This is a genomic window from Rhizobium sp. CB3090, assembly GCF_029714285.1.
In the GTDB taxonomy this organism is placed as follows: Bacteria; Pseudomonadota; Alphaproteobacteria; order Rhizobiales; family Rhizobiaceae; genus Rhizobium.
Genome location: NZ_CP121663.1, coordinates 1,604,326 through 1,719,668, shown reverse-complemented (window position 1 = coordinate 1,719,668; position 115,343 = coordinate 1,604,326). Strand labels below are relative to the sequence as shown.

The window sequence follows — 115,343 nt, the reverse complement described above, 5'->3', positions numbered from 1 at the left end:
GCGTTCGAAGGCGACCAGCGTCTTTTTTTATAACTCAACCCTTCGTCATGCACGAAGATCCAGACGGAGCGATAGTCCACTTTCAGACCGCGCGCCTCCAGCTCGTGGACCAAGCCACGCAACGTAAAGGCGCTGCCGCGACAACGTGCGATCAGCCAGTCCCGATGCTCACCCGAAATCGCCCGTCGCTTGTGCCCACCCATCTGGCCGGGGGCTGCGCTGCCCGTCTCGCGGAAGCGTCGCACCCAGTCGATGGCGGTACTGATGCCGACGCCGAAGTGTTTGGCCGCTGCCCGGCACGAAAACCCTTCGTGCATCACAGCACCAACAACACGGTCTCGAAGATCATCCGAAAAAGGTCGCGCCATTCTGCCCGGCCTCCTTTACCGGTCAGAATAAGGAATCTGATTTGCTCACAAAACGGAATCCCAATTCCGATTCCGCCTAAATTCATCCCGCTCTAATGACAGGACCACGAGTGCTTGTGGCCGCCGCAGGAAGCAGGTGCAGGCAGCGGCGTTCGCCTCCTTCTCCAATCAGGGACAGACCCGCATGTCGACGAAGCGCATCATCCTCGTCGACGCGATTGCCGATGGCTAATAGCGCTCCTATCGATCCTCAGGCTTCGAGCTCCACCTCCGATCCTGCATCCGTCCGCACTTGCGGAGAAGCTGGTCGACTTTCAGCGGCGGCTTACCATAACAAGTATGGTTCCACAGCAGCAGATTATCCTGTTCACATTGAATCGCGGCCTCTCGAGGAATCGCGGTCTCTTGAGGCGTCCGCACTCTGAATGCGGCGCCGGGATATTCCAGGAGCTTGACGGTGGGCACACTCTCCTTCTACCGGAACATCTGCCTGCAACTTTGCTTGATTTCCTTCAAGGATATTCATTTCAACAAAGCGCTATGATTTCGGGCGCGCCGGCGTCGGCCGCAAGATCACGATCTTCGAATTGTGGATCGCATCGCGAATTTCACCGGTAAGCGCCTCGACGAGACCGGCGTACTCCTGGCGCCGTGCTTCCCGGACAGTGTCGGGCAGGCAGTCCACCCGCGTAAGTGTTTCGACGGCGACTGCAAGATCTTCGCACATGCCGCGGAAAGTCTCATCTGAGCCGAAGAGCTGTTGCACCCGCGCGACTTCATGAGGAAAGCGCACTTCGACAATTTCGAGTGCGGACAAATGCGTTGAACTATTCCTTTCCGACATCTCTCCGCCCCGCTCGTCATGATCACGTCAAGCAGACGGAGACATTATATTGTCATAATCTAAAATAGAGGCGTAATATACATGAACATACAAGGGCGGCAAGACGACCAGCACGGTCGTAGGGGGACACTATGCAGAGCGCTTGGGCAAGCGGGGACGACGCGTCCTCCCCTGACATGTGGGAGATCAGAGAGCAGCTTCAACGTATCCTTTCAAGTGAAGAGTTTTTGGCACCGGAACGGGGCCGCAGGTTTTTGGAATATATCGTCGAAGAGACGCTCGCAGGACGTGCCGACTACCTCAAGGCCTATACGATCGCACAGGAGGTTTTTGCCCGGGATGCATCGTTCGACGCGCAAAACGATCCGGTCGTCAGAATAGAAGCGGGCCGGATTCGTCGAGGCCTCGAACGCTACTATCTGGTTGCGGGGAGGGCCGACCGGATCGTCATTACCATACCGAAAGGGGCCTACATACCCTGCTTTCGGTACGCCACTGTTGCCGAGATATTGCCCGATCTGTTCGAGACGAAAGATGTCCCGGAGACAGCACCTGAAATGCAGAAGCCGATGACTGCGGCCGATCGCATGGATGGGGCACCGCCGCCCGTGTGGCTGTGGTACGCGATCGCAGCGGCAATAGCCTTGGCGATGTTTGTCGCCGTTGTCCCACCGCTCAGCGTCGTCCTCTTTTCATCGCGCGGCGCTCAAAATATCGCTCCGGTCGCGGCGGGAGTGACCGTTCCCAAGGTTCTCGTCGAATCTTTCGAAGAAATTTCAAAAGAGGGCGGGTCCGCTGACATCGCCCGCGGGCTCACGGAAGAAGTCATTGGCGAGCTTGCGAAATTCAAGGAGATCGCCGTCATCGCAAAACAACCGCCTTCCAGACCGGACGTCCGGGTGGAAGAACCGCGTTTCGCACTTCAGGGAGGTGTGCGCGTTGACGGAAACAAGCTTCGGCTGACGACCAGGCTCGTCCGCCGTTCCGATGGATCGGTGATTTGGGCGGACAATTACGATAGGGACCTTCGAGTGCAGGATATGCTGGACGTCGAGGCGGATGTCGCACAGCGGGTTGCGACGGCTGTCGCCCAGCCCTACGGCCTGATCTTCCAGGCTGACGCCGCGCGCCTGACCGAGTCTCCCCCTGACGACTGGGACGCTTACGCGTGTACCTTGTCCTATTACAACTACCGAAGCGAACTGAACCCGCAAAACCACGCGGCAGTGCAAGATTGCCTCAAGCGTACGACCGAGCGTCTTCCGACCTATGCGACCTTATGGGCATTGCTCTCTCTGACCTATCTGGACGAGGTTCGCTTCCAATACCGCCTGGACACGCCGCAATCGGGGCGTCCCTTGAAGCTGGCTCTTGAAACGGCAAAGCGTGCTGTGGATCTTGATCCTCAGAATGCACGGGCGTTGCAGGCCTTGATGCTTGCGAACTTTTTCAACGGCGACGTAGACGCCGCATTGAAGGAGGGAGCCGCCGCCTATGCGATCAATCCGAACGACACGGAAGTCTCAGGGGAATATGGTTTCAGGCTCGCCTTCTCCGGCAGGTGGGAAACGGGCTGCGAACTGATGTCGACAGCCATCAGCAGAAACCCTGGCCCCATTGGATATTATGAAGTGGGCATGGCGATGTGCGCTTATATGCGGCGTGATTACCAGGCGGCCGAACTGTGGGTCCATATGGCAGATCTCAAATATAACCCCATGTACCATCTTGTTCTGCTCGCGATTCTGGGTGCTCAGGGCAAGCTCGACGAAGCCGGTCGTGAACAGGAGTGGCTGAAATCGAACGCGCCCGTGCTGCTGGCCAATATCCGCGGGGAGGTCGCAAAGCGGCTGCAGCGGCCCTCGGATCAAGACCTTTTTCTGGCAGGTTTAAAAGGCGCCGGCATCGCGATTACACCCTGAAGCCCGGCGTTCTGCCGATGTGACGAGGGAGCGGCCAATAGACGATACGTGATGCTACAGGCGTTTGAGGTCCGGCAGCGCTACTATCTCCTCCTTGACTACGGCCGGTCGGCTCCGCCACGAGCCGAAAAGGAGGAACCGTGTTTCTCGACTATTTTGCACTTGGGGTCCTGATTTTCGTAGTGGTCACTCTGTTCTATGCGGTGATAGCGATTCATGACATCCCCCACCTGATTGCCAAGGCTCGCAATCATCCTCATCAGGATGCGATCCACGTTGCCGGATGGGTGAGCCTGTTCACCCTGCACGCCATCTGGCCGTTTCTGTTCATCTGGGCAACGCTTTACCGGGAGGACCGCGGCTGGGGAATCCAGCCCGACGGCAAGCTTTCGCGCGAAGCGGAGACAAATGAAGCGGAGACAAATGCTGAAATCGCGCGTCTTCACGCCCGGATTGCCGAGCTCGAAGCGCTCCCGCTGGAGAAGGAGAAAGTCTGATGGATCTGCTCCTGATACTCACCTATGCCGCGATCTGCTGGACAATCTTCAAGATATTCCGGATCCCGGTAAACCAATGGACACTCGCGACGGCCGTTCTGGGCGGAATCTTCCTGATCTCCGGCCTGCTGCTCATCATGAGCTACAACCATCCTTATTCCGGAGACGGACGCGTCTATTTCACCTCGGCACCTGTCATCCCGGTCGTCGGAGGCCAGGTCGTGGAAGTGCCTGTCACGCCAAACAAGCCGCTGAAGAAGGGCGACGTGCTCTTCCGCATTGATCCGCGACCTTATCAATTTGTCGTCGATCAGAAGAAGGCAGCTCTGGCCGAGGCCGAGCAGACGGTTCTTCAATTGAAGGCTGCGCTCGATGCTGCTAATGCCGCGGTCACCGGAGCTGAGGCATCACGCGACCGCTCCCTGCAGGCATTCACGAAATTCCAGCAGGCAAACGAGAATGCAAAATCCAGCGGTAGGGGCGCTGTTTATTCCGAGCTCGAGGTCGAAAATAGGCGCGGGCTCTATCTGACCGCAGAAGCGACCGCCGATACGGCACGTGCTCAAGCAACTCAGGCGAGGCTGGCCTATGAATCCGAAATCAACGGCACGAATCCAACCGTCGCCCGATTGAAGGCGGAGCTGGGTAATGCCGAATACGAACTTGACCAGACGACGGTTCGCGCCCCAAGCGACGGCTATGTGACCCAGGTCTTTCTCCGTCCGGGGATGATGGCCAATCCCTTGCCGCTGCGCCCCGTCATGGTGTTCATCAACAGCGAGGACCGTATGCTGGCGGCAGCGTTCATTCAGAACTCACTGCAACGCGTACGCGTTGGCGATGATGCGGAGGTCGCTTTCAAAGCGGTGCCCGGCAAAATATTCAAAGCGCGCGTCCAAGAGGTCATCGATGTGATGGCCCAAGGCCAGCTTCAGCCGGGAGGAGCGCTGATAGACCCGCAGGCGCCCGAGCGCGCCGCTCCAGGACAGACATTGGCCCGTATCCAATTGCTTGAGGATACCGACAAATATCAGTTGCCGGGAGGTGTTGTCGCGGAGGTTGCAGTCTATACCGAGCACTGGCATCACGTCGCCATCCTCCGAAAGGTCCTTTTGCGCATGAGCAGTTGGATGAACTACGTCTTCTTGGAGCACTAGCGGTCCTTCCCGTGGCGATATCGAATTGCCACGGGCTTACGGGCTTAAGAAAATGCGTTCTTATGTCGTAAATGCCGCCACGGTGGCTTTCGGCAGAAAGCGGGCTTCAACGTCCCTCTGCGCCGTGCAGGCCATTGGAGTTGACGCGCCGGAAATCTGTTAAAGTTCTCCGTCGCAAGGCAATAGGTTTCTCGGTCATTGCCAATCGGCGTGCGGCAAATCGAATGAGAGCGTAATGGGCGTTAGGAATTATTTGATCGAAGGCGTTTCCGGGACTGGCAAGACCTCAATCGCCACCGAACTGCAGCAGCGCGGTTACCACGCCATCCATGGTGACCGCGAGTTGGCTTATCAAGGCGATCCCGAGACGGGTGAGCCGCTGGATGGTTCTGCGCACGAGCAGAACATTCTGGATGTGGCCTTTGGGCACAAGCACCACCTTTGGGATGTCGACAGGGTCAAATCCCTTGTGGCCGATCGACGCCACCCGATCTCCTTCTTCTGCGGCGCCTCAAGGAATTTCCATCACTTTATCGATCTGTTTGACGGAGTTTTCGTTCTCGACATCGATCTGGACACCTTGAAGAGGCGGCTTGCCAGCAGACCTGAAGACGAGTTTGGCGGAAAACCAGCCGAACGAGACGTGGTGGTGCGACTGCATGCAACGAAGGAAGATCTTCCCAAGAAAGCAACGATCATTGACGCCACTGCGCCGCTCGCCTCCGTTGTCGACGATATTCTGTCGAAATGCGGAGCGGTCGATTGAGAGCTGGCTTGGGCACAAGCGCTCGTTTCGTAATGACCCTAAGAGCCCGATGATCGCTGGCGGCGCCAGCAAGATGCTTGCCGGGACTGGGAGAGCCCGACAAGTCGGGAGGGCTCGCTTGGGGTCGAAGTCATCCACTGACTGCATTCAGGAGATCGTGTCGAGAAATCACCCCGACCGGTCGTTCGCCGTCGAGGACTGTGATTTCTCCATCATGCTCCTTGGCGATTTGCAGGAGCCTCGACAACTTATCCGTTGCGAGGACGGTCGGGCCGGATTCAAAAAGATGGATTACTTCGACAGGCTGCATCACAACCAGGGATACGTCGTCCCTCCTCGACCAGCCAGTCGCGCACCCGCCTTGCCTGGGCATTGAGTTCTCTTGACCGCGGCCAGACGACGTGGAAGGCCAAGTTGGTGTGCAGGACATGCCCGCCCACCGGAACCAGCGCTTTCGATCGGATCTGCTCCTCGATAAGATGCTGCCAGCCGAGAGCCACGCCTTCGCCGGCCAGAACAGCCTGTATGACGAGCACATAATCGTTGATCGCCAGCCGCCGCGCCTGAGCGGAATATCGGACTCCCGCGCTTGTGAACCACTCCGACCAATCGCAGGCAGCTCTGACGGGTTCCTCCAGATGGATGAGGGGTAATGTCAGGAGGTCTTCAGGCCGCTCGGGAAGACCGCGCCGTTCGACAAAGCCGGCGCTTGCGACGGGAAAAACAACTTCCGGCGCCAGCATGGCGGAATGATAGCGCGGCCAGCTTGCCGGATCACCGCCGCGAACGCCGAGCGGAATCGGCTCCTCGTCTAGGTCGAGGTCCCGCACGCTGGTCTGGATACGCAGATCGATGTCCGGAAGATCGGCACGGAGACGGGCCAGACGCGGCAGCATCCACATGGAACCGAATGCGGTCGAAGCCGCCAGCGTGACATTGGCTTCCCGGCCTTTCGTTCTGATGTCCTCCGCCGACTTTTGGATGCGCGAAAGACCGACGGTGACATCCGCGTGGAAACGCTCGCCCACGTCGGTCAATTCGACACTACGATGCTCGCGATGAAAGAGGGGTATGCCAAGCTGATCTTCGAGCTTGCGCACGGCAAAAGAGACGGCGGCCTGGGTCATGCCGAGTTCTTCGGCGGCCCGACTAAAATTTTGATGCCTTCCTGCTGCTTCGAAGATGATCAGGCTGGAGGCAGACGGCAAAAGTCTTCTGAAGGTTTGCATAAACAGAGCTTATACAAAAGCCAAGTTTTTTCCAGCGTTACAAAGCTTCAAAGTCGTTTAGCCTCTACTTCGATTATGGAGGCGGAAATGACCGAGGCAATTGAAGAGAGTGCTGGCAGACGTGGACGCAGTGGGCGATCCGCCCGACGCGACGGCATGGGGAAGGTTCATGTTCCCTATATCGTCCGCAACATCCCGACCTATGACATCCTCTCGGAAGAGAACCTCCAAAAGATCGAACGTATCGCGGACCGCATTCTGGCAGAAATCGGAATAGAATTTCGCGACGATCCGGTTGCTGTCGAACACTGGAAGAAGGCTGGGGCCAAGGTGGACGGCGTGCGCGTTCGCTTCGAACCGGGAATGCTTCACGAGATTGTCTCTTCTGCCCCGAGCGTCTTCACCCAGCACGCCCGCAATCCGGCGAACAGCGTGCAGATCGGGGGAGGCAATGTGGTCTTCTCGCCGGCCTACGGTTCGCCTTTCGTCATGGATCTGGATAAAGGCCGTCGGTACGGGACCATCGAAGACTTTCGCAATTTCATCAAGCTCGCTCAAGCAAGCCCATGGCTGCACCATTCCGGCGGCACGATCTGCGAGCCGGTCGACGTGCCGGTGAACAAACGTCACCTCGATATGGTCTACAGCCACATCAAATATTCCGACCGCCCGTTCATGGGATCGGTGACGGCGGAGGAGCGTGCCGAGGATTCGATCGAGATGACGCGGATCCTCTTCGGCGCGGACTTCGTCGACCAGAACTGCGTCATCCTGGGCAACGTCAATGTGAACTCGCCACTTGTCTGGGACGGCACCATGACAAGATCGCTGCGGGCCTATGCCCGTGCCAACCAAGCGGCCGTCATCGTGCCGTTCATCCTCGGTGGCGCGATGGGGCCTGTCACGAACGCGGGGGCTATCGCTCAATCCTATGCGGAAACGCTCGCAGGCTGCGCTCTGACGCAGCTCGAACGCAAAGGCGCGCCGGTTATCTTCGGCAATTTCCTGTCGTCCATGTCGCTGCGATCGGGATCGCCCACCTTCGGCACCCCTGAACCGGCCATCGGCTCGATGGTGATCGGGCAGCTTGCACGGCGGCTGAAGCTGCCTTTGCGCTGCGCGGGCAACTTCTCCAACTCCAAACTCCCCGACGGTCAGGCCATGCAGGAGGGGCTGATGTCCATGCTGTCGGCCATTCACTGCGGAGCGAATTTCATCCTGCACTCTGCCGGCTTCCTCGATGGTCTGCTGTCCATGTCTTACGAAAAATTCGTAATGGACGCAGATCTCTGCGGCGCGCTCCATTCCTATCTCGCCGGCGTCACCGTCGATGACAACACGCTGGCCTTCGACGCGTTCGAAGAAGTGGGTCCCGGCAGCCATTTCCTCGGCTCCGCCCACACGATGCGAAACTATCAGACCGCCTTTTGGCAAACGACGCTGTCGGACAATGAGCCTTTCGAGAAGTGGAGCGAGGAGGGCGGATCGACCGACATTGCGACGCGCGCCAACCGCCAATGGAAAAGGACGCTCGCAGACTACGAAGCGCCACCTCTCGACGTTGCGCTTGATGAGGCCCTGTGTGATTTTGTAGGCAGACGCAAGTCGTCGATGGCCGATAGCTGGTACTGAGGGAGAAAGGTGCTGATAACAAGAGCCTTGGAGGCCCTTGTTTCATTCTGAGCCCGGTTCCGCCTACGTGCTGTCTGCTGTCGGGTGCTGGCGGAGTGAATGGGAGCATTCCATCTCGCCCGTCGAGCAGCTTTGCATCACCTTCCGGGAGATCGGCCAAAGGTGTGCAGGTTTCATGAACCGCAACCTGCGTCAACGCGTTCATCGTTGAAGTGGCGGCGAATGCAGCACGACGAACATGAAGAGCGGCGAAGAGAAAAGCACCAAAACGGACGATCGGCCCGGCGCGACGGCAACCTTCCCCTACGACCGGATGACGGTCGAACGGTTCCGCAAAAGCTTTCCGCGTGCCCGTTGGAGCGACGATCTGAAAGCCTGGTTCGTTCCGGGAAAGACGGCGTCCCGGCGCTTCGACCGCTGGCTGGAGCGCGAAGCCGCTGCCGCGGATGCCTATGCCGACATCAAGGGCCGTGACGCCTACGCTTTCGACCCGATTCTTTCGAAGTATCTTCTCGTGCAGGACGATCGTCTGGAGGTGAGAACGCCTTACTCTCGCACAGTCGTCGATGAGATGCGGGAAGTGCCATTTGCCTCGTGGGACGCGGACAACCGGGTTTGGAGCATTCCTTATCGATCCTATGAAGACTTGCGTCGACGCTGGGGCCGGATCGAGGCCGCCGCCAGGCGCAATGAGCCTGAGGAGCGTAAGCGGCGGCAGGCGGAGAGACGTGGATCCGAGGAAGAACGAGCATCGCGTGCCCGTGCGGCTGAACGTCGCCGCCGGCGCCATCCTTTGAGGCCGGATCAACTTCCGCCCCTTGATCGCCCCGTGATGACGCGAGCCTACGGCATCGTCGTGTTCACAGGCTTCGACGGAGAACTCGTTGAGCCGGAAACCCTTCGCTCTTTCTACGCTGGTTTTCCTCAGAACGACGATTACATCTGGGGACGCTGGCGTCCGGGTACCTTCGATGAGCTCGTGAAAACCTGGCCGTCTCGGCCGAGTTCACAGCCGGACAACGACGCCCTTTGGTGGCAGCCGACGCTCGCCGAGCTGCGGGTGGCGCGGAAATCAGCTCGTGCACTGGAGCGCCGGCGAACCGGGACCGACTCGACGGCGCATCTGAGGAATGCAGCGAGTTGACGGAGCAATCGTTGTCCCCCAGCCGGTACTCCCGTCCCCGAAAGCCGCCTGCTCCAGAGGCTGCGGCAGGGAAACACAGCATAGCTACTACCCTGCTATTGTAAGCCCTTCATCCTTCACACGGCAAAATTCGATCAATTGTTTCGAGGTCATTGGCCGTGCCAGAGCGTAGCCTTGCAGCAAATGGCAACCAAGATCTTTCAGGATCTTCGCATGCTCCATTGTCTCCACGCCTTCGGCAACGATGTCGATGTTCTGTGAGCGGCCGATTTCGATGATCGAGGAAACCAGACGGCGTTGAGATGGAGATGTGACAATCGGGTTGATAATTTCGCGATCGATCTTAAGCCTTCGTGGCTCAAATCTCAGCAGACTGACGATACTGGCATGTCCGGTGCCGAAATCATCGATCTCGATTTCAATACCAAGCTCTTTGAGAGCTGGAATTATCTCATTGAGAACAGGCTGGAGGTCGTCGAAGGAGATCGTCTCAAGCAGCTCGAAACACAGTCGGCCCTTCGCTACAGGAAGCGCTGACAGCTCCGCAAGCAGATTTGCCTCCGCCAGCCGACGCGCCGAAATATTGACTGAGACACGCGGGATGCGCATTCCCAGGCTGTCCCATCTTGTAAGCTCGAATAGGGCCTTTTGCAGAATCAGCTTATCCATGTCGCCGGAACGCCCCAGACTTTCCGCGACATTAAGAAATTTGTCGGGGCCGAGCAGACCCTTTCGCGGATGATCCCAGCGGGCAAGCGTCTCGACGCCGGCGATCTCCAACGTGTCTGCATTAAACTGCGGCTGGAAGAATGCCACCAGTTCGTCGCGGTCGAGTGCGTGATTGAATTCGTCCGCCAATTCTTTCGAATGGATTGCCGCGATGCGAAGCTCTTCGGTGAAAGTGGCGGCGCGGCCGCGGCCCGCCTTCTTCGCCTCGTACAGAGCCAAATCGGCATTGAGAAGCAGTTGGCCAAGGTCCCGCCCGCCAGAACATTCGATTTCCCAGGCGACGCCAACGCTTGCACTGATCACACACTCCGAACCATCGATGAAGAGGGTCTGTTCGAGCGCATCGACGATCTGTTGGGCTAACATATGTGCTTTAGGTTCGGGATTGGAACTCCAGCTAGCGAAGATGAACTCATCTCCGCCGATCCGAGCCGCCACGTCGTTTGGACCGGTCAAGTTGGCAAGGCGCGATGCCGTTGACTGTAGGACCGTGTCACCCCCGGCATGTCCCTTCGTGTCGTTGATCTCTTTGAAGCGGTCCAGGTCGATATGAATGAGTATCAGACAATCGTTCGGACCGGGTCTCGGCGGTTGCGAGATCATCTGGTCGACAAATCGCCTGTTAGGAAGCCCCGTCAGCGCGTCATGCAACGACAGGTATTCCAGCCTTTGCCGTGCCCGGACAAGCTTTTTCTTGTGAAGGCGGAGCTTTTCAATGGTTCTCTGGCGTGATTTGGTCAGAAAGCCGACCCAGACAATCGGCGCAACGACGCATAGAGACAGCAGGCTCGCATAGAGCTCAAAAATGCCTATGCCGTTGTTTTGGCCCCATCCGCCCTTAGGCACGGCGGCGAGGGTCCATCGGCCGTACGTCATATCAACGGATGCCACGACCGGTTGCTTCGAAAAAGTGTTCAGGTCGCCGAGAAAAACCTGCTTGGGCAAGTTCGGCTCCGGTACGGTGCTGACGGCAATCTCAAGGTCGGTCGATTCAAGGCCGCTGTCCTGATAGAGCCTTGGTATGTCTATGACTCCGGACAGAAGACCCCAAAAGATCTGGCTTGTTCCGTCATTCATATAAACCGGACACCTGACCACGAAAGCAACTCCACCCTGGACAAGCTCTACCGGGCCTGTCAGGACGATATTGTGGGTGTTGCGCGCCAGCATCGCATCATTGCGTTGTTTTACGTTCGTCCGGTAGTCGAGCCCGATCGCCTTTTCGTTTCCTTTTTCCGGATAAACCCATTTGACCACCATGCCGGGCGCCGCGGCGAAGCTTCGCAATTGTGAATCGGGTTGCAAGATCTGCGCGGCAAGCTTGGAAAAAGCGTTTTGGTCCATCGCCGGATTGACCGATATACCGGCCGCGAGACCTTGCAACAGCTTCACATTGCTGTTGAGATTAGTCTGAAGCCGCGATGATATGGTGGCAAGTTCGCTGGCAACAACCGAGCGTTCATCGGCCAGCGATCGCTCCAGCCGCCAGTTCGTCGCAACCCAGACGACGATGACTGCAATGGTCGCCGCAAATATTGCCGGAGCAAATGCGGTAGCATGGCCTATTGCAGAGTTCGCGAAGCCACTTAATATTTTTGAATTTCTTCGAAACTTCATCAGGTTGCCGGTATAGAGGACAGGCCTGCATCCTTACACAGCTTCTTTAAAGCAACGCTAAACTCACCCAGCCAATCGACGATCGAGGAAAGCTGTCTATTCTTCCTGGAGCGCGGCGCCGAATATCGCTGTTTTTTGATATCGGCTGCTCGTCTTATTATTCGAAGGAATTCATCCCAATTCTGGGACAATAGCTACTGAATCGGCGTGCTATCTCAGAATGCCGCTTTGGGTGGTTCGATAACAAAATCTGGAATGAAATATCCGAGCTTCATGTATATGCAGCTTTCGTGCGCCGCCACGATAAAGGCATCCCTGGCAAGCTCAGGGGTGGATTTGCCATCGACTGCAGCGCGACAGATCATCAATGCATCCCGGTAAAACCGATCTTCTTCGGCGGGCCAATCTGTCAACAGACAATCGAGTGCTTCCAAACTGCTCCTGATCGTTCGAAACTCGCCGATCCGGTGTAGCTCAAGGCTTACGGGCTCTTGCCATGTTCCATTCGTCAACATGATCTACCTCGAGCGTTAAACGGAGCGAAAGGCATCCTTGTTCCCGTGGCAGCTGCGTGTTGGGCCGTTTTCGATCCTAAAAACCGACAGATTGCGCAAGGGATCGCAGAAAACCTGTTGGCTGAGTGTTGGCGGGAAGGCTGCAGATGCGTCGGCGAAGAACTACCGTTCGACGGTAGACACAAACATCCTCAGCCGCTACGGTCCGGCCGCCGTCAAACGCTGAGGACATGATGCGATGCTGCAGGAGGCTTCGGAAAGATCGTCGAAGCGCGTGCCAGGCACGTTGGCTGACATAGATGTCGAGCAGGCGGGGGCGGTCTGCCTACGCCGCACGAATAGGGGTGCAGTGCAGGTTCTTCTTGTCAGCAGCAAGCGCAATGGGCACTGGGGACTTCCTAAAGGTCATATTGAACCTGGCGAGACCTCGAGTGTCACCGCCGAGCGCGAGGCGTTTGAGGAGGCCGGTGCACGTGGCATTGTGACAGAAGAGCCATTTGGATCCTTCACCTACGTCAAAGACAACAACCTCCGCCGATATAGGGTGACGGCTCACCTCATCGAGGTTCAGTCTATGGCAAGGTCTTATCCGGAAAAAGGCACTCGCAAGCTACGATGGTTCTCCTTGGACGACGCTGTCGCGGAGGCCGGCCAACCCGGTCTGCGAATGCTTCTGCAGAAGTTGCGGTGAAATCTGGCGGGTGACCGTCAGATGACTTTGCGGACTTCCTGCTCGAAACTTAGGACGTGATGCAATGCGATCTGTTCCGCGGTTTCGGCATCTCCACGGCAGACGGCTTCAAGCATCAGTATCTGCTCCTGCACGACTTTATCGAGTTCCGGCGACAGTTCCGGAAATCGCCGCATGGCGACATGGAGAATCCGGAGCGAGAGGTTGTGGTAATGGTCGAGCGTATCGAACAGATAGCGGTTCTTGGCGCTTCGATAGATAAAGCGGTGGATACGCCGGTCCAGCGCGAGCAGGGCGTCAAGTTCCGAGGGCAGGGAAAGAGCCTTCAGCGCCTCGATCAGCTCGCCGGCTTCACGGCGTTCCGGCTCACGCAAACGTTCCGCGGCTAATCGCGTCGCCCAGGATTCGATCCGCGCCCTGGCCTCGTAGATTGCGGTAAGATCGCTGATGTCGATCCTGCTGACGAATGTACCCCGGCGCGCATTGACGTCCACGAAGCCGTCCCGCTGGAGCCGGAGCAGCGCCTCGCGTACGGGCGTGCGGCCTACGTCCAGGCGGCGCATGATCTCGTTCTCACGCAGAACGGTACCAGGCGGCAATTGTACCGTGATGATGTCTTCGCGAAGCTGCAAATAGGTGCGTTCAGCCAGCGTCAACCCCGCGTCTGGGTCATCCAGCATTTCTTCCGACATCCAAGCGTCCATTCACTGTCTCCAGCGTCAGAGCGATTCGGTCCGCCTGCTGCGGAATCACTTGACAATGCATTTATGTAATATACGCTGTAATATATTACAAATATATTGGAGGGTGAGCAATGAACGGCAATGGCATTTTCTCGCATTCCCCATTCAAACACGGCCTCGTGGCAATCCTGGGCTTTGCAATCGGAATACTGGCCAGTTCCCAGATGGCGCAGGCTGAAGACTTGGAAACGCTGAAACCAGGCGTGCTCAAGGTCGCGATCGAACCCTACATGCCGTACACGGCGCTGAAGGACGAAAAACTTGTCGGCCTCGACAGCGACATCCTCGATGCGGTCGCCAAGAAGCTTGGTCTCAAGATCGAGACCATGGTGACCGATTTCCCGGGCATGCTGGCCTCCGTGCAGTCGCAGCGTGCAGACATTACGATCGGAGGCATTGCCTGGTCCGACGCGCGTCAGAAGGTGGGATTGTTTACCGATCCTCCTTACTATTCGCCGCCAGCCATGGCCGTACATGGCTCTGCTGCCTATCCCGACGTGAAAAGTCTCGAAGGCAAGACACTCGGCACGGTCACTGGATATGTCTGGGCCAAGTCGATCGCCGAAGTTCCGAAGGCGACCGCGCGCACTTTCCCGACGGCCGATAGCGTCTTTGAAGACCTGTCTTCGGGAAGGCTTGATGTCGGCTTCCTCGATCCGCTGCTGATCATCTATCAGCAGCAGCAGCGGCCCGACATGAAGTTCCAGGTCGCCTACCTAAGTGCTCCGAGCGCGGAGCAGGTCGAAGCCCATCCGGACTATAAATATTTCAAGCCGTATATGACCGGGTTCTATCTGCCCAAACAGGCCCCGAAGCTCGCCAAGGCGATCTCCGATGGGATCGATGCCATGTACAAGGACGGCTCGCTTGCCGCACTTGTGACCAAATGGGGAGGCGATCCAAAGCAATTCCTGGTTCCTTCACCGGAAATGGCAGCCGAGCGCCGTGGGGTCGACCGTCCCGAGACCTGGTCGCCTCCATCGAGCACCGAATAAGCGCAGGAGGTCCACATGAGCTCCTCGCTACCTTTTGCCGAAATGTTTCAAGTTCCCTGGAGCGAATATGCAGGCAATCTTGGCGAGGGTCTCTTGCGGACCCTTGCCTATGCGATAGCGAGCTTCATTGGAGCAGCAGGCTTGGGACTCCTGCTCGCTCTGATGCGGCTTAACCGTTTGCGCGCGGTGCGCCTGCCTGCCACCATCTACACGGAAATCTTCAAGAATGTCCCCTTGCTTGCCATCATCTTCGTCATCTATTTCGGCTTGCCTTCGGTCGGCATAAAATTCGACGTATTCGTCGCTGGCGTACTTAGCCTAATGCTGTTCTACGCGGCCTATCTGTCGGAAATCTTTCGCGCAGCTATTGCGGGCATCCATCCTGGCCAGAACGAGGCGGCGCATGCGCTGGGCCTTGGTCGCGCGACCACTTTCGGGCATGTGATCCTGCCTCAGGCACTTCGCCTCGCGCTGCCGGGCACCAATACGATGTTTGTGGATCTGCTCAAGTCGACATCGTTGCTGGTGACCATCTCGGCGGCGGAACTGATGACGAGGGCGCAATTGATCGCCTCTGAGACATTTCGGGCACTCGAAGTCTATCTGGTTATCGCCGCCATCTATTTCGCGGTCTGCTACCCCGTTTCGCAATGCCTGCTCTGGCTTGAGCGCACTATTCACGCAAGCATACCTTTATCGCTTGGCCGCCGGCGAAGGCTTCGGCTGGCGAGGGCTTTGATTCAAAATGGGGGATAGGCGAATGGCACATGCAACAGTCGAAACTACTGGCATTGCGACGCCGTCCGACAGTGCCGCAGCAATCAAGATCCGGGGTCTTCGGAAATCTTTCGACGGAAGACTGGTGCTGGATGGCATCGACCTGGACGTGCCGCCCGGTCGCATCGTCAGCATCATCGGTCAAAGTGGGGGCGGCAAGACCACCCTCATGCGGTGCGTGAACCTGCTTGAACAGCCCGAAGATGGCTCAATCGAAATAAACGGTGAAGCCATTTTCGCGAAGGGTGCGGTGACTTGCAAAGATCTTGCGAAGCTGCGCCAACGCGTCGGCATGGTGTTCCAGCGTTTCAACCTGTTCCCGCATCTAACGGCGGTTGAGAATGTCATTCTGGCCCAAATGCATGCTGCGGCTGTCGGCGAGCGCGAGGCGGTCGAACGTGCCGTGCGGTTGCTGACGCGGGTCGGTCTCATACACCGGGCGACGGCCTATCCGGAGCGCATGTCAGGCGGCGAACAACAGCGTGTCGCCATTGCGCGTGCTCTTGCCCTTGCGCCGACCGTACTTCTGTTCGATGAGCCGACATCCGCGCTCGATCCGGAATCAACGGGCGAGGTGTTGCGTGTGATGCGTGAACTCGCAAGGGACGGGATGACGATGATCATCGTCACCCACGAGCTGCCATTCGCCCGGGAAGTATCGGATTGGGTCGTCTTCATCGATGGCGGCCGGATCATTGAACAGGGACCGGCTGCGGAGGTGCTGGACAATCCTCGCGAGCCTCGAACGGCAGCCTATGTTGCGAGGTACGCGAGACCGGCCTGAGCGGCGCGTCCGGTCAGCGCCGCCATATCCGCCTTTTTGAAGATGGCAAGCGACTGCATTGCACACGCTTCCTTGATCTTAATCAGCGCCCTCTTGCCTGCGCTGCCGATCGCTTTTGTCTTAAGAACATGTGGACGAGATGAACAGGATTTCGACAGATATCGCCGTCGTCGGCGGTGGCGTTATCGGCTTGGCGATTGCACTTCGGCTTCGCGCCGATGGACGCGAAGTCATGATCATAGAGCCGAACGAACCAGGCTCCGGCGCCTCCTACGGGAACGCCGGGACGGTGGCGAACTACGCGGTCATACCGGTCGGGACGCCGTCGATTCTTCGAAACTTCCTGTCGCTGCTGCTTAATCCGGACAGTCCCCTGGCGATCCGCACGTCCGCGTTGCCAGCCCTGTTTCCTTGGCTTGCGCGGTTTGCGTACGAATCTCTGCCGCATCGCTACAGGGAAAATGCCGGCCAGATCGCCGAACTCGTTTCAGATGCCTCGTCCGCCTGGGGCGAGTTCGCCTCCGAGATAGGCGCATCGAACTTCCTGTCCGCGAAGGGGTGTCTTTACCTTTATCATACGCGCAAGGCGTTCCAGGCAGCTTGCGCGGATATAGAACTGCGTCGCAGCTATGGCGTCTCGCAAGAGCTTCTCTCGGCCAGCGACGTGCTTGGGCTTGAGCCGCGGCTTCCAGGGTTCGAAGGCGGCGGCCTCTTCTTTCCGAAAGCCATCAACCTCAGCGACCCGGGCGAAGTGATGCGCCTTTTGTCTGTGGCGGTGAAACAGGCCGGCGCAGAATTCGTCCAAGCCTCCGTTACCGGCATGGCCCGCAAGCAAAATGGCGTACGTATCGTGGCGTCGCCATATGAAGTGCATGCCCATACCGTGGTCATCGCCGCTGGCGCCCATTCACGCAAACTGGCTGCGGAGATCGGGGATCCCGTGCAACTCGATACCGAGCGCGGCTACCATGTCGAATACGACATGCCGGAACCACCGATCGAGCGGCCGGTTTGCCCGACCGCACATGGCTTTTATTTCTGTCCGATGCGAGGCCGGCTGCGCGTTGCCGGTCTGGTGGAACTAGGCGGCCTTGCAGCTCCTGAGAACCCGCAACTCTTACAATCTCTGGCGCGGAATGCCCGCCGCTTCTTCCCCGAACTCGGCGCGCCAAGTCGCACCTGGCTCGGGTTTCGCCCTTCGATGCCCAATTCCGTGCCGGTTATCAGACCATCGAAAGGAGGCAGGGACGTCATTCTTGCCTTCGGGCATGGGCACATAGGATTGACTTTGGCACCACGCACGGCCCGATTGGTCAGCGCGATGCTGACGAGCAGAGAGATGTAAGCGACAAAGCGGTCAGTGTGCCTTGGCTGCGAGCTGCCGGACAACATCCAGGAGCATGTTGGCTCCCGCAATCAAGTCCGCATCGGGTGTACTTTCCTTCGGATTGTGGCTGATACCGCCAATGCTGGGGACGAAGATCATCGCAGCGGGGGCGATCCTCGCGATCATCTGTGCATCATGGTCGGGAGGCCACCTGCCAGAAATCTGACATCGATCACCGAGCCGTGCAACGCGACGACGCTGCCCACGGGTAATTCGGGGGCTCGGCTGTCTCCATGTTCCGCCACCACACTTTCCAAATGTTTCCGCAAGCATCGGCGCCCGATGGAGGGCGAATTCCAGCTGCAAATCGAGAATGGACGGGTTACGGCTGACGTCGAGGTGGATGCACTCGATACCACGTCACCCGGCAGGAGGATTCTCAGACCGCAGAAGCAACCTACCGCGTCGAGGGGCAGATCTTCTTCGCTTCGGCCGAGAGCTTTATCGAGGCCTTTCAATTCCAGGGCACGGTCAGGAAGGTTGTCATCGATGTCAGCAAGGCGCATCTATGGGACATCACCGCAGTCGGCGCGCTCGATAAGGTGGTCATCAAGTTCCGTCGGGCAGGCGCCGATGTGAGGGTGCTCGGCTTCAACGCGGCGAGCGCCGACATGGTCGATCGCTTCGCTCTGCATGACAAGGATGAGCGCGCCGCTGCCAGCGCTTCCCTGCACTAAAGCTCGTCGAGATCTTTCAGATTCGCTCCCACGCTCCTTGTTTGCGCATGTCGTTTTCGCAAAACCGCCGCACACTTTTGCGCGACATGCATTGATCAACCGTGATGTTGTTGTCGGATGTTTCGAGCGCCCGACGACGATCTCCGAACGGGGCAAGCCGCCGGCGAACCCCAGCAAAAGGCCGGTCGCGCAGGCCGCGCAGGGACTTGTGGAGTGTCTCCAACATGGCGATCAGATGCTCGGACAGCACCGCTTCCTTTTCACTGGGAGGAGGCATGGGCGTTGCGGATTCCGGGATGCTGAGCCTAGAGCAATTCCAGGAAAAGTGTGCAGCGGTTTTCCGTCCGGAATTGCGAAAAAACAAAAAGATAGAGCGGTTCTAAGATTCCGTGAAAAGCTGAACCGCTCTAAGGTTTCGACGTTATATTGCCCGCCGCAAGCCTTCTGAATATCTTTTGTCCGTCAACGTACCCCTGCTCAAAAGCCTTGGCTTCGGCAGTTCCCTCGGCATATGGGTTTTCGGTTTGTCGGCCGCTTGTGCCGAGCGCAACACCACGTTGATAAGCAACAATCATGTCGTCACCATCGGCAGAAGCGTAAGGGAATAATGTCGGCAAGTAATATTGATCTACGGAATCTTGCGGGAGTTCATTCGATGCCATGAATGGAAGGCACACTTCCTTGCGAAGTCTTTTCATGACCGTTTCCTCCTTCCTATTGCCAACGTTACGGCGCCTTCGTGGTTCCACGGAGAAGTAAATCGGCGTCGACGGAATGGGCTGCGCAGAATACGCCAACCTGCGTCCAAGCGCCCGCCTTCTTACGTTGTGCATCATCTCACTTCTCCATCAGCCGGCGCCTGGTCGAGCCGCTATCGTGCATCCTCGGCCGTCTGCCCGCGATCGATTTGCAGGACAACTTTCTCCGGACGCTCGCCTTCTTTCCGAATGAGAATGACAACGGTGCATTTTTGCTTGCCGGGACGGAATGACAAAAGCCGACCTGATGTTTTCATCAGAATTTTCTCCACGACTTCCGTGCAGTCTGACAGACGATCTGCCGCAAGCACTGGCCGCAAAACCAACGCGTACGACGAGACCACCAGGACCGAAAATATCGCGAATGCGTTCCGCAATAAATTCATAGCAACATCACGCTTTTGACAGATTAGATTGCAAGGTGCCTCAAGGAGCTCTGCCCCGAGCCGATCGACATAATTCCTGCGTGAAACTGCTCACGAGATTGGCAGCGTCTTATCTGCGCGAGCGTTACGGTCCACCGGACCGCCCGGGTCATAGACATAAGCAGATCGACCATCATTTTCGGCGACCTTGAGCAGCATCACGACCCACTCCGAAGGTGCCGCAGCGATCAAAAAATTCCAGGATTCAACACCCGCCGCCGCTTCCTGCCTGGTACGCAATCGAAAGGGCTGCAAAGCTAAAAATGAATTGTCTTTTGTGTTGGCTCGGCAAGATTAAGGTCATCTAGTTGCGCTGCATTGCCGCTCAGCAACACGTCACCGCCCTTGTTGATAATTGTGCCATGCACTGTTCCACGGATGATTGCGGTCGCACCCTTCTCGACGACGAGATCGCGACCTATGTTTCCGTGCAATTCGAATTTTCGTCCGGAGGGCACAGTCAGCGTTCCCGCGATCGATCCGAAGAAGCGGACATCGCGATCTAACACGATTGATCCATCGATATTGACATTGAGATCGTCCAACTGATGATCCTTTCTGTCGCTAAGATTTGGAATATAAGATGTGGAAATATGGTTCGCGAGCGCAGCGAATGAGGATAACCAAGCGCAACAGCGGATCTCGCCTGAGCACCGGGGTGTCGCAGGCCCGCGAACCTTCTCCCATTGTCGACATGTCAAAAATATATCATTGCATGATATAAATAAAGGGAATTGCGCAATGCGCTCCGGAAAACGCCTCAGACGTCTCACATCGAATGTATCCTTGACCGGCGGTTTGCTCGATTCCGCCGTTTACGAAGGCCTTGCTGGCATGAGGCTTGCCATGCGGCGCTTTCTCTCATTCAGCGAGGCGGCAGTTTCGGAGGCTGGCGTGACCTCCCAGCAATACCAGACGTTATTGGTGATCAAAACCGCGCCCGGAAGCCAGATCATGGTGCGTGAGCTCGCCGAGCAGATGCTCGTTCAGCACCACGGCGCCGTTCAACTCATCGACAGACTAGTTGCGGCGGGATTGGTCTTGCGTGCGCCTTCGGACCAGGACAAGCGCAGCGTATTGATCACTCTTACATCTGACGGAGAAGAATTGCTTGAACGCCTTGCCAGGATCCACTTAGAGGGGATGTTGGCGAATGAGCGGCTGCTTGTCGAATCTCTTAAAAAGCTCCGACGCCTGGAAAGAATGAGCTGATACGAACTGAGATTCACGGCCACGACCTCCCTTTACGTCCCTCCTCAACGGCCCTGTTGGAACTTGCCGCATCAGTGAAGTCTGGCTTCCGAAAGTTCATCGTTTCCCGAGCGCGCGCGGCAGACTTCTTCGGCCATCAATCTGAAAGCCTGTACGATCGCAAGCTGATCATGACCGGACAATATATCATGACATGATATAAAATCTAGGTTATGAAAGGCTCCGGCTTGCACCGGCGAGTTCGGTCCAAATCAATCTTGAAGGAAATTGCCCTCGGCGAGCCATTCAATAGCGGCAGGCTTGACAGCATGAAGAGATTTCTGCGCGCACGTTCGCGGCGGGCTTCCTTGACAGACGAAATGATAGGAAACGATGACTGTCAAAATTCTTGCAGCCTCTCTAATGCTCACTGTGTCCACAATCACCGCGGCTCACGCCGCGGCACCTGTCCGGATCGATCAATTCGGTGCATGGGGCGCATTTTCGTATAAGTCCGACAGCGGTATGAGTTGCTACATCTTGTCGACGCCGATCGCTCAGATGCCCTCTAGTGTGGATCATGGCGACAATTTCTTCATCGTGGCGCATCCATCGGGGCAGGACTACGTCCCGGAGGCGATGGCGGGCTACGATCTCAGGCAAGGCGCGCCAATGACGGCGATGATTGGGGGTAAAACCTTTGCAATGTTCACCAAGGATCGGCATGGCTGGGTTCAGAACGAAGCTGACCAACCGTCCATGATCCAGGCGCTGAAGTCGGGCGACAAATTGGAGCTACATGCCACCTCGAAGCGAGGAACGGCAACCAGTTATACCTATTCTCTCTCCGGGGTTTCGGCTGCGCTGGAGCGGATAGGAAAGTGTAAATAGGTTTTGTACGCTCATTCTTTTTGCCCGCCGCATCTGTCGACGGGCAATTCGCCGAGTGTAGCTATTTCGATCTCGTTAGGCCATCGTGATGTTTCGCGAAAACAATCTGCCACGACCGAAAGCTCGGCTTGCAGTGATCGCCATTTCTGACAGTACGGCAGCCAAGGGATTAAGCGTGGTCCTCACGTTTGATGGAGGCCTTTTTCGACATTACGTCGGGCACGGATCGCCGCTGCAATGAACACCCGCGACAGGCCGTGATAAAGCGGCTCGCGCGAGAGCAGCCTCGAGGTCACATAACCGATCATCGACACAGCCATGATCGGGATGACAGCCTGATGATCGCCGGTCATTTCCAGAATGATGACGAAGGCGGTCATCGGTGCTTGCACCACGCCGGCGAAATAGCCCGCCATACCGAGGATTGCAGCAAGCGCCACGCTCCCGCCGACCAGCATGCCGACCGTGCTGCCGAAGCCGGCGCCGATAGCAAGCGACGGGGCGAAAATGCCTCCGGGAATGCCAGAGATCATCGACAGGAAGCCTGCTAGCAGCTTCTCGGCGAAGAAGAGCAGTGGCAGGGCATGCCCTTCCACCGCGCCGCGAGCCTGCTGATAGCCGGTGCCAAATGTCTGACCGTCAGACACCACGCCGATGACGGCAACGGCGAGGCCGCAGAGGCCGGCAAGGATCAACATGCGCCTCAGCGGCTGCGGATGCGCCCAGCGGCGGATGCGGATGCCGGCATAGAGAGCCAGTCCGCTGAAGGTGGCGCCGAGCGCCCCGCCGCCAATGCCGCAGGTCAGCATGACAACCCAATCCCGAAGTATGGTCGGCGCGACATCGGCAGTGCCGAAATAGTTGTAGCTACCGGAAAGGCCGAGTGCGGCAAGACCGGATAGGATGACGGCCATCAGGACGAGGCCATTGGCACGGGCTTCATAGGTGCGGCTCATCTCCTCGATGGCAAAGACGATTCCGGCAAGCGGTGTATTGAAGGCGGCGGCGATGCCAGCCGCCGATCCGGCAAGGATCAGCCCTTTTGCCTGCGCCATGCCGCCGAAGCGGGCAACTGCCAGCATAAAGGAGGCGCCGACCTGCACCGTCGGTCCTTCGCGGCCGATGGAGGCACCGGTGAGAAGCCCCAAAATGGTCAGGACGATCTTGCCAAAGGCTAACCGCAGCGACAGCAATTTCGTGCGGTCCTCATCGTGATGCAGGTGTCGAGCCGCGATGGCCTGCGGAATGCCGCTCCCTTGCGAATTGGGAAACAGGGTTGCTGCGAGATAAGCTGAAAGCACGAATCCGAGCGGTGTAAGCACGAGCGGCAGCAGCCACGTCCACTCGCCCGATTGGGTCACGCCGGCAAAGGTGCGCTGGGCCAGATCGGCAAGCTTGGCGAATCCGACGCTGATCACGCCGATCGCCAGAGCCCCCGTCCAGAATACCAGGCGCGGCCGCCAGAGATTGAAAGAACCCCATAGGACGCGGGAACGGCGGAATAATTTCGGTCTACGGAAGCGCGATGACATCATTTGCCCAAATGAGGTGGAGAGCTGCTAAGGCTATATGTCATGCTGTGATATAAAATACGAGGTTTGATTGAAGCGCCGAAAGCGGATCTGCGCAACATGATGCAGGCCATCCAAGGGGACTGTGATGTTCATCACCCATTCAAAATCACGGGATATCAATTCAGATCAAAATATCATGATATGATACAAAGAACGTGTTAGAAGAGGCGATCTGTCGCAAGGGGAGAGCGACGCGAAGCCGCTTGGAAAAGCGGGTTGACTGGAATACCATTTGCCATCTCAATTTTAACTTAAGCATTTGTTTTAGGCGCTATCTACCTGCTATTTGTTTGACGCTGAGGACGAATCGAGTTCCGGTCGGCATCGTTCAAAGCGCCCCTGTCGGACGAAACGACAACTCGCCATATTAAGAAGATTTAATGTCTTTGCCCGATTCTCGTCATAATTGCGCCGGATCGTTTTGTCGTTCTCAGCGCACCGATGGCTGCTGAGAAAAGCGTCCATTATTGATCTGGGAGTGATGCGATGAGTCGCTTTCGTCATTTCCTGCCGGCCCTGGTGCTTGCCGGCGGGATGGTTTCGTATGCCTCCGACGGCTTGGCGCAGACCGCACCGGCTAAGCCAACCGGCCTGTGGCTGACGACGGATTTCCCGGTTCTGACCGAACGCATCGGTCAGGACACCAACCTGTCCTTGACGCTCTCCAATTCCAACCTGCCTCCGGCACGCGTTGCTTTCTCCGTCAACGGCCTGCCTGACACCTGGAAATGGGAGCTGGATGGAGGCGGCAGGCCGGTTAGTGCGGCAATAGTGGGTGCCGATGACAGCCAAAGGCTGACCCTGAAGATTACAGCGCCTGAAAACACCAAGCCGGGAACCTACAACTTCACCGTTCAAGGCACCTCCGACACGAAGGAGGCGCTGCAGTTGCCCATTTCGATGACCTTGGCGGCCGCTGAGCCCGACAAAGTGACGTTGACACCGAGCTTGCCGGCGTTGAGAGGAACGCCTCGATCGAATTTCGATTTCGATGTCGCTATCAAGAACGACAGTCAGGACAATGAGACCCTCAACCTTGTGTCCGACGCGCCGCCGGGCTTTGCTGCCACCTTCAAAGAGCAATATGGCAGCCAGGAGCTTACCAGTCTTCCTTTCAAGCCTGGCGAAACCAAAACCGTGAAAGTATCGGTCAAACCGCCTCAGAATGCCGCCGCCGGGCAGTATCCGGTCATGGTCGAAGCGTCCAGCCCGAAGGCGCAAGGCAAAACGCAGCTGGTGCTCGATGTCACGGGCTCACCGTCAATATCGCTGTCAGGGCCGGGCGGCCGCCTTTCCGGCAGGGCCGTGGCCGGCAGGGAACAGATGTTCAACTTTACCATCAATAACTCCGGTACGGCGCCGGCGACCGATGTCAAGCTCTCGGCAAATGCTCCCACCGGCTGGAATGTTGAGCTCGACCCCAAGGTGCTCGAAGCAGTCGCACCTGGCGCTCAGCAAACAGTTGCCGTGCGCATGACGCCGTCGAACAATGCGATCGCTGGCGATTACATGGTCAGTGTACGGGCGGATGGCGACGGCGCATCCGACAATGCGGACTTCCGCGTCACAGTGACGACGTCAACGATCTGGGGTGCAGCGGGCCTCGGCGTCATCGGCGCCGCCGTCATTGTGCTCGCCATGGCCGTGACAAGGTATGGACGCAGATGAGTAGGCCCGTCATCGAGGTAAAGGGCCTCACCAAACACTACGGCCGCTCTGTTGCGGTCGAAGGTCTCGACCTGGTGGTCAACAAGGGCGAAATCTTCGGCCTGCTCGGGCCGAACGGTTCCGGCAAGACGACGACGATCCTGCTTATGCTCGGCCTGACTGAACCCGATGGTGGCAGCGTGAACGTGCTGGGTCACAATCCCTTCCGCGAGCCGTTGGAAGTCAAGCGCAGGGTTGGTTATTTACCTGATTCGGTCGGATTCTACGACAACATGACTGCGTGGGAGAATTTGCGCTACACGATGCGCCTTGCTGGCGTTGCCGGCGCAGAGAAGCGTATTGCGGCCGCTTTGGCGCGGGTGCGCCTCACCGAAGTTGCCGATCGCCGCGTGTCGACTTTTTCCCGCGGCATGCGCCAGCGGCTCGGCATCGCAGATCTCCTGGCCAAGGGAAGCGAGCTGGCCATTCTCGATGAACCCACCTCCGGTCTCGATCCGCAATCGACCCAGGAATTGCTCGACCTCATCGTTCAGCTCGCCGCCGAAGGCATGACGGTCGTGCTGTCTTCGCATCTTCTATCAATGGTCCAGGCGATCTGTTCTCGGGTTGCCCTCTTCCATCGTGGCAAGGTCGGGCTGGTCGGCCGCGTTGCGGATCTCGCCAGCCAGGTTCTTGGCGGTTCCTACATTATCGAGTTTGAGGCCGAGGGGTGCGACACCGGCAAGATCGTCGCGGATATACCGCGAATTACGCGCGTGACGGCCATAGCATCACATGTGACCCGCGTCGACGCGGAGGTCGATATTCGCGCTGAAATCGCCAGCCGGGTCGTTGCGGCCGGCGGTCGCCTCAAGCGGCTCTCGATGGATCGCTCGAGCCTCGATGAAGTCTATGTGCACTATTTTGAACAGGTGGATCATGCGGCGTGAAGGTTCCCCATTTATTGGTCTCTCAACGGTCGCCATGAAGGAGGCCGCCGATCACATGATGAGCCCGCGTATGCATCTCGTGATGCTGCTGGTACTTCTCACCGCTTTCGGCTCGATCTATGCGGCGATTGGCGAGATCAAGAACACAATCAGCGAGGATCAGTTCCTATTCCTTCGCATCTTCACGACAGCTCGCGATCCGCTGCCGTCCTTCGTCGCCTTCTTGGGGTTCCTCCTGCCACTGGTGGCGATCGCACTCGGCTTTGACGCGATCAACGGCGAATATAATCGCCGCACGATGAGCCGCATTCTGTCGCAGCCGATCTATCGTGATGCCCTGCTTGCCGGCAAATTTATCGGCAGTCTTTTGGTCATAGGGATCTGCCTCGTTACGCTCTGGCTGCTCGTAACCGGCATGGGAATTCTCATGCTCGGCCTACCGCCATCGGGTGAGGAAATCATGCGCGGTCTTGGCTTTCTGATCGCATCCCTGGCCTACGCCGGCGTCTGGCTAGCGATTTCGATGCTATTTTCGACGCTCTTCCGGGCGCCTGCAACCTCGGCACTGGCTGGCTTGACGCTCTGGCTTATATTCACGATCTTCTGGAGCATGATCGGCCCGCTTCTGGCCGGCGCAATAGCACCCGTCGATCCCCTCGATCCGGCGACGGCGGTCCATCAGGCGGAAATCGCACATGCGATCGCACGGTTGTCTCCGAACACGCTGTTCGGCGAAGCGACACTTGCCCTTCTCAATCCGGCGACCCGGGCGCTCGGTTTGATTTTCGTCAGTCAGCTCCAGGGGGCGCTACTTGGAGCACCGCTGCCCTTCAATCAAAGCGTTCTGCTGATCTGGCCGCAATTTTGTGGGCTGATTGCTGCCATGCTGCTTGTGTATACGATCGCCTATGTTGTGTTCCAGAGGCAGGAGATAAGAGCGTAGAACAACAACGCCGACCAGCGCTAACCGAAAGGTTTATCATTGGCGCCATGGAACCAACATCATTGAAGTCGGCGGTTTAGATTTCAAAACTTGGGGGCATCAGGTGTGCCTCCAACTGCATTGTTACCTATCCTAAGTTTATCCATTTTGCGATCTCTGATCCAAATTGCGCAACATATCCTAGTCGCCAGAGATCAACGGTGCACTTTATTAAGGTCCGTCACGCCAACTGAACTGTGCTTACTGGGCAAGCCCCGAACTGCTGAGCTTTCATTTCCGCTCGAATGAATTCGCGCGGTTTTTCCTATGAATGTTCGACTGGATGTATGACACCTCCTGTCCTGTTGTTGCCGTCAGGTGGATCTGTATGAAGTTGCCGTCTCTCTTGCGCGAGGTCAGCTGGCAATCACACGACTCCGTTGAAGTTCGCGATTCAGTCGCTTTGCCTAACGAACTTTCTGGGGTGGCCGAGTTCGGCTCGCTGCGGGCGCTCGTCGAAGCGCATGAATTTGCGGACGCAATCATCGCTACGATCCCTGACATTCTGTTTGAGGTGGACCGAAGCGGGCGGTATCTGCGAATATGGGCCAAGTATCCCGAATTGCTGGCCGCAACCAAACAACAATTGCTGGGCAAAACCGTAAACGACGTCCTCCCACCGGAAGACGCCGCCGCGGCGCTGCGCGCCATCCGCAATGCTGATGAGAGGGGCGTCAGCGAACGTCACATTATTCGCATCATCCAACAGAACGGAGAACCTCGATGGTTCGAACACCATGTTGCAAAGAAGGCGGGCAGTGAAACATCTTCCCAAACGTTTCTTGTTCTGTCGCGGGATGTTACTGACCAGAAACTAGGAGAGCATACTCTTGACGAAGCGCGAACACGCCTCCTCACGGTGCTCCAGACCATACCGGATATGGTATGGTTGAAGGATATGGATGGCGCTTATCTCCTTTGCAACCACGCCTTTGAGTGTCTGGTTGGCAGGTCGGAGTCCGAGATTATCGGCAAGACGGATCTGGATCTGTTTGATGTGAACGTCGCGTCCTTTTTCCGCAAACGAGACCTAGCTGCGATTTCCGCCGGCAGCGCCGTCGTAAACGAGGAATGGGTTACACACCACGACAGTGGACAACGCATTCTTCTGGAAACACGAAAGGTTCCAATCATTGCCGCCGATGGACAGGCGACTGGTATCCTGGGTGTGGCCCGCGACATTACCGAGTTGAACACGTCTCGCGAAAAGATTCGCCGAATGGCCTTCTATGATCCGCTTACCGACTTGCCGAACCGAGAGCTGTTCTATGACCGGTTGCGGCAAACGATAGCAGATGCGGCATTCCAGGGCCAACTTATAGGCGTCATGATGATGGACATTGACCATTTCAAAGCCGTCAACGACACGATGGGACACCCCGTCGGCGATGAACTGCTCTGTCAGGTTGCCGGGCGCTTCCAGGCATGCGTACGCACCGAGGACACGGTGGCGCGTCTCAGCGGCGACGAATTCGCCATCCTTCTATCAGACATTCGGCATGCGAATGAATTGGCCGATACCGCCACTAAAATGCTCAAAACGTTCGACGAACCTTTCCTGCTGGACGGCAGGGAGGTCTTCGTCTCATGCAGCATCGGAATAGCGCTCCATCCCGACCACAGCACCGATACAAACGATCTCGTCAAATATGCCGACTCGGCAATGTATTTGGCGAAACGTATTGGGCGAGGAGGCTTCCAATTCTATTCGAGGCAACTCACCGAAGACGCACAACACCGCCTGATGCTGGAATCGGAACTGCGCCGGGCCATCGAGCGCGACGAACTCGAAGTGCATTACCAACCGAAGGTGCTCGTCGAAAACGGCATGATGGTCGGCGCGGAGGCTCTCCTGCGATGGCATCACCAAGAATTGGGCATGGTTCCTCCGGCTCAGTTTATTCCGATTGCCGAGGATACGGGCTTAATCGTGGACCTGGGTCGATGGGTATTTCGCGAAGCCTGTCGAACCGCGGCAGAACTGAACGCCGACAGCCCAGCGTCTCGCAGAATGGCGATCAATGTCTCGTCCAGGCAATTCCAGCGATCTGATCTGCTCGAAATGGTAACGGAGATTCTCGATGAAACCGGCTGTCGCCCGGAATGGGTCGAGATTGAAATCACGGAAAGCCTTCTGCTGGATCAACAGTACGAAACGCTAGCCGCGCTTGGTTCCCTTCGGGCGATGGGAATCTCAATCGCCATCGACGATTTCGGTACCGGCTATTCCGCACTAAACTACCTGGCCCGATTTCCTATTGACACGCTGAAAATCGATCGATCATTCATCAGCAGTGGCGACAAGCGAAGCGCTGAACTTGTCAAGGCCATCCTCTCCATCGCCCGTTGCCTCGGGCAAAGCGTGGTGGCGGAAGGCGTGGAGACGCCTGAGCAGGCGGCGTTTCTTAGAGTGAACGGATGTGAAGCGGCGCAAGGGTTCCTGTATAGCAAGCCCTTGTCAAAAACCGAACTGATGAAGCTGCCGAACTTCTTGAGTTTTGTTGACGATTGATCCGATGAAAGAACGCATCTATAGGGCCGCCAATCTCACCGCATCGCGAGGCAGCAAATCAGGGTCGATCACGTGCCACTTGCTGTAATTTACCAATAGCGGCAGCGCTCACGATCACTACGGCAATGCTTCACGTCAAATTAAGATGGAACATGCATCCTCTGAACGCGAATACAGGTTATATTTGCAATACATGGGATAGAAAAATAAATAATGACAGAGACGGGTGCAGCAACACGCCTTGACCGTGACGACGGTCAGATGGACATGTATCACGATGCATTCAAGCGATTGTTGGCGTCATCTCCCGGACAACATCCCGAAAATTTCGCAATGTCCTTCGATTCTCTGAGAGCAATCGCTGCCCGTGACATTGCGGTCGAGAATATGCCGCAAGGGATTTGTGTGTTCAGTGCGGAGAAAACGCTTATCTTCAGCAATCGACGTTATGCTGAAATCTATCGCCTTGATCCCGAGCAGGTTCTTCCGGGGTTAACGTTGAGCGAAATAATCGCCCGGCGCGCGGCAGCTGGGACGTCCCAGGTGGACGCCGAGCATTACATGATCATCAACGAAACCGTCAATTCGGCCACCAGACCTTCTGTACGAATAGTTAACCTCAACGATGGCCGCCGTGTTCAAATCTGTCATCAACGCTTGCCTGACAATGGTTGGGTTGCCACCCACGAAGATATCACCGAGCTGAAAGCAACACGGGTAATCGGCAGCCAGGAAATTTCACTGCAAACAATGATAGATTGGGTACCGGATTATTTCTGGGCTAAGGATACTGAAAGTCGGTTCGTTGTGGTCAACAGCGCATTCTCCGACCGCTTTGGCGTTCAAAGCACCTCGGACCTTCTTGGCCGAACGGATTTCGATCTGCATCCACCCGAAATGGCAAGCTTATTCCGGGCACAAGAACTTGAGATCATGCGTTCCGGGAAGCCGCTGTTCGATCTCGAGGAATTGCGGATCGATAAGTCTGGCGCACGCAAGTGGCTGCTGACAACAAAAGTGCCGTTGCGCAACGATAGGAATGAAGTCTTCGGGCTTGTTGGGATCTCCAGGGATATTACTGAGCGTAAGCTGGCAGACCTTCTGCGCGACGGACAAGCACATGTGTTGGAAATGATCGTAACCGGCGCGCCATTGGAGCGGGTGCTGGAAGATGTAATACGCCTGGTGGAAAGCCTGTCACAGGGAATATTCTGTTCGATCATGCTGGTCGATGACACGAAGCGCCACCTGCGATGCGTCGCTGCACCAAGTTTGCCTGCTGGTTTCACGAAGCTTCTCGACTGCATTTCCGTCGGCGAAAAGGCAGGGTCGTGTGGAACTGCCGTTTATCGTCGGGAAACGGTGATCGTTGCGGATATCGCAGATGACCCCCTATGGAGTGAATGCCGTCAAATGCCGCTGGCGCACGGACTTCGTTCATGCTGGTCCATGCCGATCTTGTCTCATCAAAACAATGTATTGGGGACGTTTGCGCTGTATTCGGAAGTTCCCCGCAAACCCACGGTCACGGAGCTGGATCTTGTCAGGACAGTTGGCCGGCTTGCTGGCATCGCAATCGAGCGCAAGCTGGCTGAAGAGCGTATCAGCTTCATGGCACACCATGACGCACTGACCGGACTGCCCAATCGCACCCTACTGCAGGAGCGTTTGCCTCGTGCGCTCCTTGAGGCCGAGCGGTTGGGCCATGGTGTATCGGTCGTATTTGTCGATCTCGATAATTTCAAGATTGTCAATGACAGCTTCGGTCACGATGCGGGTGACGAACTCCTGAAAGCGGCTGCCGATAGGATGCAGAAACTTGTCGCTCCAACGGACATGGTCGTCCGCCTTGGGGGCGATGAATTCGTCATTGTTTTCACTCAACAACCTCCAGAAACGGATGCGATCCTGGAAAAAGTACGTGCTATCCGAAACGCGTTGGCCGAAACCGTTGAAATAAACGGATATGACTACAGAATCGCGTGCAGTATAGGCATTGCAAGCTATCCAAATGACGGAACAGATGCTGACACATTGATAGCGAATGCAGATGCTGCAATGTATCAAGCCAAGGAAGGTGGTCGGGATAGCTTCAAATTCTACACGGCGGAGTTTAGTGCTGAGCTGCAAGAGCGATTTTTATTGCTTGAAAACTTGAAAATTGCAGTTTCGCGATCCGAATTCACCCTCGTCTCAGAGCCTGACCGAAAAGAGTTGAGTGAAATCAGTGAGTTGTGATTCCGTCGGATTTGCTTAAGATTCGATGGAGACCGCAATGGCGTGGACTGCCTGGTTCCATGGGTTTGAGGTTAAGGTCAATTCTCCCTTCATTCCCGCCGAGTGGCTCCCTATACGGCCCTCGTCGCATTATGATCCACGCTACAAATTCCTTGCTTGATGGCTGCAATGCTCGGTTGAAGGAAAGTCGTTTTCAGCCGGAACCAGCAACTGCGTGTGCACATCTCGCATTGCGGCGAGAATGACACGAACGCTGCTCTACGAAGCAGTTCAATCGATGCTAACACGGATACAGAAACGATCGGGGGTTGAAAACCTGGGCGATGAATATCGCCAAACGGCGTGGTCTGCAAAGAGCGGCCGATGCCGTGGTGCAAAGACCGATGAGGTCGCATGCCACAGCCTACTCAAGCCTGCGGCGGAACAGCCATGATGCGGTGCTGAGGGTTAGCGCCGCAATCAGCATGAGAGGCCAGGTCTGATTGAACACCTCGGCAGGCGGAATGTCCTTGAGAAAGACGCCTTTGACGATCACCAGGAAATAGCGCAGCGGATTGATGACGGTCAGCGGCTGCAGCCAGTCGGGCATATTCTCGATCGGCGTGGCGAAGCCGGAAAGCAGCATGGCGGGGACCAGAAAAAGGAAGGCGCCGAGGATTGCCTGCTGTTGCGTCGTCGAAAGCGCCGAAATGAACAGGCCGAGACCTGCGACGGAAGCGAGATAGAAGAGCGAACTGCCGTAGAGCAGGAGAAGCGAGCCTCGCAGCGGCACGCCGAAGATGAAGATTGCGGCAAGGATATAGATCGTCATGTGAAACAGGCCGATCATCATCGGCGGGATGAACTTGCCGATCAGAATTTCGTGGGTGCGCAAGGGTGACACCATGAGCTGGTCGAAGGTGCCGAGCTCCCGCTCGCGCGCAATGGAAAGCGCGGTGACGATCAGGCCGATGAGCAGCGCGATGCTGGCGATCAGGTTCGGCACCATGAACCATTGAAAGATGAGATTGGGATTGAACCAGTTGCGCGCCACGACCGCGACGGATTTTGCAGCCGCGCGCGTCCCCGCGGGCGTTTCGGCGGAAAGGGTCGCCACGATCTGGTTGAGATAGCCGGCGACGATCTGCGAGGCGTTGGAACGGCGGCCGTCGAGGATGATCTGCAGATCGGCTGGCTTGCCTGCCTCGATATTGCGAGAGAAATCCGGGCCGATGACGAGAGCGGCGGTGGCGCGCTGGCGATCGACCGCATCGCGCATTTCGGCGAGGTTTTGTACCGTCGCGACACTGCGGAAAGTCGGTGAACCTTCGATGCGCTGGACGAGTTCCTGTGCCCAATGGCCACTGTCGCGATTCAGCAGCGCAATATCGACGTTGCGCACCTCCAGGGTCGCCGCATAGGAAAAGACCAGAAGCTGTACGATCGGCGGCCCGATCAAGATCAAGCGGCTCTTCGGGTCGCGCATCACCGCCAGCAGCTCTTTTATGATGAGGGCCTTCAGCCTCGACCACCACATCTTACGCGATCCTCTTTTTTGTGCTGCGCGCGGCAAGCAGGAAGAAGATGCAGCCGATGGCAAACATGACGGCGATGGCCTGCAGGAACATCGGCCAAATGTCTCCGGCGAGAAAGACCGTCTGCAGGCTCGGAATAAGATAGCGGGCGGGGACGATGAAGGTGATCCACTGAATGACAGTGGGCATCGAATTGATTTCGAAGAGGAAGCCAGAAAGCAGAAAAGCGGGCAGGAAGGCGGAGATCAGTGCAAGCTGCGAGGCGAGAAACTGGTTCTTGGTCGCGGCCGAGATCAGCAGGCCCTGGCCAAGTGCGGGCATCAGGAAAACGGCTGATAGGGAGTAGAGCGCTAGCACCGAGCCGCGGAACGGTACGCCGAAGAGAAAGACCGCGAGCAGGACGCAGATTGTCATCGAGGTCAAGCCGAGCAGAAAATAGGGCAGCAGCTTGCCGGCAAGCAGCTCGGCCGCCGTCACCGGTGTTGCCATCATCGCTTCCATCGTGCCGCGTTCCCATTCGCGTGCAACCACCAGCGATGTCAGCAATGTTCCCACCAGCGTCATGACGATCGCGATGGAACCGGGCACGAGGAAGGAGCGGCTGGTAAGCTCCGGATTGAACCAGAAGCGTTGTTCGGCGGTGATGGCCGGGTTGCCCTTCATCATCTCCGCTTGTCGCTGTAGCTGCCAGTTGGCGACCGCGCCCTGGGCATAGTTCTGCACGAAACTGGCGGTATTGGGATCGGAGCCGTCGACGATGACCTGAATTTGCGGGCGATTGTCCGCCATATAGGTTGCCGTGAAGTCGGCCGGTATGACGATGATGCCGCGGATGTGCGAGAGAACAAGGTCTTCCTCGAATTGCCGGCGGTCACGGCCGCTGACGACTGAAAAATAGCGGGATGCCCGGAAGCTCGCGGCAAGGTCGCTGGTAAGCGGTGTCGTCTCTTCCATGACGAGGCCCACGCGCGTCAACTTGGTATCGAGCGAGACACCATAGCCGAACAGGAAGAGCAGGATTATCGGAAGCACGAACGCAATCAGGATGCTGCTTGGATCGCGCATGACCTGGAAGCTTTCCTTGCGCACCAATGCGGCGAGGCGACGGACGCGCTCGCGCCGCGGGGAAGCCGTTGCGGCCGGAGAAGGGGAGATCATGCCGCCATCCTTTCCTCTGATGCCCGAATGAGAGCGATGAAGGCGTCTTCCATGGTCGGATCGGGGGTTTCCGCATTGGCAACCCCAGCCTTCAGTTCGTCAGGCGAGCCCAGTGCGATCGAGCGCCCACGATAGATCAGCGAAATGCGATCGCAATATTCTGCCTCGTCCATGAAATGGGTCGTGACGAGGACTGTGACGCCCTTTTCGACGAGCCCATTGATATGCGTCCAGAATTCCCGCCGTGTGATCGGATCCACGCCGGACGTCGGCTCGTCGAGGAAGAGCACCTCGGGCTCGTGCATCACCGCACAGGCAAGCGCCAACCTCTGTTTCAGGCCAAGCGGCAGGTCCTTCGCCGACATGGAGAGCCGGGAGCGAAAATCGAAGATCGATGTCATCAGGTCGACGCGCTCGCGCTTATGCGCGCCGCGCAGGCCATAGACGCCTGCGAAGAATTGCAAATTCTGGGAAACGCTGAGATCGCCGTAGAGCGAGAATTTCTGCGCCATGTAGCCGAGACGATTGCGCGCCTCGGCGGTGTCGCGACGCAGGTCGAAACCGGCGATCCGCCCTTCGCCGTTCGTCGGCTTCAACAGGCCGCAGAGCATCTTGAACGTCGTGGATTTGCCGGCGCCATTCGGGCCGAGCAGTCCGAAGATCTGTCCACGCGGGATGTCGAAGGTGATATTGTCGGCCGCGGTGAAATCGCCGAAACGTTTGGTCAAGGCGTGCGCCTCGATCACCGGCTTGTCACCTTCGACGACAAAGCTTCGCTGCGTCTCGGCCAGTTGCGAGCGCCCGCCGGGCCCGCCGCCCAGCATGTCGATGAATGCATCCTCGAAACGCGGTCCCGCCGCCTTGACTTCCGCATTGCCGGCCGCCGCAAACTGGCTTTCTCTGTCTTTGACCGTAACCAGCCTTATCGCCTCTCCCTGAATGACGCCGTCGACCACGCCGTCGTCGTCAAGGAGTTTCGTCAGCATCTGGCGACGCCTGCCTGCAATGCCGCTGATCCGAAAAACGCGGCCGGCGACTCGCTCAGTCATATCCTTCGGCTCGCCGGCAAAAAGCAGCTTGCCTTCGTTGAGCAGGAACACGCGGTTGCAGGCCTCGGCTTCGTCGAGATAGGCGGTCGACCAGACAACACCGACGCCTTCCCCGGTCAGGTTTTCGACCATCTTCCAGAGATCGCGCCGCGAAATGGGATCGACGCCGACGCTGGGCTCGTCAAGCAACAGCAGCTTTGGCTTCTTAAGAAGCGCGCAGGCAAGGCCGAGCTTCTGCTTCATGCCGCCGGAAAGCTTGCCGGCGAGGCGGCTGGTGAAGCGCTTGAGGTCGGTAAAGGTGAGCAGCTCGTCGAAGGTCGCAGCTCTTTCCTGTCTGGGAAGTCCGCGCAGATCGGCATAAAGATCAAGATTTTCCTGAACCGACAGGTCCTCGTAGAGACCGAAGCGCTGCGGCATGTAGCCGATTCCCGCTTGAATCGCGGCGGGATTGTTGCGCGTGTCGAAGCCGAGAACCTGCACGGTACCATTTTCCGGCAACATTAGCCCTGTCATGAGGCGGATGAGCGTCGTCTTGCCGGCGCCATCAGGGCCGACGAGGCCGGTTATCTCGCCGCCACGGATTGCACCGGTAATGGCGTCCAGAGCCGGCTTTGTCGCGTCAAACCGTTTGGTGACTCCTTCGAGCCGGACAAGTTCGCCGCTGCCGGTTCTGTCGACCGCGCTGCTCATTTTTCCGCCGCCTGTGATGTCGGAAAGTGAAGCGTTACCGGCATGCCCTGGCGCAGGTCGGGGCCGGGCTTGTCGATGGTGACCCGCAGCCGATAGACGAGGTCCGTGCGCAATTCAGGCGTCTCTACGGATTTCGGCGTGAATTCGGCAACGGGAGAAATGAAGCCGATCGTGCCGTCATAGGCTTCGTCCGGCTTCGTGTCCGATGTCGCTTTGACCTTCATGCCGGGGTGGACCCGGCCGAGATCCGGCTCGGCGACATAGCCACGGACCCAGACAGGCTCGGTCAGCGATAGCACAAAGACCGGATCGCTTGGCGCCACGATCGCCCCGGGCTCCTGTACGCGTGAGAGGATCACGCCGTCATTCGGCGCGCGCAGCTCGGTATCGCTGAGCGAGGTGCGTGCCGTCGCCAAGGTGGCCTCGGCGGCCTTTAGCTGCGCTTCCGCTGCGGCGATATCTTCCGCGCGGCTGCCTTCTTCCAGCAGCTTCAATGCCTGATCGGCCGAATCCACGCGCGCGGCCGCCATGGCTCGCGCCGCCGTCGCCTGATCCAGATTGGCTTCGGAGATGTTGCCCGAGGGCCGCAACTGCCTGGCGCGATCATAGGCCAGATTGGCGTTTTGCAGATCGGCAAGCTGCTCTTGATAAGAGGCGCGCGCCTGCGCGATTTCCGTCGGCCGCGGGCCTGCCTTGAGCTTGTCGAGCGTGGCGCGCAATGCGGCGGCATTGGCTTCGGCCGAGCGGACGGCATAGTCATAGGGCTCCGCGTCGAGCCGGGCGAGCACCGTGCCGCGTTTGACGACATCACCCTCGTCGACAAGAGCCTCGCTAAGCTTGCCGTTGACGCGAAATGCAAGCGAGACCTGGCGGATGTCGACATTGCCGTAGAGTACGAATTCCTTTTGCTCCTGCCATTTCCAGCCGAGCTTTGCCGGCGCGTCTGACCACCAGGCGGCTGCGCCGGCGGCTATGATGACAATGGCGGCAATCGGAATGATCCTGTTCACGATATTTCTCCTTTCGCCGGCCCGAGGGCGGCGACAAGCCTGCGCGCATGCTGCTGTAAAATGGCAATCTCCTTCTCGCCGATCGCATCCCATTCCATCTGAGCAAGCACGGCCGCATTGGCCATTCTGAAAACCATGAGACTGCCAACGAAAGACAGGCAACGCAGGCGCACATTTTCCGATGCAGGATCATCGCCGATGACTGCTCCGATCAGACGTCGCCCAAGGGCAATCATCGGCCCCATGATGCCGGAATAGACCCGTTCGAAGGCCGCCGTCGGCTCCATCTGCTCGCGGATGATGAAACGCGCCCAAGCTTCGGATTTCTTGCTGACGAAAAGGACGACCATCGTCCCGACGATCTCGTTCAGAAAGAGCCGCGCCTGCGCTTCGCCAAGCGGCGTACCCGCGGCATCGAGCGCGGCGATCTGCTCGGCAATTCGTTGCCGCATGCCGCCGACATGCTGGCCGATCATGTCGGCGAGATATTCGGCCGTCGCGATGTAAAGCCCTTCCTTGCTACCGAAATAGTACGCGATCGCCTGAAGGTTCACGCCGGCCGCGTTTGTAATCTTGCGCGTCGAGGCACCGTCGAAGCCGTATCGGCCGAAGACGTCGAGGGCATTTTCGAGCAGTTTCTCACGCGTTATGTCGCTGCGTGCAGCCTCGGATTTTGTATCATTTCTTTGTCTCATGCTCCCATCATGAACTTATTTTGAAATAAGTCAATCGATTGACTGAATTGGCGCAAGGTTGCGAAATTCTCTGATTAGCAATTGCAGAAATGGACGCTGCGGCAAATTTCGGGATGCGTGGCTAACGACAGGTCGCGCTTAATCTTTTAGAAAATAAGCATAATAGCAGTGCAGGCAAAAACAGACGTGCAGGACGAAATTTTACAACTGATCAACCTTCAGGGGGACGTATCAATGGAATCTACACGACCGACAATACAAATCAGCGCCCCTCAACACGCTGCGAACAACCCATATCGCGTCGTCGAGCGCGAGGAGGTACTTGCCGAGGCATTTCGAGAATTCGTGCTGACGGCTATGGCTGCGGGTTGGAAGGAATCGGAGGTCGCTTTGACCTTGGCTGATATCGCAGATGACTACGTGATGGCTCTCGCTCGAAGAATTGCGGCAAATTAGTATCGAGTTCCATCAGCCTTCGTCCGGAGCGAATGCAGATGGTTGCCACGATTCTTCATCCAGCCGACCGGCAAGTCGCTTCCAACCAGGCGGCTTGCCGGTGGCATAGACGGGAATGTTGAAGGCGGGATGCCTCGCCTTTAAGTTTGTACGGGAAGGCTGACGCGCTTCCTTGAAAAGGCGGGGTCCCTGATGACAGTGGCGATCACCGCCCGGACCGCAGGATGCTTGAAGTTTGACAATGTGACGACTGCGCGGTCATATCTCTGCGCGACTGACCTGAGTTACGTCAGCAAGGCCTGCAATATGATCGCGGCAAAGAATAGGATGATAACGGCCGCGGCCATCTGGATGACCTGGCGATTGGCTCGTTCAAGGACGCGGGCTTGCCGCCTATGTTTCGAGCGAAGGCGATACCCCCGGACAGGGGTGATTTTCGAGCGGACTTGGTCTTTTTTCCCGGACATATCTGCCTCCCCGCAGAAGATGCGCGCTGTTTGAATATAGCAGCCGACATTTCTGATGGGCAAATCCGGGGCGCAGGCGCAGGCAAGCACAGCGTCTATTCGGGTCGACCCAGCCGATTTTCATCATCGATCAGGGTCAGCCGCGCCGGAGCACTCTCACCCCAAATCCAAAGGACCAGGTTCAGATCGTCCCTGGTCGCACCGGGGGCGAAGCCCCTGACGAGCAGACCGTGATAGCCGGCGGTGATGAGCCGCCGAGCAAAACCCTGCGTTTTCGCCTCGCCGCTTGCCTTCATCTGGTCGCGCCATGTGGCGTCGGCAATCGCGATGGCGTCCATTCCCTCCGCCTGGAGTGCATCTTCGTCACGACTATCGAAGACCCGCTCGAACGCTGCGTCATAGGAGACGAGTGTCATCGGTTGCAAACTGCCGAGCTGATTGGCCTCGCGCAGCGCCGTCAGGACCGATAGCGACGTATAGAGGGCCGGCATTCCCTTCGGATTGAACCGGCCGCCATAAAGTTCAGCTCCCCGGCCCGAGAGCGGCTGGCGGGAATAGATCGGATTCAGTGCCCGGTAGAGCTTTCCTTCATATCGCATCGAGCGGGACTACGCGTGAACCCCGGCGTCGACTGCGTCAATATAGTCGAGCACCTCGTCCGCACGGCCGTCGCGCACCAACTGCATGGCCGTCTGTCCGGAGAAGCCAGGCAAGGGCTCGGAACGATACCACGCATACGCCATCAGCGCCGAGCCGAAACGCGGTTCGACCTTGTTGACGACCTCGATCATTTCGCGCAAGCGCCGCTGGGTCTTGTCGGAGCGGATTCGGTCCTTGCGCTGAATTGCATCCTTGCCCAAACCGGCCGTCCGAGCGATTTCTTCGCTGGTCGTGCGGAAGGCATCCGCGATTTTCCGTGGTGCGAACAGCCCATCGTCCGCATATTGGGCGAGACCCATCGTTCTCACCTCCATTTCTGAGCGCCACTTGTTCTGACGGTATATAGCGTCAAAAATCGCGGCATTCAAGCCGAGGGAGAAAGAGGAAACCGAATGGGGAAGGGTTGATCGACCTCGCATAGCATCTCTAGCGCTCGAACTGCCGGAATAGGCGACCGTTCGTGATGAACTCCTAAATCCTCCTCAGGATTGATGCGAGCATGTCTGAGGTCTTGGAGGCAATGAGGATTCAAAGTCGAGTGGAGGAGCATGGCCTGCCAAGTTGAAGCCAGCTTTAGTGTTACGTTTCACCGCATACATGAGCTGATCAGCATGGCGCATCAGCTCGTGTAGTGAAGCGCCGTCGCCGGGGAGGGCGACCACTGCACCCATGCTGCATGTGACCTTGTGGCCAGTGCTCTCCAATGCTGCCGTGAATCCTGCATGCAATTGCTCAGCCACTTCTAGGGCGCATTCTGCCTTTGACAGCTCCATCAACACCGCAAACTCGTCGCCGCCCATCCGTCCGAAACAATCATCCGAGCCAATTAATGACTTCCCCTCTTCTGCAAGGCATTGCAGGAGCCGGTCTCCTGCTTGGTGTCCGAACTGATCATTGACGGCTTTGAAGCCGTCGAGATCGAGATAGGCAAGTAGCAAAGACCGATTGCGTGTCGTCGCCGATGCCAGCATTGCTTCAGCCTGACGTTGGAACTCCTGCCTGTTCAAAATTCCTGTCATCCAATCTCGCCGGGCGAGGAGGCGTTCGCGGTCGAAGCTTTGGCGGAAGCGCGACACGACTGCAGCCGCACATCCGAACTTAATAACTAGCATTACCAGCTCGACAATCGCGCTCGCGTCCAGATGACCGGAAACCCTTAGTAAGGTGACTAGCCACAATATGATTTCCGCGGCCGCTATGCTCATCCCAGTTTTGAAACCGAAACGCCAGCACGCGATACATATTGGCAGCATATAGAGCGGGCCGACATTACGGATGCCGCTGGCTTGGAAAAGCCAATCCAAGCTTGCGATACAGATCAAGCCGAGGATTAGGAGTCGCCAAACAGCGACGGGCGTCAGGGAGTCGAGCCACTGTTCCGGGGAAAACGAGGGGGTCTCGAAATGGCCACTCTGATGGCTCCGATAGTCTTCCCGCATACCGTCAGCCTCCGTGCACACCGTCCCTCCACCTGTGTGCCGGTCGAGAACCGGACTAGCCGCATCAGAGGATCAAAGATGCGTAAGAGTGCAGAAGCCGAGTACTGGAAACCCGAGGTTGGTCTGGCACAGGCGCCTTTAGTTCAAGCCTGAACATGCGCGCCCGTCACCCGGTCGCCACGGCACTATGCTTATTCCTAACCCCTGTAGGGGTTTCCACGCTCCGGCGTGCGTCTCCACAAGCTATCGTAGAAATAGCTGAAAATCCTTAATATTTTGGGGAACGCAACTGGTCTCCGCGAGCAGGGCGGCTGTTGCAGTTCGGTGGGCGCGGAAACAGCCGGTTCGCACATCCAGGCGATCTTGCCCCATATAAGACCCGGGCGCGGCTGGAGTTCAGCCGCGCCCGAATTTCTTCCTGTCCGGATCAAGCGATATCGAAACGATCCGCGTTCATCACCTTCGTCCATGCCGCCACGAAGTCCTGAACGAACTTCTCCTGCGTGTCGCTCTGGCCATAGACTTCGGCAAGCGCCCGGAGCTGCGAGTTCGAACCGAAGACGAGGTCGACACGGGTGCCGGTCCACTTGATTTCGCCCGTGCCGCGGTCGCGTCCCTCGAAGACATATTTCGAGCCCGGCGAAGCCTTCCACACCGTACCCATGTCGAGCAGGTTGACGAAGAAATCGTTGGTCAGGGTTTCGGGACGCGTGGTGAAGACGCCGTGCTGGGACTGTCCAGCATTGGCGTTCAAAACGCGCAAGCCACCGACCAGGACGGTCATTTCCGGCGCGGTCAGCGTCAGAAGCTGTGCCTTGTCGATCAGTAACTCTTCAGGAGAAATGGCGTATTCGCCCTTCTGATAGTTGCGGAACCCGTCGGCGATCGGCTCCAGAACGGCAAAGGAGCTCACATCGGTCTGCTCCTGCGTCGCATCGGTCCGGCCGGGCGTGAAGGGAACCTCGATGTCGTGTCCGCCAGCCTTGGCCGCCTTTTCGACGGCGGCTGCGCCGCCAAGGACGATCAGGTCTGCCAGCGATACCTTCTTGCCGTCGGACTGGGCGTCGTTGAACGCCTTCTGGATGCCTTCGAGCGTCTCGAGTACGGTTGCGAGCTGGGCCGGCTGGTTAGCCTCCCAATCCTTCTGGGGCGAAAGACGAATGCGCGCGCCGTTCGCTCCACCGCGCTTGTCGGAGCCGCGGAAGGTTGCTGCCGAAGCCCAGGCGGTCGAGACCAGTTGGGAGATCGACAGTCCCGATGCAAGGATCTTATCCTTGAGACCGGCAATGTCCTTCGCGTCGATCAGGGGATGGTCGACGGCAGGGATGGGATCTTGCCAAATCAGTTCCTCGGACGGAACCTCCGGACCGAGATAGCGAGCGCGCGGACCCATGTCGCGGTGGGTCAGCTTGAACCACGCGCGGGCAAAGGCATCCGCGAACTGATCCGGATTTTCGAGGAAACGCCGCGAAATCTTCTCATAGTCTGGGTCGAAGCGCAGGGCGAGGTCGGTGGTCAGCATGGACGGTGCGTGACGCTTGGATTTGTCATGCGCGTCCGGCACGGTGCTGGCGCCGGCGCCGTGCTTCGGGGTCCACTGATGCGCACCGGCCGGGCTCTTCGTCAGTTCCCATTCATAACCGAACAGGTTCCAGAAGAAGTTGTTGCTCCATTTGGTCGGCGTGGTGGTCCAGGTGACTTCCAGGCCGCTGCTGATTGTATCGCCGCCCTTGCCCGTTCCGAAGCTGCTTTTCCAGCCGAAGCCTTGTTCTTCGATGCCGGCGCCTTCGGGCTCGGCACCGACATGGGCGGCATCGCCCGCGCCGTGGGTCTTGCCGAAGGTGTGTCCGCCGGCAATCAGAGCGACGGTTTCTTCGTCGTTCATGGCCATGCGCGCGAAGGTCTCGCGGATGTCCTTGGCAGCGGCGAGCGGATCGGGATTGCCGTTCGGCCCTTCCGGGTTGACGTAGATCAGGCCCATCTGCACGGCGGCAAGCGGATTTTCGAGGTCCCGTTCACCCGAGTAGCGCTTGTCAGCCAGCCAGGTTTCCTCGGCGCCCCAATAGACATCTTCCTCAGGCTCCCAGACATCCGGGCGGCCGCCGGCAAAACCGAAGGTTTTGAAGCCCATCGATTCCAGGGCAACGTTGCCGGTGAGGATCATCAGGTCAGCCCAGGAGATGCTGTTGCCGTATTTCTGCTTGATCGGCCAAAGCAGCCGGCGCGCCTTGTCGAGGTTGACGTTGTCGGGCCAACTGTTGAGTGGCGCGAAACGCTGCTGACCGGCTCCCGCGCCGCCGCGGCCGTCGCCGGTGCGATATGTGCCTGCGCTGTGCCAGGCCATGCGGATGAAAAGCGGACCGTAATGGCCAAAATCGGCAGGCCACCAATCCTGCGAATCCGTCATCAGTGCATGGAGGTCCTGCTTGACCGCGTTGAGGTCGAGCTTCTTGAATTCCTCTGCATAGTTGAATGCCTTGCCCATTGGGCTCGACAGGGCAGAGTTCTGGTGAAGAATCCTGAGGTTCAACTGGTTCGGCCACCAGTCCCTGTTCGACCTGCCGCCATGGGCCGTATGTGTGTGCACCACCGGACATTTGCCGGCTGTATCGGCCTTCGTATCCATATTTCTCTCCCTCGCGGTTACTTGAATTGAGCCATCCAGAGGAGGTTTATCGTGAACCCTCTAAAAAGCGGCCCGGTTTCATGGCCAGCACAATGACGAAGTACCAGACACATGAAATGCCCTCATTTGTTTGCAAGCAGACCGTCCCGAAGCAAAGAGCTTGGGAGGCACCGGTGTTCCGGACAGTCTGGACGTCAACGAGCTGCACATCATCCGTGGCCATTTTATGAGCCGGACGTGACGATGGCTACACCTCATCGGCGCTTGCGGACTATAGCCAAGCAGTTCCATTAATTTAAGTTGGATTTACTGATTGCGACGATAAGGTAAGGTTATGACAAATTTGACACTCAAGCAGCTTCGCTATTTCGAGGCACTGGCCCGACAAGGTCATTTCGGGCGCGCGGCGGATGTCTGTGCGATCTCTCAGCCTGCCTTGTCTATGCAGATCAAGGAACTGGAGGAATCGCTGGGCACGGAGCTTTTTGAAAGAGGCGCACGTCAGGTCCGGCTGACCAGTTTCGGGGAGGCGTTCGTGCTGCGCGTCCGCGATATTCTTCGCTCGGTCGATGAGCTCGCAGATATGGCCCGCGCCTCTCAGGACCGGCTCGTAGGGCGGTTGCGCCTGGGTATCATTCCGACGATCGCACCCTATCTGCTGCCGGCGATCATCGGCAATCTGACGCGCATGCATGACGGGCTCGACATCCACGTTCGCGAAACGCTGACCTCGAAGCTGGTGCAGGAGCTGGCGGAGGGCCGGCTTGACGCGGCAATCGTTGCGTTGCCGGTATCCGAACCCTCGTTGACCGAGGTTACGCTGTTTTCGGAAAATTTCGTGCTGGTTCGGCCAAGCGAGGATGAAGGCAAGCCGGTGCCGAATCGCGAAGCGCTGCGCGAGATGAGGCTGCTTCTGTTGGAAGAAGGGCATTGTTTTCGCGATCAGGCCTTGTCGTTCTGTAATCTGCCTTCGGCACTGCCGCGGGAGTTGATGGATGGCAGCTCTCTATCCACGCTGGTCCAGATGGTCAGCGCCGGCATTGGTATCACCCTGATCCCGGAAATGGCTGTAGCGGTAGAGACGCGTTCGGCGGCAGTGTCTATTGCCCGTTTTCATAATCTCGAACCATCGCGAACGATTGGCATGATCTGGCGCAAGACAAGCCCGTTGGCCAAACAGTTCCTTGAGATTTCCGAAGTCGTTCGCCAATCAGCCGATGCCATGCGCAAGCGGCACGGTTCACTATCGTGACCGCACGATCGGGAGCTGAGCGCTACGCAAGCTGCCATTTCCGCGGCCATGTGAACAGAAAGAATTGGCGCGGATGAAAGCATTCGAAAGCAACGTTGCCGGCCACCCTCGACTGATTGCAACAGACGCGTGCGAAAATTTATGCTAGTGTTTCCAAAGATTTGACTGTTGAAGACAACCCTGAATGAATGTAGAATTCAACATCTTAAAAATATAGAGAGCGGTCCTATGAGCGACCGATTTGTCAGATTCGCGGAAATCGCCGGTATTTCTGCGGCCATATCTATCATTTCTTTCGATTCTGCCTTGGCTGGCTGCTGGTCAGCCTTGAAAAGTCCGGAATGGCAGCAAATCAGCTCAATAATTGCGACTGCGAAGCTATGCGAACAGATGCCTTCGGGACCCAATCGCACCAGGAGACTTGAGGTGACGGGAGTCGATTTTTGTACAGCTCCAAGTGGTGTTTCTGTCACCGCAAACGTATCTCTTACTTGCGGGTCGAGTTCGGAATCCTTTCTCCAGTTATCCCCCATGGACGGCAAGGTCGTGGCGACGGTGACGATGGATATCGGCGCATGTCGGATAACGGATTCGGACATAAACGTCAGCGGCCAAGCCGGTGAACTTCTATCCAAACTGCCTCAAACACAAGAATTCCTGCGCACATGGGCGCAAATACGCCTCTCGAATCTATGTGGAATGCAATGATCTGCGGCTGCGGGACGCGCAATCGCCTTATACCAACGGGCTGAGATCATGACCTATGCGCCCATTGGCGATGCCGGATTGACCTGATTTCCATGGCTGGTCCCCAGTTTCCGTCAAGAACGCAACCCCGTAGCCCTTGCTGCTCTCTGGCGAAGAACGTGTTTCAGGCCCACGGAGCGGACGTGACGGGATCCGTTGTGCACGGGAGTCTGTTAGCGGCAGCCATAAAGCGGTCGCTTCCGTGGTCAGCAGATCGCCGCGCTATTGCCCCATAGAAAACGTTTGACGGCCACATTGTCGTCAGATCGTTCTTCAACCCTGACCGGCGGCCAGATCAATGTGATAGGCCATCATTCGCTCTACGCCATCAAAGAGGTGTTCTCCCCCGCGCTCTCAAAGAGGAATTAAGATGATCACTCGTATCCCTGCTACATCGTTGACCGCTATAGCCTTGAGCTTGATGTTTCTCGGCAATCCTGCGTGCGCACAGCAAGCAACGCAAGAAAAGCCTACGCAAGGACAACCAGATAGCAGTGGGGCGGCTGCGGCCGTCAGCGATCAAAAAATCGAGGCTTTTGCGGTCGCGTATCTGCAGGTGGACAAGATCAGGCAGGAATACTCGGCCAAGATCGGAGCAACGTCGGATCCCACCGCGAAGCAACAGCTACAGACCGAGGCAAGCAAACAGATGGTACAGGCCGTTCAGAGCTCTCCAGGCATCTCGGTAGACGAATACAGGACCATTCTAGCGGCAGCTCAGAAGGACCCGGTACTCGTTAAGAAAGTTCAGGACAAGCTTCAGAAATCCGCGCCTGCACAGCAGTAAACGACACCCGATCACCAAGCAAATTGATCACCAAACCACGGCCGCGCCGAGTGTCGCGATCTCGGCGCGGCGGCGATGGCTTCAGCATGACGGTTTCGGGCGCTGCGATTTGGATTTCCCCCGACCTTATCGAGTAGACTTTCCCGGATGGCCGAAGCACATGTCACTGCTCTTCTACACCATTGGCTTTCCCAAGAGACGAACTCGCCGTCATGGTTTGGGACCCAAACTTCTTTTGGCCGCCAGGCGTCAGTAAAGCAATCGAGCTCGTATTGTTCCCGGAATCTGGCGAAGCGCATCAAGTATATCATCCGCTGTCTGGCCAACGCCCTCGGCTTCAATAACCACATAACCCGTTTCGCCGTATGTCTGCAGGAACTCGCCAACGATATTAAGTCCACGGGACGAAAAAATCACATTCAGACTGTTTAGGATGCCAGGGCGATTTTCGTGAACGTGGATGAAACGCGTACCGTTTGCACGCGGCGGCAGTTGAACCTGGGGGAAATTGACCGCGCCCAGCGTCGAGCCGACGTCGGAGTACTCGACAAGCTTCCTGGAAACTTCCGTCCCAATGCGCTCCTGAGCCTCTTCGGTCGACCCGCCAATATGCGGCGTGAGGATTACGTTATCCAAACCCTGCAGCGGCGTTTCGAAACGCTCTTTGTTGGATGCCGGCTCCTTCGGGAACACGTCCACAGCCGCGCCTGCGAGATGTCCGTCTTTCAAAACCTTCGCAAGCGCTTCAATATCCACCACGGTTCCGCGGGAATTGTTGATGAAAATGGCTCCTTTTTTCATCCTGCGCAGTTCGGCCTCAGTTATCATGTTTCGCGTCGAACTGGTTTCCGGAACATGCATCGTCACGAAATCTGAGATTTCGAGGAGCTCGCCGAGCGTTGCCATCGATTCAGAATTGCCGTGGCGGAGCCTGTCTGAAGGATCAAAATAACGAACGTTCATACCCATACTTTCGGCAAGAACGCTGAGCTGCGAACCGATATTGCCGTAGCCCACGATGCCTAGCGTTTTCCCGCGTACCTCACGGCTGCCTACGGCGGATTTTTCCCATCCACCCTTATGAGCGGAAGCCGAACGCGGGAAAATTTGCCTGGTCAGCATTATGATTTCACCGATGACAAGCTCTGCGACCGAGCGGGTATTCGAATAGGGAGCGTTGAATACCGGGATCCCACGTCGACGGGCTGCGTCCAGGTCGACTTGATTTGTCCCCACAGAGAAACAACCGACCGCCATAAGCTTTTTGGCGGAGCTGAAAATTTCCTCTGTCAGATGGGTGCGGGAACGAATTCCGATTATATGCGCCTCGGCTATATGACTTTTGAGATCCTTGTCATCAAGAGCCTTCGGCAGATGTGTCAGATTGACGTAGCCAGACGACGAAAAGTAGTCCACGGCGCTCTGACTGATGCCTTCCAACAAAAGCACGGAAATCCGGTCGCGGGGAAGAGAAAGTTGTCGGGTCATTGCGTTGCTTTCGGTTCTCGAATTCGATCAGGCCGAGGTCGCTTCTCGGCTACAAAGCGCACAGATACGGCAACATGACTTAGCGACCAACCAACGGACAGCGCAAGGCCAAATTCGACCATATTTATCGGCGGAGGGCACGGCCATGTTCGGATCGAAAACGCGCCGAAGCAACCTGAGAATTCAATGCTCCAGGAGCAGGACTGCGAGCGACGACAACAGCGCAGGAACCATCACCACTGCCCCCACCTTCAGAAATGAGCTCGCACTGACGCTCAAGCCCTCCCGGCGAAGCGCCGAAAGCCACAATATCGTGGCAAGCGAACCCGTCACAGAAAGGTTCGGACCCAGATCGACGCCGATGAGAACTGCGCCCGCGATGCGATCCGAAACTTGCGCGGCTTGGACGGCGCTTCCTGCGAACAGTCCGGCGGGCAGGTTGTTGACGAGGTTGGAGAGAAACGCGACGCCTATGCCAGCGATGGCGATCGCCCGCGACTCGGACTGCAAGCTGATCGTTCTCAGTTCCTCGACAAGCACGGCAGTCACGCCAGTATGATTGATAGCCTCGACGATGACGAACAAGCCGCCCACCAGCGGCAGCACGCTCCAGCTCACGTCTCGGATAATGCCGATCGGATGCTGCCGGACGTTTGCCAGAACGAGCAGGGTCGTCACGGCGCCGGCGATAAATGTGGGAATGCCGAGGTTAAGATGCATCGCCGATGCCGCGAGGAGCAAGATCGCGGTCAAGATCAGGCCGCCTCCGGCCAGTTTGGCAGAGAGCGTCAGTCGCGGGCGCTCGACCTGCGGAGCGATCGTGTCGTCTGCCAAGGCACGCCGCTGGGACCAATAGAGGGCCATGAACGTCAGGGCGATCGACACGATGGATGGCGCCAGGAATGTGCCCATCCAACGGGACAGCGGCGGCATTTCACCGCCCGCAAAAATCACCAGATTGGCAGGATTGGAGATGGGCAGCACGAAGCTTGCAGCATTGGCGATGAATGCGCAGATCAGAAGATAGGGAAGCGGATCCTTCACGTTGGCTGCGCGACATGCCGCGTAGACGGCCGGCGTCAGGACAACGGCCGTCGCGTCGTTTGAGAGCAACGCAGTCACGATGATGCCAACGACATAGACAAGTACGAACAGCCGTCGCGAAGATCCCTTCGCGTATGAGGTGGCTATGACGGCGATCCAGTCGAACAGGCCTTCCCGCCGAGCGAGTTCCGATAGCAGCATCATGCCGATCAGAAAGAGATAGACGTCGAAGCCCTTGGTGATCCCGGACCATACCTCCGCAGGTGGTATGATGCCGAGGATGAAGATGAGCATTGCTCCGCCGACAGCCCAGACGGCTTCGGGTAGCCGAAACGGGCGGGTGACCACCCCAGCGGCAGTGGCTGCGGCGATGGCTGAGGTATAGAGCGGTGTATTCATGCTTTGCCTCGGATGTGAAATTTCTGATCGACGTCCTGGTCCGCACGTCGAGCTTCAATCTGCCCAGCAGTCTTGTCACGAAGCTTGTCAAGCAACAGGTAGATGACGGGGGTCGTATAGAGGGTCAGCAATTGGCTGACCAGCAGCCCGCCGACGATGGCATAGCCGAGCGGCTGGCGCAGTTCGGAACCAGCTCCGTGCCCGATAGCGAGCGGCAGTCCACCGAGAAGGGCTGCCATCGTCGTCATCAGGATAGGGCGGAAGCGCATCTGGGCCGCTTTGACGATGGCATCCTCGCTGCTCAAGCCTTCGCCTCGCTCTGCCTGGATCGCGAAATCGACGAGCATGATGCCGTTCTTCTTGACGATGCCGATCAGCAGGATAATGCCGATCATCGCCACGAGGCCGAAGTCGAACCCCGCCAACCGCAAGGCCAACAAGGCTCCGAGACCTGCCGAGGGCAGGGTGGAGAGGATTGTCAGGGGGTGAATGAGGCTCTCGTAGAGGACGCCGAGAATGATGTAGACGACCACCAGCGACGCCAGGATCAACAATGGCACCGTACCAATGGAATCCTTGAAGGCCTTGGCGCTTCCGGAGAAACTCGTCTGGAGCGAAGCCGGCGGATGCATTTCGGCGACGGCGCTCTCGATCGCCTGTGTTGCTTCCCCAAGCGCTGTGTCTGGCGCCAGGTTGAAGGAAATCGTTACGGCTGGCGACTGGCCCTGGTGCGCGATCGAGACCGGAGATACGCCGTCCGTCGTCCATTTGGCGACGACCGAAAGCGGAACCAGAGTGCTGTTGTTTGCTCGAACCGAGAGACGGTCAAGCGTAGCGATGTCGCGCTGCAGATTTGGCAGAACCTCGAGGACGACCCGGAACATATCAGTCTGGGTTGAGTACGACGCGACCTGCCGCTGACCGAAGGCGTCGTAAAGGGTCTCATCGATCGTGGACGGGAGGACGCCGTAGAGCGAGGCGGCGGCACGGTCTATCATGATCGACAGATTGGGAGCTTCGGCTTGCTGATCGCTGCCGACATCGCGTAGCGCGGAGATATCCTGAAGACGGTTCGTTATCTTCCTTGCCCAGTCGCTCAGCTCCTGGATATCGGCGTCCTGCAGCGTGAACTGATACTGGGTCTTGGCCGGACGCGCTCCGATGTTGATATCCTGCGCCGACTGCATAAAGAGCTTGATGCCTTGCTGGGCGGCCAGTGCCGTGCCCAATCTGTCTATGACTTGCTTGGCACTTGCATCCCGATCTTCCAACGGTTTCAAAGTGATGTTGACATGACCCTGATTGAGTGCGTTGCCACCATTGCCGCCGCCGATATCCATGAACACGCTATAGACGGCCGGATCCTTCATGATGATCGCGCTGACGCGCTCCTGCAGCTTGGCCATTTCCGTGAAGGAGATATCGGGCGAGGCCTGCGACAGGCCGGCGATGAAGCCGGTATCCTGCTCGGGGAAGAACCCTTTCGGAGCGACAATGAACAGGTAGGCTGTCGCAACAATCGTGCCGATAAAGACGATGAGCGTCAGGAACCTGTGGCGGATGATTGGCTTCAGGCTGCGGATGTAAAGGGCGGCAAGGCAGTCGAAGAAGGCTTCGCCAGCCCGATAAAAGCGTCCATGCTGATATTCACCGATCGGACGGATGAACTTCGATGCCAGCATAGGTGTCAAGGTTAGAGAGACGATCGCGGAAATCACGATCGCGACGGTCAAGGTGATCGCGAACTCGCGAAATAGCCGGCCGACAATACCACCCATCAGGAGGATCGGGATCAACACGGCGATCAGCGAGAGGCTGATCGAGACGATCGTGAAGCCGATTTCTCGAGCACCCGTGCGTGCTGCCTCGAGCGGCTCGACGCCACCCTCGATGTGCCGGGTTATGTTTTCGAGCATGACGATCGCATCATCGACGACAAAGCCGACGGCGACCACGAGTGCCATCAGCGAGAGATTGTCCAGGCTGAAGCCGAGAACCCACATCGGCGCGAGGGAGCCGGCGAGTGCGATCGGCAAAGTCAGCACCGGAATGATGGTGGCCGGCAGGCTCCGCAGGAATAGGAAGATCACGACGACGACAAGGCCGATCGCCAACATCAGCGTGAATTGGACATCATCGACCGATGCCCTGATCGTGGTGGTGCGGTCCGTCACCAGCTCAAGCTTGATAGACTTCGGCAGCGATGCCCGAAGTGCGGGCAGTTGCGCTTTTACGGCATTGACGACAGCGATCACATTCGCGCCGGGCTGGCGGAAGACGTCGAGCGCGATGCCACGCTCGCCATTCGTCCAGTGCGCCATCTTTTCATCCTCAGCGCCATCAATCGCTTGGCCGATGTCCCTGATACGAACCGGCCCTCCGTTGCGGTAGGCTATGACGGCATCATTCCATTCGGCGCTGCTGCCAATCTGATCGTTCGTGTAGATCGGGAACGTTCGGGTCGGATCGTCGATGTTTCCCTTCGGGGCGCTGAGACTGAGATTGCCGATTGCGGTGCGGACGTCCTCCAGGGTGACGTCTGCCTGGGCTAACCTACCGGGATCGACCGCTATGCGGATTGCCGGCTTTTGCTTGCCGCCGATGTTTACGAAGGCGACGCCGGACACCTGGCCGATCTTCGATGCGACGTTGTGCTCGATATACTCATCGAGTTCCGGAAGGGTAAGGGTGTCCGAACTAGCGGACAATTGCATCACCGGAGCGTCGGCGGGATTTGCCTTATGCACAGTCGGCAAGGACGTCATGTCCTTTGGGAGTTGACCTGCCGCTTCGCTGATGGCGGTCTGAACGTCGCTCGCCGCGGTCTGGATATCCTGATCGAGGCCGAACTGCACCGTGATCGACGACGTCTCCAACGAACTGTTGGAGGTCATCTCCGTAATGCCGCTGACATGCGACAGAGCATCCTCGATCGGTTGGGCGACGCTCGCCGCCATCGTCTCCGGTGATGCACCGGGAAGGTTTGCGGCAATCTGTATGGTCGGGAAGTCGATCTGCGGCAGAGCCGAAACCGGCATGAATGGATAGCAGATCGCACCGAGCAGGAAGATGCCGCTCATGATCAGTCCGGTCGCGACTGGATGTGTGATGAAGAAGTCGAAGAACCCATCGGCTCTTGCCGAGGCGGTGTCGCGCTCGCTGATCATGGCGTCGCCCCTTCGGCGAGTTCCCCCGTCGGCAATCCGGACCAAGGGGTGACCGAAACCTTGACGCCATCGCCGATCCGCGACTGACCATCCATGACGACCTGCTCGCCGTCCCGTATGCCGTCGATCACGAGCGCCCTCGCGGCCGTGACGAAAGCCGTTTTGACCTCCCTCCTTTCGACTTTGCCCTCAGGCCCGACGACGTAAGCGTAGAGGCCGTCGCGGCCTCGGGCGAGCGCCTTATCCGGAACTACGACGCCGGCCCGTTTTTCCACTGTCAGCGTCGTCGCAACCGGAAGGCCCGGCCAGAGGACGCCATCCTTATTGTCAAAGGTTGCCTTGAGATGGATGGAGCCATTCGAGGCGTCGACGGCATTGTCCACGGTGGTCAGCTTACCCTTAGCAAGAGTGTGGCTGCCGTCGGTGCTTGTCAGCGTAACCTCGGCGACACCACGAATAAGGGCGTCCCTGATTTCGCCAAACCTGTCGCCCGGCGCAACAAAGGAGACGGCGATGGGGTCCATCTGCGTGATGGTCACGATCCCGTTGGCCGAACTCGCGCTTATAACGCTTCCAACGTCGACCTGCTTGAACCCGGTGCGCCCGGAGATAGGCGCGGTGACGGTTGCAAATCCGAGTTGAGTTTCTGCGCTCTCGATAACAGCTTCGTCATACCGCACCGCGGCCGCGTACTGCTCGCTGGAGGCAGTTTTCTGTTCGAGGGTGGAGGCGGAGGCAACGCCTTTTTCGGCGAGTGTCGCATAACGTTGCGCGTCTGCGCGCGCACTGCTTAATTGCGCCTCGTCCTGAGCTTTTTTTGCTTTGGCGGAAGCCAGTGCGGAGAGGAGTTCGCGGTCGTCCAGTTTCAGGAGGACGGCTCCCTTCTCCACCATCTGCCCCTCGATAAAGGGAATGTCGACGACCTGGCCATCGATACGCGGGCGAACTGTGACCGACTGAAGAGGCGCGACCGTGCCTATGCCGTTGATGACCCGATCGATCGTTTCGGTTTGCGCCTTGATGGCAGTCACTGGAACGGCAGGAGCGTCCCCAGCCGACAGGGGAGTGGCGTGGACAGCGACAACGCTTGCCAACGCAACGCCGCACGCGCGCCTGCCGGAGGTGGCAAGCAGTTGAGCCAAAGGACTGATCATGCCTGCCACTCCCGGAAAGTCACCTGATCACGCAGGATTTTCGTTCAATGACCGATCACAGTCTCATCACCGGCGAACCACTTTATCGCTGCGTCATAGCTTCATTCGCCGCAGGGCGTCTTCCAGAGGTCTGCGATGCGGAGGTGGGCCGGGTGGCGGGCGAAGTACGTCGGTCTTGCCGTCCTGATGGATGATATAACGGGCACGCAGGAAGCCCTGATCGAAGCGACCTTGAACACTGACGGGCTCGCCAATGCTGACAAGCTTGCCGTTGTCACCGGCAGGCCCCGTTTCGATCAATGCGCGACCGCTGTCGTCCTGAACGATGAATTTGTTGCCGTAGATCTCGGCGACCTTGCCCTTGACGGTCACTACGCTCACATCGTCCTTCAGGCTCGATATCGACACGGGAGTCAAAGGTGCCAATTCGATACTGGGGCGGATGAATTTCATTGCGGCTGCACCACCTGCCGCTCCAATGGCGAGGGCCGCGACGGCTGCAATGCCAAAGGCGGCAAGGTGAGTGGCTGGCTGGCGCTTCGGTCCTTTGCCCCGCCCTTGCTCCAGCGATGTTTGGGGAGCGTCGTTTTCGTCAGACATGGTATTGTCTCCCGTTCGTTTGACTGGAGAACAATAGCCAGCATGAGCTCGATCCACGCTGAATGTTGCGGTTCAGTTTCAGTTAAGCAAAGTCGCCGTAATTCATTGCGAACAACCGGTCACAACTGAGTGTGATATGCGAGTCCTCCTGGTCGAAGATGATGTCGATCTTTCCAAACGTATCGCGGCAAGCCTGCGGGCGGAAAACTTTGTGGTCGACATCGCCAAGAACGGAGAAGACGCCGAACACGCCGGCCTGACCGAGATTTTCGACGTCGCCGTGTTGGACCTCGGCTTGCCTAAAATTGACGGCGTGACCGTGCTCAAGTCCTGGCGGAACGCGGAACGGATGCTTCCGGTGCTCGTTCTCACCGCGCGAGACGGCTGGCCTGACAAGGTCGCCGCCTTCAAGGCGGGAGCTGACGACTTTCTGACGAAGCCGTTCAAGATCGAGGAACTCATCTTACGTCTTCGTGCTCTGGTGCGGCGGGCCACGGGCCACGCTGCCTCGGTGATCACCTGCGGAGACCTTTCGTTCGACGCGCAACTCGGGACGTTCGAGCTCGCGGGACTTCCGTTGAAGCTGACGGCATTCGAATGGCGGGTATTGTCATGCTTGATCCTGCGCAAGGACGTGATCGTGGATAGGCGCGAACTTGTCGAGCGGGTCTACGAGGGAGACGCGGACGTGGATTCCAATTCGATTGAAGTGATCATCGCCAGACTTAGGCGCAAGGTTGGTGCCGACAGGATCGAGACGGAGAGGGGACGCGGCTATATGCTGAGGGCTGATTGATGACCATATCATGGCTGTCACCGCGCAGAACGATTGCCGGTCGCCTGATCGCGTTTTCGATGATCTACGCTATGGCAGCATTGATCGTAGCCTCCTTTGTCCTCTGGTTCATCGTTGCAGGTGTGGTCGGGCAACAGGTCGATCAGCGGCTCGATCTGCAAATCGACGCCGTTCGCGGCGCCCTGGTCCCAGGCGCGGATGGCGTGCTTGGCCTCTCAGGCAATCTCAGCGGCCCTCCCTTCGATCGTACGGGTTCCGGTTGGTATTGGCAGGTCACCGCTGCTGGCCGGCATCTATCCTCCAAATCACTTGATGGCGGTAGCATTGCCAGTCCGCCGCGGGCGATTGACTGGAGACGGCTTCTTATGGGACGGCCGCAGCCGGCGGACGGGCCTGGAGACAAAGGCGAGGCACTCCATTTTCGTGTGGCGCGGACCTTTGTGGGCGGTGAGGCAGTCGAAATACTCGCGACCGCCCCAGAAGTCGCGCTGACGGCCCCCGCTGTACGAGCGCTCGCATTTCTGGTGCCGGCGATGCTGGCTCTTGGCGCCATTCTCGGCGTGGGGATCTTGTTTCAGGTCCGATACGGTCTCTTGCCGCTCCGTGCGTTGTCTGGACAGATTTCAGAAATATCCTCAGGGCGACTCCGTGAACTGCCGCGAACCGAGGTCGATGAACTTCGCCCCGTCATCGGAGAAATCAATCGTCTGGTTGAGCACAATCGCAAGCGGCTTGCCGAGACCCGGCTGCAGTTTGCGAACCTGGCACATGGGCTGAAAACGCCGGTCGCCAGCCTTTATCTCGCCCTCGATAGCAAGAATGACCCGACAGGCGAGGCGCGGCACCTTGTTGGTCGAATTGATCGGAGGATTCGACATCACCTCGGAAGAGCGAGGGCTGGAGTTTCCGAGGCAGGATTAGCTTCGTCGACAGATCTTCGGTCGCGTGTGGACGACATAGTTCAGATGATGTCGAAGCTCTATGCCGACCGGCATCTTAGTATCATCACAACGGTCGGTTCCGATCTCCGCATAAGTTGTGCGCCGGAGGATACCGACGAGGTTCTCGGTGGGATCATCGACAACGCGTTCAAATGGGCAGCAAGCTCAGTTCGAATAACCAGCGCCGTCGAAGGCGCTATGGTGCTGATCTCGATAGAGGACGATGGGCCAGGTATTGAGCAAAGCCGGATCACAGAGGCGATGAAACCGGGCGTCAGGCTTGACGAGACCGTTGCCGGCGACGGCTTCGGGTTGTCGATCGCCAAGGAGGTTGCCGAGCTATATGGTGGATACGTCAAATTGCAAGCCGGGCCGGAAACCGGGCTCGTTGCTGTCGTGGCGCTACCGGATGCACGCGGGCGGAGTACTTCGTCGCCGTCTTCTTAACGGTGCGTAGGAGCTTGCGGGTAGAGAATTAGAGGTACCGCGTGTTCGCACGGAACGACAGTGCTCGCGCTTCCTGCTGGGTGCGCCCCGGACTTCTGCGCCGTGTCAACTTTGAACATGCCGTGCTCGATAGCATGTCCATTTGACAGTCGCTATATCGCACCCAAGACGCCCAAAGACGTGATTTTAGCCGTCTAGAACGACTACGTCATCGCTTTTCCAGCTCAGAAAAACGTCGTCGCCCGGGCTATATTGCTCGTACTGCTCGAGCCTTGGCTTTGCGACGATCTCGTGTCTGCCGGCGTTGATGATGTAGCGAGTGGCCTCGCCAAGGAAAACGGTCTCTTTCATTCGACCGGCCATCGCTCCCGGGCTAGGCTGACGGGAGATTCTGATACATTCAGGTCGGATCATGACCGCACAGTTATGTCCCGCCTTCGAAGGAGCGATCGCAAAAGTCGCTCCATCGCTGTGGAGGCGGCCATTGTCATTCATGCACTCGATCAGATTGGATTCTCCGACGAAGGTGGCAACGAATTTGGTTCTCGGTTTGTGGTAGAGCTCCTGCGGCGTCGAAAGTTGCTCAATAACCCCGTCACGCATGATTGCGATCCGATCCGAAAGCACAAGAGCTTCGTCCTGGTCATGGGTCACGAACAAGACGGTCATGCGGAACTGTTGCTGAATCCGTTTGATCTCGAATTTCAGTTGTTCTCGCAGATGCTTGTCCAGCGCTCCCAAGGGCTCATCCATCAAGAGGACCTTCGGATCGAAGACGATCGCGCGGGCAAGAGCCACTCTTTGCTGTTGGCCGCCGGACAATTCTCGCGGGAACCTCTCGGCTAGGGCCTCTAGCCTCGTGATACCGAGCACATCGGCGACTCGTTTCCGAACTGTGTCGTCTGATGCTTTGCGGACGCGAAGTGGGAAGGCAATGTTGTCCGCTACGCTCATGTGGGGGAATAGCGCGTAGTTTTGGAACACCATACCGATCCCTCGGAGATGGGGCGGCATGGAGAGTATAGAGCGGCCATCTATGAGGATGTCGCCGGAGCTGGGCGCATCGAAGCCGGCAAGCAGCTTGAGCATCGTTGATTTGCCGGAGCCGGAAGGCCCAAGCAACGAAACAAACTCCTCCGCAGCAATTTTGATACTGGTGTTGCGCAGGGCGAAGAAGCTTGCCCCGTACTTGCGCGAAACATTGCGGAATTCAACAGAGGTGCTCATGGTTATGCTCCGGAGACGTCAGGCGTTTTGCGTGCAGGCAGTAATGCCCGGTATTGAGTTGCCACTACGCACAAAATGACGACGGTCACGATGACGCTGGAGGCAGCGCTGAGTGTCGGGTCAAGCTGGATTCGGATGTCGCTCCACATCTTGATTGGCAGGGTTTGCGTCTGCCGGCCTAGCAAAAAGAGCGTTATCAGCAGCTCGTCGAAGGACTGCAGGAATGCCATCAACCAGGCGGCGATGAAGGCCGGCAAGAGTAATGGCAGCGTTATCTTGCGGACCACCAGATAAGGCGGGGCGCCAAGGGTCGATGCCGCATGTTCGATATTTCGGTCGAGACCCCTGAGTGCAGGAACAAGAACGACGACCGTATAGGGCGCGCAAACCAGCAAATGTCCGATTATCAATCCAGGAAATGACCCAAGCAGTCCGAGTTTGGCCATCGATAGATACAGACCAAGAGCAAGGAGGATAAGCGGCAGCATCAAGGGTGCAAGAACAAGAAGGAAAATGACGCGCTTCCACGGGAGCTTTGCTCTAACCAAGGCGAAGGATGCCATGGTGCCGGTTACCAATGCCAGGGATGCTACAATCGTTCCGAGCTTGAAGCTTTGGAAAAGAGCGCTGCGCCAATCGGGGTCTGTCAGGAATTTCTCATACCACTGCAGGGAAAAACCTGGCGGCGGGAAGATGAGAAACGGAGAAGAACTGAACGACAGGACGTAAATGATGGCAAGAGGCGCGAGCAAGAACATGACCACAAGGCCAAGAGCGACCTTCATGAGCAAGGGAGCAAGCCACGCCGGACGGCGCAGGGTGAAGTATAGGCCATCTTCAATCAAGATCAGCGCTGTCTTGAACACTCTCGATGCCGGCGATGTGCGGCCGCCTTTGCTGCGGTTTTTTCCGAGCGGAGATTTTTGTTCGCTTTCCTCAATCGCCCACAATTGTTCGAGCGGAACGAAATGATTTCCGATCGCAAGGACGAGCATCGTCACAATCAGTAGGATGACGCCCAGCGCATATCCGCTCTGAAAATCCAAAAGCGTTGTGATTTGGGTGACCACCAGCTGCGAAATCATCGTATCTGCTGGTCCGCCAAGCAGCGCAGGCGCGATATAAAAGCCAAGCGAGATGATGAAAATCAGCATAGCGGCCGACAAAATGGCCGGTCGGCACATGGGAAGAAGAACGCGGATAAACGCCTTGACGGGGTGGGCTCCCAGGATCTGCGCAGCAGTTACCAGCGAACGGTCAACACGCGTCATGCTTCCATACATAATGAAAATGCCGATCGGCATAAGGACGTGTACCAGGCCGATGTAGACGGCTGTGCTCGTGCCGAGTATCCGCAACGGCTGATCGATGAGTCCCAAATTCTGTAAGGCGATGTTGAGGACGCCACGCCGGCCGAGGATCACCATCCATCCGTAAGTCCGGATCAGGAAGGCTGTGAAGAGCGGGACAAGCAGAACTATACTCAGTAGCGCAAGGCAGCGCTTGCTGAGTGCCGTCATGTAATATGCTATCGGAAAGCCGACGACGATACAGATAATCGTCGTTGTCAGTGCAATCTGCAGACTACGCAAGATCGCACCCACGTAAATCCCGTCGTTCCAAATCGCCCCATAGCGGCTGAAATCGAGCGCTAACCCATTAACGCTTTGCCAGGCTGCGCTTAGAAACGGAAGGATCAAGAAGGCTATAATCAGGATCACCAAGGGGATCAATTGGAGCGCAACCATTGCGTGGCCGCGCAGCAGCTTCCAATCTCTGAAAGACGTCTTCAACACCTTCTTCCCTTCGTGCTGAAGTTCCCTCGACAAGTGCATATTCATCTTCTTCCTAACTCAAGCAATGTTGTGCGTCGATCGAGCACCTGTCCGAGAAAAGCTGCAGACAAGCTTTGGAGGCGCGCATACCGTATTTGTTGAGAGAAGCGATGCACCCTACGCAGGCTCGGCATAGCTGCCACGCCGGGAATACCAAGGACGTTCGGGCTGCCCAGTTCGCCTCCATAAGGAGCATCACGTTCCCATTTTATCTTTTTTTGCATTGTGGCAGCTTCTGCATTATGCGCAAATATCTAATTTGCTGATGATGCATTCAAAACTGATATGGAGGCAGCCATGCGCGTTTCTCTCCGCCACATCGAAGTCTTCCACGTCGTCATGACTTCTGGAAGCCTCACACGGGCCGCTGAGCTGATGCATACCTCTCAGCCAACGCTGAGCCGCGAGATCGCGACGCTGGAGAGATTGCTAGGCTTTACCCTGTTTGAGAGACGCTCGCGTCGGCTTCTTGCAACAGAGAAGGCGGTGTTGTTTCATGCCGAAGTGCAGCGTTCCTACTCCGGGCTTCAACAACTGGTGCAGTCCGCAGAGGTGATACGTGATAACACAACGTCGTACCTTCGGATTGGCTGCCTGCCGCTTTTTTCGAGCTCGATCATACCTAAAATCAGCATTGATTTGCTTCGAGAGCATCCCAACTGCCGCATGACGATGGTGCCGCTGGATCATGCTGATCTGATGCGTGAGCTCCTTGCGCTTCGCTATGAACTAGGGTTGGTTGAGGTTGGAGTGGCAGTCGAGGGAATGCATGTTGACGAGGTAACCGTCGGTGAAGAAGTGTGTGTGCTTCCGGAGGATCATCCACTCACCGCCCTGCATACGATCAGCCCCTCCGATCTGGAGAAGGTCGATCTCATAAGCTATGTCTCAAGTGACGCTTATCATAAGCGCTTTCAGAACTTCTTCGAATCCACGAGCTTCACGAAAAACGTCAAACTGGAGACGACAACGGCAGAAGCGATCTGTTCGTTTGTCCAGCAGGGCTTGGGGGCCGCCCTTGTCAATCCGATCACTGCGCGCTCTTTCTCGGGGCGCGGAGTAGTCGCGCGGCCTCTCTCGGTCTCGATTCCATTCGTCGTCGGAGTTTGTCGGCCCCTTGGCCGGCCGATCTCAGATTTTGCCGCCACTGCCGCGCGCCTGATCGTTCAGGAATGCGAGGCGATCTCAACTGAGCTTCAGCGGCCGGAAGTGTGGCAGGAGAAGGTGTGGAGAGAAAAAGCATATCAGATTTGAATAACGAGACCAAAAACTACGCATTTTTCTAAGGAAACTTTTTCTGAAATAGTTGCGCCAAACCAGGGGCGACCATGAACATGACGACGACAGAAGAAGACAAACCTTCTCAGAAGCTGGATCGGAAGAGCGTTCATCGCGATAGCGTTGGGATTCTGAGCATTGAGGGAGTTCGGCTCGACCATCTCGCCGATGCAGTTGGGACACCGTTTTATGCGTATTCTTCACGAGCAATCACAAACGCCTATCAAGATTTCCGATCCGCGCTCGGACCGGACATCGGCATATGCTACGCCGTCAAGGCCAATGGCAACCTCTCCATAATCGCCCTCCTTGCCGAACTCGGATGTGGCATGGACATCGTGTCGGAAGGGGAGTTGCAGCGCGTTGTGGCGGCCGGAGCACGCAGGGATGGCGTCGTGTTCTCGGGTGTCGGCAAGGCGCGGGCGGAGATAGAAGCAGCCCTTGCCGCCGGAATTCACCAGTTCAATGTCGAGTCTGTCGCCGAGCTCGAGCTGATATCGGCTGTCGCTGCAAGCCATGGTGTTGAGGCGCCCGTCGCGCTACGCGTCAATCCTGATATCGACGCGCTAAGCCATGACAAGATATCCACCGGTCGCAAAGGCGACAAGTTCGGGATATCGATCGACGAGATCGCAAGCCTCTACCCTCGGGCATCAGCGATGCATGGCATCCGGCTTGTCGGGCTTGCGACCCACATCGGTTCACAGATTACCGATTTGGAACCATACCGCAAAGCCTACAAGCGCATCGCTGGTCTGACGCGTCATCTCCGAGATCTCGGCCAAAGCGTCACGCGGCTCGACCTTGGAGGCGGTATCGGGATCGACTACGGGTCAGGATTCAAACTGGATTTGAGGGACTTTGCCTCAGTCATCCGCGAGACAGTTGGCGACCTCAATGCAGAGTTGACCGTTGAACCTGGCCGGAGACTTGTCGGCGAGGCGGGTGTTCTTGTTGCGGAGGTGCTATACTCCAAACCACATGCGGACTTCGATATCGTCATCATCGATGCTGCTATGAACGACCTTCTTCGCCCGGCCATGTACAATGCGGTGCACCCGGCTGAGACAGTCTCCCCAACGGCCTGCCGACCACGAAAGTGCAGAATCGTCGGCCCGGTATGCGAAAGCTCGGATGCTTTCGGAAGCTTCGATCACCTGCCTGAGCTTTCTTCTGGAGACCTTGTCGCGTTTCTCGCTGCGGGCGCTTATGGCGCTTCGATGTCATCCACCTATAACGCCAGGCCATTGATCCCGGAGGTGCTCGTCTCGGATGGGCAGTTTGCCGTCATAAGGCGTCGTCAACCCGTCGAGGACCTTCTAGCGCTCGAGCGAAATCCAGAATGGCACTCCGCATCCAGCGGATCGGAGTTCGGCGTGAAGGCAGGTTGAACATGGCTGTCGATCCTCGACCGCATCAGGCGAATTTTCCGTTCCTCAAGATGCATGGGCTTCGCAACTGCTTCGTGATCCTTGATCTGCGGGGGTCACGTCAGAGGGTTCCCGCTGAAGATGTCCAGCGTATTTGTGACGTGCGGTCCGGTGTCGGTGCGGAAGAACTGCTGACCATCGAGCTTCCAACGGATGCCGGACGCGCAAAGGGCGCAGATGCTTTTATGCGCATCTACAACATCGACGGCGCGGAGGTGTCCGCTTGCGGCAACGCAACTCGATGTGTCGCGCATCAGCTCATGAGGGAGAGCGGTCGCGATATGGTTACGATCGAAACCGCGGCGGATTTACTCCGATGCAGCGCTTCTGGAGATGATGCGGTCAGTGTGCAATTCGGGCCGGTAGGCACTGCTTGGAACGAGATTCCGTTGAGAGAGCCGGCTGACGCTTCGTGTCTGCCGGTTGAATCGGGGCCTCTCAAAGGCGGCTTTGCGGTCAGCGTTGGGAATCCGCATACGGTGTTCTTCGTCGACAAACTCGCAGACGTCGATATTCCGAGGTTTGCACCGTCCATACAGAACCACTCCATTTTTGAATCCGGAACGAATGTTGGCGTCGCCGAGATAGTGGACGCCGGCACCATCAAACTGGCCGTATGGGAACGACCGGGAATGCTTACGGAGGCATGCGGGACCGGCGCCTGCGCCGCAGCCTTTGTCGCTCGTCAACGTGGCTTCATCAAAACCAGTTCGGTGACGGTACACCTGCCTGGAGGGACCCTCCGGATCGATTTGCGAGAGGACGGCGTCATGATGACAGGTCCGGTCGCAACCTGCTGCAGCGGCTATGTGCCGCTGCAGCTCAGTTAATCAAAAGAGCGCGTTTCAGCGCCAGAACCCAGAGGACGAAAGGAACTTAAATGAACGTCAAGTCAATAAACCTCATCGCGAGCGGGATTGCCATTCTGCTTGCTTCCGGGCAGTCAGTTTGCGCTCAGGAGGCTATCCCCGAGAATCTCAAAGGCAAAGGCGAAGTCGTCGTGACTTCGGGCGGCGGCACATGGGAGGACGCCCAGAAGAAAGCCTTCTACGAACCGTTTACCCGCGATACCGGAATTAAAGTCGTTCTTGTTCCGGAAGACCATTCCAAGCTGCTTGCGTCTATCCAGGTAGGACAGCCGGAAGCCGATGTGACTTCAATCCCTGGAGGCTTCCTGGCAGGCTTCGTGAATAAGGGAGCGGTGCAGGAAATCAACTACGGGCTCTTCGACAAGGACACACTCGCCGCGATCCCGGACAATCTCAAAAACAAGTACGGCATCGGAGCGCTGCTATATTCTGTCGGTATCGCCTATGACGAAACTCGGTTCAAAGATCCGTCCAAGGCTCCCAAGAACTGGGGCGATTTTTATAACGTCAGTGCCTTTCCCGGCATGCGCACTCTGCCCAAATGCGAAAAAATGATCGATGGCGGCATGTTAGAGGGTGCGTTGATGGGGGACGGCGTTCAGCCAAAGGATGTCTACCCGATCGATATCGATCGCGCGTTCGCGAAAGTGGCCGCCATTAAGCCCAATGTCAGCCGGTGGTGGACCGCCGGTGCCGAGGCGCCACAGAGCTTGATCGACGGAGAAGTCGATATCGCCGACGCTTACAATGGGCGAATTTTCGCTGCAAAGAAGCAAGGCGCCCCATTGGCCTTTTCATGGGACCAGTCGTTGCTTCAGTATGACTACTGGGTGGTCACCAAGGGCGCACCCAATCGAGACAACGCAGACAAGCTTCTGGCATACATCGCCATGGCAAAACCACAGGCCGCTTTCGCGGAGTTGATCGGCTATGGACCCGTGAATAAGAAGGCTTACGACCTGATCCCGGAGGATTTGCGCAAAACACTCCCGGGTGCTCCAGGCGTTGCCGAGAAGCAGGTGTTCCAGAACTATGCCTGGTGGAACGAAACCGGTGCGGACGGAAAGACGAACTGGGAAAATGCCCTGAAAAAGTGCGTCAGTCTGTTGTCGCAGTAACATCTCTGCCTAACGGCAGTCCCATACAAGGGGCTGCCACTCTTGACCGATATTTTCGAGGAATTCGCAATGCCTGAGCAACTGCCAGAGCAAGACGGAAGCATTACGCCTGGCATCCATCGCCGGCTCCTGCGCTTTTCAAACCCTAGACTCTCAGATTTTGTCTGGCCGCTGTGTGAAATACGCGGCAACCAGCCAGGCCCCCGGCTTTGCATATCGGCGGGTGTGCATGTCAACGAAGTATCGGCGATAGAAGCTGCTGTTCGTCTGCAGAAGTTGTTCGATCCGCAGGAGATGCATGGTTGTGTCGAAATCATCCCGCTGATCAATCAGCCGGCGCGGTTTCAATACAGCGAGTACGTGTGCCCGATCGATGGGCGCAACATCAATTTTTCGTTTCCGGGTAAATCGGACGGGTCCTTCACCGAAGCTCTTTGTGACGCCATCACGACTGAATGGACCAGAGGCGCAGCGTGCTACGTCGACATGCACGGGGGAGACCTGCGGGAAAAGGTGGCGTTCTTCTCGATCTACCAACGCACAGGTGATGACAATTTCGACGCCAAGGCCCGCGCTCTTGCGATGTGCTTCGATGCAGAAATTGTTGTGGGTTTGCCACCAAAGCATATGGAGCAGCCTGGACGCCCGCCGACGGGTTTTGCCCGGCAGCGTCGTTTCTCCATAATGTCCGAGGCGGGCTCCCATGGTGTGGTCGAGCATGATGCGGTGGAATATCATGTGGCAGGTGTTCTGAACATCGCACGCCATATCGGGATTCTGCCGGAAGCGCGCCCGCAATTCGCGAGGGGCCGCGTCCCATGCGACGATTATATTTGGGTGGATTCTCCGGAGGATGGAGAATTCCACGCCGTTGTGGACCCTGGATGCCAGGTTTCCAAGGGCCAGCAACTCGGAACCATTTATAGCCTTTTTGGAGACCCCTTGGCTCCGATCGTTGCGCCGGTTGACGGATTGATGCTCTGGAGAATGACCCACCCGACGCTCAAGGCTGGGATGGCCACGTTAGCGATCGCTGTCGAAGAGCGGCGCTGACAAGAGATGTTTGTCACAAAAGCCCTCCTTGACATCATTGGGACAGAGGGTGACCGGCGCGCCTGACGCCCGATAAGGGGGATGTCTTCGCTACTAGAGCGGCTCAGCTTTTCGCGGAATCTTAGAGCCGCTCTATCTCTTTGTTTTTGGTCGCCTACCGACTGATCCGAGTAGAGAGTATGATCGACGAGAGCGTGCGCTCGACGCCATCGATCATGCCGATTTCGTCGACAAGTTGATCGAGCTCGGAGATCGACGGTGCTTCAATAACGGCGATGAGATCGAACGTGCCGCTTACCGAGTGAAGCGACTTGACTGCTTGGATACGCTGAAGCGTGGCGCAAACCTGCGAGAGTACCTTCGGCGCAAGCGTGATCATAATATGTGCTTTCACCAGGCTCGAAGAGTAAGCATCCGACAGCCTGACGCCATAACCGGCAATTACCCCTTCCTTTTCCAGTCGCTCCAACCGCGCTTGTACGGTCGTTCGTGACAAGAGCAATTTTTTTGCCAATGTCGCGACCGGCATGCGGGCGTTTTCGCCCAGCAAAGCCAGCAATTCGCGATCTTTTTCGGTCGGTTTCATTGTCCCTCGGCAGTCTGATAATGGACTTCGTCTATTTGCAAAATTATATACAGCAAAATGTACTTTTCGCCACTATGATCTGATTAAGTTCTCCCTACACTTATAAAAATCCTGAATGCGAACCAAGGGGATTTATATGAAGGAAATAGTGGTAATTGGTGCCGGCAAGATCGGCGGCGCGATCGCTGTGATGCTCGCTGAAACCGGCGACTACAATGTGATCGTAACGGATCGGGACCAGGTTCAGTTATCAAAGCTGGACAATCATCCGGCGATATCGGGCGTGGTTATCGACATTGCCGACAAGAAAGCGCTTGTCGATCTGCTTCGCGGCAGGTTCGCAGTTCTCTCCGCAGCGCCATTCAATCTCACAGGCAAGGTGGCAGAAGCAGCTCTTGAGGCATCGGTCCATTACCTCGATCTGACGGAAGACGTCGCCACAACCAAAAAGGTCGAGGAGTTGGCGAAGGACGCCAACGTGGCCTTCATTCCCCAGTGTGGTTTGGCGCCCGGCTTTATCTCGATTGTTGCGAACGATCTCGCCCAAAGATTCGATAGTCTGGACAGCGTCCGCATGCGCGTGGGCGCTCTGCCGCAGTATCCGTCTAACGCTCTGAACTATAATCTTACCTGGAGCACGGACGGGCTGATCAACGAGTACATCGAGCCGTGCGAAGCGATCGTGGAAGGCAAGCTGGTGACTGTTCCGGCCATGGAAGAGCGGGAAGAGTTCTCTCTCGATGGCGTCACCTATGAAGCATTCAACACCTCTGGCGGCCTCGGCACGCTCGCTAAGACGCTCGAGGGCCGCGTGCGTACGATGAACTACCGGACGATCCGGTATCCCGGCCACCAGGCTATCATCAAGGCGCTTCTGAACGATCTCAACCTGAAAAACCGTCGTGATGTGCTGAAGGATCTGTTCGAACACGCGCTTCCTGCCACGATGCAGGACGTCGTAGTGATCTTCGTTACCGTCTGCGGCTGGAAGGACAATCGCTATCTTCAGGAGACCTACGCGAACAAGGTCTACGCAAGCGTCGTCGCAGGCAAAATGATGAGCGCCATCCAGGTGACGACGGCGGCCGGCATAACAACGGTTCTTGATCTGCTTGCTTCTGGAAAGCTCCCGCAGAAAGGCTTCGTTTGTCAGGAAGAGGTCACCCTGGCCGATTTCCTCAACAATCGCTTTGGACGGGTCTACGACCCGGAGGCGCTTCGTTTGAAGCAGGCAGTTTAGTCTCAATGTCAAAATGACCAACACGCTGACATCGTTAGATATCGGCGTGTTGGTCCTGCGAGAACAGCGAAGGCAACGTCAGAAACTCATGCGCTCAATTCCGCAGCGCAGGCCTGCCCTCAAGAATAGCTCAAGAAGTTCGATCAGATGAAGGGCGGATGGTCATTCCTGTGCAGTAAATGACCAGTGCGTATGAACGATCCGCCAAGTCCCTTCTGTGCGCCGATATACTTCGGTGCAGTTCCATCGCATCTGTGCGCCCTCGCTGCCGCTATAGGAGTTAAAGCGGAACGTAAGGATAGCGGCGTCCCCGATTTCCTGCACGCTGGGTTCGACCATTTCGTATCTGGGAGCGAAGATTTTGCCGCTCTCGTAATAGGCTGTGAGTTTGTCGAGGCCATCCAGGCGCTTGCTCAGGAACGGATCGAAATAGGTGACATCGGGCGCCGATAGTTCCAGAAAGCCGGATGGATCGCCCGCACACCAACGCTGAAGTGCGGCCTGTTCGAGATGAACGATGGGGTGGGTTTCCATTATTTGATTCTTTGTGTGCAAGTTTCGTCGAGCCGGTGATTGACGCTTTCAGGCAGAATTGCAAGTACGCACAAATAGAGCCTATACCGTCGTATTTGTAAGTAAGGAGCAGGCAAGCAACATGACGCGCAAGCAAAGGCACGCCTTTTATGGAAACTGTCCGGTCGAGGCGGCGCTCGACATCATCGGCGGAAAATGGAAGGCGATCCTGATCTTCCACATTCTCGATGGGACAAAGCGTTTCGGAGAGTTTGGACGGTTGCTGCCGGGCCTGACACAGAGAATGCTTACGACGCAATTGCGCGAGCTGGAAGCGGATGGGGTTATCCTGCGTACCGTCTATCCGCAGGTGCCGCCGAAGGTGGAATACTCCATCACGCCATTCGGACGGACGCTTGAACCATTATTGCGAGAGCTGGCGGTTTGGTCGGACGTGCACGTCAAGCCGAGGTTGAAGCAGCCAGAGGCATCTTGAAGCTTCGCGCGGTGGAACAAGGTCGCCGGTGACCGCTTGCGAGAGTGCAAACAGGCATCGTCCTGTCAAGCGATACTGCCAGCACTGCGATGAAAATAGTGCTGCTAGGCAATGTCGAAGGCGAGTGGCGTCGAATTCATCCTCTTTCCTCCAGTATTTTTACCGGCCGGTCCCATTGGATGAGGACGACGCAGCCGGTGTCGCTCCAGACGGAGTGCTCGGTGCCGGGTGCGTTGACGATGTAACTGCCGCGGCCGTAATCGCCCGCTTCATCGGATTGTACGCCGTCGAGCACGAGAATGGTTTCCAGCCCCTCGTGCCGATGGCGGGGGACCGCAGCGCCGGCTTCGTATCTCAGGAGCGCCACGCCCGGCTGGTCGCCCTCAAAGGGCCGGATCCAATGGATCGTCACCTGATCGCGGAACGGGCCGAATTCCAAATCTTTCCAGCCGCCGGAGGTCAGCAGTTCGCGGGTGGCTTCAGGCATGGGCGATGCTTTCCAATATGTCGTTGACATGGGCCGTCCAGCCGACGATTGCGCCCTGGGCGCGGATCATGGCGATGGCTGCGTCCTTGAACTCCGGAAAATAGCTCTCTGTTGCCTCCTCGGCGAGCAGGCATTCGTACCCGCGGTCGTTCGCTTCACGCATGCTGGTCTGCACGCAAACTTCAGTCGTTACACCCGCGAAGACCAGCTGTTTGATACCCTTCCGCTGCAGCACTTCGCCGAGCGCGGTCGCATAGAAGGCGCCTTTGCCCGGTTTTTCGATAACCACTTCACCTTTGAGCGGGGCAAGCTCCGGCAAGATCGCAGTGCCGGGCTCGCCGGAGATGAGGATGCGGCCCATGGGGCCCTTATCGCCGATCCTAAGTGTGGGATTGCCCCGGTCGCGTTTCGCCGGCGGCAGATCGGAAAGATCGGGCCTGTGGCATTCCATCGTGTGAATGACAGGCAGCCCAGCAGAGCGGAAGCCCTGAATGAGGCGTTTGACATCGGGCACGATTCTGGCAATGCGGCTGACATCATTGCCCAGGCTTGCGCCAAAGCCGCCAGGTTCGGCAAAATCGCGTTGCATGTCGATAACGATCAGGGCGAGCCGGTCATGCTTCACCGGAAAGGCGAAAGGTTCTGCTTTGATCTCCGCCATCAGTGATGCCCCGCCATATGGGCACCGATCACCCCGATATCCGCCGAGCGCGCAGGTGTTTCGTAAACCAGCTTGCCTTCGGAAATCACCATGATGCGGTCAGACATCTCGAGCAGCTCGTCAAGGTCCTCCGAAAGCAGCAAGACGGCGGTGCCGCAGTTACGCGCCGTCATGATACGGGCCCTGATTTCGGCGACGGCCGAGAAGTCGAGCCCGAAGCAGGGGTTGGAGACGATCAGCAGGTCAACCTCGCCTGTGAGTTCGCGGGCGAGCACCGCTCGCTGCACATTGCCGCCCGATAGTGCCGCGATCGGCGAGGAGGAGGAAGCCGTCTTCACCTTGAAATCGGAAATCAGAGCTGTGGCGCGCTTCTTCATCTTGCCCTTGTTCAGCCAGATGGCGTCCCTGCCGTGCTCGTCGAGGTCAAAAGTGCGGAAGGCTAGATTTTCGCTGACCGTCATCCTCGGCGCGCAGGCATTCTGCAGCGGCTCCTCGGGGATGAAGCGGACATTGTTCTTGCGCGTCTCCGACCGCGTCGCGCGGTAGGCGTCGCCGTTGACGATAATCCGGCCGGTTTCCGTAGGGCGCTGGCCGGCGAGGATTTCCGTCAGTTCCTTCTGCCCGTTGCCGGAGATGCCGGCGATGCCGAGGATCTCGCCAGAGCGGACCACGAGATTGTCGATCTCGATGGTTTTGAGGCCGGAACGATCGGGCGCCTTGACCTGCTCGACCTTGAGGACCGGCTTGGCGCCCTCCGGGGTGGGGACGCGACTGTCGAGCTCGGCGAGCTTGACGTCACCGATCATCATCGCCGCCATATCGGCGGTTGAGATTTCACCGACCTTGCCTGTGCCGACCAGCTTGCCGCGCCGCAGGATCGAAACGGCATCGGCGAATTTCGTGACCTCGTGGAACTTATGGGAGATCATCAGCACAGTCAGTTCGCCGCGCTCCGTCATTCCACGCACCAGACCCAGCATTTCATCGGCTTCGGCTGGCGTCAGCACCGAGGTCGGTTCGTCGAGCACGAGAAGGGAGCGGCCCAGATAGAGCTGCTTGACGATCTCCAGCTTCTGTTTCTCGCCGGCTGCCAGTTCGCTCACTGGGCGGTCCAGCGGGATATTGAAGGGCATATGTTCCATGAAGGCAGCAAGATGCTTGCGCTCGCTCGCCCAGTTGATGACGGCAGGCACTTCGGCGCGGCTGATGACCAGGTTTTCGGCGCCCGTCAGTGATGGGACCAGCGTGAAGTGCTGATAGACCATGCCGAGGCCGTAGGTCGCCGCGTCCTTGGGGGAGGCGATGGCCACTTCGCGGCCATCGACGGAAAGCGAACCCGATGTCGCGTGGTAGAAGCCCATGATGCATTTGACGAGCGTCGACTTGCCGGCGCCGTTTTCGCCGAGCAGGGCATGGAAACTGCCGGCAGGCAAGTTGATCGAGACATTGTCGAGCGCGGTGAAGCCGCCGAAGCGCATCGTCATGTCGATCGTATCGATGCCGACAGCTTTGCCGGGTTGCGGGAGTGGCGTGTCGCGGATCGTGCTCATGGCAGCTGGCTCACGAGCGTTTCGGAATTGGAGACGGAGCCGAAGACGCCGCCTTGCATCTTCACCATCTTGATGGCTGCGAGGTGGTTGCCGTAATCGGTCGCGCCGCAGCAGTCTTCGAGCAGCAGGCATTCGAAGCCGCGATCGTTCGCCTCGCGCATGGTCGTGGAAACGCAGACGTCGGTGGTGATGCCGGTCAGGACGATATTCTCGATGCGCTTCTGATTGAGGATCAGCTCCAGGTCGGTGGCGCAGAAGGAGCCCTTGCCGGGCTTGTCGATAATCGTCTCGCCTTCGATCGGGTAGAGTTCCGGAATAATGTCCCAGCCGGGTTCGCCGCGTGTGAGGATGCGCCCGCATGGGCCTGGATCGCCGATGCCTGCGCCGATGCGCTGTGAACGCCAGCGCTTGTTGGAGGGCAGGTCGGCAAGATCGGGCCGATGTCCCTCGCGGGTATGGATGATGTGATAGCCCTTGGCGCGCATGGCGGCCAGAACTCGCCTGATCGGCTCGATGGGCGCCTGAACTAGCGACAGGTCATAGCCCATGTGATCGACATAGCCGCCCTTGCCGCAGAAATCGGTCTGCATGTCGATGATGATGAGGGCCGTATTGCCCGGCCGCAGGGCACCGTTATAAGGCCAGGGATAGGGATCGGCGTCGATATAATGTCCTTTGGTCTCGACCATGGCGTCCATCGTCTTCTTCTCCTATTCACCCGAGTTGCATGTTTTGCCGCAGCGGTTCGGCCGCTTCGATCCGTTCAATGCGCCGAGGCTGAACATGGCTGTTCCCTCCTTATTTCATCAGAGATAACGCGCCCGGCGCACCCGATAGCGAGCGGGTGGGCGAGGAGGTGACGATCATGATGACGAGCGTAAGCACGTAAGGCGCGGCGTAGAATAGATAATAGCCTTGGGTGACCCCGACCGATTGCAGCGCCGGTCCGAGCGCGCCGGCGCCGCCGAAGAGCAAGGCGGCAAGAAAGCAACCGATCGGGTTCCAGCGGGCGAAGATGACGAGCGCCACGGCCATTAGCCCTTGCCCGGAGGAGATGCCCTCGTTCCAGGAGCCGGGATAATAGAGTGAGAGGTAGGCGCCGCCGATCGCCGCCAACGAACCGCCGACGGCGGTGGCGAGCAGACGTACGCGATCCGGGTTGATGCCCATGGCGCGCGCCGCATCCGTGCTGTCGCCAACGACGCGCAGGATGAGGCCGACGCGGGTATTGCGGAAAGCCCACCGGAGCATGAAGGCGAGCAAGGCGCCGATAATAAAGAGCACATTGATGTTCAACGCCGCCTGAATCTGCGGCAGGCCGGACCAGAAGCCGAGCGGGATAGCCGGAAGGTGCGGTGCTGCCGGCTGGATGAAGGACTTGCCGAGGAAGAAGGCGAGGCCCAGGCCGAACTGCATCATGGCAATGCCGATCGCGATGTCGTTTACCTTCGGCCATTTGCAGATCCAGCCATGAACGAGGCCGAAAATGGCGCCGGTCGCCATCGCGACGAGCACGCCGAGCCAGGGCGAGTTGGTCATGACGGCGACTGCGTAGGCCGTCATCGCGCCGAAGACCAACGTGCCTTCCAGGCCGAGATTGATACGGCCAGAGCGTTCGGTGATCGTCTCGCCAAGGCTGACGAAGATGAAGGGGGTGGAAACGCGGATGCCGCCCGCCAGGATCGCCAGCGGCACGCCCCAGACGCCGATGCCTGTCTCTTCCATCAGAGGCTCCTTTTCCAGAGGTCGGGATTGAAGATCTTGAAGCGCCCGTAGAAGGTTTCGCAGAAGAGGATGACGATGAAGAGCGTGCCCTGCAGCACCAGTACCGTGGCATCGGGCAGGCCCATGCGGCGCTGGATGAGGCCACCCGAAGCACCGATACCGCCCAGCAAGATCGCAACGGGGATGATCGCCAGCGGATTGTGGCGGGCGAGGAAGGCGACGAGAATTCCGGTATAACCGTAACCTGCGGCAAGCGAGGCATTGGCGCTCCCCTGCACGGCTACGACCTCGATCATGCCGGCAAGCCCCGCGAAACTGCCGGCAATTGCGGTAAAGCCGGCGATCAACCTGCCGACCGGCAAACCCTGGATTTGGGCGGCACGCACGTTGCCGCCAGCAATGCGTGCCGCGAAACCAAAGCTCGTCACCTCGATGAGAACCCAGGAGAGAATGCAGGCAAAGATGCCGATGACAAGGCCCCAGTGCACATCCATGCCGGGGATGTTGCCTAGCATATAGTCATGCGGCAGCGGCTTGGTGGAGGGCTTGTTAAGGCTTGCCGGATCGCGCAGCGGCCCTTCGACGAACTGGTTCATCAGGGCGATGGCGATGTAGGAGAGCAACAGCGAGGAGATAGTCTCGTTAACGCCGCGATAGTGACGCAGGAAGCCCGCTATGCCAATCCAGATGCCGCCGACTGTCATGGCAGCGATCGCCATGAGAATAAGGGTCAGGAAGACAGGCGCCGCGCCGACGAGCGGCATGGCCGTGGCCGCAGCAGCAACGCCGCCCAGCACGACCGCTCCTTCCCCACCGATGATAACGAGGCCGAGGCGGGCGGGCAGCGCGACGCAGAGTGCCGTCAGGAGCAGGGGTGCGGCACGGCTTAAGCTGTTCTGCACCGAAAACCAGTTGCCGAAGCCGCCGGTGTACATGAGTTGGAAGAGCATGGCCGGCGATTTGCCGACTGCCGTGATGAAGACGGAGAAGAGCACGAGACCGATCAGAATGGCTCCAATGCCGATGACGATCGGCTCGGCCTGCCGCGCGATCCATTCGAGGATGGGGCGCAGCAAAGCCGGCTTGTCGGAGGCAATTGATATTGCGGGATCATTGGCCTGGACGGTCATGGCGCTTCTCTCTTCTCAGTTTACGCCGTGGACCCGACGACGCCCTCGACCAGGTAGTTCATGCTTTCGAGCTCGATCGCATCTTCCGCGTAGCTCTTGCCGGCCGCGACGACTGTGTTGCCCTTGTTGTCCTTCAGCGGTCCCTTAAAGACCGAGAAGCCGCCCTTCATCATGTCGGCATGTGCCGCTTCGAATGCCTTGCGACCGGCCTCGGAAACGCCGGGACCAAGCGCGCTCATTTTCACGAAGCCGTCTTTCAGACCGCCACGTACGAAATTGCCGAGCTTTTCGCCGGCCTGCGCCTTCTTGACGAAGTCGCTATAGACATTTCCCCAGGCCCATTCGGCGCCCGTGAGATATTTCTCAGGCGCAAGCGGGCTCTGATTGGCGTGGTAGCCGCAGACGAAGGCACCACGGCCGGCGGCCGTTTCGACGACCACTTTCGGGCTGTCGACGTGGCAGGTGACGACATCGGCACCCTGGTCGACTAGCGCGTTGGTTGCTTCGGCCTCCTTGACGGCGAGCGACCACTCGCCGGTGAAGATCACCTGGCAGATGATGGTTGGATCAACCGTGCGTGCGCCAAGCAGAAAGGCATTGATGTTCTGCAGCACCTGCGGGATCGGCTTGGCGGCGACGAAACCGATCTTCTTGCTCTTCGTCGCGTGGCCGGCGGCGATGCCGTTCAGATACTGGCCCTGGAAAATATAGCCGAAATAGGAGCCGGTATTGGCCGGGTGCTTGCCTTCCTGCCACAGGCCGCCGCAATGGCGGAATTGGATGTCGGGGTATTTCGCAGCCATGACCAGCATGTGCGGGTCGAAATAGCCGAAGGAGGTCGGGAAGAGCAGAGTCGCGCCATCAAGGTTGATCATCGATTCCATCGTCTTCTGGACGTCGACCGTTTCAGGCACGTTCTCTTCTTCGACGACGGTGATGCCAGGCAGCGCCTTGATGGCGGCCGCACCCTCGGCATGCGCCTGGTTATAGCCATAATCATCCTTCGGGCCGACATAGATGAAACCCACGGTGAGAGCGGTCTGCGCGAGTGCGCGGGAGGAGAGGAGGCCGGGTGCTGCGCCGACTACGGCAATGGCGGCAGAAGCTTGAAGGAAATGACGACGGTTCATGGAAAGGAGGTTGGTCATCGGAATTCTCCCCTAAGGCGGTTTATCGGTTCAATTGGCTACGAAAAGTGTATGCAATGGCTGTGCCAATTTTTATTCTATTGATTTTGCATATAAAATTTTTGAATCTGTAAGACTCGGTGAAAAGTGCATGCAATGTAGGTCAGATAACGGATTAAAATTTATGCATCGCCTACAAAATTGCCTTGCAATTACGTCGACCGCTCAAGAATTCTTCGGATAATTCTCGATATTCAGATTTTGATAAAAAATATCAATTGGTTACAGTTGTATTTGACTTTGCGATCCGAGCGATGCATGTGTGTGCAGTGGGTAACAAAGTAGAATTGTTTCTTGAAACAGGTCAGACGCAGAGAGCTCGTCAGAGCAGGAACGACGGTTGAACAGATGGTCCGGGCGATTGCCGACATGATCGTTACCGGGCAGATGCTGCCAGGCGACAAGCTTGATGAGGTCTCGCTAGCCGCCCGTTTCGACGTGTCGCGCACACCGGTGCGTGAGGCGCTCCGTGAACTTGGGGCGATGGGGCTTGTCGATCGGGAGCCGAACCGGAGTGCCGTCGTCACCAACGTGACCGAGACCTATCTGCATTCCATGTTCGAGGCGATGGCCGAGCTCGAAGCGATCTGCGCCAGGCTCTCGGCCGAGCGTATGACAGTCGATGAACGGCACATGCTGGAGCTGGAGCACAAGGCATCGATGAGGCTCGTTCATACCGGCGCGGAAGAGAAATATTCGGCTCACAATACCGAGTTCCACACCCGGCTTTATCGCGGTGCGCATAATGATCATATTTTTGAGATGGTAATTCAGACACGGGCGCGGCTCGCCCCCTTTCGGCGGGCACAGTTTCGTCTGCCCGGGCGCCTGGCAAAGTCCTATGAGGAGCATGGCCGGATCGTGACCGCGATCATGCGAGCGGACGGGGCTGCCGCCGCGCAGGCGGCATATTCGCATGTGGAAATTGTCAGCGATGCCAGCGCAGTGTTTGCAACAGCCGGAAGGCCAAGCGGGCTCGACGCCTAGAATTCTCCGTCTCAGATCCGAAAGACAAAAAGTCACGATGGCCGCACCATCGCAACTGTTTGCGGCATTCAAGGCGGTCATGACGAACTTGTCCAATGCCTCCAACGAATATCGGATGAATCAAGAATCTTCAGCACAAATCTTTTGCGCATGAGAGTTGCCTCTGGTGGAACGGCAGCTGCCGATAGCGTGAGTCCTTGCAATCAGACCTTGGAGAAGGAATTGCATTGCCTTTGACCAAAGCTCGCTCATCTAGCCGTTCCTCGCTCAAGCACTCGTGCCGGCGGCGCGGATATAGTTGCGCCAGCCGCCGAACTCTGTGATCTCGCGGCCCCCGGTGATGGCGTGGACCTCGCAGAGAAAACCTGTGACGCTGCTTCCGTCGTCGAGCGTGATCTTGCCCACGCCAAGCGGCGCCGGGATATTCTGAACGAAGCGCGCGAATGCCGCAGGCGGAAGCGCCCAGACTTCAATCTCCACGCCATTGCCCGTAAAGCCCGGATCGCGCACCAGCCCCGGCTTTGGCGGGATCGTGCCGGGGAGAGCAAAGAGGCGATAGCTGCCGTCCGTCCGCCCAGTTCTCAATCTATATCCCCCCGGTCGCGTCAGCTCATGGTTCAGCGGCATATCCGTCAGATGCGCGCCGACGACTACGATCGGAACAAACTCGTCGGCCAGGGGCGCCAGGCGGCTTGCCTCCGGCAGCGTGGCTTTGCGGTCTTTGCCCATCCCGGTGTTCAGCGCCCGATGCATGGCGTCAGCGAAGGGGCCCAGCGCATCGTCGGTGAAGGCAGGCCCCACCAGCATCACACCCGCCGGCAGGTGGCCGTTGGCGTCAAAGCCGGCGGGAATGGCGATCGCCGCGCAATCGAGCAGGTTGGCAAAGTTGGTATAGCGACCGAAGTGGCTGTTCTTGACGATCGGGTCCGCCTGCATCTCCTCGACGGTGTAGGTGGTGGGCGACGTCGGAAGCATCAGGAAATCCACCTTCTCCCACTCGGCCTTGGTTTTCTGCCGCAATGCTTCCAGCCTGTAGCGGCCTTCGAAGGCATCGACGGCATCGTAGGCTTTTGCTCCTTCGATGATGGCGCGCACCGTCGGGTCGAAATCGTCGGCATTCGTTTCTAGGAACTCCTTGACCGCCGCCAGCCGCTCGGCAACCCAGGGGCCGTTGTAGAGCAGTTCGGCTGCCTGCCGGAACGGAGCATAATCGAAAGGCACGATCACCGCGCCCAGCGATCGCGCCCGCTCGATTGCCGCGTCATAGAGGGCCTCCACGTCCTTGTTGCCATAGAACTCCCGTTCCGCACCGTCGAGAATGCCGATGCGCGGACGTGTCGATGGCAGGCTTGCCGGGAAGGCTTGCCGCGAGAACGGATCGCGGGCGTCATAGCCTTCCATGATCCTGCGGATGGCAATGCCGTCGCCGACCGTTGCGGCGAAGATGGTGACGACGTCGACGCTGCGGCAGGCCGGCACCACGCCGACATTGGGCACCAGCCCCGGCGTCGGCTTGATGCCGACGAGATTGTTGAAGGCGGCCGGAACGCGGCCGGAACCGGCAGTGTCCGTGCCGAGCGAAAAGCTTGCCAGACCAGCGGCGACGGCGACAGCCGAACCCGAGCTGGAGCCGCCGGAAACGTAGTTGCGGTCAAATACCGAACGCGGCGCGCCATGCGGTGAACGCGTACCGTTCAGCCCGGTCGCGAACTGATCGAGATTGGTCTTGCCGATGACGATGGCGCCGGCAGCCCGCAACCGCGCAACTGTCGTTGCATCCGCCTGAGGGTGATAGGAGAAGGCTGGGCAGGCGGCTGTTGTGGGCAGGCCCGCGACGTCGATATTGTCCTTGACTGCGAAGGGAATGCCCCAGAGCGGCAGGCTGTTCGGCTCAGGAGCGCGCGCCATCAGCTCACGTGCCGCAGCTCGCAATTCGTCCTCGGGCGTCATCGTGATAAAGATGGCCGGATCGTCCGATGCCCTGCACCTCGCGATGATCTCTTCCATTAGCTCCAGTGGCGACAGGCCAGCCGTATAGGCATGTCTCAGCGAGGCAAGATCGAGAATGGTGGGAAGCATCAAATTTCCTCCAGAATGACCAGCACATCGCCGGCTTTGACATTACGCCCAGGACCGGCGCGCAGATCACGGACGCGTCCGGCGGCATGTGCGGTTACGTTGATTTCCATTTTCATCGACTCGATGATGGCCAATGTATCGCCGGTTGCAACCGGCTGGCCTTCCGCGACGAGTATTTTCCAAACATTGCCAGGCACGGCGCTTTCGACGCCGAAGCAACCCTCCGGTATGTCGCCGCCCAGAGCCGAGCCGAACCTTTCGTCAACGGAGAAGCTATCCAGCCCAAACTCCTTCCAGCGTTGCCGTTCGACCTCGAATGCTGCCTGCTGCCCGGACTTGAAGGCGCCTATAGCGGGAGCCTCACGGGTAAGCCCGGCTTCGTAGGCGGCGTAAGAGAATTCGGCTTCCTCAATTCTGACCGGATAGCCGCCATGCGGGAAGGCGGCGCGAGCTTCGGTCAGCTCTTCATGGCTGACGGGGAAGAAGCGGATCTGGTCGAAAAAGTCGAGCAGCCACGGCTTATCTTTGGCGAAAACGGCAGTCGGCCGCCAACTGTTCCAAACCTGGATGGTACGACCGAAGAGCTGATATCCGCCCGGCCCCTCCATGCCGTAGATGCACATGTAGGCGCCGCCGATGCCGACGGCATTTTCCGGCGTCCAGGTGCGTGCAGGATTGTATTTCGTCGTCACCAGCCGGTGGCGCGGGTCGACCGGCGTTGCGACCGGCGCGCCGAGATAGACGTCGCCGAGGCCAAGCACCAGATAGCTGGCACCGAAGACGATATCGCGCACCGCCTGTTCATCCGGCAGGCCGTTGATGCGGCGGATGAACTCGATGTTGGATGGACACCAGGGCGCGTTGGGGCGCACCAGTTCCTGATATTTGCGCATGGCCAGCTCGGCATCCGGGTCGTTCCAGGACAGCGGCAGGTGCACGATGCGGCTCGGCACCTTGACCTGCTGTGCAGCAGGCAGGCTCGCCTCGATTTCGGCCAGCAGTCCCAGCAGGCGATTGCGGGTAAGCGCGGTGCCGTCATAGTGGATTTGCAGCGAGCGGATGCCGGGCGTCAGATCGATGATGCCCGGCAAGCGGGCGTCGACGATCGCCTGCATTAGCAGGTGCACTCGCAGGCGCAGTGCGATGTCGAGCGTCATCGCTCCATATTCGACCAGCAGATTGTCGTCGCCCTGGCGACGATAGACGACGGGCACGGGTCCTTCTCGGCTCTGGCCGACGATCGCCGACCCCGCTGCATCGCCGAGGCGCTGCAGCCGTGGTCCTGCAATGGGGTCTTCGGCACGTTCCGTAGGACGAAACCGGATCTTGTCGCCGGGTTTGAACTGGCCCATTTTCCATTGCTCATCGCGAGCGATGACGGCCGGGCAGACGAACCCGCCGAGGCTCGGACCGTCCGGACCGAGAATGATCGGCATGTCGCCCGTGAAGTCGATCGCGCCGATCGCATAGGCGTTATCATGCAGGTTGGAGGGATGAAGGCCGGCTTCGCCTCCGTCGCTGCGCGCCCATTTCGGCGCCGGGCCGATCAGACGGACGCCGGTGCGGGCGCTATTGAAGTGCACCTCGTATTCGGTCGAGAACAACGTTTCGATATCGTCTTCGAGAAAGAAATCCGGCGCGCCGTGCGGGCCGTAGAGGACGCCGACCTCCCAGTTGCGGGTCAGAGGAGCGGGCAAGCCTGCAGGTTCTGTCTGTTGCTGCCGGGTGCGCGCGAGCCTCAGGACATGACCGGTCTGGAGCGTGCCGGTTGCATGACCTCCGAACTGTCCCAGGCCAAAGGTCGCCCTGGAGCCGAGCATGACCGGCGCAGAAAACCCGCCGGCAACGGCGAGATAGGAGCGCTGTCCCGGCCCCTCAATCGTACCGACGGCAAGCGTCTGTCCAGCCCTGGCGTTGACGGCTTCGCCATGCGGCAGGGGCAAGCCGTCCAGGCTCATCGGCATGCGGGCGCCGGCAAGCGCAATGGTGACGTCGGAGAAAATCTTGAGCACAGGCCCGGAAACAGTGAGTTCCAGGGCCGTGGTCTCATCGGCATTGCCGACGAGCCTGTTTGCATGACGAAACGAGCGCTCGTCCATCGGGCCGCTCGGCGGCACGCCGACATGCCAGAGGCCGAGCCGGCCAGGCAATTCCTGAATGCTCGACTGCGCGCCCGGCGCCACAACTTCGATCACATCGGACACGAAAGGAAAGTCCCTGAGTGCCGTCGTCGCCACGTCGCCGCTCGCCAGCAGCTTGGAGCCTGCTATGGCCTTGAGGTATTCCAGATTGGTCTCGATGCCGGCGATGGAGCTTTCCGCCAGCGCGCTCTTCAGTTTCTCAATCGCTGTCGGTCGATCCTCGGCTGTCACGATTAGCTTGGCAAGCATCGGATCGTAGAAGGGGGTGACTTCGGTGCCCGTTTCGATCCAGCCGTCGACACGCGTGCCGGCTGGAAAGACGACTTCCGTCAGCAGACCGGCGCTGGGCCGGAAGCCGGCATGCGGCATCTCGGCGTAGAGGCGCGCTTCGATCGCCACGCCATTAGAGACGAGGGTTTCGCTGCCGGAAATGACATCCTCGCCGGCGGCTTGGCGGATCATCCATTCGACAAGATCGATGCCGTAAACGGCCTCCGTGACCGGGTGCTCAACCTGGAGGCGGGTATTGACCTCGAGGAAATAGAATTCCTCACGGGCAGGATCATAGATGAACTCCACGGTCCCGGCGGATTGATAGCGCGCGGAAGCGCCAAGTGCCACGGCTGCCGCATGCAGGCGCCTCCGTATCTCAGGCGAAAGACCGGGAGCAGGCGTCTCCTCGATCACTTTCTGGTTCCGGCGCTGCAGCGAGCAGTCGCGTTCACCGAGCGCGATCACGCGGCCGCCGCCGTCGCCGAAGATCTGAACCTCGACGTGCCGGGCCTTGGAAACGAAGCGTTCGAGATAGACACGGGCATCGCCGAAGCTTGCCTTGGCTGTGCGCTGCACACTTTCGAAGGCGACCTTAAGACTATCGGCATTCTCGCAAAGCTGCATGCCGATGCCGCCGCCGCCGGCTGTGGACTTCAGCATGACCGGATAGCCGATTTCCATGGCCGCCGCGAGCGCCGCCTCGGCAGTCTCGACGAGACCGCTGCCCGGCAGTAGCGGTACGCCGCTTGTGCGCGCCAATTCGCGGGCCGTGTGCTTGAGCCCGAAGGCGGCGATATTATCCGGCGTCGGACCGATGAAGACGATGCCTTCCTTCGCCAGCCGCTCGGCAAAGCCGATGTTTTCCGAAAGGAACCCGTAGCCGGGATGTACGGCTTCGGCGCCTGTTGCCTTGCAAGCCGCAATGACGGCGTCGATATTGAGATAGCTTTCGGAAGCCGGTGCTGGGCCGAGCCTGACGGCTTCGTCAGCCATCAGCGACGCCTTGGCAAAACGATCGGCGTCCGAATAGACGACGACGGAGGCGATGCCCATGCGCTTCAACGTTTGGATGATCCGGACTGCGATTTCGCCGCGATTGGCGATCAATACCTTCTTGAACATCTCAAGCCTCACCGTCCCAGACGAGAACGCGGACCGGCGTCGGATCGAAGCCGTTGCAGGGATTGTTGACCTGCGGGCAATTGGAAATAACGAGCAGCACGTCCATCTCGGCCTTCAGCTCGACGTAATCGCCCGGTGCGGAGATGCCGTCGACGATCGTCATTTCGCCTGTCGGCTCGATCGGCACGTTCATGAAGAAGTTGATATTGGGCACGACATCGCGCTTGCCCATGCCATGTTTTGCGACTTCGAGAACGAAATTGTCCCGGCAGGCATGGAGATATTTGGTGCCGTGGCCGAAGCGCACTGTATTGCTTTCGCAGGAGCATGCACCGGCAGACGTGTCGTGGCGTCCGCAACTGTCGGCCGTCATCGTCAACATGACGCGGCCCTCGTTCGAGATGATCCCGGTGCCTGTGGTGATGTAGGCCGCACCCTGCTCGCGCATGGTGTCCTGACTGGAATAGCGCTCGGAATGATCTTCGGCATTGTAGAACAGCGTGTCGACGGCCTGCTGGCCGTAGCTGTCTTCGATGCGCAACGTCTGACCCTTGCGGATCACCGTCGAGAACGGTGCTTCGGCGGCAATGAAGTGATCCTGCACGGTGTTTTCGAGCGTGCGGAAAGGGGCGGTCTGGATGAAGTCAGTCATGATCGTCTCTTTCCGGGTCAAAGATTGGCGGATGCGTTGTTCTCAAAGCCGCGCATGGCCTCGGCGGTGGCGGTGCGGCACAGGTCGTCGTCGGTTGCAGGCCGGGCGGCCAGTCGGGTGATCGTGACCGATTTTGGTGCGTAGACCGGGCTTGGATCGAGCGGATGCGGGCAATTGGAAAAGCCGACGATCATCTCCATCTCGGCGCGCAGCTCGACATAATCGCCCCCACGCGGCAGCTCCGACTTCCATGCGAACTTGCCGTTCGCGTCGACGCGAACGGGAGCAAAAAGCGCGAGCGCGGCGGGAATATCGCGCTTGTTCAATCCAGCCTTGGTCGCAAGTTTGATGAAATTGTCGCGGCTGTTGCGGGTGCCTTTGCCGTATTTGGCCAGATTCGAAGCGGCGGAGGAGCCGCCCATCAGGCAGTCATGAGCGCCGGAAGAATCCTCCGTGATGGAAAACATCACACGCCCCATGTCGGAGAAGATCACCCGCCCTTTCGAAAGGGCGGTGGTCCATTGCATCTTCACCGTGTCGGGCAGATTCAGCCGTTCGCTCGTGTCGGCCGCATTCCATGCGACGAGCGACACGGTCGAGAAGCCCTGTTCCTGGGCGACGCGCAGCGTCTCGCCGCGCTTGATGCGTGTCGACCAGTACCAGCCGCCCGGTATGATCTCCCGTTGGACGATCAGTGTCGCATCGATCGGCGGGGCGGGAAGTGGGCTCGGTGTCGGCAATGCCTTGGGCGCAAATTCCAGGCCCTTCCGCTGATGGTCCTCGTAGCGGGCGCGATTGGCGGCGATTTCTTCCGGCGAACGTCTGACGTGCTGCATGGCTAAATGTCTCCCGACGGTGCCAGGTCGTCCCGGCGGTGCCCCTTTGAAGCGAACGGGCCGTCCCGGTCGGGGCTGAAGATCGAGGCGGCGCCGGCGATGCGCGGCGGCCAGATGGAAATGTCCTTGGTGATCGTTGCGCCGTAGCGCTTCTTTTCTTCCGGCCGGTCGCGGCGGCGCTCGAAGGCGACAACCCTGGTAGCGAGCGTAAAGGCTTCGCGCATGTCGTGGGTCACCATGACGACGGTCATCTGCGTCTCGTGCCACAGCCGCTTCATCAGCGTGTGGATTTCGGAGCGAATGCCGGGATCGAGTGCGCCGAAAGGCTCATCGAGCAGCAGCACCTTGGGCCGCATGATGAGTGCCTGCGCCAGTGCGAGGCGTTGCTGCATGCCCCCCGATAGCTGCGCCGGATATTTGTCCTCCTCGCCGGCAAGGCCGACGTCTGCCAGGAGTTGTCGCGCCTCGTCGATCGCTTTTCGGCGCGCGGCGCCGAAAAGCTTGGCCTTGTGGCGCGAGCCGGCGAACTCCTTGCCAAGCAGCACGTTGCCGAGCGCGGTCAGGTGCGGAAAGACAGAATAGCGTTGGAAAACCACGCCACGGTCGGCGCCTGGCTCAGATGGCAGCGCCGCGCCGTCGAGAGAAATCGTGCCTCTCGTGGGTTGCTCCTGCCCCAGCAGCATGCGCAGGAAGGTCGACTTGCCACAGCCGGAGGGACCGACGAGCGCGACAAAGGCGCGGGAGGGGACCGTCAGCGACACATCCTCGAGCACGATCTGATCGTCATATTCCTTCCAGACCTTTTCTATCCTGAGCTCGCTCATGCCTGCTTCTCCAAATCGGACCAGGGAAAGACAGCGATGCGAAGGCGATCGAGAAGATAGTTCATGAGTACGGCAAGCAACGTGATCCATATGACGTAGGGAAAAATCACGTCCATCGACAGATACCGGCGGACGAGAAAGATGCGGTAGCCGAGGCCGGAATCCGAGGAGATCGCCTCAGCGGCGATCAGGAAAAGCCAGGCCGGCCCGAGCTGAAGCCTGAGGCAGGTGATCAGCCGCGGCAGGATCTGCGGCAACACGACGCGAAGAGCGATCTGCCAGGAGGAACCGCCCAACGTTTCGGCCTTGACGATCTGCTCTCGTGGCAATTCCAGCGCCTTCAGCGCCAGATCGCGGATCATCGTCGGCGCGACGCCGATCACGATAAGGGCGATCTTGGAGATCTCACCGAGGCCCATGACGATGAACAGGATCGGCAGCAGCGCGAGCGGCGGCACCATCGAAATGACGGCGACGAAGGGAGACAGCAAGGCTCTGAGATAGGGTAACATGCCGATGAGCATGCCAAGGCAAAGCGCGATTGTCGTGGATAGGCCGAGACCTGACAGGAGCCGCATGACGCTCGCCCAGGTGTCGGACCACAGCAGGTATTCTCCTGTACGCGGGTCGGCGATGAAAGCCATGCGGTTGATGGCGTCGGCAAAGCCGGCAAGATTGGGCAGCAGCTTGTCGTTGGCGTTTTCGGCAAGCCGCGTGGCCGAACCGACGGCATAGGCGACGATCAGCAGTGCAAACGGCAACAGCGTCAAGGCAAGCTGCGCGCCGGAGCTGGGCCTGGTATTGATCCAACGCATGAGAGGCTCCACGGGATGAGGGAAGGGCGGCGCCATGGCGCCGCCGGGGAGGGACTCGCTTAGAGTGAAGCGTCGGCCGCGGCCTTCATATAGGCTTCCGTGAAGCGCAGCTTGACGTTTGCGCTGTCACCTAAGACCTTGCCGTCGGGCATTTCGATCCCGATGACATCCGCCGAAGGAGCGCCATTGCCGAGCAGCCCCTTCTGGAACAGGAAACTGCGCACGAGGTCCATCGTCTTCGGCAGGCTCGGTGATGCGGTGAAGGTAACCGCGTCGGCAGGCTTGTCGAAGAGCTTGGTTGCGGCGAGCTGCGCCTCGAAGCCCTTAAGATCCGTGCCCGACGCGGCTCCCATCGCCTCGCGGGCGGATTTGCTTTCCGGCGTGTCTGCCCTCAACAACGCTGCCGTTTCATACCAGATGCCGGCCAGCGCCTTGCCGAAATTCGGATTGTCCTTGAGGACATTGCTGTTGGCGGCCATCAGGTCGATGATCTCGCCCGGCACCTGCGAGCTGTCGAAGACCTTCTTGGCGGAAGGCTCCTCAAGAATGGTTGAGACCAATGGATTCCAGGTCACCACGGCGGAGACGTCGGGCGTCTTGTAGGCCGCAACCATATCGGCGTCGGAGGTGTTGACCACCTTCACGTCGCGTTCGGTGAGCTTGACGCTGTCGAGCGCGCGGGCCAGCAAATAATGCGACACCGAATACTGAACCAGATTTACGTTCTGGCCTTTGATATCTGCCAGGCTTGCCTTGTCCTTGAGAATGACGGCGTCGTTGCCATTCGAAAAGTCACCGACGATGACGGCCGTCGTATCGACGCCGCCGGCGGCGGGGATCGAAAGGCCGTCCATGTTGGTGAGCGTCACGGCATCGAAGGCGCCGGCAGTGTACTGGTTCATCGACTCGACATAATCGTTGAACTGGGTGACCTCGATGTTGATGCCGTATTTGTCAGCCCATTTTTTGACGATGCCGTGATCGGCAGCATAGCCCCAGGGCATCCAGCCGACATAGATGGACCAGGCGACCTTAAAACTGGTTTTCGGTGCGGCGCTGGCTGCGGAGCCGAATCCGAAAATCAGCGAGACCGAAAGGGTCGTTACGGAAAGGATCTTCGAAAAAGTCTGCATAGAAATTCCCCTTTTGCTTTTTTCAAAAAGGGATCGGCAAAAACCATCGCACCGCCAATCCCTTGGCTTACGAGGTCTCCCGGGCTTTTATCCCGCCGTGCATCCGGTGGGATTTCTCCCCCAGCCGGTGGTAGCTCTCGGACCAGTCACGCCCTCAACAGACGCCGGAACCCTAGCCACCAACTCAGCAGACAAAAAGCAAGCGCCATGCCAGATCGTAACTCATTGATTTTTATCTGACTGCACGATGACTGATTGATGTTGAAATCCGTGACGGGTGCAGCTGCGCGAAAATTATGCATTTTTTGACGCTTGAAGCATCAGCTCCGTCCAGCAAGGATCACCCAAGGATCACCGCTCAAATCGCCCACCGAGCGAGGCTGAATTCATATTCGAGGTGGCAGGCCAACATTTGACCCGCGCACGCTCGCGCTCCAGATCTTGAGCGTCTCTGCCGAGTTATCTTCCGGACGTTGGTCGGCACATCTTGGCTTTGCCTTCCGCGTTCCAATAAGATGTGGCGACGGCCATTTGCGCATCCGCAAATGCGCAGCCTTCATCTCGGGCGCATAGTGATTCTCAGCTGGCGGCTGCATAATGATGAATAAATATACTTATTAGAGCAACACTCAAATTTGGTATGATCGCAAACATTACCAACATTCTTGCTTTCGTTGTAAATACCCCAAAAATAGTCAACAGATTGCTGCCGATAAGACTTGCGCGCTGCGATATTAACTGCTTCAGAAAAATAAATTGGAATCTACTTTGCAAGTAGATATGACTTCGTCTATGCGTAATATATAAATAAGCTTGAAAAGGTATATTATATATTAGCGAAGTGTGTTGTTGGGGAAGGGTGCCACTTTGATTTATAGAAAGCGATTGATTGCGGCGGTCGGAATTTCGATAGCCACCAGTTCTTTATTCAGTGGCGCTGCTTACGCTACGACATTGCAGCAGGCAATTGACAAGACAATGAAAACCAACCCGCAGATCATGGAGGCTGCTCAGAACCGGGAGGCAACCGAGTTCCAGTTGCGTCAGGCGCGGGGGCTTTATTTGCCTTCAGTCGATCTGGAGTCGGGTTATGGCCGCCGTAGACTTTCGGACGTCACATCGGGCGCCCTGACACGCAGCACGAATTATCTGAACCCGGCCGACGTCAGCCTGACGATTACGCAGACCTTGTTTGACGGCGGCGACCGCAAGGCGCAGAAGGACAAGCAGGCAGCTCGTGTCGACAGCGCATCCTTTCGCGTCCAGCAGCGCTCGGAAGCCCTGGCGCTTGAAGTAACCCAGGATTATCTCGAATATATGCTGCAGACGGAGATCGTCGCGGCGGCGGAAAAGAACGTCTCCTTCCACAAGCAGATGGTCGGCAACATCGAGGATAGCATCAAGGGCGGCGCCCTTACCGATGCCGATCGCTATCAGGGCCGCGAGCGCCTGCAAGCGGCCAATGCCCGCCTTCAGGAAGCCAAGCAGGAGCTGGATGCGACGAAGATCCGCTACCTTCAGGTCGTCGGCGAGCCGATCAGCAATGCGCAGCGCCCGGCCTCCGTTGCGCATTACCTGCCGAAGACGCTGGATGATGCTGTCTTCATCGCCCAGAAGAACAATCCGCAGATTTCCTCCGGTAAAGCTGATGTCAATGCCGCTGACGCCGATGTCCGCGGTTCGAAGTCTGCCTTCCTGCCGAAGCTGGACCTTGTCGGCAGCGCGCGCATTGGTGACGATGTCGACGGTAACAAGGGCAACACCAGCGACGTACAGGTCGGTGTCGTCGCCAAGTGGAACCTCTATCACGGCGGCATCGATACCGCCCATCAGCAGGAACTGGTCCGTCGCGCCGCCGAGCAACGTTTTGCGCTGAGCGAGACCTATCGCGAGGTCGATCAGTCCGTCCGTTCCGCCTGGAGCGAGCGTACCAATCAGGCCCAGCTTGCGCGTATTCTGGATGGGCAGGAAAAGACGAACGCCCAGCTCGTGACGTCCTATCGGGAGCAGTTCAAGGTCGGTCAGCGGTCCCTGCTCGATCTGTTGGATGCTCAGAACACCCGCTTCAACACCGAGGTTTTGGCTAAGACGGCCGACGTTGCCTCGCTCTTTGCCGAATACAAGATTCTCGCCGCGTCGGGCAGTTTGTTGTCGACGATGAAGCTGAAGCCGATCGATCAGGCAACGCCTTATGCTCGTGATCAGTTTAGCGTTTCGTCGAACACGGCTGATCCCGGCTATACGAAATATGACTCGCATCAGAAGCCTGGCCTGCCAATGGATCTGCTCGAGCCGATTCGTTAGTCGTCGCGATCCGGATTGGATAATACTCCATGTTGAACGTAGCTCCTGACGTGGCTGCGAGCGTATCGCTGCAGTCTTTTAAGTCGGCATTTAAATCGGTCGCTGCGTTTTACGGTCGCCCGAGCTCGGATACAGTGCTGTTTTCGGGCGTTCCGGACGAGGTTCTGGAAGCCATGGAGCAGGACGATGTCGAGCGGCTGTCAGAGCGCGTCGGTCTGCAGGTGCTGAAGCACAAGGAGCGTGATTGCCGGCTCGGTAATTTTGACTGTCCCGCCATCGTCACATTTGCCGGCGGCGGCGTGCTGCCGTTGCTCGAAATGACCGAAAACGGCTCCTATGTCATCGACATCGCGTCAACCGGGGCGCCGCTGCGCTTGACGCGGGATGAGCTTGCAGCGCTCAAGCCGCAGGCTGCCTTTGCCTTCACGCTCTTCTATCAGAATGCTTCGGAAGAGGCGCGCGTCGGTCATGCGATGGAGATCGAGAAGCGTCATTGGCTCGCGACGACGCTGGTGCCCTACTGGCGCACCTATGCCCGCGTCATGCTGGCGGCCCTGTTTATCAACATCATCGCACTGGCCTCGCCGCTCTTCACCATGAATGTCTATGACCGGGTGCTGCCGAACAAGGCGTTCCCGACGCTTTGGGTACTGACGGCCGGCATTTCCTTGGCTTATCTCTTCGATTTTCTGCTAAAGACGGCCCGCGCGTCGCTGATCGACTATGCCGGTCGCAAGGCCGACTTGCGTCTGTCGCAGCTAATCTTCGACAAGATCCTGAATTCGACTCTGGCATCCCGCCCGATGTCGACGGGCGAATATGCCAACCGCGTAACGCAATATGAATTCGTGCGCGAATTCTTTACCTCGAACACGATCGGCGTGCTGATCGACAGCCTTTTTGTCATCATCTTCCTGATCGTCATCTATATGATCGCCGACTGGCTGGTGGTTATTCCGGCCGTCGCCTTCGTTCTGTCTGTCGTGATCGGTCTCGTCGCCCAGGCGCAGATTGGCAAGCGCATGGCAACTGCGACGAATGAAGCATCGCGCCGCCAATCGATGCTCGTCGAGACCATTTCGACGATCGAGACGTTGAAGAGCCTTCGAGCCGAGGCGACCATGTTGCGTCGCTGGCAGGAGCTGACGAAATATTCGAGCCGCACCAGCGAAGACATCAAGCACATCTCGTCGAATGCCATCAACCTGACGATGTTGTTGCAACAGATGGTTAGCGTGTTCATCGTCGTGGCGGGCACCTATGAATTCGCCGACGGAAAAATTGCCATGGGTGCGATCGTCGCGACCGTCATGCTGGCGAGCCGTGCCGGCGCACCTTTCGGCCAGATCGCCATGACACTGGCGCGCTTCCGCCAGGCCACCATGTCGCTGCGCATTCTCGATAAGATCATGGAACAGCCTGACGACCGGCCGTCGACTGTCGGCTTCGTCAACCGGCAGATCCGCAGCGGCGGTTTCAGCTTCCAGAATGTCTCTTTTCAATATCCTGGCTCCGACCAGTCGGTCATCAACCAGTTATCCTTCACGGTTACGCCCGGCGAGAAGATCGGGATTATCGGCCGTATCGGTTCGGGCAAGACGACGATCGGCCGGCTGCTTGACGGGCTTTTCCAGCCGGCCAGCGGACGCGTGCTGATCGATGGCGTCGATATCCGCCAGTATCACATGGCCGAGGTGCGCGCCGCCGTGGCTGTCGCGGGTCAGTCGTCAGACCTGTTTTCCGGCACTGTGAAGGAAAATCTGCTGCTCGGCCGGGCCGATGCCAGCGACGAGGAACTGCTGGCCGTCTCGCGCATGACCGGTGTCGAGGAATTCGTCGCCGTTCACCCGCGCGGTTTCGACATGCCTGTCGGCGAGCGCGGCGCGAACCTTTCGAATGGTCAGAAGCAGGCATTGACCATCGCTCGCCTGCTGCTCACCCGACCGAAGATCGTCTTCCTCGATGAGCCCTCGGGAGCGATGGATCTGGCGAGCGAGCGGCACCTGATCAACAAGCTGACGAATGCCTTCGGTCCGGAAACGACCCTGATGGTGGCGACCCATCGCCACAGCATGCTGGAGCTGGTTGATCGGCTGATCGTCATCGACAAGGGCCGCATCATAGCCGATGGACCGAAGCAGGCGGTCATCGAGGCGATGCAGCGCAAGGCGGTGTCATAATGCGTGCTCATCGTCACAATATCCATGACAATCCTCCGTTTTTTGCCCGGCTGATCCTCGGTATTTGCGCCTTGATGATCGCCGCTTTTATCGCCTGGGCGGCCTTGGCCGATATCGACGAGATCGCGCGCGGCGAGGGGAAGGTGATACCGGTATCGAAGACGCAGATCGTGCAGTCGTCCGAGCCCGGCATCGTCCAGCAGATCAATGTCAATCTCGGCCAGGTTGTCCATAAGGGGGATCTTCTGGTCCAGCTCGACAATACCACGACCCAATCGACGCTCGGTGAGTCCGTGGCCAAGGCCCGCGCTCTTGGTGCCAAGGTTGAGCGCCTGGCCTTGGAGGAGGCGGGCACCTACGATGCACAATTCATCTGTCCGGCCGAGATTCTGGCCGCCGCCAAGGACGTCTGCGACAACGAGGAAAAGCTCTTCGAGGCGGATCGTGCCGCCTATCAGAACAAGCTCAATGTTCTCGACCAGCGTTTGAAGCAGCATCAGAACGAGCTGGAAGAGGCCCACGCCAACATAGACCGCCTGACGCAGAATATCGCCGGCGCCCAGAAGCAGTATGATCTGCTGAAGCCGCTCGGCGAGAAGAAGCTCGTCGCCGAAACTGAAATCCTGAAGGTCCACCGAGACCTGGTCGACCTGCAGGGCCAGCTTAAGGTCTATATCGAAAGTCTGGATCGCCTGCAGGCGGCCGTCAAGGAGGCGACGCTGCAGGTCAACGACCTCGGGCTGCAGTTGCGCCAGCAGGCATTGACCGACAAGGGGCAGGCCCTCTCGGAGCTTTCCGTCGTCGACGAGACGATCCGCGGGGCATCCGATCGGGTCAAGCATACGGATATTCGTTCCCCGGTCGACGGCATCGTCAATACGCTGGAGGTGAATACCATCGGCGCCTATGTCGACGCCGGCAAGGTCATCGCCGGAGTCGTGCCGACCGCCGACAATCTGCTGATCGAGGCGAAGATTTCACCGCGCGACGTTGCCTTCGTGCGCGTCGGCCAGCCGGCGGTCATCAAGATCTCGGCCTACGATTTCTCGATCTTCGGCGCCCTGGACGGTACCGTCGTCAACGTCTCCGCCGACAGCCTCGTCGATAAGGACAAGAACGAGACCTATTACCTCGTGCGCATCAAGACCGACAAGTCGGAGCTGGAGCGCGACGGCAAGCACTATCCGATCATCCCCGGCATGGTGGCTTCGGCCGAGATCATGACCGGCCGCAAGGCGATCCTCACCTATCTGATGAAGCCGATCAACAAGGCGCGCTCCGAAGCGCTGACGGAACGGTGAGGGCGGCTATGAGCAAAGTTGCCGGAAAGGACGAAGTCACGACGATGGCCCGCAGCGAAGCCTTGCCGTCTGTCGATGGCGACGAACTGGAGCCACGGTTCCGTGCCGTGACGGGCGGCGGCGAGCGTCGCGGTATTCGCCTCGAGCGGATCTATTGGGACGGTCTCGGACGGATGTCCGAAGCTGGCGGCATCAGCATCGGCGACCTCGTTTACCACACGGCGGCCGACATGCCGGAAACCGGCAATCTCGCCTCTTTGTTGCGCGTGCTGAGCTTCAAATGGGCGCTGAGCCGTCTGGACGCCATCGAGGATGTCGCGTCGCTGACCAATCTCAACGCAGTCCTTCAGGCGTCGCCGACGCCGGCGGTGGTGTTGACGCGGGAGCGCGGGATCAAGCTTTTCAACGATGCCTTCCTGAAGATGCTGCGCCATCGCCTGCCGCTGATTGACGACGTTCAGCAGACGGCCCGCACTCTGCGCTTTTCGATCGATACCCAGGTCGAGGAAGTACTCTCCGTCTTATCTGCCAATCGCGGCAAAACGCTGAACACCGGCTTCAAGATCGGCCTCGGTTCACAATCGCTGACGGGCCAGATCAACCTGGCGCTGGCGCCGACGCATGAGGCGCCGATGCTGATCGGTTATATTTCCGTCTATTGAAAACGTCGCCTCTTTGATTAGGCGCGGCCTTCGTCCCGGAAGGTCGTAAAGGCGAGTCCGATCAGTGGATCTCGCCTTCGCCAGGGGCCACCTTGGCGAGCGGCATTGCGGCGACAACTGCTTGCGCATGAGGATCGCGGAAGCCGTGCAGATAGCCGCGGCCGGCGACGATCGAATAGAGCGGCAGATATTCTGCTATACGCCTGTCGGGCAAAACCTCATCGCGCATATTGTCGAGGATGAGATTGTTGCCGTTGACAGAGACCGACAGGACGGCATGGTAGAAATGCCGCTGCTGGTCGAAGAGGACGACCAGTGTCATATGGTCGAGATCGACGCCTGCCTTGTAGAGGGCGGCCATCTTTAATATGGCGTAGTCTTCGCAATCGCCCTGCTGGTGCGACAGGGCCTCGCTCGGCTTCGCCCAGTAGTCGGTCACATGATAGGTATCCATGTCGCTGGCATAGCGGATGGCATGGTTGACCGTGAAATTGATCGAGTTGATCTCGTCGCGGATCGAGGCGCCGGCAGTCTTTGTCTCGGCGGCCGCGACGGCGGCCGCGGCTGCGTCGCATCCGCCGGCGCCGCAATCGAGCGCTTTGCCGGAGCGGATCTCGGCGAGCGGGCCTGCGAATTTGTCGAGCGCGGCAAGATGCTTGAAGGGAATGGCGACAGTTCCGAACACCGAGTCGCCCATCGGGGTGTTGGTCGGCTGTGCCGGATGTACCGGCTGGAGCGCTGCCGTATCGTTACCCGGAAGGCCCGCCGGCTCGGCGGCTAGGCTCTGGTGTAGCGCGGTAAGGTCGACGCCTCTTATCGCCTTCGCTGCATTCGCCGCGGCCGGCGCAAAGAGATCGATGACAGTGTCGACCAGCGGGTCCGCGACCAGGTCGACTACCGGGCGGACGGTATCACCGGTCGCCGCCAGGCAAATGGTCGATGGAGACAGACCAAAGGCAAGGGAAGTCGCAGCAAGTGCTGCAAGTATAATTTTATTTTTCTTGCGTTCCATTGGCGCTTATTTCTCCCTGGTTGAGAGAATAATGCGCGATACCTCTGAATATGGCGTTCGGAAGCGTAGGTAACCTAAGTATAAATTGAACGATCAAATAAGTATAAAATTCCACGGGGTTTGGTGGGAAACCATTAAGGATGATGTTCCCGTGCGCATCCAAATGATCTGGCATGGTGCAGGAATCGGAGACGTAACGGCAACAGCGCGCTCCCGCGCTACGCTCGACGCCGACCGGGCTGCTTCAGAACGATTGTGAGGGCTGTGCGGCAACCTTCAGCTTGCCGCCATCGATCGTATTGATCACCATTTTGCGCTCCACCATGCCGGCGGCGTTGAAGCGGAAGAGCCCGGTCGTGCCGCGGAAGCCGACCTTGTTCATCAGGTTGGCGGCGGTGATGGCTTGTGGCCCCTGGGAGCGGATAAGGCCGGAGGCGATCGCCATGGCGTCATAGCCATAGGCGCCGGAGGTTGTCAGCGGGTGATTGAAATGGCGCTGGTAGCGCTCGGCAATCAGTCCGCTGCTTTGCGTATCGTCCGTCGCGATAAATGCGCCCGACAAAGCCGACGAAGCATAAACCGATTGCAGCCACCTGTTGGTGCCTACCAGTGCTTGGCCGGGAATGGCGGCGCCGCGCACGGCACTCGCTACTGCGCCGATTTCGGACGTGCCGCCGAGAATGACCACGATTTCGGCCGATTGGATAAGCGGTCGGTTCTTGGTCAGGATATCCGCGGCTTGATCGCTTGTGTTGTAACGGCCGAGGCCCATGAACGTGTTGCCGCCGTTCCAGATGGCATTGCTCAACCTGGTGCTGTCGGATTGAGAAAAATCCGCAGGCACGAGCGCCGACACCTTCTTGTGACCTCCGGGGCTGGCAGCCTTGACGCCCTCGGTCGCGCTGTCGATTTCGTCTGAGGCGAGGTTGAAGACATCACCGCCGGTCGAGGCCATAGCACTTGCAAGATTAAGCAATGGCGGGCGCTGGGCGGGGGAAATGGCGGCGATGGCAGCGGTTTCGGCTGGCGGCAGATAGCTGACGATCAGCGCGGCATTACGGCCCTTGGCTGCGGCGACCTGCGCGGCGACTCCGGCCAGACCCGGGCCGACATCCTTTACGCGTAGCCGAATCTGATTGTTGCCGAGCTCGCCAACACCAAGCACTGCCCCGTCACGCACGTCGCGCGCCGGACCTTCATAGAGGCCTGCAGCACCCTTGCGCAGCAGCAGCGTGATCTCGGCGCCGCTTTCGCCGCCATAAGTTTCCTCGATTGCCGTGGACGGCATTTTTATGTCGTCGTTCTTGCTGTTGCTGCTTAGGCCGACACCGTTCATCTGGCATCCGGCGAGACTGGCGCAGAGGATGAGAACGGCACCGCCTGCTGGCCGCCGACGCGGTCTGCGCGGCAGCCAATTGGTCAAAAGGCGCAACGAAAGGCTGATCGCAAACGGCAAAACTCACTCCCCAATTCTCCAACGCAGGCTGCGACAGCCTATGGCGGCGCATTTGCACACAGCGGCCGGCGCAAAGTCAAGCGGTATACTTAAGGAGTTGTGTGGTTGTTGAGTTAACCATGGGTAAATATATCTGCGGTCGTGCATAACCGGCTATATCGGTGAGGTTAACGAAGTATTGCAATCATCCCGCTCTCGTAATTGATTGCCGTCAAATTACGAGACACCGGGAGTTAGACTTATGGAAGATTCGCGCATTTCGACGGTAGACCACGAAGCGGTTTCGAACGATTTCGCATCGGGCGACCGGAGCGAGGGCCTTGCAGCCGATATCAATGCGTCTCGGTCGCTGTCGTTGTCGCAGAATGCTGATGTTGCCGCGTTCGAGCTGGCACAGGCCGCCGAGCAGCAGGCGAACGGCAAGACTGCGCGCGTTGCCGCCAACGAGCCGCAAAACGCCGAAACCCGTCAGCCGATCCAAATCGTGCCGGACAATGGCAACATCGTCCATCTGCCGGCGAACACCTCGATCGACGACATCCACGTCGAGGGTCGCAACCTTGTTCTCATCCAGGCCGACGGCACGCGTATCGTCATCATCAACGGTGCACTGCATGTCCCGACCTTCCTGATCGGCGAAGTCACGCTGCCGCAGCAGGCAGTTGTCGCGGCTCTCCAGCAGCAGGGCATCAACGTCGCCGAAGGTCCCGACGGTTCGGTTCATGCCGGTAATAGCACGGATTCCGGCCACCAGTTCACGGACAGCCAGGCCGCGAATGCCCGCACACCACTCAATCTTATTGGTCTGCTCGGCCCCGGCAACATAGTCGGTAACGGCAACGGCGGCAATCTGTCTGGCACCCAGACTCGCGTTCCCTTTATCCTTCAGCAGGCGACCGAAACAGCCTCGCTGATCGAACGCGGCAGCAGCACTGGCACCTTCCTCACGACAAGCAGCACCGGCCGTTTCGGCTTCGGCGGCAATAATGCCTCGATCACCACCGTCACGCTTGTTGGCGAGGCAGAAATTACCGGTAGCGGCACTCAACAGCTATCAGGGCTGACCTCCGGCGGCGTTCCCGTTGTCGTCACCCAGAACGGCCACACGGTCACGGGCGTTGCTAATGGCGTCACGGTCTTCACGCTGGTATTCAACGCCTCGACCGGCGCGTACACCTTCACCCAGCTCGCTGCTCTCGACCATCCCCGCGGCGCCAATTCGGCCAGCGATGTGCTTGAACTGCAATTTCGATATACGGTCTCCGACACGAGCGGCCATACTGTTTCGGCTGTCGCGACCGTCGATATCAGAGACAGCGTGCCGGTTGCGGCCGTTGGCACGGCGGGTTCGGTTACCGAAGCAGCTCTGTCCGCCGGCAACGCAGCCCTGACCCACGCGACCGGCGACGCGACCGCCACTGGTTCGCTTAACATCTCCTGGGGTGCTGACGGCGGCAACACCGACAAGGGCGGCCTCGGCGACCGGTCGGTCGCCTTCACCAACGCCACAGTTTCGGCGACGGGTGAGGACAACGGCACGCTGAGCTCGCATGGTCTTGCCGTTCACACGGCGCTGCTGGCCGACGGCACACTGGTCGGTTACACCGGTGAGGCCGCTCCGACGGCAACTTCCGCATCCAACGTCGTTTTCTACGCGACGGTCTCGGATACCGACAACGGCCACTACAACTTCACGCTGGTTCAGTCGCTCGATGACGCCAAGGGTTCGGACGCCATCACGCTGACCTTCGGCTACACGGCAACCGATTCCGATGGCGATACCGCCGCGAACAGCTTCACCATCACCGTTGCCGACGACAAGCCCGTCGCTGCGACCGGCGATGCAGGCTCGGTTACCGAAGGCGCGCTGGCGGGCGGCAACGAAACCCCGCATGTCGAGACCGATGCCATCACCACCGGCTCGCTCAACATCTCCTGGGGTGCCGATAACGCCAACACCAACAACGGCGGCGCCGGCGACCGCTCGGTTGCCTTCACCGATGCCACGGTCACGGCACAGGGCCAGGACGGCGAGGCACTGAGCTCGCATGGTCTTGCCGTTCACACGGCGCTGCTGGCCGATGGCACACTGGTCGGTTACACCGGCGAGGCCGCTCCGACGGCAACCTCTGCATCCAACGTCGTTTTCTACGCCACGGTCTCGGATACCGACAACGGCCACTATAACTTCACGCTGGTTCAGTCGCTCGACGATGCCAAGGGCTCGGATGCGATCACGCTGACCTTCGGCTACACGGCAAGCGATTCCGATGGCGACACCGTCACGAACAGCTTCACCGTCACCGTCGCCGACGACAAGCCTGTCGCTTCCACTGGCGATGCAGGCTCGGTTACCGAAGGCGCGCTTCCGAGCGGCAACGAAAACCCGCATGTCGAAACCGATGCCATCACCACCGGCTCGCTCAACATCTCCTGGGGTGCCGACAACGCCAACACCGACCAGGGTGGCGCCGGCGACCGCTCGGTTGCCTTCACCGATGCCACGGTCACGACACAGGGCCAGGACGGCGAAGCACTGAGCTCGCACGGTCTTGCCGTTCACACGGCGCTGCTGGCCGATGGCACACTGGTCGGTTACACCGGCGATGCCGCTCCGACGGCAACCTCCGCATCCAATGTCGTTTTCTACGCCACGGTCTCTGACACCGATAACGGCCACTATAACTTCACCCTGGTGCAGTCGCTCGACGACGCCAAGGGCTCGGACGCGATCACGCTGACCTTCGGCTACACGGCAACCGATTCCGATGGCGATACCGCCACAAACAGCTTCACCATCACCGTTGCCGACGACAAGCCCGTCGCTGCGACCGGCGATGCAGGCTCGGTTACCGAAGGCGCTCTGGCGAGCGGTAACGAGAACCCGCATGTCGAGACCGATGCCATCACCACCGGCTCGCTCAACATCTCCTGGGGTGCCGACAACGCCAACACCGACCAGGGTGGCGCCGGCGACCGCTCGGTTGCCTTCACCGATGCCACGGTCACGGCACAGGGCCAGGACGGCGAGGCACTGAGCTCGCATGGTCTTGCCGTTCACACGGCGCTGCTGGCCGATGGCACACTGGTCGGTTACACCGGCGAGGCCGCTCCAACGGCCTTGACGAATGGCGAGGGCGGGGTCGGCTCTAACATCGTCTTCTACGCAACAGTCTCGGATACCGACAACGGCCACTATAACTTCACGCTGGTTCAGTCGCTCGACGATGCCAAGGGTTCGGATGCGATCACGCTGACCTTCGGCTATACGGCAACCGATTCCGATGGCGACACCGCCACGAACAGCTTCACCATCACCGTTGCCGACGACAAGCCTGTCGCTGCGACCGGCGATGCAGGCTCGGCTACCGAAGGCGCTCTGGCGAGCGGTAACGAGAACCCGCATGTCGAAACCGATGCCATCACCACCGGCTCGCTCAACATCTCCTGGGGTGCTGACGGCGGCAACACCGACAAGGGCGGCCTCGGCGACCGGTCGGTCGCCTTCACCAACGCCACAGTTTCGGCGACGGGTGAGGACAACGGCACGCTGAGCTCGCATGGTCTTGCCGTTCACACGGCGCTGCTGGCCGACGGCACACTGGTCGGTTACACCGGTGAGGCCGCTCCGACGGCAACTTCCGCATCCAACGTCGTTTTCTACGCGACGGTCTCGGATACCGACAACGGCCACTACAACTTCACGCTGGTTCAGTCGCTCGATGACGCCAAGGGTTCGGACGCCATCACGCTGACCTTCGGCTACACGGCAACCGATTCCGATGGCGATACCGCCGCGAACAGCTTCACCATCACCGTTGCCGACGACAAGCCCGTCGCTGCGACCGGCGATGCAGGCTCGGTTACCGAAGGCGCGCTGGCGGGCGGCAACGAAACCCCGCATGTCGAGACCGATGCCATCACCACCGGCTCGCTCAACATCTCCTGGGGTGCCGATAACGCCAACACCAACAACGGCGGCGCCGGCGACCGCTCGGTTGCCTTCACCGATGCCACGGTCACGGCACAGGGCCAGGACGGCGAGGCACTGAGCTCGCATGGTCTTGCCGTTCACACGGCGCTGCTGGCCGATGGCACACTGGTCGGTTACACCGGCGATGCCGCTCCGACGGCAACCTCCGCATCCAATGTCGTTTTCTACGCCACGGTCTCTGACACCGATAACGGCCACTACAACTTCACGCTGGTTCAGTCGCTCGACGACGCCAAGGGCTCGGACGCGATCACGCTGACCTTCGGCTACACGGCAACCGATTCCGATGGCGATACCGCCACAAACAGCTTCACCATCACCGTTGCCGACGACAAGCCCGTCGCTGCGACCGGCGATGCAGGCTCGGTTACCGAAGGCGCTCTGGCGAGCGGTAACGAGAACCCGCATGTCGAGACCGATGCCATCACCACCGGCTCGCTCAACATCTCCTGGGGTGCCGACAACGCCAACACCGACCAGGGTGGCGCCGGCGACCGCTCGGTTGCCTTCACCGATGCCACGGTCACGGCACAGGGCCAGGACGGCGAGGCACTGAGCTCGCATGGTCTGGCCGTTCACACGGCGATTTTGGCCGATGGCACACTGGTCGGTTACACCGGCGAGACTGCTCCAACGGCCTTGACGAATGGCGAGGGCGGGGTCGGCTCTAACATCGTCTTCTACGCAACAGTCTCGGATACCGACAACGGCCACTATAACTTCACGCTGGTGCAGTCGCTCGATGATGCCAAGGGTTCGGATGCGATCACGCTGACCTTCGGCTACACGGCAACCGATTCCGATGGCGATACCGCCACGAACAGCTTCACCATCACCGTTGCCGACGACAAGCCTGTCGCTCACACGGTTGACAACACTGCCTCGCCGCTGAATGACGATGCGCAGATCGGCGGAAACCCGGATGCCAACGACGCCAACGCGCATAGTGTCTCGGGCGCTGCCGGCGCCCTGTTCAGCGCTGGCAGCGACGGTTCTGCAAGCGTCTCGATCGATCAGTCCAGCCTTCCGGCTCTGAAGACGATCTATGTCGACACCAACGGATTCGCGCAGCAGGAAGACGTTACCTGGGGCAAGCCGACGATTTCTGGCGGTGCGACGACCTGGGTTGCTTCCAGCGCCAATCACGAGACCGTCGCCACACTGACCATCAATGCCGATGGCTCCTACACCTTCAGCACCACTGCGCCGCTCGTCCACCCGACCTCCGGCACGACGGAAGAAAGCTTGCCGCTGACCTTCACCTTCACGGTGACCGATGGTGACAACGATGCGTCGACGGGGTCGCTGACCTTGCATGTTACGGATGACGTGCCGCTGGCAAACACTGTCACCGTGAACAGCGTGACGCTGAACGACGACGCCCTGAAGGGCGGAAATCCCGATACGGTCGGCGTAACCGATATCGACACGGTCACTGGCGCGAGCGGCACGCTCTTTTCGGGCGGCGCTGATGGCGTCCATCAGGTGACGCTCGGAGCGACGACGGATTTCAGCGCCATCTATACCGGCAAGGACGGCTTTGCCCATGTCGAGTCAGTCGTTTGGGGCAGCCCGACGACGGCCGCAGGCGGCGAGACGATCTGGATCGCGACGGGCAAAGATAGCGGCCAGACGGTCGCGACGCTGACAATCGGCGCCGACGGTTCCTACAGCTTCACGCTCAGTGCGCCGGTCGCTCACGCGGCAAGCCCGACCGCAGAAAATACGCAGGATCTGACCTTCAACTTCACCGTCGCCGATGGTGACAGCGATCCGGCCAGCGGCTCTCTGACGGTCACCATCAAGGACGATGCACCAATCGCCTATAAGGTCGATGCCACCTCGACGCCGCTCAACGACGATGCGCAGGTACATGGCAATCTGGATGGCGCCGCAGACGCGAAGACGATCAATGGCGACGCAGGGGCTCTGTTCTCCGCCGGTGCCGATGGCGTCAAGGGCGTGTCGATGGACAGCCTGCCGACGCTGAAGGCGATCTACCTCGACAGCCACGGCATCGGCCATCAGGAAACCGTGTCCTGGACGTCGTCTGCGGCGAACGGTGTGACGACCTGGACGGCAATCGGTGCCTCCAGCCATGCCACCGTTGCGGTTCTGACGATCAATTCGGACGGTTCCTACAGCTTCACCGCGGATGCGCCGCTTGTACATTCGACGTCGTCGACGACCGAGGACAGCCTGACGCTGAATTTCGGCTTCACGGTCACCGATGGCGACGGTGATACAGCGAACGGCTCGCTGGCGATTGCCATCACGGACGACGTCCCGGTTGCTTCCGGCACGACCGTTGCAGTCAGGGCCGACGAGGGCGACATTTACAATCTCCTGTCGCATGGCAACAGCGCGCTCGATGGCACGCATGACGGATCGTCCTCGCAGCCCGCACTGTTCGGTTTCGGCTTTGCGGCCACGGTATCCGGTTCCGTTGCGTCCACCGTTTCCTTCGGTGCCGATGGCGCAGCGGTCGGCGGCGGCTTCAGCTTCACCGCCAATGCGGCGTCGACGCTTACCGCTCTGCATCTGACTTCGGGTGGCGAAGCGCTCTCCTATGCCGTGGTCAACAACGTGATCATCGGCTATGTCGATAATGACCACCATAGCGGCTACAACCCGGTCTTCGACCGCCCGGTCCTGTCATTGTCGCTGTCTGGCAACGGCAGCTTCACCTTCCAGCAGTACGATCAGCTCGACAACGTCGCTGGTCCCGGCAACGACCTGCGCTCAGGCAATAGCTCGATCTCGGCCATCGACTTCGGTTCCGTCATCCAGGCGACTGACGGCGACGGCGACAGCGTGACACTGACCGGCGCTTTGAAAGTCACGATCGTCGACGATGCGCCGAAGGTCGATCTTGCCCTCACTGGCTCGATCACGATCGACGAGAGCGGCAGCGGCGACAACGACGTCAACGCAAGCAATGCGGTCAAGAGCCTGTTTGCGGGCATCACTGGCGGCAATGATCCCGATATGTCAACCGTCTACGCTCAGCACAACGTCGTCTCGCCGTCGGTCTCGATGGGCGCCGACGATGCGTCGGGTACGACGAGCAGCCTGACGCTTCATATCGACAATGCCGACTCCGGCCTGACGACGACGGCTGGTCAGGCGATCACGCTCTCGCAGCTCGCCAACGGCACGGTTGTCGGCAAGATCGCCGACGGCGAGATCGCCTTTGCGATCCGCCTCGACAACAGCGGCAAGGTCAGCATCGCCCAGTACATGTCGCTCGCCAACCCGAACATGTCGAAGTCGGACGGCGATACGGTCGATCTCACCGGCAAGCTCTCGGCGGTGCTGAGCGCGACCGATAGCGACGGCGACACCGTCGCCAAGTCCGTTTCCATCGGCAGCAGCATTCGCTTCGATGATGACGGCCCGTCGATCGGCGGTGCCGTATCGACGAAGACACTTGCCGAGCATGACCTTCTGACGAATTCGGGTTCGCTGTCGCCCTCAGGCATCAGCACTGGTGCGGTTGCCCTCAATTTCGCCTTCGGCGCCGACGGCCCGGCCGCCCATGCTGTCACCTTCGTACCGCGTTCGAACGGCAGCTATTTCACCGCAAGCTACGGCAACAATCAGACGCTTGATGCGACTAAGCTCAGCTCTGGCGGCCACGCGCTGTCCTATTCGCTCAGCGGTGACGGCATGACGCTCATCGCCTACACCGGCAGCAATGCCGCCGACCAGTCGGGCTGGGTCTTCAAAGTTGTCCTGTCTCAGGACAGCGGCCACGCCAGCGGCGCCTACAACTTCACGCTTTACAAATCGCTCGACGACGTCAACGGTCAAACCAATCTCTCGGATATCAAGCTGACCTTCCAGGTTGCCGGGCATGATGGCGATGGCGACACCACGAGCGGCACGCAGAGCTTCTCGGTCGATGTCACCGACGATGTGCCGACGTTGGTTGATCATGCCTCGGTTTCCGCGACCGTCTCGGAAACGGCGATCAATGCCCCCGTGGTGACGACGGGATCTTACACCGTCGATTTCGACACGGTGAACCCTTCGGCCGCCAAGCTGACGGTTACCGAAGGCAGCGTCAGCGGCGGTGAGGTAGGCTCGTCGTCTAAGGGTGGTGAGATCGTGCTCGTGTCCAACACGGGAACGACCTTTGTCGTGACACAGATGGATATCGGTGTGTTTGACCACAAAGGCCCGTCGTCCAAGACGGTCACGATCATCGGCACCGATGCGCAAGGCCATACGTATTCGGTGACGACTACCGGTACGACCTTCTCTGCTGCCGGCACCGCCCTCGAAGGCAAACAACTGACGTCGCTCGAGATCGATCCGCATGACAACTCGCTGACAGTCACGGTCGACAACATCCATGTCACCGACACGACGACAACACCCACAAATGATCCTGCTGAGACAACACTGGATCTGACCTCGCTCGTCCACGCCAGCGCCGACAGCCCGTTGACTTGGTCGGCGAACACGGTCGCCGCTGGAACGTCTTCCGGTAACCTGACGGGCGGTACCGAGTTGACCTACAACGGCGCGGCCATCACGCTTGCCAGCACGGATGGGCACACGATCACCGGCTCGGCAGGAGGCGTTACGGTCTTTACCTTGACTGTCGACCCCACCAGCGGTCACGCCACATTCGATCTTTATCATCCGATCGACGGCGGCAACGCCCTGTCGCTCGACTTCTCGAACCTTGTGACGGCGACCGATTTCGACGGCGATTCCATAACCCTCGGCAACGGCGCCCTCACCATTGTCGTCCAGTCGGCTACGGACAACCTTCCCGCAATCTCTTCGACGGATCTGGTGGCAAGCGTCAGCGAAAGCGGCTTGTCGGGTGGTACGGGGTCGGCCGGCGTCGACAACGTCCATACGGGCAGCATCGCAATTTCCGCAGGCGATGCGCCTTCGACCGTGACGATCGATGGCCATATGTTCAACGTCGGCGCCACAATCGCCAATGGCGATACCAATGCCACCATTCAGGGTGCCTACGGAACGCTGCACATTCTCAGCGTCACCACGACGGCCATCAACTATACCTATACGCTGATCAGCACCACGAGCGGGACGGGCAACCATGATGCCTTCTCCGTCACGGTCAGCGACGCGCCGATTGACGGTGAAAGCCAGACTGCAACCCTGACCTTCAACATCACAGATGACAAGCCGATTGCACACACCGCTTGGCTCGGATCGATGCATGAGAACGACGGCAGCGCGACCTTCGCACTGGCTTCCGGAACCATCGCCTTCGGCGCCGACGGAGCGGCCCAGAGCGGGCCGATCCATGTCGACAGCGTCAGCGCCAACGGAGATCTCGCCGGGTCGACGCTGAGCACCTCCATGGTCACGATCGACGCCGGTCACGTGACCGTCACCCCGGGCAGCGCACTCGATGCCCTGGCGCTCGGCCACTCCTCGATACTTTCGATCGGTTACACGGTCACCGACGGCGACGGCAGCAAAACCAGCGGCACCTTCACCATCAGGGTCGACGGCGTCAACCACGCGCCGACCACGGCGGACGGAAGCATCTCCACCGCTGAAAATACGGATTATCAATTCAAGTCGACGGACTTCGCCTTCAGCGACAGTGTCGACGGCAACGCACTGGAATACGTCACCATCACCAGCCTGCCGGCCGAGGGCACGCTTTACCTCGGCACGACTGCAGTCGCGGTCGGTCAAAACATCGCCGCCAACGAGCTTACATCGCTCCACTTCACGCCCTCGTCGGGCTTCGCCGGCGCGACCGAAACCGCGAACTTCGGCTTCACGGTGCAGGATAATGGCGGCACGGCCAACGGCGGCGCCGATACGTCGACCGCTCATACGATGACAGTTACCGTGACGGCCGTTGACGATGGCAGGGCTACGGTCTCGATTGCCGATCAGACGACACATACAGGTAACGCGGTCGTCGCGGGCGACACGCTGAACGCGGCGATCGCGACCGACGACCCGGATCACGGGCAGTCCGGTCTGACCTATTCGTGGAGCTGGGCGGACGATCAGTCCCAAACGGTTCTCGGCACCGGATCGTCCTACACCGTGACGGGCACCGATGTCGGGCATTCGTTGGTCTTGACCGTGAGCTATAGCGATGGCCAAGGCTTCAGCGATGTCGCGACGCAGACGACATCCGCTGTCATCGCCCCGACGGTCTTCGCTCCGACAGTCGATGCAACGCCACTCTCGGAGGCCAATCTTTCGGGCGGCTCCAACCCGCAGCCTTCTGAACTGACAGCTACGGGCAGCATTGCCCTGGGCAACCTGGATAATCCGCATATCACCAGCGTCGCGGGCGCCGACGGCACGCCGATAGGCGTCGATCAAATTGCCCCGGACAGCCAGACGACGACTATCCACGGTTCCTACGGCGATCTCCTAATCGATGCGAACGGTGCATATAGCTACACGCTGACTCATGCGGGCTTGAACCCATCAGAAGATACGGATCAGTTCACCTATACGGTGACGGATATGAACGGTAAAACGGCTCAGGAGACCCTGACGTTCAATATCGCCGACGACGCGCCGACGCTGACTGGTGCCGGGAATCCCGTAACCCTCTCCGACGATGGTGTGGTGACGACCGGTTCCGCAACGATAACGAAGGACCTGACCTCGCTCGTTAACTCTGGTGCCGACAGCCCATTGACCTGGTCGGCTAACACCGTTGCAGCCGGCTCTTCCGACACCCTGACAGGCGGCACTGCGTTGACCTACAACGGTGCGATCATCACCCTCGACAGCACGGATGGGCATACGATCACCGGTTCGGCAGGCGGCGTCGCGGTCTTCACGCTGACAGTCGACACCAGCGGCCATGCTACGTTTGTGCTGAACCAGACGTTCGATGGTGCCAAGGATCAGACGCTCGACTTCTCGCAATATGTGAAGGCGACGGACGCCGATGGTGACTCAGTGACCTTGGGCACAGGTGCGTTCACCGTCGAAGTCGATCACGTCAACCACGCGGCTGTGTTTGGCGGCACCGAAACCGGCATTGTCACCGAAGACAACGGCGCGGTCGGCGGCTATCTGCAGGCAAGCGGCACGTTGACGATCAACGATGCTGATAGAGGTGAAAGCAATTTCCGGCCAACGACTATAGCGCCTGACGGCACGCATCTTGGTACGCTGACGATCGATGCGGACGGCAACTGGAGCTATAAGGTCGATAACAGCCTATCGGCTGTGCAGAGCCTGGGTGCAAATCAGAGCAAAACCGACACGTTCACGGTTTCCTCTGTTGACGGAACGACCCATGACATCGTGGTGACGATCAACGGCACGAACGATCCAGCGGTGATCAGTGGCGACGTTGCCAAGAGCGTGACGGAAGCCGGTGGTGTCAACAACGGGACGGTTGGAGTACCGACGGCGAACGGCACACTTTCCGCGACGGATGTCGACAGCGACCCTTCGTTTACCGCGCAAAGCAACGTGACGACGAGCTACGGTCACTTCACGATCGGCGCTGACGGGCAGTGGAACTACACGCTCGACAACAGCAATGCGTCCGTACAGGCGCTCAATAGCACCGGCGCCAACACGACGCTGCACGACCTGATCACCGTAACCACGGCGGACGGTACGCAGCAGCAGATCGACATCACGATCAACGGTGCGAACGACGCTGCTGTGATCAGCGGTGACGTTGCCAAGAGCGTGACGGAAGCCGGCGGTATCAACAACGGGACGGCTGGAGTACCGACGGCGAACGGCGCACTTTCGGCGACGGACGTCGACAGCGATCATTCGTTTACAGCACAAAGCAATGTGGCGACGAGCTACGGTCACTTCACGATCGGCGCTGACGGGCAGTGGAGCTATACCCTCGACAACAGCAATAATGCTGTGCAGGCACTCAACAGCACCGGCAGCAACACGACGCTGCACGACCTGATCACGGTAACCACGGCGGACGGCACGCAGCAGCAGATCGATATCACGATCAACGGTACGGACGATGCCCCAGTGCTGAGCAGCACTGCTGCGACTGCGTCCTATACCGCGGGAGCCGCCGCGATGGTGCTTTCGAGCACGACGACCGTGGCGGACGTCGACAATACGACACTGGCCTCAGCCAAGGTTTCCATCTCGAGCGGCTTTGCGAGCGGCGATGTATTGTCGGCGACGCTGACGGGGACGTCGATTACGGCAGGCTACAACGCCGCAACCGGTGTATTGACGCTGACCGGGAACGATACGCTGGCGCATTACCAGGCTGTCCTGGATAGCGTGACGTTCTCGTCGATCAGTTCCAGCGCAGCGACCCGGACGATCAGTTGGTCCGTCAACGATGGGGCGGTAGATAGCAGTGTAACCACAACGACGCTCACTGTCGCCGCGCAGCAAGATGTGGCGCCGGTATTGGATCTGGATACTGGGACCAGCGGAAACGATGCATCAATCAGTTACGCAAGGAAGAGCACCGTTAATCTGGTACCGCACGCTCTTGTCACGGACGCTGACTCGTCGAATTTCAACGGCGGAACACTTTCCGTTGTTTCGTCGGGTGCCTCAGACAAGTTGACCATCGGGGGTTCAAGCTCCGGCAATGTGACTTATGGCGGGATGACTATTGGTACTTTCTCATCCACTGGTCCAACACTGACGGTTAGTTTCAACGCAAATGCTACGCCGGCTGCGGTAACGGCGTTGCTAAAGGACATTCAATTCAGTGAGGCGGCGAATTCGGGAGGCAACAGGACTGTTACTTTCAGCCTGAGTGACGGGGATGGCGGATCGTCTACCGCGACCGAGAGTGTGATCTATACAACTTCCGCGCCCGCTGGGGTCGCCGGCGAGGCCATTAACCTCGCGCTCTCAGATCCATCGCATCACGTTGGCGCGGTCACGTTGAGCATTGCTGGAATGCCGGCCGGTTGGACGCTTAGCGAAGGCACGCATAATGCCGATGGCACCTGGTCTGTGGTGACGAACGATCCGTCGTCATTGACGGTCACGTCGCCAGATGGCGTCACCGGCGCAGTGGTTCTTCAGGTCACCGAGACCTGGACCAACGCGGATGGTTCGACGGGCATGGCCACCATGTCCGACAACGTCGAAGCCTATGCCAAGGGTTCGCCGATTTTCGCATGGTCGGGCGACGATACGCTGACCGCGTCGAGCGGCAACGACACGCTGGTCTTCGCAAACACTATCGGCACCGATGTCGTGCACAACTTCGATACGGCGCATGACAAGATCGATCTGATTGGCTTTGCGGGCTTCAATAGCTTCGCGGACGTTCAGGCCCATCTGTCGACCGACGCATCGGGCAATGCCGTCATCACCCTCGGCGATGGCGAGACCATCACCCTGGCGGGCGTCAGCGCCGCGTCTCTTACGGCGAACGACTTCCTGTTCAACGAGGCGGTGGTGACGCACAATACCGGCGACATGGTGCTTAGCGACGGTGCGCTGATGCCGTTCAGCGGCACGCTCGACAACACCGGCAGCATCCACATCACCTCGACCGGCAGCGAGACGACCTTCGAAATCGTGCAGCACGGTCTCAGCCTAACCGGAGGCGGCACGGTGACGCTGTCCGACGATGCGCACAACGTCATCTTCGGTAGCGGCGACGATGTCACGCTGACCAACGTTGACAACACCATCTCCGGTGCCGGCCAGCTCGGCGACGGTCACCTGACGCTGGTCAACGAGGGCACGATTATTGCTGACGGCAGCCACGCACTCGTCATCGACACCGGTGTCAACGCGGTGAGCAACACCGGCACGCTGGAGGCGACCGGCACCGGCGGCCTCGACATACACAGCAGCGTCGTCAACGACGGCCTATTGTGGGCGAACGGCGGCAATATTAATATCGAGGGCAATGTCAGCGGCAGCGGCACGGCGCTGTTGTCGGGTCATGCCAGCCTCGAAATCGGCGGTTCGTTCGGCGAGGCGATCACGCTGAGCACGGACGCTCAGGCCACCATCACCATCGACCACGCGGCGGCCTTCACCGGCACGATCGCCGGCCTCGACGGCAATGATGCGCTGCGGTTCGGCGATATCTCTGCCGCAACGGCCAGCCTCTCTTATACAGAAAACGCGGCCGGAACCGGCGGCGTGCTGACCGTCACCGACGGCACCCACACCGCCAGCATCGGTCTCACCGGCGACTACTCGGCCAGCGACTTCTCGCTCGGCCACGACGGTGACTATGCCGAGATCGATTTCAGCGGGCTCGGCCATCTCTACGGCACCGACGGCAGCGACACGCTGACGAGCGGCGGCGGTTACACCATGACTGGCGGCGCCGGCGCGGATACCTTCGTGCTCGACGCTCAGGCCTTGCACAATCTCAACATGGCCGATGTCATCACCGACTTCAGCCCGAAGGGAGACGGCGACAAGTTGGATGTCTCGAACCTGCTCAACGCGCTGGTCGGCGAACATCCAGGGATGACCGAGGAGAGTGCTGTCGCGTCGATGACGGCGGCGGTCGATACCGCAACCAACTCGACGAAGATCAGCATCAATACTGGCTCGGAAACTCATGTGGTCGCCACGCTGCAGAACTACACGCCGGCAGGCCACGATGCCGTCCACGTGCTGTTCAACAACCACGAAGAGCAGCTTGCAACCCATACGCAGACCGCCGGCGCCTGACGCCTTTTCGTCGGTACCTGAATCTCGAAGCGGCGCGTCTCGGACGCGCCGCTTTTTATTGAAATGGATACCGCCGTTGCGCGGGGATGCCCCTGGATATTCGATTAGCCCCATTGCACACCGATTTCCCGCTGAGATCATTTGTGCACGCAGTATGGCTTTGCTTTCCGCGTCTGGTGAGCGCGAGAATCTGCTTTTCGAGCGGGGCATCAATGTCCGTTCCAGACAGTGCATGACAATCCGAATGTCTTGACCCGCGACATCGGCACCTCGGCACTGGCGCAGGGCTGCACCGGGCAACTGACGACGGTTCAAGTGGAACGATTCGACAGCAACCTGCCGGAAATCCGGGCCTTCGATCCGCCGATGTAATCGCTGTCGCGGCGCAACAGATTTGTCACAGGCCAGTTTTTGCCGGAACACTCTGACTCGCGATCGCCGCCGTCAATTCCGTTCTCTCGCTGATATGCCTGCGCATATAGGCCTGTGGGCTGCTGCCCATCTCGGTGCGGAAAGCAAAAACAAAAGCGGACGTCGAGCCATAGCCAAGCTCCATGGCGACCTGTGTTACGCCGAGACCCCCACCCAAGAGCTCGATCGAGCGGAAGAGCCGCAGGCGCCGGCGCCATGACCGCAGGCTCATGCCGAGCTCCGTGTTGAAACGACGCGCCAATGTTCGAGGCGAAATGTTCAGATCTTGTCCCCATTCCTCCGGCCCCCGGTTATCGGTCGGGTCGAGATAAAGCGCCTCACACAAAGCGGTGAGGGTAGAGCTCCGCGGCCAGGGCAACGCTGAGGGCAGGGGTTGAACCCGCACGAGCTGATCAAGGATCAGGGCGGTAACGCGGCCGGAATAGCCATCCCTGTCTGATTGAGCCTCCAGACCGGTGGCCTCGACGATCAGGGCCCGCAGCAGCGGCGACATCATGAAAATCGTCGGAACCTTCGGAAGGTTTGCGCCGGCTTCATCGGCAATCCAGAGGCTGCGGAAGACTGCACCAAGAAGCGAACCTACGCGGTGCACGATCCCGGTCGGCAGCCATACGGCCTGATCCGGCGTAATCACGAAGGATTCCTTTTCGGTATAGACGGTCAGCACCCCGGAGATGGCATAGACCAGTTGATGCCAGGTATGGGAGTGATCCGGGAAGTAATGGCGGGGCGGAATCGACTGCGCCCGTACCGTTATCGGCTGAGGCGGCCGAAGCCCGGACGGCGCTGTGATCGGATGCCAGATCATACTCACCTTTCTTTTGGCAGATATTCTACATCATTTGTCAGTCCATTGAAATACAGCCAACTGAAATTGCGCTAACTTACCTCGCATTTGATGCCTAAATGCATCTTTCGACCGACGCGGGAAAGCTCGCGCCGGACGTATATCCTCATGCCTTGTGAAGCAGAATGTCAGAATTTACCGCAAGCAAAGTGATTGAATCCTCATCGCATTACGACGCCGCGCGCGGAAACCTCGCGAGGCTCACGATCGCGCAGGCGCTCGGTGGCGCGAATTCTGCGGTGGTCTATTCCACCGGAGCGATCGCTGGAAACACGCTGGCGCCCACCCCAGCACTCGCCACCATGCCGATCTCGATGTTCGTGGTCGGCATGGCGCTCTCGACGCTGCCCGCCGGCGCCATCGCGCAAAGCTATGGCCGCCGTACCGCATTTCTCGTGGGAACAGGGTCCGGCGTGCTTGTCGGTTTGCTGGCGGCGCTCGCGGTTGTGATCGGCTCTTTCTGGCTTTACTGCGCCGCCATGGTTTTCGGCGGCGCCTATGCGGCGGTGGTTCTCTCCTTCCGCTTTGCGGCCGCGGACTGTGTGCCCGCCGAACGGCGGCCGCGCGCCTTGTCTCTGGTGATGGCAGGCGGGGTCTTCGCGGGCGTGATCGGCCCGCAACTTGTCAATAACACCATGTATTTGTCGATGCCCTATATGTTTGCGGCGAGCTACCTCGCCCAGGCGGGAGTAGCTGCGCTCTCGGCACTGCTACTGATCGGTGTTCGCCTTCCCAAGCCCACGAAGAAGGAGGTGTCAGGCGGCCGTCCTCTCGGGGTGATCGCCCGCCAGCCCCGGTTCATAACGGCTGTGATTTGCGGTGTCGTTTCCTATCTGCTCATGAACTTCCTCATGACCGCCGCACCTCTCGCGATGAAGCTCTGCGGCCTGAGCCAAGAGTCCTCCAACCTCGCTATTCAGTGGCATGTGATCGCGATGTATGGGCCAAGCTTCGTCACCGGGCGGCTGATCACGCGCTTCGGTGCGCCGCGCGTCGTGATGGCCGGCCTCGTGCTGACGGGCATTTCGGCCAGTGTCGGACTGGCGGGTGTCGATGTGGCGCATTTCTGGATCACCCTCATCGTGCTCGGAGTTGGCTGGAATTTTGGGTTTGTCGGTGCATCGGCGTTGGTGCTCGAATGCCACCGACCCGAGGAAAAGGCAGGGGTTCAGGCATTCAATGACTTCGCGGTATTCGGAACGATGACTTTCGGCTCTTTCCTCTCAGGAGGACTGCTTACAGCCTACGGCTGGAGCACGATCCTTTGGCTGTCCTTCATTCCGCTCGCATTCGCCGGTCTCGCGCTGGCTGGCACTTATGGACGTCGCAGGGCGCTCGAACAAGCCGGATGATCTGCTCACCTGAGGAGGACTGCCATGAAGATCACGAAAGCCGAAACGCTTGAAATCGACCTCTCCGGGCAAAACGGCATCGCACTCTGGCGGCCTGTCTTTGCTCGCGTTCATACCGACGAAGGCATCACCGGGCTAGGCGAGGCTGCACTGGCGTTCGGTACGGCATCCGAGGCCGTCGGCCCGATGATACGCAAGCTCGCCGAACGATTCCTGCCGGGTCACGATCCAAACGACATCGAGACGGTGTGGGAGCAGATGTTGCGCCATTCGTTTTGGGCTCAAGGCGGCGGTCCGGTGATCTTTGGCGGCGTCTCCACTCACGACAGAAACTGCGCTTCACTTTCCGACGTTTCGGATTGGACGAGATGCGCCGGACGGTCGCTGATGCAACCGCCGGCCAATAATAAAAGACGTAAGGGATATCGCTAACGATGCACCAGTCGATCATCCAGCTACAGTGTCGAATGCATCAAGAACACGTGAGGAGTAGACCAGCGCTGCGCCTGCGTTGAGTGCGATCGCAACGCCGAGCGCTTCGGCGATCTCCTCACGGGTGGCCCCGACTTTCGCCGCCTCGGCCGTATGGCTGGCAATGCAGCCGTCGCAGCGGGTTGTCACCGCAACCGCAAGCGCGATCAACTCGCGGGTTTTGGCATCGAGTTGACTAGTTTTCTCACCGGCTCCGCCAAGGGTACGCACACCTTCAAGCGTTGCCGGCGACAGCCGCCCCAACTCACCTACGCGCGATGATAATTCCTGCCGGTATTTAGCCCATTCGAGCATTCGAAGTCCTCCGCAATTGCTGCATTTGAGCGCCTTAAGTGCGCACCACAGCCGAAGACGTAACGAAGAAGCGTCATGAGAAAAAATGGTTTGTTCTCACGCAATCATGAGGTGTCGTCATGGATCGTGGGATTTCGGCGTGAACTGAAGGCCTATTTCATTATGATTTTTTATCATGAATCCATGAGAAAATGCCGCTTATTGCCATAATGGTCTCGTGCTATCTCTTCCCGGTTGGGATGACATGCGCCAACTTGGGTCCTCTCGCTGAGGCCCACAGGAGAAAGCCTCTCAGGAAGGAACGCGCGTGATCGGCTCAAATTCAGCCAACAAATCCGGCTCTGACAACCGGGATGGGAGGAGTAGACGATCATGGAAACAGCAGCGCAGCGCGAAAAGGTCATTCTCGCCTCCATCATGGCGGCGAACGCCAATCCCGGCTGGCTGACGAGTGATCGCGTCGAGGCGCTCACCGGCGGGCATGGCATGCTCAACATTCCGGTGGTCGCCGTCTGCAATGTCATTGCTACGGAGCTGCGCCGGGGCGTGAGCCCCGAAGTCAAGTTCGCAGACGCCGTCCACCAGCCGATCGACGATCTGCTGGCCAAGACCATCGCGGTCGCAAAGGCAGGGGGTGCGGATGGCGCCAACGCGGCGCTGATCGCGGCAACGCTTCTTTATCTCTGCGGCGCCAACGCCCAAGTCGGCATTCCCGCCGGCAACCGCAAGCTGGGTTCCTCGGCGCGTATGATCGCCGGCGTCAGCCGTTCTGGCCTTGCCGCGGTACCGACAGCCAAGATGAACAACAAGATTTCGGGCTTTGCCGCCGTTGCCGCCGTCTATGAAGCGATGATGAAGGGCGAGCTCTCGCCGATTCAGGGCCGCGACATCCCCGAAGGCGTCGGCGGCGGCGTGATGGTCGGTCACGGTGCACTTGGCGAAGATTTCATCTTTCCCGGCATGGCGGAGCGAGGGGCGGCGATCGGCACCAAGGCAATGATGGATGCCATGTCCGGCGCCGGGATGCCGAGCCAGAAATTCCTCTCCGCTCTTTTCGGTGCCGCGGCGATCCTCGAAATCATCCATCCGGACGCGGATGTCGCCGAGGAATATGGTCCCTATGGCAAGGTAACCAGCGCCTTCGTCGCCGGTCGCGCCGCCGTGCGCACCGCGGGCCTGCCGGAAAAGCTTCATGTCCGCGTCACCGGCAAGGAAATCGAAACGGCAAAATTGATCGGCGACCTGGGCCTGATCCTCAAAGATATCGGTGGGCCGACGGTCATCGGCATCATGGCGCTTGACGAGATTGTTTCGGTGTTCGAAGAGGGCATTTGCGGCGCCGGCGCCGGGCCGGTCAATCCGCCGCTCGGCCATGTCTGCGGCGATGCCGTTATCGCCTTGATGTGCCTGTTGCAGGACGGCTCGACCGAACAGAGCGTAGCACGGGCGCTGCGCGAGCGGCGGCTCGGTTTCAGCTTTGATCCGGAGACTGCCATGGTGGCGATGAACATCGTCGCCCGCAAGGCGACACAGATCTGCAACGGCCCTGTCACTGAGGCCATGATCATGTCGTCGACGCCGATGGTCACCAAGTCGCTCTATGCGCGCGCCGCGCGCAGCTACGACGATCTCGAAGCCGGAAAGACTGTCGGCGAAATCGTGCGCGCCATGGACGAGGAGCGGCAGTTGCTCGTCGAAAAGCGCGGCTCCGAGTTTCTGACCAAAGCCAGGGGCAAAACGATCAAGGTGCATTTCACCAAGATCAGTAAGGGTGCGCGCCGGTCGAGCAAGATGGCAGCACGCTGGCTCGCCTTCGATCCTGCGCTTGATGCTGAAGTCACCGTCGGCGGCGAGACGATCCATATGGAGGGCATTATCAACGCCGTGATTGCCGAGGTGGCGCAGGGTATTGGCAAGGAGCGCGCGCCATTCCTGACGGCGCTCGCGCCGATTGCGAGCGAACTGCTGCTTGCCGGCAATGTCATCATGAACGTCACCATTCCTGCCGTGGTCGCGGCGGCCATGGGGAAGATGAACGCTTCGGATGCCGCAAGTGAAGCGCAAGCTGCAGGCCTTATTTCAGCGGGCATCCCCGGGACAAAAGCCAAGGCCGAGGCCGCCGCTCTCGTTGCCGTCGAATCCATGGCGCTCTGATGTCAGGCGGCGTCATCCTCATCATGGCCCAGATTGACGACGTGCCAGGCGAACTTCTTGGGCACGTCATCGACAAGATGACCGAGATGGGCGCGAAGAACGTGCAGCTGCTTTCGAGCCTCGGCAAGAAGGGACGCCCCTCCTATGTGCTACTCGTCGACATCAAGGCGGAGGACGAACCGGATTTTGCGGCGCTGCTGGTCGGGGATCTCGGCATCTGGGGTTACCGTGTGCTCGAATCCCAGCACAAGCACTTCGATATAAGGCGATATCAAACCACTCTGGAGTTACGTTGGGGCGAGGAGATCAGGCGCTTTCCCCTGCGCATCAAGCGTATCCTCAACGAAGGTGTCTTTTTGCGCGCCAAGGCAGAACACGATGACCTTGCCGCCATCTCGCAAGAAACTGGTCTGTCGGTCGCGGTTCTGAAAGCTGCCATCGAAACGGCCGTCGGAACGGACGAGCCTGCCGAGCGATTGGACGTCGATCTCGGCAACTGGCTGTCGCGGCATTGACGAGGAAAGGTTCGGCCATGCACATTCACCTGGATGCAGTCGGCGGCATTGCCGGAGACATGTTCGTCGCCGCCATGCTCGATGCCTGGCCGGACCTCACGCCACGCGTGGAACAGAACCTGCGGCTTGCAGGCCTCGACGGTGACGTCCGGGTGGCACTTCGGCCCCATGACGACGGCGTGCTGACAGGAAGACGCTTCGACGTGACGAAGGAGGGCGTCTCCGCCGAAACCCGTCC

91 protein-coding genes, 3 pseudogenes and 1 riboswitch (2 of these 95 only partly in view) are annotated in these 115,343 nt (G+C 58.8%); of the genes and pseudogenes, 44 read left to right on the top strand and 50 right to left on the bottom strand.

The genetic code is table 11. The features are described from left to right. Positions 1–368 (bottom strand): IS630 family transposase gene (locus QA646_RS26645; protein WP_283057968.1). Its coding sequence is split into 2 segments (ribosomal slippage): positions 1–29 and positions 29–368, totalling 948 coding nucleotides; it reaches 579 nt to the left of the window's first position; the frame shifts between segments, so codons are not numbered across the junction. A gap of 136 nt (positions 369–504) precedes the next feature. Here QA646_RS26645 and QA646_RS26640 point away from each other — a divergent pair. Then, a pseudogene (locus QA646_RS26640) lies at positions 505–597 on the top strand (hypothetical protein); the annotation flags it as partial. A gap of 309 nt (positions 598–906) precedes the next feature. Here the strand turns inward: QA646_RS26640 and QA646_RS26635 are convergent. Further along, positions 907–1,185, bottom strand: a complete 279-nt coding sequence (locus tag QA646_RS26635) for a hypothetical protein (protein ID WP_349254267.1) — start codon at positions 1,183–1,185, stop codon at positions 907–909. Between the two features lie 158 nt (positions 1,186–1,343). Between QA646_RS26635 and QA646_RS26630 the strand changes: the two genes are divergently transcribed. From QA646_RS26630 to QA646_RS26615, 4 genes are all read left to right on the top strand, one after another. Beyond that, entirely contained in the window at positions 1,344–3,134 is a 1,791-nt protein-coding gene (locus QA646_RS26630; protein ID WP_283059728.1) for a hypothetical protein, read from the top strand. 140 nt (positions 3,135–3,274) lie between these two features. Further along, the gene (locus QA646_RS26625) at positions 3,275–3,631 is read left to right on the top strand and encodes a DUF3302 domain-containing protein (RefSeq protein WP_283059727.1); all 357 of its coding nucleotides are present in this window, start codon (positions 3,275–3,277) and stop codon (positions 3,629–3,631) included. Next, positions 3,631–4,788, top strand: a complete 1,158-nt coding sequence (locus QA646_RS26620) for an HlyD family secretion protein (protein WP_283059726.1) — start codon at positions 3,631–3,633, stop codon at positions 4,786–4,788. Before QA646_RS26625 ends, QA646_RS26620 begins: the two co-directional genes overlap by 1 nt. Before the next feature lie 235 nt (positions 4,789–5,023). Continuing rightward, positions 5,024–5,554, top strand: a complete 531-nt coding sequence (locus QA646_RS26615; RefSeq protein WP_283059725.1) for a nucleoside kinase — start codon at positions 5,024–5,026, stop codon at positions 5,552–5,554. Positions 5,555–5,832: 278 nt separating this feature from the next. On the opposite strand, the gene QA646_RS26610 is transcribed toward QA646_RS26615, so the two are convergent. Beyond that, entirely contained in the window at positions 5,833–6,783 is a 951-nt protein-coding gene (locus QA646_RS26610) for a LysR substrate-binding domain-containing protein (RefSeq protein ID WP_283059724.1), read from the bottom strand. Between the two features lie 87 nt (positions 6,784–6,870). Here QA646_RS26610 and QA646_RS26605 point away from each other — a divergent pair, with 87 nt between their 5' ends. Next, positions 6,871–8,415 carry a trimethylamine methyltransferase family protein gene (locus QA646_RS26605; RefSeq protein ID WP_283059723.1) on the top strand — a complete coding sequence of 515 codons (1,545 nt, stop codon included), beginning with the start codon at positions 6,871–6,873 and terminating at the stop codon, positions 8,413–8,415. Positions 8,416–8,653: 238 nt separating this feature from the next. Next, positions 8,654–9,559, top strand: a complete 906-nt coding sequence (locus tag QA646_RS26600) for a hypothetical protein (RefSeq protein WP_283059722.1) — start codon at positions 8,654–8,656, stop codon at positions 9,557–9,559. Positions 9,560–9,646: 87 nt separating this feature from the next. Here QA646_RS26600 and QA646_RS26595 read toward each other — a convergent pair whose 3' ends face one another. Together QA646_RS26595 and QA646_RS26590 are read right to left on the bottom strand one after the other, a co-directional pair. Further along, complete coding sequence (locus tag QA646_RS26595; protein ID WP_283059721.1) at positions 9,647–11,905, bottom strand: EAL domain-containing protein; 2,259 nt, start codon at positions 11,903–11,905, stop codon at positions 9,647–9,649. A gap of 215 nt (positions 11,906–12,120) precedes the next feature. Then, positions 12,121–12,420 (bottom strand): DUF982 domain-containing protein, encoded by a 300-nt coding sequence (locus tag QA646_RS26590; protein WP_283059720.1) that lies wholly within the window; start codon positions 12,418–12,420, stop codon positions 12,121–12,123. Between the two features lie 238 nt (positions 12,421–12,658). On the opposite strand from QA646_RS26590, the gene QA646_RS26585 reads away from it, so the two are divergent. Continuing rightward, on the top strand, positions 12,659–13,111 hold the full coding sequence (locus QA646_RS26585) for an NUDIX hydrolase (RefSeq protein ID WP_283059719.1): 453 nt from the start codon (positions 12,659–12,661) through the stop codon (positions 13,109–13,111). Positions 13,112–13,128: 17 nt separating this feature from the next. On the opposite strand, the gene QA646_RS26580 is transcribed toward QA646_RS26585, so the two are convergent. After that, a complete protein-coding gene (locus QA646_RS26580) occupies positions 13,129–13,815 on the bottom strand; it encodes a GntR family transcriptional regulator (protein WP_283059718.1) in 687 nt (228 codons plus the stop codon). 110 nt (positions 13,816–13,925) lie between these two features. On the opposite strand from QA646_RS26580, the gene QA646_RS26575 reads away from it, so the two are divergent. The 4 genes from QA646_RS26575 to QA646_RS26560 all read left to right on the top strand — a co-directional run bounded on the left by QA646_RS26575 (position 13,926) and on the right by QA646_RS26560 (position 17,755). Beyond that, entirely contained in the window at positions 13,926–14,849 is a 924-nt protein-coding gene (locus QA646_RS26575; protein WP_283059717.1) for a transporter substrate-binding domain-containing protein, read from the top strand. Positions 14,850–14,864: 15 nt separating this feature from the next. Next, the gene (locus QA646_RS26570) at positions 14,865–15,605 is read left to right on the top strand and encodes an amino acid ABC transporter permease (RefSeq protein WP_283059716.1); all 741 of its coding nucleotides are present in this window, start codon (positions 14,865–14,867) and stop codon (positions 15,603–15,605) included. A 4-nt stretch (positions 15,606–15,609) separates the two neighbouring features. Next, a complete protein-coding gene (locus QA646_RS26565; RefSeq protein WP_283059715.1) occupies positions 15,610–16,410 on the top strand; it encodes an amino acid ABC transporter ATP-binding protein in 801 nt (266 codons plus the stop codon). Between the two features lie 139 nt (positions 16,411–16,549). After that, positions 16,550–17,755, top strand: coding sequence for an FAD-dependent oxidoreductase (locus QA646_RS26560; RefSeq protein ID WP_283059714.1), 1,206 nt, complete (start codon positions 16,550–16,552; stop codon positions 17,753–17,755). Positions 17,756–17,767: 12 nt separating this feature from the next. Here QA646_RS26560 and QA646_RS26555 read toward each other — a convergent pair whose 3' ends face one another. Then, entirely contained in the window at positions 17,768–18,070 is a 303-nt protein-coding gene (locus QA646_RS26555; RefSeq protein WP_283059713.1) for a M20/M25/M40 family metallo-hydrolase, read from the bottom strand. A gap of 122 nt (positions 18,071–18,192) precedes the next feature. Between QA646_RS26555 and QA646_RS26550 the strand changes: the two are divergent. Continuing rightward, a pseudogene (locus QA646_RS26550) lies at positions 18,193–18,474 on the top strand (sodium-independent anion transporter); the annotation flags it as partial. Between the two features lie 135 nt (positions 18,475–18,609). On the opposite strand, the pseudogene QA646_RS26545 reads toward QA646_RS26550, so the two are convergent. From QA646_RS26545 to QA646_RS26535, 3 genes and pseudogenes are all read right to left on the bottom strand, one after another. Continuing rightward, a pseudogene (locus tag QA646_RS26545) lies at positions 18,610–18,745 on the bottom strand (integrase); the annotation flags it as partial. 136 nt (positions 18,746–18,881) lie between these two features. Next, complete coding sequence (locus QA646_RS26540) at positions 18,882–19,172, bottom strand: hypothetical protein (RefSeq protein WP_283059712.1); 291 nt, start codon at positions 19,170–19,172, stop codon at positions 18,882–18,884. Between the two features lie 742 nt (positions 19,173–19,914). Continuing rightward, complete coding sequence (locus tag QA646_RS26535; protein WP_283059711.1) at positions 19,915–20,202, bottom strand: hypothetical protein; 288 nt, start codon at positions 20,200–20,202, stop codon at positions 19,915–19,917. A gap of 289 nt (positions 20,203–20,491) precedes the next feature. Between QA646_RS26535 and QA646_RS26530 the strand changes: the two genes are divergently transcribed. Next, positions 20,492–20,869, top strand: a complete 378-nt coding sequence (locus tag QA646_RS26530; RefSeq protein WP_283060567.1) for a MarR family transcriptional regulator — start codon at positions 20,492–20,494, stop codon at positions 20,867–20,869. A gap of 372 nt (positions 20,870–21,241) precedes the next feature. Beyond that, entirely contained in the window at positions 21,242–21,739 is a 498-nt protein-coding gene (locus QA646_RS26525; RefSeq protein WP_283059710.1) for an invasion associated locus B family protein, read from the top strand. 182 nt (positions 21,740–21,921) lie between these two features. Here QA646_RS26525 and QA646_RS26520 read toward each other — a convergent pair whose 3' ends face one another. After that, the gene (locus QA646_RS26520) at positions 21,922–23,271 is read right to left on the bottom strand and encodes a chloride channel protein (protein ID WP_283059709.1); all 1,350 of its coding nucleotides are present in this window, start codon (positions 23,269–23,271) and stop codon (positions 21,922–21,924) included. A 528-nt stretch (positions 23,272–23,799) separates the two neighbouring features. Between QA646_RS26520 and QA646_RS26515 the strand changes: the two genes are divergently transcribed. From QA646_RS26515 to QA646_RS26495, 5 genes are all read left to right on the top strand, one after another. Next, positions 23,800–24,981 (top strand): NEW3 domain-containing protein, encoded by a 1,182-nt coding sequence (locus tag QA646_RS26515; protein ID WP_283059708.1) that lies wholly within the window; start codon positions 23,800–23,802, stop codon positions 24,979–24,981. Further along, positions 24,978–25,910 carry an ABC transporter ATP-binding protein gene (locus tag QA646_RS26510; RefSeq protein WP_283059707.1) on the top strand — a complete coding sequence of 311 codons (933 nt, stop codon included), beginning with the start codon at positions 24,978–24,980 and terminating at the stop codon, positions 25,908–25,910. Before QA646_RS26515 ends, QA646_RS26510 begins: the two co-directional genes overlap by 4 nt. Further along, on the top strand, positions 25,900–26,853 hold the full coding sequence (locus QA646_RS26505; protein ID WP_283059706.1) for an ABC transporter permease: 954 nt from the start codon (positions 25,900–25,902) through the stop codon (positions 26,851–26,853). The genes QA646_RS26510 and QA646_RS26505 overlap by 11 nt, the downstream gene beginning before the upstream one ends. A 367-nt stretch (positions 26,854–27,220) precedes the next feature. Further along, positions 27,221–29,404 (top strand): bifunctional diguanylate cyclase/phosphodiesterase, encoded by a 2,184-nt coding sequence (locus QA646_RS26500; protein ID WP_283059705.1) that lies wholly within the window; start codon positions 27,221–27,223, stop codon positions 29,402–29,404. 213 nt (positions 29,405–29,617) lie between these two features. Then, a complete protein-coding gene (locus tag QA646_RS26495; RefSeq protein WP_283059704.1) occupies positions 29,618–31,642 on the top strand; it encodes a diguanylate cyclase in 2,025 nt (674 codons plus the stop codon). A 403-nt stretch (positions 31,643–32,045) separates the two neighbouring features. Here QA646_RS26495 and QA646_RS26490 read toward each other — a convergent pair whose 3' ends face one another. Genes QA646_RS26490 through QA646_RS26470 form a run of 5 tightly spaced genes read right to left on the bottom strand, consistent with a single transcriptional unit; the run spans position 32,046 to position 37,758 of the window. Continuing rightward, positions 32,046–33,158 (bottom strand): ABC transporter permease, encoded by a 1,113-nt coding sequence (locus tag QA646_RS26490; RefSeq protein ID WP_283059703.1) that lies wholly within the window; start codon positions 33,156–33,158, stop codon positions 32,046–32,048. A gap of 1 nt (position 33,159) precedes the next feature. Then, complete coding sequence (locus QA646_RS26485) at positions 33,160–34,314, bottom strand: ABC transporter permease (RefSeq protein ID WP_283059702.1); 1,155 nt, start codon at positions 34,312–34,314, stop codon at positions 33,160–33,162. Continuing rightward, positions 34,311–36,053, bottom strand: coding sequence for an ATP-binding cassette domain-containing protein (locus QA646_RS26480; protein ID WP_283059701.1), 1,743 nt, complete (start codon positions 36,051–36,053; stop codon positions 34,311–34,313). Before QA646_RS26480 ends, QA646_RS26485 begins: the two co-directional genes overlap by 4 nt. After that, positions 36,050–37,063, bottom strand: a complete 1,014-nt coding sequence (gene hlyD, locus QA646_RS26475; protein WP_283059700.1) for a secretion protein HlyD — start codon at positions 37,061–37,063, stop codon at positions 36,050–36,052. Before hlyD ends, QA646_RS26480 begins: the two co-directional genes overlap by 4 nt. Next, positions 37,060–37,758: a CerR family C-terminal domain-containing protein gene (locus QA646_RS26470; protein ID WP_283059699.1), complete on the bottom strand. Its 699-nt coding sequence runs from the start codon at positions 37,756–37,758 to the stop codon at positions 37,060–37,062. The genes hlyD and QA646_RS26470 overlap by 4 nt, the downstream gene beginning before the upstream one ends. A gap of 234 nt (positions 37,759–37,992) precedes the next feature. Between QA646_RS26470 and QA646_RS26465 the strand changes: the two genes are divergently transcribed. Next, a complete protein-coding gene (locus QA646_RS26465) occupies positions 37,993–38,214 on the top strand; it encodes a hypothetical protein (protein ID WP_183940447.1) in 222 nt (73 codons plus the stop codon). 284 nt (positions 38,215–38,498) lie between these two features. Here the strand turns inward: QA646_RS26465 and QA646_RS26460 are convergent, their stop codons facing one another. From QA646_RS26460 to katG, 5 genes are all read right to left on the bottom strand, one after another. Further along, positions 38,499–38,681: a hypothetical protein gene (locus tag QA646_RS26460; protein ID WP_283059698.1), complete on the bottom strand. Its 183-nt coding sequence runs from the start codon at positions 38,679–38,681 to the stop codon at positions 38,499–38,501. Positions 38,682–38,776: 95 nt separating this feature from the next. After that, positions 38,777–39,280 carry an RES domain-containing protein gene (locus tag QA646_RS26455; protein WP_283059697.1) on the bottom strand — a complete coding sequence of 168 codons (504 nt, stop codon included), beginning with the start codon at positions 39,278–39,280 and terminating at the stop codon, positions 38,777–38,779. A 9-nt stretch (positions 39,281–39,289) separates the two neighbouring features. Continuing rightward, positions 39,290–39,640, bottom strand: a complete 351-nt coding sequence (locus QA646_RS26450) for an MbcA/ParS/Xre antitoxin family protein (protein WP_283059696.1) — start codon at positions 39,638–39,640, stop codon at positions 39,290–39,292. A 183-nt stretch (positions 39,641–39,823) separates the two neighbouring features. Next, complete coding sequence (locus QA646_RS26445) at positions 39,824–40,780, bottom strand: GGDEF domain-containing protein (RefSeq protein WP_283059695.1); 957 nt, start codon at positions 40,778–40,780, stop codon at positions 39,824–39,826. Positions 40,781–41,207: 427 nt separating this feature from the next. Further along, positions 41,208–43,406 (bottom strand): catalase/peroxidase HPI, encoded by a 2,199-nt coding sequence (katG, locus tag QA646_RS26440; RefSeq protein WP_283059694.1) that lies wholly within the window; start codon positions 43,404–43,406, stop codon positions 41,208–41,210. 334 nt (positions 43,407–43,740) lie between these two features. Between katG and QA646_RS26435 the strand changes: the two genes are divergently transcribed. Continuing rightward, positions 43,741–44,658, top strand: a complete 918-nt coding sequence (locus QA646_RS26435) for a hydrogen peroxide-inducible genes activator (protein WP_283059693.1) — start codon at positions 43,741–43,743, stop codon at positions 44,656–44,658. Positions 44,659–44,855: 197 nt separating this feature from the next. On the opposite strand, the gene QA646_RS26430 is transcribed toward QA646_RS26435, so the two are convergent. Continuing rightward, positions 44,856–45,257, bottom strand: coding sequence for a hypothetical protein (locus tag QA646_RS26430; RefSeq protein WP_283059692.1), 402 nt, complete (start codon positions 45,255–45,257; stop codon positions 44,856–44,858). Between the two features lie 518 nt (positions 45,258–45,775). Here QA646_RS26430 and QA646_RS26425 point away from each other — a divergent pair. After that, the gene (locus tag QA646_RS26425) at positions 45,776–46,192 is read left to right on the top strand and encodes a DUF4168 domain-containing protein (protein WP_283059691.1); all 417 of its coding nucleotides are present in this window, start codon (positions 45,776–45,778) and stop codon (positions 46,190–46,192) included. 249 nt (positions 46,193–46,441) lie between these two features. Here QA646_RS26425 and serA read toward each other — a convergent pair whose 3' ends face one another. The 5 genes from serA to QA646_RS26400 form a co-directional block, all read right to left on the bottom strand. Further along, entirely contained in the window at positions 46,442–47,680 is a 1,239-nt protein-coding gene (serA, locus tag QA646_RS26420; RefSeq protein WP_283059690.1) for a phosphoglycerate dehydrogenase, read from the bottom strand. 183 nt (positions 47,681–47,863) lie between these two features. Beyond that, complete coding sequence (locus tag QA646_RS26415) at positions 47,864–49,123, bottom strand: arsenic transporter (RefSeq protein WP_283059689.1); 1,260 nt, start codon at positions 49,121–49,123, stop codon at positions 47,864–47,866. Beyond that, a complete protein-coding gene (locus QA646_RS26410) occupies positions 49,120–52,290 on the bottom strand; it encodes an efflux RND transporter permease subunit (RefSeq protein WP_283059688.1) in 3,171 nt (1,056 codons plus the stop codon). Before QA646_RS26410 ends, QA646_RS26415 begins: the two co-directional genes overlap by 4 nt. Then, on the bottom strand, positions 52,287–53,444 hold the full coding sequence (locus tag QA646_RS26405; RefSeq protein ID WP_283059687.1) for an efflux RND transporter periplasmic adaptor subunit: 1,158 nt from the start codon (positions 53,442–53,444) through the stop codon (positions 52,287–52,289). The genes QA646_RS26410 and QA646_RS26405 overlap by 4 nt, the downstream gene beginning before the upstream one ends. Before the next feature lie 93 nt (positions 53,445–53,537). After that, positions 53,538–54,044 carry a hypothetical protein gene (locus QA646_RS26400; RefSeq protein ID WP_283059686.1) on the bottom strand — a complete coding sequence of 169 codons (507 nt, stop codon included), beginning with the start codon at positions 54,042–54,044 and terminating at the stop codon, positions 53,538–53,540. A gap of 136 nt (positions 54,045–54,180) precedes the next feature. Here QA646_RS26400 and QA646_RS26395 point away from each other — a divergent pair, with 136 nt between their 5' ends. Continuing rightward, a complete protein-coding gene (locus tag QA646_RS26395; protein WP_283059685.1) occupies positions 54,181–54,840 on the top strand; it encodes a response regulator transcription factor in 660 nt (219 codons plus the stop codon). After that, positions 54,840–56,228 (top strand): HAMP domain-containing sensor histidine kinase, encoded by a 1,389-nt coding sequence (locus QA646_RS26390; RefSeq protein WP_283059684.1) that lies wholly within the window; start codon positions 54,840–54,842, stop codon positions 56,226–56,228. The genes QA646_RS26395 and QA646_RS26390 overlap by 1 nt, the downstream gene beginning before the upstream one ends. 186 nt (positions 56,229–56,414) lie before the next feature. On the opposite strand, the gene QA646_RS26385 is transcribed toward QA646_RS26390, so the two are convergent. From QA646_RS26385 to QA646_RS26375, 3 genes are read right to left on the bottom strand one after another with little or no spacing between them, the layout of a single operon-like run. Then, positions 56,415–57,455 (bottom strand): ABC transporter ATP-binding protein, encoded by a 1,041-nt coding sequence (locus tag QA646_RS26385; protein WP_283059683.1) that lies wholly within the window; start codon positions 57,453–57,455, stop codon positions 56,415–56,417. Between the two features lie 2 nt (positions 57,456–57,457). Further along, the gene (locus QA646_RS26380) at positions 57,458–59,248 is read right to left on the bottom strand and encodes an ABC transporter permease subunit (RefSeq protein ID WP_283059682.1); all 1,791 of its coding nucleotides are present in this window, start codon (positions 59,246–59,248) and stop codon (positions 57,458–57,460) included. A 44-nt stretch (positions 59,249–59,292) separates the two neighbouring features. Beyond that, positions 59,293–59,514 (bottom strand): hypothetical protein, encoded by a 222-nt coding sequence (locus QA646_RS26375; RefSeq protein WP_283059681.1) that lies wholly within the window; start codon positions 59,512–59,514, stop codon positions 59,293–59,295. A gap of 73 nt (positions 59,515–59,587) precedes the next feature. Here QA646_RS26375 and QA646_RS26370 point away from each other — a divergent pair, with 73 nt between their 5' ends. The 5 genes from QA646_RS26370 (at position 59,588) to QA646_RS26350 (ending at position 65,038) form a co-directional block, all read left to right on the top strand. Beyond that, a complete protein-coding gene (locus tag QA646_RS26370; RefSeq protein ID WP_283059680.1) occupies positions 59,588–60,544 on the top strand; it encodes a LysR family transcriptional regulator in 957 nt (318 codons plus the stop codon). A gap of 74 nt (positions 60,545–60,618) precedes the next feature. Next, positions 60,619–61,959, top strand: coding sequence for a diaminopimelate decarboxylase (gene lysA, locus QA646_RS26365; protein WP_349254266.1), 1,341 nt, complete (start codon positions 60,619–60,621; stop codon positions 61,957–61,959). A 2-nt stretch (positions 61,960–61,961) separates the two neighbouring features. Then, the gene (gene dapF, locus QA646_RS26360) at positions 61,962–62,828 is read left to right on the top strand and encodes a diaminopimelate epimerase (protein WP_283059678.1); all 867 of its coding nucleotides are present in this window, start codon (positions 61,962–61,964) and stop codon (positions 62,826–62,828) included. Positions 62,829–62,878: 50 nt separating this feature from the next. After that, a complete protein-coding gene (locus QA646_RS26355) occupies positions 62,879–63,985 on the top strand; it encodes an ABC transporter substrate-binding protein (RefSeq protein ID WP_283059677.1) in 1,107 nt (368 codons plus the stop codon). Between the two features lie 42 nt (positions 63,986–64,027). After that, on the top strand, positions 64,028–65,038 hold the full coding sequence (locus tag QA646_RS26350; RefSeq protein ID WP_283059676.1) for a succinylglutamate desuccinylase/aspartoacylase family protein: 1,011 nt from the start codon (positions 64,028–64,030) through the stop codon (positions 65,036–65,038). Positions 65,039–65,192: 154 nt separating this feature from the next. Here QA646_RS26350 and QA646_RS26345 read toward each other — a convergent pair whose 3' ends face one another. Further along, the gene (locus QA646_RS26345) at positions 65,193–65,624 is read right to left on the bottom strand and encodes an Lrp/AsnC family transcriptional regulator (RefSeq protein ID WP_283059675.1); all 432 of its coding nucleotides are present in this window, start codon (positions 65,622–65,624) and stop codon (positions 65,193–65,195) included. A gap of 136 nt (positions 65,625–65,760) precedes the next feature. On the opposite strand from QA646_RS26345, the gene QA646_RS26340 reads away from it, so the two are divergent. Next, on the top strand, positions 65,761–66,864 hold the full coding sequence (locus tag QA646_RS26340) for a saccharopine dehydrogenase family protein (protein WP_283059674.1): 1,104 nt from the start codon (positions 65,761–65,763) through the stop codon (positions 66,862–66,864). A 162-nt stretch (positions 66,865–67,026) separates the two neighbouring features. Here the strand turns inward: QA646_RS26340 and QA646_RS26335 are convergent, their stop codons facing one another. Then, positions 67,027–67,398, bottom strand: coding sequence for a nuclear transport factor 2 family protein (locus QA646_RS26335; protein ID WP_283059673.1), 372 nt, complete (start codon positions 67,396–67,398; stop codon positions 67,027–67,029). Positions 67,399–67,519: 121 nt separating this feature from the next. Here QA646_RS26335 and QA646_RS26330 point away from each other — a divergent pair, with 121 nt between their 5' ends. Beyond that, on the top strand, positions 67,520–67,873 hold the full coding sequence (locus tag QA646_RS26330) for a helix-turn-helix domain-containing protein (RefSeq protein WP_283059672.1): 354 nt from the start codon (positions 67,520–67,522) through the stop codon (positions 67,871–67,873). A 136-nt stretch (positions 67,874–68,009) separates the two neighbouring features. Here QA646_RS26330 and QA646_RS26325 read toward each other — a convergent pair whose 3' ends face one another. From QA646_RS26325 to QA646_RS26295, 7 genes are all read right to left on the bottom strand, one after another. Beyond that, complete coding sequence (locus tag QA646_RS26325) at positions 68,010–68,360, bottom strand: cupin domain-containing protein (RefSeq protein WP_283059671.1); 351 nt, start codon at positions 68,358–68,360, stop codon at positions 68,010–68,012. Continuing rightward, complete coding sequence (locus QA646_RS26320) at positions 68,353–69,021, bottom strand: cysteine hydrolase (RefSeq protein ID WP_283059670.1); 669 nt, start codon at positions 69,019–69,021, stop codon at positions 68,353–68,355. Before QA646_RS26320 ends, QA646_RS26325 begins: the two co-directional genes overlap by 8 nt. Further along, on the bottom strand, positions 69,021–70,571 hold the full coding sequence (locus tag QA646_RS26315) for an ABC transporter ATP-binding protein (protein WP_283059669.1): 1,551 nt from the start codon (positions 70,569–70,571) through the stop codon (positions 69,021–69,023). Before QA646_RS26315 ends, QA646_RS26320 begins: the two co-directional genes overlap by 1 nt. Further along, entirely contained in the window at positions 70,568–71,269 is a 702-nt protein-coding gene (locus QA646_RS26310; protein ID WP_283059668.1) for an isochorismatase family cysteine hydrolase, read from the bottom strand. The genes QA646_RS26315 and QA646_RS26310 overlap by 4 nt, the downstream gene beginning before the upstream one ends. Before the next feature lie 100 nt (positions 71,270–71,369). Next, positions 71,370–72,296, bottom strand: coding sequence for an ABC transporter permease (locus QA646_RS26305; RefSeq protein WP_283059667.1), 927 nt, complete (start codon positions 72,294–72,296; stop codon positions 71,370–71,372). After that, positions 72,296–73,426, bottom strand: coding sequence for an ABC transporter permease (locus QA646_RS26300; RefSeq protein ID WP_283059666.1), 1,131 nt, complete (start codon positions 73,424–73,426; stop codon positions 72,296–72,298). Before QA646_RS26300 ends, QA646_RS26305 begins: the two co-directional genes overlap by 1 nt. A 20-nt stretch (positions 73,427–73,446) precedes the next feature. After that, positions 73,447–74,574, bottom strand: coding sequence for a BMP family ABC transporter substrate-binding protein (locus QA646_RS26295; protein WP_283059665.1), 1,128 nt, complete (start codon positions 74,572–74,574; stop codon positions 73,447–73,449). Between the two features lie 333 nt (positions 74,575–74,907). On the opposite strand from QA646_RS26295, the gene QA646_RS26290 reads away from it, so the two are divergent. Then, positions 74,908–75,600, top strand: a complete 693-nt coding sequence (locus tag QA646_RS26290; protein WP_283059664.1) for a GntR family transcriptional regulator — start codon at positions 74,908–74,910, stop codon at positions 75,598–75,600. A 267-nt stretch (positions 75,601–75,867) separates the two neighbouring features. Here the strand turns inward: QA646_RS26290 and atzF are convergent, their stop codons facing one another. Genes atzF through QA646_RS26255 form a run of 7 tightly spaced genes read right to left on the bottom strand, consistent with a single transcriptional unit; the run spans position 75,868 to position 85,475 of the window. Further along, positions 75,868–77,679 carry an allophanate hydrolase gene (atzF, locus tag QA646_RS26285; protein WP_283059663.1) on the bottom strand — a complete coding sequence of 604 codons (1,812 nt, stop codon included), beginning with the start codon at positions 77,677–77,679 and terminating at the stop codon, positions 75,868–75,870. Further along, a complete protein-coding gene (gene uca, locus QA646_RS26280) occupies positions 77,679–81,215 on the bottom strand; it encodes an urea carboxylase (protein WP_283059662.1) in 3,537 nt (1,178 codons plus the stop codon). The genes atzF and uca overlap by 1 nt, the downstream gene beginning before the upstream one ends. 1 nt (position 81,216) lies before the next feature. Beyond that, the gene (locus QA646_RS26275) at positions 81,217–81,867 is read right to left on the bottom strand and encodes an urea amidolyase associated protein UAAP2 (RefSeq protein WP_283059661.1); all 651 of its coding nucleotides are present in this window, start codon (positions 81,865–81,867) and stop codon (positions 81,217–81,219) included. Positions 81,868–81,884: 17 nt separating this feature from the next. After that, positions 81,885–82,703 (bottom strand): urea amidolyase associated protein UAAP1, encoded by an 819-nt coding sequence (locus tag QA646_RS26270; protein ID WP_283059660.1) that lies wholly within the window; start codon positions 82,701–82,703, stop codon positions 81,885–81,887. A gap of 2 nt (positions 82,704–82,705) precedes the next feature. Then, on the bottom strand, positions 82,706–83,527 hold the full coding sequence (locus QA646_RS26265) for an ABC transporter ATP-binding protein (RefSeq protein ID WP_283059659.1): 822 nt from the start codon (positions 83,525–83,527) through the stop codon (positions 82,706–82,708). Beyond that, complete coding sequence (locus QA646_RS26260; RefSeq protein WP_283059658.1) at positions 83,524–84,342, bottom strand: ABC transporter permease subunit; 819 nt, start codon at positions 84,340–84,342, stop codon at positions 83,524–83,526. The genes QA646_RS26265 and QA646_RS26260 overlap by 4 nt, the downstream gene beginning before the upstream one ends. 59 nt (positions 84,343–84,401) lie before the next feature. Next, positions 84,402–85,475 carry a putative urea ABC transporter substrate-binding protein gene (locus tag QA646_RS26255; protein ID WP_283059657.1) on the bottom strand — a complete coding sequence of 358 codons (1,074 nt, stop codon included), beginning with the start codon at positions 85,473–85,475 and terminating at the stop codon, positions 84,402–84,404. 74 nt (positions 85,476–85,549) lie between these two features. Continuing rightward, positions 85,550–85,662, bottom strand: a riboswitch (guanidine-I (ykkC/yxkD leader). Between the two features lie 791 nt (positions 85,663–86,453). Here QA646_RS26255 and QA646_RS26250 point away from each other — a divergent pair. The 4 genes from QA646_RS26250 to QA646_RS26235 are packed head-to-tail and all read left to right on the top strand — an operon-like array spanning position 86,454 to position 91,922. After that, positions 86,454–87,779, top strand: a complete 1,326-nt coding sequence (locus QA646_RS26250; protein WP_283059656.1) for a TolC family outer membrane protein — start codon at positions 86,454–86,456, stop codon at positions 87,777–87,779. A 29-nt stretch (positions 87,780–87,808) separates the two neighbouring features. After that, a complete protein-coding gene (locus QA646_RS26245) occupies positions 87,809–89,959 on the top strand; it encodes a type I secretion system permease/ATPase (RefSeq protein ID WP_283059655.1) in 2,151 nt (716 codons plus the stop codon). Then, entirely contained in the window at positions 89,959–91,260 is a 1,302-nt protein-coding gene (locus QA646_RS26240; protein ID WP_283059654.1) for an HlyD family type I secretion periplasmic adaptor subunit, read from the top strand. The genes QA646_RS26245 and QA646_RS26240 overlap by 1 nt, the downstream gene beginning before the upstream one ends. A gap of 8 nt (positions 91,261–91,268) precedes the next feature. Next, positions 91,269–91,922, top strand: coding sequence for a ribbon-helix-helix domain-containing protein (locus QA646_RS26235; protein ID WP_283059653.1), 654 nt, complete (start codon positions 91,269–91,271; stop codon positions 91,920–91,922). Positions 91,923–91,983: 61 nt separating this feature from the next. Here the strand turns inward: QA646_RS26235 and QA646_RS26230 are convergent, their stop codons facing one another. Further along, entirely contained in the window at positions 91,984–92,934 is a 951-nt protein-coding gene (locus QA646_RS26230; protein WP_283059652.1) for a transglutaminase-like cysteine peptidase, read from the bottom strand. A gap of 244 nt (positions 92,935–93,178) precedes the next feature. Next, positions 93,179–94,390, bottom strand: coding sequence for a hypothetical protein (locus QA646_RS26225; protein ID WP_283059651.1), 1,212 nt, complete (start codon positions 94,388–94,390; stop codon positions 93,179–93,181). Between the two features lie 241 nt (positions 94,391–94,631). Between QA646_RS26225 and QA646_RS26220 the strand changes: the two genes are divergently transcribed. Together QA646_RS26220 and QA646_RS26215 are read left to right on the top strand one after the other, a co-directional pair. Then, positions 94,632–109,019, top strand: a complete 14,388-nt coding sequence (locus QA646_RS26220) for a VCBS domain-containing protein (RefSeq protein ID WP_283059650.1) — start codon at positions 94,632–94,634, stop codon at positions 109,017–109,019. Positions 109,020–109,268: 249 nt separating this feature from the next. Next, the gene (locus tag QA646_RS26215) at positions 109,269–109,391 is read left to right on the top strand and encodes a hypothetical protein (protein ID WP_283060574.1); all 123 of its coding nucleotides are present in this window, start codon (positions 109,269–109,271) and stop codon (positions 109,389–109,391) included. Between the two features lie 25 nt (positions 109,392–109,416). On the opposite strand, the gene QA646_RS26210 is transcribed toward QA646_RS26215, so the two are convergent. Next, positions 109,417–110,259, bottom strand: coding sequence for a helix-turn-helix transcriptional regulator (locus tag QA646_RS26210; RefSeq protein WP_283059649.1), 843 nt, complete (start codon positions 110,257–110,259; stop codon positions 109,417–109,419). Between the two features lie 164 nt (positions 110,260–110,423). Between QA646_RS26210 and QA646_RS26205 the strand changes: the two genes are divergently transcribed. Both QA646_RS26205 and QA646_RS26200 read left to right on the top strand, forming a co-directional pair. Continuing rightward, a complete protein-coding gene (locus QA646_RS26205; RefSeq protein ID WP_283059648.1) occupies positions 110,424–111,650 on the top strand; it encodes an MFS transporter in 1,227 nt (408 codons plus the stop codon). 24 nt (positions 111,651–111,674) lie between these two features. After that, the gene (locus QA646_RS26200; RefSeq protein WP_283059647.1) at positions 111,675–112,082 is read left to right on the top strand and encodes a hypothetical protein; all 408 of its coding nucleotides are present in this window, start codon (positions 111,675–111,677) and stop codon (positions 112,080–112,082) included. 15 nt (positions 112,083–112,097) lie between these two features. On the opposite strand, the gene QA646_RS26195 is transcribed toward QA646_RS26200, so the two are convergent. Next, the gene (locus QA646_RS26195) at positions 112,098–112,436 is read right to left on the bottom strand and encodes a carboxymuconolactone decarboxylase family protein (protein ID WP_283059646.1); all 339 of its coding nucleotides are present in this window, start codon (positions 112,434–112,436) and stop codon (positions 112,098–112,100) included. Positions 112,437–112,808: 372 nt separating this feature from the next. Between QA646_RS26195 and QA646_RS26190 the strand changes: the two genes are divergently transcribed. The 3 genes in view from QA646_RS26190 to QA646_RS26180 are tightly spaced (at most 17 nt apart) and all read left to right on the top strand, a layout consistent with a single transcriptional unit that may run on beyond the window. Next, positions 112,809–114,590, top strand: coding sequence for a hypothetical protein (locus QA646_RS26190; protein WP_283059645.1), 1,782 nt, complete (start codon positions 112,809–112,811; stop codon positions 114,588–114,590). Continuing rightward, positions 114,590–115,105, top strand: a complete 516-nt coding sequence (gene larC, locus QA646_RS26185; protein WP_283059644.1) for a nickel insertion protein — start codon at positions 114,590–114,592, stop codon at positions 115,103–115,105. Before QA646_RS26190 ends, larC begins: the two co-directional genes overlap by 1 nt. Before the next feature lie 17 nt (positions 115,106–115,122). Further along, positions 115,123–115,343, top strand: partial view of a LarC family nickel insertion protein gene (locus QA646_RS26180; protein ID WP_283059643.1) — the start only. It continues 1,057 nt past the right edge of the window; the window shows 221 of its 1,278 coding nt (coding positions 1–221); its start codon is at positions 115,123–115,125; its stop codon lies beyond the right edge, outside the window.

Coding starts and splice junctions, on each gene's coding strand:
- QA646_RS26410 (WP_283059688.1), bottom strand. CDS start 52,290: ATGATCAGCGAGCGCGACACCGCCTCGGCAAGAGCCGATGGGTTCTTC.
- QA646_RS26250 (WP_283059656.1), top strand. CDS start 86,454: ATGAAAACCAACCCGCAGATCATGGAGGCTGCTCAGAACCGGGAGGCA.
- QA646_RS26355 (WP_283059677.1), top strand. CDS start 62,879: ATGAACGTCAAGTCAATAAACCTCATCGCGAGCGGGATTGCCATTCTG.
- QA646_RS26340 (WP_283059674.1), top strand. CDS start 65,761: ATGAAGGAAATAGTGGTAATTGGTGCCGGCAAGATCGGCGGCGCGATC.
- QA646_RS26505 (WP_283059706.1), top strand. CDS start 25,900: ATGCGGCGTGAAGGTTCCCCATTTATTGGTCTCTCAACGGTCGCCATG.
- QA646_RS26610 (WP_283059724.1), bottom strand. CDS start 6,783: ATGCAAACCTTCAGAAGACTTTTGCCGTCTGCCTCCAGCCTGATCATC.
- QA646_RS26245 (WP_283059655.1), top strand. CDS start 87,809: ATGTTGAACGTAGCTCCTGACGTGGCTGCGAGCGTATCGCTGCAGTCT.
- QA646_RS26570 (WP_283059716.1), top strand. CDS start 14,865: ATGAGCTCCTCGCTACCTTTTGCCGAAATGTTTCAAGTTCCCTGGAGC.
- QA646_RS26515 (WP_283059708.1), top strand. CDS start 23,800: ATGAGTCGCTTTCGTCATTTCCTGCCGGCCCTGGTGCTTGCCGGCGGG.
- QA646_RS26460 (WP_283059698.1), bottom strand. CDS start 38,681: ATGTCCGGGAAAAAAGACCAAGTCCGCTCGAAAATCACCCCTGTCCGG.
- QA646_RS26265 (WP_283059659.1), bottom strand. CDS start 83,527: ATGAGCGAGCTCAGGATAGAAAAGGTCTGGAAGGAATATGACGATCAG.
- QA646_RS26375 (WP_283059681.1), bottom strand. CDS start 59,514: ATGCAAAAAAAGATAAAATGGGAACGTGATGCTCCTTATGGAGGCGAA.
- QA646_RS26270 (WP_283059660.1), bottom strand. CDS start 82,703: ATGCAGCACGTCAGACGTTCGCCGGAAGAAATCGCCGCCAATCGCGCC.
- QA646_RS26190 (WP_283059645.1), top strand. CDS start 112,809: ATGGAAACAGCAGCGCAGCGCGAAAAGGTCATTCTCGCCTCCATCATG.
- QA646_RS26310 (WP_283059668.1), bottom strand. CDS start 71,269: ATGGACGCCATGGTCGAGACCAAAGGACATTATATCGACGCCGATCCC.
- QA646_RS26330 (WP_283059672.1), top strand. CDS start 67,520: ATGACGCGCAAGCAAAGGCACGCCTTTTATGGAAACTGTCCGGTCGAG.
- QA646_RS26320 (WP_283059670.1), bottom strand. CDS start 69,021: ATGGCGGAGATCAAAGCAGAACCTTTCGCCTTTCCGGTGAAGCATGAC.
- QA646_RS26490 (WP_283059703.1), bottom strand. CDS start 33,158: ATGTGGTGGTCGAGGCTGAAGGCCCTCATCATAAAAGAGCTGCTGGCG.
- QA646_RS26405 (WP_283059687.1), bottom strand. CDS start 53,444: ATGATCAGTCCTTTGGCTCAACTGCTTGCCACCTCCGGCAGGCGCGCG.
- QA646_RS26435 (WP_283059693.1), top strand. CDS start 43,741: ATGACAAATTTGACACTCAAGCAGCTTCGCTATTTCGAGGCACTGGCC.
- lysA (WP_349254266.1), top strand. CDS start 60,619: ATGAACATGACGACGACAGAAGAAGACAAACCTTCTCAGAAGCTGGAT.
- QA646_RS26470 (WP_283059699.1), bottom strand. CDS start 37,758: ATGAGACAAAGAAATGATACAAAATCCGAGGCTGCACGCAGCGACATA.
- katG (WP_283059694.1), bottom strand. CDS start 43,406: ATGGATACGAAGGCCGATACAGCCGGCAAATGTCCGGTGGTGCACACA.
- QA646_RS26195 (WP_283059646.1), bottom strand. CDS start 112,436: ATGCTCGAATGGGCTAAATACCGGCAGGAATTATCATCGCGCGTAGGT.
- QA646_RS26500 (WP_283059705.1), top strand. CDS start 27,221: ATGAAGTTGCCGTCTCTCTTGCGCGAGGTCAGCTGGCAATCACACGAC.
- serA (WP_283059690.1), bottom strand. CDS start 47,680: ATGACCCGACAACTTTCTCTTCCCCGCGACCGGATTTCCGTGCTTTTG.
- QA646_RS26425 (WP_283059691.1), top strand. CDS start 45,776: ATGATCACTCGTATCCCTGCTACATCGTTGACCGCTATAGCCTTGAGC.
- QA646_RS26415 (WP_283059689.1), bottom strand. CDS start 49,123: ATGAATACACCGCTCTATACCTCAGCCATCGCCGCAGCCACTGCCGCT.
- QA646_RS26590 (WP_283059720.1), bottom strand. CDS start 12,420: ATGTTGACGAATGGAACATGGCAAGAGCCCGTAAGCCTTGAGCTACAC.
- QA646_RS26520 (WP_283059709.1), bottom strand. CDS start 23,271: ATGTCATCGCGCTTCCGTAGACCGAAATTATTCCGCCGTTCCCGCGTC.
- QA646_RS26580 (WP_283059718.1), bottom strand. CDS start 13,815: ATGGACGCTTGGATGTCGGAAGAAATGCTGGATGACCCAGACGCGGGG.
- QA646_RS26275 (WP_283059661.1), bottom strand. CDS start 81,867: ATGACTGACTTCATCCAGACCGCCCCTTTCCGCACGCTCGAAAACACC.
- QA646_RS26530 (WP_283060567.1), top strand. CDS start 20,492: ATGAGGCTTGCCATGCGGCGCTTTCTCTCATTCAGCGAGGCGGCAGTT.
- QA646_RS26390 (WP_283059684.1), top strand. CDS start 54,840: ATGACCATATCATGGCTGTCACCGCGCAGAACGATTGCCGGTCGCCTG.
- QA646_RS26210 (WP_283059649.1), bottom strand. CDS start 110,259: ATGATCTGGCATCCGATCACAGCGCCGTCCGGGCTTCGGCCGCCTCAG.
- QA646_RS26200 (WP_283059647.1), top strand. CDS start 111,675: ATGAAGATCACGAAAGCCGAAACGCTTGAAATCGACCTCTCCGGGCAA.
- QA646_RS26395 (WP_283059685.1), top strand. CDS start 54,181: ATGCGAGTCCTCCTGGTCGAAGATGATGTCGATCTTTCCAAACGTATC.
- QA646_RS26300 (WP_283059666.1), bottom strand. CDS start 73,426: ATGACCGTCCAGGCCAATGATCCCGCAATATCAATTGCCTCCGACAAG.
- QA646_RS26560 (WP_283059714.1), top strand. CDS start 16,550: ATGAACAGGATTTCGACAGATATCGCCGTCGTCGGCGGTGGCGTTATC.
- QA646_RS26495 (WP_283059704.1), top strand. CDS start 29,618: ATGACAGAGACGGGTGCAGCAACACGCCTTGACCGTGACGACGGTCAG.
- QA646_RS26315 (WP_283059669.1), bottom strand. CDS start 70,571: ATGAGCACGATCCGCGACACGCCACTCCCGCAACCCGGCAAAGCTGTC.
- QA646_RS26305 (WP_283059667.1), bottom strand. CDS start 72,296: ATGGAAGAGACAGGCATCGGCGTCTGGGGCGTGCCGCTGGCGATCCTG.
- QA646_RS26235 (WP_283059653.1), top strand. CDS start 91,269: ATGAGCAAAGTTGCCGGAAAGGACGAAGTCACGACGATGGCCCGCAGC.
- QA646_RS26345 (WP_283059675.1), bottom strand. CDS start 65,624: ATGAAACCGACCGAAAAAGATCGCGAATTGCTGGCTTTGCTGGGCGAA.
- uca (WP_283059662.1), bottom strand. CDS start 81,215: ATGTTCAAGAAGGTATTGATCGCCAATCGCGGCGAAATCGCAGTCCGG.
- QA646_RS26230 (WP_283059652.1), bottom strand. CDS start 92,934: ATGGAACGCAAGAAAAATAAAATTATACTTGCAGCACTTGCTGCGACT.
- QA646_RS26430 (WP_283059692.1), bottom strand. CDS start 45,257: ATGTCCGAATCCGTTATCCGACATGCGCCGATATCCATCGTCACCGTC.
- QA646_RS26595 (WP_283059721.1), bottom strand. CDS start 11,905: ATGAAGTTTCGAAGAAATTCAAAAATATTAAGTGGCTTCGCGAACTCT.
- QA646_RS26240 (WP_283059654.1), top strand. CDS start 89,959: ATGCGTGCTCATCGTCACAATATCCATGACAATCCTCCGTTTTTTGCC.
- QA646_RS26620 (WP_283059726.1), top strand. CDS start 3,631: ATGGATCTGCTCCTGATACTCACCTATGCCGCGATCTGCTGGACAATC.
- QA646_RS26400 (WP_283059686.1), bottom strand. CDS start 54,044: ATGTCTGACGAAAACGACGCTCCCCAAACATCGCTGGAGCAAGGGCGG.
- QA646_RS26455 (WP_283059697.1), bottom strand. CDS start 39,280: ATGCGATATGAAGGAAAGCTCTACCGGGCACTGAATCCGATCTATTCC.
- QA646_RS26295 (WP_283059665.1), bottom strand. CDS start 74,574: ATGACCAACCTCCTTTCCATGAACCGTCGTCATTTCCTTCAAGCTTCT.
- QA646_RS26450 (WP_283059696.1), bottom strand. CDS start 39,640: ATGGGTCTCGCCCAATATGCGGACGATGGGCTGTTCGCACCACGGAAA.
- QA646_RS26370 (WP_283059680.1), top strand. CDS start 59,588: ATGCGCGTTTCTCTCCGCCACATCGAAGTCTTCCACGTCGTCATGACT.
- QA646_RS26615 (WP_283059725.1), top strand. CDS start 5,024: ATGGGCGTTAGGAATTATTTGATCGAAGGCGTTTCCGGGACTGGCAAG.
- QA646_RS26335 (WP_283059673.1), bottom strand. CDS start 67,398: ATGGAAACCCACCCCATCGTTCATCTCGAACAGGCCGCACTTCAGCGT.
- QA646_RS26510 (WP_283059707.1), top strand. CDS start 24,978: ATGAGTAGGCCCGTCATCGAGGTAAAGGGCCTCACCAAACACTACGGC.
- QA646_RS26575 (WP_283059717.1), top strand. CDS start 13,926: ATGAACGGCAATGGCATTTTCTCGCATTCCCCATTCAAACACGGCCTC.
- QA646_RS26465 (WP_183940447.1), top strand. CDS start 37,993: ATGGAATCTACACGACCGACAATACAAATCAGCGCCCCTCAACACGCT.
- QA646_RS26525 (WP_283059710.1), top strand. CDS start 21,242: ATGACTGTCAAAATTCTTGCAGCCTCTCTAATGCTCACTGTGTCCACA.
- QA646_RS26485 (WP_283059702.1), bottom strand. CDS start 34,314: ATGATCTCCCCTTCTCCGGCCGCAACGGCTTCCCCGCGGCGCGAGCGC.
- QA646_RS26255 (WP_283059657.1), bottom strand. CDS start 85,475: ATGCAGACTTTTTCGAAGATCCTTTCCGTAACGACCCTTTCGGTCTCG.
- QA646_RS26480 (WP_283059701.1), bottom strand. CDS start 36,053: ATGAGCAGCGCGGTCGACAGAACCGGCAGCGGCGAACTTGTCCGGCTC.
- QA646_RS26585 (WP_283059719.1), top strand. CDS start 12,659: ATGCTGCAGGAGGCTTCGGAAAGATCGTCGAAGCGCGTGCCAGGCACG.
- QA646_RS26445 (WP_283059695.1), bottom strand. CDS start 40,780: ATGCGGGAAGACTATCGGAGCCATCAGAGTGGCCATTTCGAGACCCCC.
- QA646_RS26555 (WP_283059713.1), bottom strand. CDS start 18,070: ATGCTTGCGGAAACATTTGGAAAGTGTGGTGGCGGAACATGGAGACAG.
- QA646_RS26385 (WP_283059683.1), bottom strand. CDS start 57,455: ATGAGCACCTCTGTTGAATTCCGCAATGTTTCGCGCAAGTACGGGGCA.
- QA646_RS26605 (WP_283059723.1), top strand. CDS start 6,871: ATGACCGAGGCAATTGAAGAGAGTGCTGGCAGACGTGGACGCAGTGGG.
- QA646_RS26630 (WP_283059728.1), top strand. CDS start 1,344: ATGCAGAGCGCTTGGGCAAGCGGGGACGACGCGTCCTCCCCTGACATG.
- dapF (WP_283059678.1), top strand. CDS start 61,962: ATGGCTGTCGATCCTCGACCGCATCAGGCGAATTTTCCGTTCCTCAAG.
- QA646_RS26205 (WP_283059648.1), top strand. CDS start 110,424: ATGTCAGAATTTACCGCAAGCAAAGTGATTGAATCCTCATCGCATTAC.
- QA646_RS26220 (WP_283059650.1), top strand. CDS start 94,632: ATGGAAGATTCGCGCATTTCGACGGTAGACCACGAAGCGGTTTCGAAC.
- larC (WP_283059644.1), top strand. CDS start 114,590: ATGTCAGGCGGCGTCATCCTCATCATGGCCCAGATTGACGACGTGCCA.
- QA646_RS26260 (WP_283059658.1), bottom strand. CDS start 84,342: ATGCGTTGGATCAATACCAGGCCCAGCTCCGGCGCGCAGCTTGCCTTG.
- atzF (WP_283059663.1), bottom strand. CDS start 77,679: ATGCTTCCCACCATTCTCGATCTTGCCTCGCTGAGACATGCCTATACG.
- QA646_RS26540 (WP_283059712.1), bottom strand. CDS start 19,172: ATGAAAAGACTTCGCAAGGAAGTGTGCCTTCCATTCATGGCATCGAAT.
- QA646_RS26565 (WP_283059715.1), top strand. CDS start 15,610: ATGGCACATGCAACAGTCGAAACTACTGGCATTGCGACGCCGTCCGAC.
- QA646_RS26600 (WP_283059722.1), top strand. CDS start 8,654: ATGAAGAGCGGCGAAGAGAAAAGCACCAAAACGGACGATCGGCCCGGC.
- QA646_RS26325 (WP_283059671.1), bottom strand. CDS start 68,360: ATGCCTGAAGCCACCCGCGAACTGCTGACCTCCGGCGGCTGGAAAGAT.